The following is a 115343-nucleotide window of genomic DNA, read 5'->3' as shown; positions in this document are numbered from 1 at the left end:
ATATTTCAATAACATTAACGAATTTAAACAGTAATGAAAAAAATTATCATGCTGTGTATTGCAGTGATCAATATAACAGCGGTATTCGGTCAGAATACACTTAACACAATCATTAAAGACAGCGAGACCCAAGAACCATTAATAGGCGCAACAGCCGTAGTGCAAGGAACCACCAATGGCGTTATTGCCGACATAGACGGTAATATTGAATTGAAGAACATTCCGGATGGAGAACAAATAATCGTTTTTAGCTATATAGGGTACGAAACCCGAAAAGAGACATTCAATTTTCCACTTGCCTCAACAGAACCAATTGTTATACTTCTTAACAGCAAAGGGGAACATTTGGAAGAGGTGGTAATTTCATCAACCCGAAGCAGTCGTACCATTGAAAACATCGCTACACGGGTAGAAACAATTGCCGGAGAGGAGCTGGAGGAGAAAGGCAATATGAAACCCGGCGATATTAGAATGTTGTTAAATGAAAGCACTGGTATTCAAACACAACAAACATCGGCTACCAGTTATAATTCTTCTATTCGGATACAGGGCCTTGATGGAAAATACACGCAAATTTTACGAGACGGATTCCCCTTGTATTCAGGTTTTTCCGGTGGCTTAAGTTTAATGCAAATTGCTCCCTTGGATTTACAACAGGTTGAGGTTATTAAAGGGGCATCTTCTACACTTTACGGGGGTGGTGCCATTTCAGGGCTTGTAAACCTTATATCAAAAATGCCTAAAGAAGAGCGCGAAATAAGTTTTGTTTTAAACGGGACATCCGCTTTGGGATTGGATGTAAGCGGGTACTATTCACAAAAATTCGATAAAGTGGGGACAACCGTTTTTGCCTCCTACAATTTGGGAACTCCGTATGACCCTGCCGATATAGGTCTAACGGCCATTCCCAAATTTAATCGGTATACCATAAACCCTAAATTCTATTTTTATCCCAATGACAAGACCACCGTATATCTTGGTTTAAACAATACGGTAGAAGAGCGTATTGGTGGTGATATAGACTATATAGAGGGCAATGGTGACAGTGTAAATTCCTACTACGAGAAAAATAATACGGACCGTTTAAGTACTCAGTTGGGTTTTGACCGTATTGTGGATGAAAATTCTAAATTCTCATTTAAAAATAGTGTGAGTTACTACGATAGAAATATTGAAATTCCTGATTTTGAATTTTCAGGTGTTCAATTGGCCTCTTTTAGTGAAGCCAATTACAATCATATAGGTGAAAAAACCGAATGGATCGGGGGATTGAATTTATGGACCGATAAATTCACCCAAAGTAATGTAGCCCAAGAAGAGGCCGTTGATTACAATTATACTACGATAGGTGCTTTTGTTCAGAACACATGGAATATCTCGGATAAATTTATTCTGGAATCGGGGCTTAGGGGCGATTATCAGAACGAATACGGCTTTTTTCTGTTACCACGTATTTCCGGATTGTATAAATTTAACGAGAAATTCAGTATGCGAATCGGCGGAGGGCTTGGTTATAAATCACCAACTGTTTTTACGGAAGACGCCGAAAAAATTCAATTTGAAAATGTGCTGCCATTAGATGTAGCCAATACCAATGCGGAAGAGTCCGTTGGTGGCAATCTTGACATTAATTATAAAACAGCGCTTTCAGATAAATCTATCTTTACCATCAATGCGTTATTCTTTTATACACAGGTCAATGATCCTTTGGTGCTTGCTTCCAACAGCAACAACACCTATGAGTTTCAGCAGCCCAATGGCTATATAGATACCAAAGGAGTTGAAGCCAATTCTAAAATCACCTACGGGGATCTTAAACTGTTTGTGGGCTACACCTATGCAGATGTAAACGAGCATTACAACGGTACTTCCACAACCTACCCCCTTGTGGCAAAACACCGCTTAAACAATGTTTTGATGTATGAGGTTGAAGAGAAACTAAAAATGGGTCTGGAGGCTTATTATTTTAGTCCGCAAGAGCTAAATGATGGTGCCACGGGAAAACAGTATTGGCTGATGGGTTTTATGGTAGAAAAACTATGGGATAATTTCTCGATTTTTATCAATTTTGAAAACCTTACAGACGTTAGACAAACCAAGTTTGATACCATTTATACCGGCACCATCACCGATCCCACATTTAGGGATATTTACGCCCCTGTGGATGGTTTTGTAGTCAATGGTGGTATAAAAATTAAATTGTAGCAGATAGTAAAAAGAAGGGTGGCAGTCACGTTTGGTGACCGTTGCACAAGCCCGGGAATTTTGCAAGTGTTAGCGAAGAACGGTCTTAATAAGGCCGTTTTTTGTTTTTTTAACCAAAAGCTAAATAATTAATAGGGAATGCCGTAGTTGAGGTTTGGTTTAGTATGAGGGCTTAGTGTTCAAAGAGTCCCATTTCTGCGGAACAATGCTGTCTGTGATTCTTAATGGAACAATCTTCTGGGCAAATTATGGAGGTCTGGCTTTTAAAACAGATTATTATTGGGAAGATATATCAGCAGCGGTGAATAAGTAGGCACTATCACTTTTTCTTGTTTTTTATTGTGTAAGTATATTTCAATCCAATAATATGCGTGGTTTGGGGTATGTCTACATCTATGCCTTTTTCATACCTATACTGGAGCCCAAGTTTGCCAAAGTTTTTTATTTTGTAATCAGTGCCAACGGTTAATCTGTACTTATTGTACTGATCTACATCGCCATTTTTAAAACGGTTAAAGAATTCGGCTGAAAATTTTGGATCCAATTTCCAGTTCTTGAAATCGTATTCAACAGCGGCTTTCAGCCTAAGGTATTGTTTGGCAAAATCACCCTCCGAAGTGCCAATGCCTAGTTCGTTTTTGTTCTGGTATCGCAGTCTATATTTAAACTTTAGGTCATTTATTTTATGCTTGTAATAAGCATCTACATTAATCCTAAAATGGTTTTCGTACCCTTGAACATTGCCTTCATTGTCATTTTCCCTTATATATCTTATGCCAAGGCCTACATCAAATTTTTTGGTAAGGGCATATTTGGTTTCCAGTTGTGTGAAGTATTCGCTAATTTCTGACATGTTTTGGTCCAAACGCAATTGCTCTTCCAGGCCAAATGACCATTTTTTATTCGGTTCATATTCCAAACTCAGGGTGTTCCAACTTTCCAGATCAGAATTATCATCGCTTTGGGCGAAGCCAAATGTTGTGGCCAACAATATTATATAAACTGTATATCTTATCTTGTTCAATTCCATAGTTTTCACACTTTTGATTTATATGTTGTTGTTAAAATAAAAGATGGTTATTTCGGCAGTATCCTTTAAGAAATCGACCTTTCCGATAGTAATTTTATTGATTTGCAGTCCCGTTCTATTTTCCAAATCACTTTTTAGTATATGGTAATTTTCGGGTTTTATATTTTCTATATTTTCGTATACCACAGATTTGGATTCTTCCTGTTTTAATGCCCAGTACCTTTCTATGGTGTACAGTACTGTAATAATGAGGGTGTTGGCTGCTATTATTTCGGCATAGCTCATTTTTTTATTGGCTAAGGAGTTAATTACCGATACTCCAATGACCACGAACAGATAGGTCATTTCCTTAATGTCGATGGCGTCCGTGCGATAACGGATTATCCCGAAGATGGCAAACAATCCCAGTGCCATTCCAATGTCCAGCTCGTATTTTTTAAGGGTAAAACATAGGAAAAATACAATTATGCTTATGAGGTAGTAGGTGAACACATAGTCCTTTCGTTTTGAGGAAGGGTAGTAAATAAAACGGATGATGGTGGTTAAGAATATCATGTTAATAATAAAACGAAACATCATCTTAAAAAAGTCATCATCGAATAAGGGGATCTCTAAAAATTCCATTGGCTAAGCTGTGAGTTTATTGATTTTTATTATTTTTTCTTTGAAACGATTGTACTTGAGGTCATGATACATACTTATCATCCCTATGCAATATTTACTTAGGCTATAAGGGTTTATCTGTTTTTTCTTTAATTGGTGTACAACTGGGGAAGTTCTGCTAAAGCGTTGCTGTTTTACTTCTATTATCACCAAGTTATCGTAGGTCTTGGTTGAATCTTGGAATTTGAACATAAGGTTGAAGTCTATGGTCAATCGTTCTTGTGCTGTTTTGTGGACCAATGTGATTCTATTGAAATTGTTCCAAATAATAGGTTCCAGTTCAAATGATTTTTGTGTTACTTGCTCGATAAAATTCAAAGACTCGTCGGATAGATTGGTCTCAAAATCAGGGATAGGGACCCTGGTCTTATTGGTCCTCCCTGTGCCATCTTTTTGTTTTACCTCCAGATAACAACGAGCGGATTCTACATACTTGCGTATTCTGATCTTAGTCCTGTTTACCTTACCATTATGATGGTCATGATAGAATTTTTTGGACGGCGTATCAAAATACAAGGAAGAATAGGTCATCATCCTATGCCCATCTATTTCAAGAATCCTGTAGCGATCTCTAATATTTATTAAAAGTGGGATCAGTTCCTTTTGGTGAATTATGAATTTAGTATCGGTTCTCTTCATCAAGGAAACGTTGTTCATCTCCAACAAGGAAATATTGTCGTAGTCCTTTATAATATGTGTAGTCTGTAAATTCATAATACGACCGTTTAAATAGGCATTAAGCCTGGGGTGAACCAAAATTGACACAGCAGGAGTTTTTATCTGCCATCGGAACTTTTAGAGTTGGCTACAAATGTTGGCATTTGATCAATACCATATGCCAACTTTAAGTGAACGGGTACAGGTTTTCAGTGAATGATCCAAATAATCCCTTAATGTTGCTTAAAGGAATGGCTGGAAAGTACCATGGAGCCAATTGGCCATCGACCTAAGAGAATTTAAAACACATGTCAAGGTGGCTATTGCTAAGGTTAGGGAATTGGTTTTAATGTAGGATTCTTAACCAGGACTCAAAGGATACACTACAACGTATGACCAGCCAAATTCCAAATGTATGGCCAATAAGGGGCATCCAATTGGACTGGTAACCATAAATTCCTGAATCTTCTTTACCTTAGTGCCAAAGTATTGAACATGGAGAAGAACAAGATCAAAAACGTATTTGTACCGGGGGCGATTACGCCCGACTTTATTGCCAAATCCATTGCAAAACACCAGTCCAAGACCAGTATTGGGGCCCATGATATTTTTTTGGGCCAGGTGAGGGCCGATATAATTGATGGGCAGGAGGTTGCGGCTATAGAATATACGGCCTATGAGGAAATGGCCAATTTAAAATTCCACGAGATCAGGGAGGCTACCTTTAATAAGTTTAACCTTAGCTGTATGCATATTTATCACAGTCTTGGGAAGGTGGGCGCAGGAGAGATCTGTTTGTTTGTTTTTGTATCCTCGCCCCACAGAAAAGAGGTTTTTGAAGCACTGCATCATGTGGTGGAGGAAATAAAGAGTCAGGTTCCTATTTTTGGAAAGGAAGTTTTTAAGGATGATTCCTATCAATGGAAAGTAAATAAATAGAGATGGTAGATATTACCCATAAGAAAGCAACATTGCGAACGGCAGTTGCCCAAGCTATTGTACAAGTAAGTTCTGAAGATACCATTAAGGCCATAAAAAACAATGAGGTGCCCAAAGGGGATGTGTTTGCAATGAGCAAGGCAGCTGGTTTGTTAGGGGTAAAAAAGACGGCCGATCTGTTGCCCGACTGCCATCCCATGCCAGTGGAATATACAGATATTTCTTACAGCATAAACGGTTTGCAAATAACGGTGCTCATTACAGTAAAGACCATATACAAGACCGGGGTGGAAGTAGAGGCCATGCACGGCGCCAGTATTGTGGCACTTAATATGTACGATATGCTAAAGCCTATTGACAAAGGAATAGAAATTCAGAATATTAAGTTGTTGAAGAAAACGGGGGGCAAATCCGATATTGGAGGCGATTTGTAACAGATATACAAGAGCTACTGTAATTTTGATTGTTAGTTCTCTTGGAGCTTCTTTCATTTTACTCAAGTAGTCTCTATAGTTTTTTAAGGTTTTCGTTAATCTTCGATTTCTTTGCTTGTCCAAAGAAACCGTCACGGACGGTTCATAAATACCTTATTAAAAATAGACAAGCAATGAATAAAACGAAAGAAAAGAAAAGACACTTCTTCGCTATGTGGTCCCTAAAATCCACCAATTTTATGGACCTATGCCATGGCCTAAATTATTTCCAAGGCTTCATTAATTCTTAACGGCCAAGCCATCTTCCCTACGGAAGAAGATAGACCTTTCAATGGACTTCGAAGTCAAAGTTTAAAGGTTATGAAACCCAGACAATGATTTTTGGGCCTTGTTCGTTTTTTATTCATGGTGCTAGTCTATTGATTTTTATGGATATTCATGAAATCTATGATGTGCTGCCAAATCAAGATTCGGTGCAGCTAAGGCTCTGTATTTGGGCCATGCAAAAAATGAACAAAACATGAAATGTGGAATAGGTTTTTCTAGTTAAGTGCCAATTGCACAACTTTTTGCCTTGAACTTAATAGTATTTAATTCTTGGATAATTTAACAGCTTATTAAGAGAATCTGTGTATATCTTTGTGGCATGAAGAAAACCAGGCACTTGCTTATCTTTAGGGTTTTTGTCCTTATACTGTTCTTAGGTATAGGCCAAATATCCTTGGCGAGCCTCCATACGGAGCCAGAAACCAAGGTTGAGCTTCCCGGAGAAATTCTGCCAGATCATCATTTAAACTATGAAGGCCAAACTTTAGCCCATGACATGATCATGGCGGAGGGTAATTATCAATTGCCTTCGGTAAATGAACTACGCCCAAATTTTAATTCAGGTTTTCCCAAGACGGTAACTACACTTATTGCTATTTGGGACAATGCTGCTGGGTTTGTGGTTCAGCCTGTCCGTATTACTCCAAGTCTGGACAGCCTTACCATGATATATCCCTTTCATACTTTTTTATAACTCTTGCTACAAGGAAACGATTCCGCTATTCCTTTCTCTTGCTTTGTACAAATGAAGGTCTAGTGGTTGCATTACGCCATTTATTTAAAACCATCAGAACTCTCTTTATTGGGAGAATGGGTTGAGGTGTAATGACAAATTTTTTAAAATGATCTGTGCCCTGCATTGAACTTGGGCAGGGAAACGGTCTTGTAGTACTAAACAATAAAAAGAAATTAAAATGAATATATCAATGCCTTTATTATCAGTCCTTTTGGTGCTGGTCACCGTAATACCTTTTTTAATTCTAAACTATTCCGGAAAGGGAGAAGCTAAAATGCTAAGAAAGAAAGCAGATAGTTTAAAGAAAGAATTCAACCTGAAATTCAATTTAGAGGAAAATTGGGGCAATTCTTTTATAGGTCTGGACACGGAGTGCAATACCCTTGTTTTTTTAAAAGTATTTGACGGGGTGGTAGCGACAGAAATAATAGATCTTGCTGCTGTTGACAAATCCGAAATTATAAAGAAAGACAAAGTAGTACGCAACGCTCATGGCAAGGAAGTGGTCTTGGAGAAATTGGATCTGAGGATAGCTTTTTTTGATACGGGTAAGCCAGATAAGCTATTGAATTTTTATGATTTGGAGGATGTTTATTTAGAAGACTACGAACTGCGTAGGGCAGAAAAGTGGAATGCAGCTATTGCCAACACCATTGTCCCCTCTTTACACAGGGAACAGGTGGCTTAGTTTTTTTATAGTCTGTTTGTGGTGGAAATGGCCAAGGCTTTAGGGAGGTTGTATCCTGCCAAGTGCCTTGGCCTTTTTGTTTAGAGGCTGGTCAAACCATGATAAAATATTATTTGTATTCCCTTTTGGTCCATATTTCGTTTAAGGGAGCCCCTTTACTGCTTTTGCCACTATGGTGCCAATCCGTGCCCTTTATATCGTAATTAAAGGATAGGGAAGCGCCTACCCTAGAATTATCTTTGGAGAAATAGGCTATATTCTCTGTGTATTTTCCATCATTGGCTTCAAAAGTGCCACCTCCGGTTCCCATAAAATCTAAGGACTCCGTATTGTAGGCAATCCATTGGAAATGCCCGTTTAGTAAAAATTTCATTGTTTTCCGGGGCCTGGAAGTGTCTCGGCGCTCTTCCCCCTTGTCCGTTACCCTTCCGCTAAACAGCCATTTTCCATCCAAATCCTGTGGCTCAGTACCCACGGATTTAAAGTGCATGGGTTCATCTTTGTCCAAGATCAATTGGCCATCTTTCATCCGGTAGGGTATGTTTAAACTTTTGGTGCCATCCTTTTTGTAGTCGGAATTGAATTCCAGATCCACCTTCAGTACATTGTTGGACAGGGTGTAGAATCCACCAACGGTCTTAATAAATTCTGCGGGCGACTTTTTATAGACCGAATGCACAAAATAATCTTCGTCTATTTTAATCTCATGTATGAGCTTGCCTACCTCGCTTTTTTCTTCAAATTGGTACACATTTGAAGGTATCTGGGCCGTGACAAATGCCGTAAAAGAGATCCATAGGACCTGAACGGTAAGGAATCTATATTTTTTTGATTTCATCGATAGTGGATTTTTAGATAAAAATAGTCAAGAAAAGGTTAAAAATCAATGGATTAAGGTTGTTTTTTAGTTAATTTTTTAGGGTTCCTTAATTTCTTTATTAGCATATTGTAAAATTTTTTAAAACCCTTGTTTTTTCATTTTTTTTGTTTTCATTTGCCACTTGAAATTAAGCATTTATTTTAATTGGGCAATAGCTTTTAGCTGGGTACAATGAACCATATTTTTGTATTTTGGTTTCTGGAAACAGAACGTTTCGGTTTGTTCAAATTTAACAGGACAAAAGGCCGTAATTTACTTGGGATTGCTAATTTTTCTACTCTCGTACGTAGTCAGCACGACTATTTTTTTATTCCTACTACCCGTAAGCAAATAATTGTATAGCGTACCGTATAAAATTCTGGTATTATTTGCAATTGGTCAACCTATTTATTTATTTACATACATAGATTTAATTAAATGAACACAAAATATATTAATCTAATAGATCAAACCTACTATTTTCCCCAAGAGGAATTCTCATTGGATGGCGAGCACTTGAGGTTTCATGGTATTCCGCTTATGGATTTGGTAGAACAATACGGTAGCCCTTTAAAGTTTACCTATTTACCCAAAATATCCGAAAATATCAACAAGGCTAAGGAATGGTTTGGAATAGCCATGGAGAAGAATAACTATAAGGGAAAATATCATTATTGTTATTGTACCAAGAGTTCCCATTTTAAGCCGGTATTACATGAGGCCCTAAAAAATGACATTCATATAGAAACCTCTTCTGCCTTTGACATCAATATTGTGGAGCAGTTAAAGGAAAAGGGGCAGATAAAGGACAATACCTACGTTATTTGTAACGGATTTAAAAGGGATCAATACATTTCCAATATTGCCAATTTAATAAATAGCGGTCACCAAAACTGCATTCCCATCATAGATAATTATGAGGAAATAGATTTGTTGTCCGATGTTATTGACGATACCTTTAAGGTAGGGATTAGAATTGCGTCCGAGGAAGAGCCCAAATTTGAGTTTTATACCTCCCGTCTGGGGATCGGGTACAAAAATATCGTGCCTTTTTATGAGAATCAAATTAGGGATAATGATAAGGTGGAATTAAAAATGCTCCACTTTTTTATCAACACCGGAATTCGTGACAATGCCTATTATTGGAACGAATTGGTCAAGTGTTTAAAAGTGTACGTTAGACTGAAAAAAATATGTCCCTCCTTGGATAGTCTTAATATTGGGGGCGGATTTCCCATTAAAAATTCTTTGGCTTTTGAATATAATTATCAGTATATGATAGATGAGATCATCAACCAAATCAATATAGCCTGTCAGGAAGCAGATGTTGCAGTGCCAAATATATTTACAGAATTCGGAAGCTTTACCGTAGGGGAGAGTGGCGGTGCCATTTATGAAATACTTTATCAGAAGCAGCAGAACGACCGGGAAAAGTGGAATATGATCGACTCGTCATTTATTACCACCTTGCCAGATACCTGGGCCATTAATAAGCGTTTTATTATGTTGGCCATTAATAGGTGGAATGATGAGTACGAGCGTGTATTACTGGGCGGGCTCACCTGTGACAGCGATGACTATTACAACAGTGAGCAAAACATGAACGCCATCTATTTGCCCAAGTATAAAAGGGATAAGCCATTGTACATTGGATTTTTTAATACCGGGGCTTATCAGGAGACTATTGGGGGGTATGGAGGTTTGCAGCATTGCCTGATACCCCATCCCAAGCATATTTTGATAGATAAGAACGAAAACGGAAATATAACCACCAAACTATTCAGTGAACAACAGAAGGCAGAGGACCTCCTAAAGATTCTAGGATACGAAATGAAAGCCAAGGATAAAGATTCGGAAAAGGAGAGCGACGGGAAACTGATTAAATCTAAGCTATAAAAACCAATAAACTTTTATAAAAATGAACACAACTAACAATTACGCTGGCATACCAGACGAGTTTGCGCAATTGGAAAAGGCAAAGGTAGTTTTAATACCTGTGCCCTATGATGGAACCAGTACCTGGGGTAAAGGTGCTGACAAAGGTCCGGAGGCTTTTTTAAAAGCATCGGAAAATATGGAACTCTATGACATTGAAACCGATACGGAGGTGTATCAGCAGGGTGTATTTTTGGCCGATGCCATTGAGGAGGACAGTTCTCCAGAAGCTATGGTAAATGCGGTTCATAAGACGACCAAGGAGTATATTAAGAAAAATAAGTTTGTAACGGTATTTGGTGGGGAGCATTCTATTTCCATTGGTACCATCAGGGCTTTTAACGAGTGTTTTGATAATCTTACGGTATTGCATATAGATGCCCATGCCGACCTAAGGAAATCCTATGACGGTTCAAATTTTAATCATGCCTGTGCCGTACATGAGGCCAGTCAGACTACCAATCTTATCCAGGTAGGCATCCGCAGTATGGATGCTATTGAGAAAACCTTTATGGATGATGAAAAAACATTCTTCGCCCATGATATGGTAGCGGATGACTACTGGACGGATAAGGTGGTAGACCTTATGACGGACAATGTTTTTATTACTTTGGACCTGGATGCACTGGATCCGTCCATAATGCCTTCTACAGGGACCCCGGAACCAGGTGGACTATTTTATTATGAAATACTGGAGTTTCTTAAGCAGGTGTTCCAAGATAAAAATGTGGTGGGCTTTGATATCGTTGAACTATGTCCTAATGAGGTGGATAAGTCTTCTGATTTCCTAGCAGCAAAATTGTATTACAAGATGTTGAGTTATAAATTTTTGGGTGAGGCCGTAGACGATGAATACGACAACACCTATGATGTGGATTCCAAAAAGGGAGTCAATAACAATTTAAAATTCGAAGATGACTAAGACAAAGGGAGAAATCTCCAATTTTATAGAAAAATATTATCTTCACTTCAATGCGGCAGCCCTAGTGGATGCTGCCAAGGGATATGAAGATCAGCTGGCCCAAGGTTCCAAGATGTTGGTCTCCTTGGCAGGCGCCATGAGTACGGCAGAACTGGGCAAAATATTTGCCGAGATGATCCGTCAGGATAAGGTTCATATAGTGTCCTGTACCGGAGCCAATCTGGAAGAGGATATTATGAACCTAGTGGCCCACTCACATTATAAACGGGTTCCCCATTACAGGGATCTTACCCCTCAAGATGAGTGGGATTTGCTGGAGAAAGGCCTAAATAGGGTAACGGATACCTGCATCCCGGAAGATGAGGCTTTTAGAAGGCTGCAAGAGCATATATTTAAAATATGGAAAGAGGCCGAAGCAGCAGGGGAGCGGTATTTACCACATGAATATATGTACAAGCTGTTGCTTTCCGGAGTGTTGGAGGAGTACTATGAGATAGACCTTAAGGATTCCTGGATGTATGCCGCGGCCGAAAAAAACTTGCCTATAGTATGCCCGGGATGGGAAGATAGTACCATGGGAAATATTTTTGCCTCTTACGTGGTAAAAGGAGAGTTAAAGGCCAGTACCATGAAATCTGGGATAGAATACATGACCTTTTTGGCCGATTGGTATACTGCCAACTCCGAAAAAGGCATTGGATTCTTCCAAATAGGGGGCGGGATTGCAGGCGATTTTCCAATCTGTGTAGTGCCAATGTTGTACCAAGATCTGGAACGGACCAATACGCCATTCTGGAGTTATTTTTGCCAGATAAGCGATTCCACAACTAGCTATGGTTCCTATTCAGGGGCCGTGCCAAACGAAAAAATAACTTGGGGCAAATTGGATATAAACACCCCAAAATTTATTATAGAAAGTGATGCAACCATTGTTGCGCCCTTAATTTTTGCTTACCTATTAGACATGTAGATTATGGACAATTTAAAAAGAGTAATAGTCGATTTTAAAAAACTTACCCCCGAAGTTTTAAAACTATTGGTGGAGAAATATCCTGATGGTTATGACGACCTTAATATTATCTCCTTTAAAAATGCCCAAGGAGAAAGGATAGAGGCCGTGGAAGTAACTACTGAGGATACCAAGTATTTGGTGAAAATAAGTGCCAAACTGGAAAAGACCATGGCCAATTATGACGAGGATGACTATGAAGATTATGACGATGATGATCCGGCGGCCATTCCTGATGTGGATATCACAGGGGTAGAGGCCGATGAGGACTAAGACAATGTTTTGGGCAGCCTCTTTGTTTACAACTGCCATGTCCCCTGTATTACCGAGGAAGATGGGCCTGGCGATTGACTTCCAAGGCCACATTCAACCTTATGAATAACCTACAAGGTAGATGCATTGACTACAGCTGGCTCCGCTAAACCATGGTGCACAGTGCCTTGGTTTAGTGGCCCTAGATTGGTCTTTGTTCCTTAGTGTTCCATTGTATGCTATAGGTATTCATGAGATGGATACTGTGCTGACAGATGTAGTGTTGGCAAAGCCCGTAGCCTGCATTTGAGTGATGCAAAAATGAACAAATGGTTAAGAATGGGGCGGTTAAATCTATTTATAAAACCTATTCACGACTTTTGGGACGGGCCTGGTGAAGAAAATATTATAACAATAAAATTCCATTGGTTTTATATCCAGTGGGGCCAGGAATTTTCTTGGTAAAGATTTGGAACACATGGAAGATCAAAATGGTGATTATAAGAAGCTGCACATAATTGGAAGTGAAGAGTGGTGTGTTTTTGAAGAACTGGAGATACCGGCTGTAAAGGCAAGGGTAGACTCCGGGGCAAAGACCTCCTCTATTCAGGCAAATAATATAAAAGTTTACACCAAAGGTGCCCAAGAATGGGTGAAATTTGAAGTTAACCCCTTGCAGGATAACAGGGGTATCAATGTGACGTGCAACGCAAGACTCGTAGACCGTAGGACGGTAAAGAGTTCTTCTGGTATATCGGAGGAACGGTTTGTAATAAAGACACCGGTAAAGGTGGGCAGCCATAGGTTCAACATAGAGCTTACCTTGGCCAATAGGGATACCATGGAATACCGTATGCTTCTGGGCAGGGAGGCATTAAACGATCGGTTTATTGTAAATCCGGCAGTTAGTTTTAATCTACAGGATTTCAGTGCCCAGGAGATTTTGGATAAATACGCTTCCCATTTTAAGGAAAAGACAGGCTTAAAAATTGCCCTTTTGGCCAGTAACCCCTTATTGTACAGTAATAAGAGGATTATGGAAGCAGGTGAGGCCCTGGGCCATGAGATGGTATTTCTGAACGTTGAGCACGCCTATATGAAATTGGATGCCAATTCACCTGAGATCCGCTACAGGGGAGGTAATATTTTAAATGAATTCGATGCCATAATTCCAAGGATAAAACCGGCAATTACTTTTTATGGATGTGCTCTTATCAGGCAATTTGACAATCTAGGGGTGTACTGTTTAAACTCGGCCGAGGCCATAACCCAGTCCAGGGACAAATTATTTGCCTCTCAGCTTTTTTCCAAAAATGACATCCACATTCCCATAACTGGCTTCGCCAAATCCCCAATGGATACCAAAGACCTGATACGTATGGTGAATGGAGCCCCGTTGATTATAAAGCTGCTGGAAAGTACCCAGGGCAAAGGAGTGGTGTTGGCAGAAACCAATAAGGCAGCAGAAAGTGTTATAAATGCTTTTAAGAGTGTACAGACCAATATACTGGTACAAGAGTTCATAAAAGAGGCCAACGGACAGGATATACGCTGTTTTGTAGTGAATGGCAAGGTGGTGGCCTCTATTCAGCGCCAAGCCGAAAAAGGTGAATTTAGGGCCAACCTGCACCAGGGGGGTAAGGCATCCATCATAAAAATATCCGCTGAAGAAAGAAAGTTGGCGGTAAAGGCAGCCAAGGTATTGAATCTTGCCGTGGCAGGGGTAGATATCATTCGTTCCAATAAAGGGCCTCTGCTCTTGGAGGTAAATTCGTCCCCGGGACTGGAAGGGATAGAGAATGCCACTGGAAAGGATATTGCGAATATCATGATCAGGGCCATAGAAAGTAAAATAAAATTTAACGGATAAAGTAAGGGGGGTCCCAGCCCATTGGTAGGCTAAGATGAATAGTGGTGCTGGCGCGTCTAGCTTCTGAGGTTGACCAGCATTTCCTCTGTGGTTTTTTTTAGATCGTAATGATACTGCCAGCCCCAGTCTTCCCGAGCCATGGAATCGTCTATGCTGTTGGGCCATGAATCTGCAATGGCCTGCCTGAAGTCGGGCTTATATTTTATTTTAAAATCTGGGATGTGGCCTTCAATGGTTTGTGCCAGTTCGGTAGGAGTAAAGCTCATGGCTGCTATATTGTAGGAAGATCGCTCCCGGATTTTATGAGGGTCACATTCCATAATGCTTATGGTAGCCCTAATGGCATCATCCATATACATCATTGGTAACTTGGTGTCTTCTTTAAGAAAACAAGTGTATTCCTTGCCCCTAATGGCATTGTGGAAGATATCTATGGCGTAATCTGTTGTGCCGCCACCGGGTGGGGTACGCCAGCTAATAAGTCCGGGATACCTAAGGCTTCTAATATCTACCCCATGTTTTTCAAAGTAATAGGAGCACCAGCGTTCACCGGTTTGCTTACTTATGCCGTAAACCGTTGTGGGGTCCATAATGGTAGTTTGTGGGGTGCAATCCTTAGGCGTTTTTGGGCCAAATACGGCGATGCTGGATGGCCAGAAAATCTTCTTAACTTTTTTGACCCTGGCCAAATTAAGCAGGTTGAAAAGCGAATTTATATTTAGATGCCAGGCGCGATCGGGAAATTTTTCGGCTTTGGCGCTCAACATGGCAGCCATTAGGTATGCCTCTTCAATATTATATTTAACTGCCATTTTTTCCATAGCCTCGTACTGGGTTGCGTCCAAGAGCTCAAACGGCCCTGAGGACATTAAGAGCTCACTGCCTTCCCTGATATCAGAGGCTATCACCCGGTTGTTGCCAAAACGTTCCCTTAAGGCCAGGGTAAGTTCCGTGCCAATTTGCCCGCATGCGCCTAATATCAATATGGGTCCGTGCATTAAAATGTAGTTAAATAAAAGTCCTATAAAGATAGCTTTTATTAAAATTTGTAACTTCGTCCCATGGGAAAAATATTGTTTTATGGCATGGTGTGTTTACTGTTGTCTTCCTGCAATGAAAGGAAAACATCCAACGCGCCTAAAGAAACGGCTGCAGCGTTCTTTAGTATGGATTCCCTGCCTAAACCATCTGCCGTAAATAACAAGGCCGCCACTATCCTCAAGGATTGGAAAGAATTCAATGATCTGGAAAATGCCTTTATGACGCTTTATAATGTGGACAATAGGGAAGACTTGGTACTGGTTATAGAGGATTTAATAGAAAAACAAAAGGCATTGGAGGCATCTGATTATCCTGAAACCTTTGATAAGCCCCAAATAAAAAGCAGACAAAAAGTCTTTAAAACATTTGTCCTTAAAACCAAGGGCAACCTGGAATATAGGGAAGGGGTAAAGTCTTCTACCATGGAAATGATCCAAGCTTATAATGCATATAGAAGCCAATTCAATGTATTGGTGAACAGTGTTTTGGATACCTCCCTAATATCTACCAACTAGGCGGTGAATGCTTTAGTTTCTTTATTGCCTTTTATATTTAAAATCCCAATCCTCCTAAGCTATGGGCTGCAAGAATACGCTATCTAGACACCTGGAATAAAAAAAACCACTACAGAGCAGTGGTTTTTATCGTTAGGGGATGACAGTTGTATTGTTATTCCTTGGGTTGTTCAGTTGCTTCCGCATTCGCCTTTTTGTCTTTTCTGGATTGAAGTGCCTGCCTGCTTAGACTTGCCAAATTAAAGTTGGGGTCTATTTTTAAGGCTTCGTCAATAGTGGCCAGTGCCTGGTCTATATTGTTTTGGTCCTTGTTAAATTCTACCAGGGCCTTTAGGTGGATCAAAGCTGCTTTTAAGGATACCTCATAGGGTTGCTGCCTTTCGTAAAAGGCATATTTCATATCGTCTTTGGCATTGGCAATACCATATTCAATATTGGCCGCCGCCCCGTCATTGTCACCTGTCTGAATCTTTAAATCTGCCAGTTCGTAAGCTAGGTATGCATTGGGTGTTCTTTTGTAAAGGATTTCAAATTGCTCCAAGGCCCTTTTAGGTTGGTTCAAGGCCTTTAAGGAAATGGCCTTTACCTGTACCCCCAAATCGGAATCCGACTCGTTTTTTTCTATTCCAATGGTATTGAGAGCTTGTAAATGTTGGTTGTCCGTGGTGTAAATGTACGCCAGGGTGTCTTTCCGCTCTTTACTGGGGTCAAGTAAATTAAGATGGGTTATAGCGCTTATAACACCGTTAATGTCGCCCTGTAGCCTCATCTGATCGTAATAGGCCTCATAGTGTTTAAGGAGTTCGCTTTTTGTTTGGGCCTTGGCAGTAAATCCCGCTACAAGTATCACTGCCAGAATAATTTTTTTCATTATCATATTTTTTTGCTGAGCCAAAACTAATAAATTATTTCTATCCATTTAGCAAGTATGTTCTTAAACCTTTGATAGGCAATAAAAAAGGACGCCTAAGGCATCCTTTTTTTATCACAGTAGGTCTTCTAGCTTTTAGGTCAAACTTAATTCTGTATGATTGTTCTTATACTTCCTTAGTAGTTTGGTGTAGAAGGCAATACTTCTATTGTCCTTGTCCAAACAGGAATAGAGAAATTCTTTTAAGTTGTTAAATAGTAAATTGGCCCTTAATACGGGTAAGGAATCATTCATTGTTTTGGGGTCATAACAGTTGTCATCCATTACAATATCCATTACTACCCGCTTCCTATGGTAGTCAATGGACACGTCCGTAGCATTGTAATGTTTTTTTAGCAGGGTAACATGTAAATTTTGAAATTTTTGGGACTGTTTGTTTTTGGAGCAACTATTGGAAATTAGATTTTTAATTTCCGAGATTACTCTTCTTTTTAGACCTGAATTTTCCATGATTATTGATTTATTTCGTTTTTATAAAGGTACGTTCTAATCGATAAAACGTTAATAATCAACGATGTAATTTAACAAAAACAAGGGGTCTTTGTTGTGAAAGTGCTAAAAAGTGTGGTGTATTAACTCACAATAGAGGTCATAAAACGGTAGTTTTTAACATTTAAGTAAATACTTTCAATGATTTTATTACCTAATGCACTGGTATTTAGGTTGTAATTGGGGGGTGGGAGCCCTCTTTTAATAGCTTCAGCGGTGTAGTAATCTTGTTTAGAGGGATGATAGGGATATACCGCATTGATGATCCCATGCATAAAATTGTCCTTTATGAGCTGTTTGATGATGCCAATACAATCGTCTAAATGTATTAGGTTAATGGGGGCCTCGCCATTTTTAAGATCACTCTTTCCTGCAAGATAAGTAACGGGATGTCTATTGGGGCCAATTAGTCCCGCAAAGCGTATGATAGTGGTATGGAGTGCCCGGTCCTCATAGAAAATGTTCTCGGATGCCAATAGTTGTTTTCCAGACTCGGAACTGGGCTTGGCCGGACTTTCCTCATTTAATACTGCATCAATATTTCCATATACAGACGTGCTACTTACAAAGATTATTCGTTTAAGTGGGGTTTTCTTTATTGCGGTATGTAAGAGCCGAATTTTTGTGGTGTAGCTTTCCTTAGGTGCTTTCCGCAATCTGGGAGGGACGTTGATAACAAGCACGTCCAGTTGCTTCAAAAAGCCATCTATGTCGCCTTTTATCCCATTTTCTGAAAGTTCAATATAGAAAGGGGTTATACCTGACTTTTCCAAGGTATTCAATTTTTCTTCGGAGGTGCTACTTCCATGTATGTGGTATTGCTGCTCCAATAAGGCAGTGGCCAGAGGAAAACCTAGCCATCCACAACCCAATATGCCTATGGTCTTGATCAAAACTTAATTTTTTTGGTAACTATAATAGCGTCATTTAATACAAATGGCATTGGTATGTTGTCTTCAGGACGGTCCGGGACAGAAAATAAGGGATGCTCCAAAAGGTCATTGGAAGATTCGTATATACTCAGCACCAATTCGTCCCCTTTGGGAATGGTACATTCCAACAGCGTAGAATCGTTATTGCTTACGAAATGGGATACCAGTTTAGTACTGGATCTGTTCTCTAAGAAATAAGGGGACAGTTCTATGTTGTTTATGCTGGCCTTCAGCACGTTTACATCGTTGGTAAAAATATCCAGTCGGTTTATTGGTCGTTGTGGGGTTAGGCGTATTGTAATTAGGTGCTTATCTCCTATGATGGTGTCCCTTATAGTTTCTACCGTTGGAGGTAGAATGTTCTTTAAGGGGGCCTCAGTCGTATAGCTAAATCTGGAGGCATATTTACTGCTAATGGTTTCCTTGTTCAGGACATCTGGTTTGGTTTTGTTCTTGTCTATGTATTGGGAGGTCCAAGGATAGAGTACCTGGTCATAGGTGGCCCATTTGGCCTTCTTTTCATCGGCATCCAATATATAGACCAGGCTACTTGGTTTTGCTTTGTCCTTGGTGAAACCCGAGTTGATATGGGCAGACAGCATAAAGCCGGCGCAGAGAACAAAGGCCAACAAAGCCAATCTATTTTTATTTTTTATAGGGCCTATAATGGGAAGTAGCAATAAAAAGGTCAAGGAGGTTAGAAGGGTAGCGGTAATCATCATTTTAAGACCAAGTCCTACAGGAAACATTTTTATCAATGGGGAATAGATCCAAATAGCCGGTAATGCTAAAAATACGAAAAGGTACGGACTGGGCGATTTTTGATGGGTGAGTATCAAAAGTGAGGCTAGCAAGGCAAAAATGGGAATAATAAAGAAACTTGCCCCTTTTAAATAAATGGCTATTAAGCTGCATAGCACCAGCCACAGGATCGCTGGGGCCACCAAGAGGTTTTGGGTTTTAATATGGCTACACTTGTGATAGGCCCAGAAACCGATACTGATAGAAAAAAGTACGAAAGCTGCTATATAGGCATAGCCGTTATAGGTAAAGCCATGTAACATGTCCAGATATTGGGGGTATAGTTTTTTTAACATGGGCCAGCCAAAATAACCTATGAGTCCGTTTACCAGTAGGATAAAGAACATAGGAAGGAAGCCAATAGCGATCTCCTTGAAAGCCAAGGAGCTATTTTTTAAACCTTTTATCAGTAGTAGAAGAAATAGGATAATAGCCAGCACCAACATAGGGAAAATCCAATCAAAGGGGTAGGATATCAACTTAAAAAAGGGAATGTTGAAATAAATGGAATCGTTTAAACTTTTTAGATCGGTAAGGTCGCTTTCGCTAAAGTGATTCAGTAAGGGCATTAAATAACTGCCCTGATGGGCAAGGGTATTTCTGTCCAAACGTTCGTAATTATCGCGTTGTGTATGGTAGTCGTAATGGTCATCAATAAAGGCAAAATTAAGTCCCTCTATATCCAGATCTTCCCTAAATACGGTGAGGTCCGTATCATTGGGCAACATTTTATAGACGCTATATACAAGTGAATTTGCTGCGGGATAGTCTGGGTTGGCCTTTATAAATTCCTGGATGACCCTGCTATTGCCCCTATTGGTTTCCAATAGCATATAGGAAGGCCCTCCGCTGCCCCTAGCTTCAAAATTTAGGACCATACCTACATCTTTGGCCCAAGGGTGATTGTTTACAAACAAGTCGGCCCCGTTAAGGCCTAATTCCTCAGCATCTGAAATTAGGATAATAATATCGTTTTTGGGAGCCTTGTTATGGGATAAAAACGCACGAAGCCCTTCCAGAATGGTTGCAACCCCGCTGGCCGCATCACTGGCGCCCAAGGAGGAATGCGGGCTACTGTCATAATGGGAGAGCAGAAGCAATGCCTTTCCCTTTTGTGTTCCCTTTATTCTAGCCAAAATATTGGTAGCCTTGCTAAAATTGGCCCAGTCCCCAGCTGTATATCCCTCTTGAAGACTGGTTGTGAGTCCCATCTTATTTAATTCGGAAACTACATATTCCCGTACCTCACTGTGGGCAGGAAAGCCAACGGCATGAGGTTTTTGTGACATGTTTTTTACATGTACCAGTGCCCTGTCTGTTGAGAACTGGGAGGCCTCCAAGCTGGCATCCGGACTGTAGCCGGGCATGGACGACCTAAAACTCCAATAAATTGCCAAAAGGATAAGAAGTAGGGAGATGATAGAAGAATATCGCTTCATAGTAATGGTTAAAACTTAAAAGTAAGAAATTATCCCTGTATTACCTCAAAGTGCTTCCCAAAGGATAAAGTGATAGCTGGGGCGAATATTTTTATATTACAAAATACATAAGAAAATATATCATAAATTACGAATATAGCTGAATAAGTCTTAAATAGTTGTTCAATTAATTAAAAAAAAGTATCTTTCAGATTAACCTAAAAAATAATAATATGGGAATAAAGAGTTTTCAGGGAGTTCGCAAGACCGTAAAAAAAGAATTTGATGCTCCCATTTTAGTAGAGGACTATATGACCAAAAAATTGGTAACATTTAGTCCGGATCAATCCATTTTAACGGTTATGGAGCAATTGGCCAAGTATCATATTTCCGGAGGGCCTGTCTTGGACAACAATGGTTTCTTGGTAGGGATTATTTCCGAGGCCGACTGTATGAAGCAAATTTCTGAAAGCCGTTATTTTAATCAACCAATACTGGATAAGAGTGTAGAACGTTTTATGACTAGGGAAGTGGAGACTGTGCCACATGATATTTCCATATTTGACGCTGCAGGCATTTTTGATAAACACAATAGGAGAAGGCTTCCGGTTATGAAAAATGGTATTTTGGTAGGTCAGATAAGCCGAAAGGATATTGTTATAGCTGCCCTTAAATTAAGTGGTCATAATTGGAAATAGAATGTCCTTACACTACAATAGGGCATTGAGAAAACTATAATCAAAATTATACTAGGATGAAAATCCATTGGCTACTCCTCTTGTACTACGGAGGGAGTGGATAGGGATATCTGTGGTTTTGCCGTACACTATTATTCCCGTTTTACGATCATATAATAGTCATTGTCCAAGGGGAGGTAGCCAAGGTCGTATACAAAATAATAGGTAGTCCCTTTTTTGGTGGTGTAGAGGTTGGTGAGGTATTCAAAATCGAAACCTTTGTCCAGTAATCGCGTCTTGGTGGTTTTGGTTTTGCCCTCATGTAGCGCAAAGCTGTCCAGTATCCTGTAGTTTTTTCGTAAACGGTTGTTGATGTTTCTAAGGAGGTTTTTACTGTCTTTGTTCAATTTGTTGTTATAGGAATTTCTGCAGTAGTCAGAACAGAACTTTTTGTCTATCCTGCCCACTATCTTATTTCCGCATTCCAAGCATTTTTTATCCATTTTAATTGCGATTTGTTTGGTTCAATACCTGTATATAGGGGATAGGTTTCTAGTGCATGCCTAGTGTTTTATTTTTCATAAAGTTCTATGGGCAATTGGTCCGGGTCAAAAATAAAGGTGAACTTTTTATTGGTAACGGGATCTGTACGTATGGGTTCTGCCTCTATGCCATTTATTGCCAATTGCTGTATGTTGTTCTCCAGATCGTCTACTTCAAAAGCCAAATGCCTTAATCCGGTGGCTTCGGGTCTACTTGTGCGTGGCGGCGGATCGGGAAAGGAAAAAAGCTCAATGATATAATCCCCGTTCAGGGCCAGGTCCAATTTATGGGAACCTCTTTCTTCCCTATACACTTCATGAATAGGTTGCAGTCCTAGCTGCTCTATATAAAAGGTTTTGGACCTTTGGTAATCAGAGCATATTATGGCGATATGGTGTATTTTGTTTAAAATCATTCTGTAAAAGGTAATTTTTGAAAAATATTGGCGGTTAAGTAGGATGGTCTTGGGTTATTGAAGGTCCTATATATGGTTCCTGCTACTGATAAATTAATAGGGGACAGAAAAATGGGAGATAGGAGGCAATGGGCCTTCAGGCTGGTGTGAAAAATAAAGAATTGGATAAATGCTGCCACGACAAGCGGAATAGGAAAATATTAATAACCAACAATTTACGGAATTATCCAATTACAAACGAATAATAATATTTCCTGATTTTTATTCTATACGAATGTTATACTTCGCAAGTAATCCTATCACACCTTTTTCTGAAAATTTGGCCTTGTTAATTTTGTTTTTTTCAGGGTCCAATGAATAATTGTAGGCCGTTCTAAAGTCGGCTTTCTCCAGAACGGAATTGTGGAATAGGGCATTTTTTAAATTGCAGTTTTGAAATATGGCCGAGCTAAGATCGGTTTGGGTAAAGTCTACAGAGACCATTTTGCAATTCCTAAATGGGGTGTTTTTTAGTTTTAGTTTATAAAAAGAAGAAAAGTCAAGGGTGCAATCCTCAAAACGGAGGGAGAGGAAAAAGTCATTACACTGGTTAAATTGAAGCCCCAACAATTTACAGCGTTTAAAGTAGATTTCTTTTAATGTTGTTTGTTTTAGGTTGGCATTGCTGAGGTCACAGTCTACAAACTCACACTCCAGAAAGCTTATGTTGGATAGGTCCGATTTTAAGAAAGAACAGGATTCAAAAGTACAATTCTCATATTCTGCCTTGGCTAGGCGGTTAAGGGAATAGTTCTGTCCCTTAAAAGTTTGGTCTAAGATAAAAGGATGGGGCATCGGAATATGAATGTCTGGGTTTTTAAACTAAATAGGCAGCGGACATTTTTGCCAGCACCAGCATAAATTAAAAAAGAATTTTCAATTATGAAAGTCAAAGGGATATGTAAAATTGAAGTAGGAGGGTTATTATGGCCGGCAGAGCTTGGACCATAAATATTTTTTTACTGGCGGTCAGGGCGCCATAGATCCCAGCTATAGCAATACAGCTTAAAAAGAAAATTGAGATGTAGGCGTTCCAATTTGTGTCTTGGATAAAAAGGGCCCATATGAGGCCAGCTGCTAGAAAACCATTGTAAAGGCCTTGATTGGCGGCCATGGCCTTGGTAGGCTTAAACAGGTGATCGGGCAGGGCTTTTTTAAATGTCTTTTTGCCAAGGGTTTCCCAAGCGAACATTTCCATATATAATATGTACAGGTGCTCCAGGGCAATTAGCGCTTTTAAGATGATTAAAAGGGTGTCCATTGTTTTGTTTTACTGCACAAATTAAGGAGTTTCCGTAAATATAAGTGCTTTATGTTCTTTGTTTCTTGGCAAATTGGCGCAATACTCCCCGGTATATAGTCTTCAATTATTGGAATAATGGTAGTCGCCCTATTAGTGTTTTTTCTTAATTAATTAAAATTGGGGGGCGTTTTATTTTAACCGTTTTGCAGATGCTATAATCATTTGGGATTGTTGTTTGCGAGGTCGTCAAACATAATTACAAACGACTACAAATGATTACAAACGAAATTAAATACTTTCCAACCGAGTAACATTTGCTGGGGTTTCTAAGTTTGCTTCATCAAAAAATCATTAACTGTTTAACCATTCCCGAAGCGGATTCGGGATTTAAAAATTATGTATTATGAACGCACTTAGAAACAGAGTACAGTTGATTGGAAACTTGGGGAATGATCCAGAAATCATTAACCTGGACGGGGGTAGTAAATTGGCGAAATTTGCGGTAGCTACCAATGAGACTTATAAGAACGCCAAGGGAGAAAAGGTAACGGATACGCAGTGGCACAATGTGGTGGCCTGGGGCAAGACCGCGGAGATTGTAGAGAATTACCTCAATAAGGGTAAGGAGGTGGCCATTGAAGGCAAGCTAATGACACGGTCCTATGAGACCAAGGAAGGGGATAAGCGCTACATTACCGAAATAAGATGTAATGAGTTGTTGATGTTGGGAAAGCAGTAAGGGATGGCCGCTAAGGGCTATAAGGTAGGCGGAGTAAAGAAGCAATCTGTGGTCTATGGTCAGAATGAGAGAGATTGCTTCACTTGGCCTGCTTTTCACCAGTCCCGTTCGCAATGACGGATGCAGGGTATTAGGTGAAATATAAGTGATGGCAACAAGGTGTTACGTCATTGCGAGGAACGTATGTGACGACGCAATCTGTTGTTTATGGTCAGAATGAGAGAGATTGCTTCACTTGGTCTGGTTTTCACCAGTCCCGTTAACAATGACCGAGAGGGTTGGGAAAGGGGAAGTATTATGCAACCTTCTTCATCAAATCAAAACAAGGACAGCGCTTGCATCTTTTGGATTCGGATTTCTTGTATTTATCGCAACATTTTGGCTTGCAGCCCTTGGGAGCCATGGCCATAAGGGCAAGTTTCCGCTCCTTTTTTAAAGCTTTCTTAAGCTTCTTTTTCTCTTTTTTTTCCTCTTTTTTCTTTTTGCCCATGGATATGAAAACTAGACCGGACAAAAGTATTTATTTTAATTCAATCTAAATAAGATTAAATGTTAAAATTATTCCATTGATCAACAGGGCTTTAATTGAAGTCCAAATATAATATCCAATAATAGGAACCCCGCCTGAATGGCGGGGTTAATTGCTTTGGGAACCCAATACCTAGCGGTAATCCTTTTTACGCCCTTGGTAATGTTTAGTAGTGCTTCTTTAGCTATTTTGGAGTAATGGCAACACTGTTGGCCGTAATCTGCTGTATGTCACGATCAAATAGGTATAGGCCTCCCTTGTCGTTTCCAATAAGGTTTATTTTGTCCAAAATAGTTCTGGCCAGTGCCTCTTCTTCAATTTGTTCGGCCACATACCACTGTAAGAAATTATGGGTGGCATAGTCCTTTTCCTCCAAGGTTACATGTACCAGATCGTTAATACTCTTTGATACAAATACCTCGTGTTCCAATAATTCGTGGAACATTTTCTGAAAAGTCTCAAAGTCGGTTTTAGGGGCATTCAGGGCAGAAACTTGGGCATGTCCGCCTCGTTCATTGATATACTTCACCAGTTTTAGCATGTGCAGACGTTCCTCGTCCGATTGGTTGTACATAAATTGTGCAATCCCTTCCAGTCCCTTTCCTTCTGCCCATGAGGCCATGGATAAATAAACCTGTGAAGACTCTGCTTCTATACGTACTTGCTCATTTAAGGCTTTTTCTAATTTTTTGGATAACATAACTTTATATTTTTAACTAAAGTTACGAATATTTATATCCCTTTTGCAGCTAGCTGTCCAGTTAGGACTTATTTGTGCAATGCCAGTTGTATACGTTTTCTTGGAATGTCCACTTCCAGCACCTTTACTATTATTTGTTGATGAAGGCTTACGTGTTCGTTTACATCTTTTACAAAGCTGTCCGACAGATTGGAGATATGGATCAGGCCACTTTCTTTTATCCCTATATCTACAAAGCAGCCAAAATTGGTGATATTGTTAACAATTCCAGGTAACAGCTGTCCGGCACTGAGATCGTTGATGGTCCTAATATTTTGGTTAAAGGTAAATACCTTGGCTTTTTCACGAACGTCCAATCCAGGTTTCTCCAACTCCTTTATAATATCTTCCAGGGTAGGAAGGCCTACACTTTCTGTACAGTATTTATTTAGGTCTATTTTTTTTAAGACTTCCTTATTGCCAATTATTTCTGATAATGCCAAGCCTTGGTCCTTGACCATTTTTTGCACAATTGGGTAGCTTTCAGGGTGTACCGCTGAATCGTCCAAGGGATTTTTTGCATTTTTAATGCGCAGAAAGGCGGCGCCTTGCTCAAAGGCCTTATTTCCCAATCGGGCTACTTTTTTTATTTCAGTCCTACTGCCAAAGGCACCATTTTCATTCCTATAGGCTACAATGTTCTCTGCCAGTTTGGGTCCAATCCCGGAAACATAGCTCAGCAAGGGTATACTGGCGGTATTAATATTGACCCCTACGGTATTTACACAACTTTCCACTACGGTATCCAAGGAATTTTTGAGCTGATTTTGGTCTACATCATGTTGGTACTGCCCAACTCCGATCGATTTCGCATCTATTTTTACCAGTTCCGCCAAGGGATCTGCCAGTCGCCTTCCAATTGATACGGCCCCTCTAACGGTAACATCGTAATTAGGAAATTCTTCCCTGGCTATCTTGGAGGCAGAATAAATAGAGGCTCCGGCCTCGCTTACCACAAAAACTTCTATAGGGTTCTTAAACTGTATGCGTTTTATGAGTTGCTCCGTTTCCCTGGAGGCAGTACCGTTCCCTATGGCAATGGCCTCTATTTTATAGGCATCTGCCAAGGAGCTAATTTTTTTTATGGCCCCTTTGCTATCGTTTTGTGGTGGGTGAGGATAAATTGTCTCATTGTGCTGCAGTTCACCTTGTGCACTAAGGCAGACCAGCTTACATCCTGTTCTAAATCCGGGGTCTATAGCCAATATTCTTTTCTCGCCCAAGGGTGAGCCCAACAAGAGTTGTTTAAGGTTTTTGGAGAAAACTTGTATAGCCGATTCATCTGCCTTTTCTTTGGCAGACCTCAATATTTCCTTGGAAAGTGATGGGTAAAGCAATCGTTTGTAAGCATCCTGAATGGCCAATTGTAGGTGTGGGGTGGTGGCATTATTGGCTTTGATAAGCCTATTCTCTATGTTGTTGAGGGCCTTGTCATCATCAATTTCTATTTTAACCCGAATAAAGCCTTCGTTTTCGGCCCGTAGTATGGCCAACAATCGGTGCGAGGGACAACGGCTCAACGACTCGCTCCAATCAAAATAATCCCTGAATTTCTGTGCTTTTTCCTCTTCTTTTTTGGTAGATACTACCTTGGTAGTAATCATGGCAAATCGCTCCAGTTGCCTTCTAATTAAATTTCGGATATCACTGCGTTCGTTGATCCATTCAGAAATAATATGTCGGGCACCTTCCAAGGCATCGTCCTCATTGGGAACCGCATCGTTAAGGTATTTTGAGGCCTCATAGTCAATTTCATCGTTCCGCTGCCCGAAGATAATCTTGGCCAAAGGTTGCAGTCCGTTTTTAATGGCTGTCTCGGCCTTGGTCTTTCTTTTCTTTTTATATGGGAGGTAGAGGTCTTCCAAGGTGGTAAGGTCTCCGGCAGCTTCAATCTTACTCTTTAATTCCGCACTTAAAGCGTCTTGTTCGGTTATGGCCTTTAGGATGGCCGATTTCCGTTTCTCCAGCGCTTCAAACTGAGCTTTAAAGTTTACAATGGCAGCAATCTGCACCTCGTCCAAGTTTCCGGTACGTTCCTTTCGGTATCTGGAGATAAAGGGTACTGTACAGTCCTCGTTTAAAAGGGCAACCGTATTCTCTACGCCTTTTACAGGTAATTGACTGTGCTTGGTAATGAAAGAGATTAGGTTCATGGATTGTATGGGGATTATATGGGTTTCTCTGTTCAGCTGCGCAGCGGGGCCTTGTTGGGCCTATGCTTACTGTTTTTCAATAGCCATAATGGAGAAACCTAGTTTATGGTCTCTCCACTTTTTACGCCATCCTCATCCGGATTTACAAAAACCAGTTTTCCTTCTGCATTTTCGGTCATAAGGATCATGCCTTCGCTTTCTACTCCACGCAGGGCCCTTGGAGCCAAATTCACCAATACCGTAACCTTTTTGCCTACTATATCCTCTGGAGAAAAGTGCTCTGCAATTCCTGATACAATAGTCCTTACGTCCAAGCCGGTATCTACTTTTAGGACCAATAGTTTTTTGGCCTTGGGCATTTTTTCAGCTTCCATAATGGTGCCCACCCTCATATCCAGTTTGGAAAAATCATCAAAACTTATGATGTCTTTTTGTGGACTTACTGCTTTGTTCATGCTTTCGTTTGTTTTTTTGGTAGCTTGTAATTTGTCTAATTGCGCCTGTATGGTATCGTCCTCAATTTTACTGAACAATAATTCGGCAGCATTTATTTGGTGTGCAACAGGGAGTAAGATTTCTTTTTCCGCAATATGGTTCCATGCCAGTGAGCCCTGAGTTCCACTAGGGGAGATGTTTAGGATTTGCTTCAGTTTATTGGAAGTGAACGGCAAAAAGGGTTCACTCAACACGGCCAAGGCCGATGCAATCTGAAGGGCAACGAACATAATGGTCTTTACCCTTTCTTCGTCCTGCTTTATTACTTTCCAAGGCTCTTCGTCCGCTAGGTATTTATTTCCCAGTCGGGCCAAATTCATGACCTCCTGTCCAGCTTCACGGAAACGATATCTCTCTATAGAGCTGCCTATGATCTCTGGGTATTTTTTAAGTTCGGCCAAGGTTTCCACATCTACCTCACTGTACTGGCCAGGTTGTGGAACAATACCTTTATAATATTTATTGGTAAGTACCACCACCCTGTTAATGAAATTACCGTATATGGCAACCAATTCGTTGTTGTTCCTGGCCTGAAAATCCTTCCAGGTAAAGTCGTTATCCTTGGTTTCCGGGGCATTGGCGGTAAGGGTGTACCTAAGAACATCCTGCATACCTGGGAAATCTTCCAGATATTCATGCAGCCATACCGCCCAATTTTTGGAAGTGGACAGTTTGTTGCCTTCCAAGTTTAGGAATTCATTGGCAGGAACATTTTCGGGCAGTATAAAATCGCCATGTGCCTTTAACATGCTGGGAAAAATAATACAGTGGAAAACAATATTGTCCTTGCCAATAAAGTGGACCATTTTGGTGTCCTTGGATTTCCAATAGGGCTCCCAGTCCTTACCTTCCCTGGCGGCCCATTCCTTGGTAGAGGAAATATATCCTATAGGGGCATCAAACCAAACATAAAGCACCTTGCCCTGGCCACCTTCTACGGGGACTGGGATTCCCCAATCCAAGTCACGGGTTACTGCCCTGGGCTTAAGACCGTCGTCTATCCAAGATTTGCATTGGCCGTATACGTTGGGTTTCCAATCATTTTTATGCCCTTCCAAGATCCATTCTTTTAGAAAGTCTTCATACCTGTCCAACGGTAAAAACCAGTGTTTGGTTTCCTTTAGGGTGGGTACGGCCCCGGATATGGTAGATTTTGGATTAATCAGGTCCGTGGCGTTTAAGGAAGATCCACAATTTTCACATTGATCCCCGTAGGCTTCCTCATTACCGCATTTTGGACAGGTCCCTATAACAAAGCGATCTGCTAAGAATTGCTGTGCTTCCTCATCGTACAATTGAGCCGTGGTCTCCTCAATAAAGTCGCCCTTTTCATATAGATTTACGAAGAAATCGGAGGCGGTTTTATGGTGGACTTCGGCCGAAGTACGGGAGTAATTGTTGAAGGTTATTCCAAATTCCTTAAAGGATTTTTTTATGATGCCATGGTATTTGTCAATGACGTCCTGTGGGCTTACGCCTTCCTTTTTGGCCTTCATGGATATGGCAACACCGTGCTCATCACTTCCACAGACAAAGGCCACATCTTTTCCTTTTAATCTTAAGAACCTGGCATAGATGTCCGCAGGCACATATACTCCGGCCAAATGCCCAATATGGATGGGACCATTGGTATATGGCAGTGCAGCGGTAATGGTATATCTGGCAGGATTCTCTTGGTTTTGCGACATTATTTGTGAATTAGGCTGCAAAAATAAAGATTTTTACGAGGAGGCGAGGCATTCCCGCAAAAAATAAGCCTTCGCTACCCTGAAAAGAATTCAGAGCGTACGAAGGCCTTCTCGCATAGTAAGTAGGGGTGAATTTATGCTACCATAATAGACTTGCTAAGTTTTTGATCCTGAACTTGAATTCTATAGATATATTTTCCGGAGGCCAAATAGGTTTTTAATCGCTCCCGTACGTTTATTTCTGTTGAGCCTTCCAACATTATTTCATTGAATACAGACCCTAGGTATTGCCCCATTATATTAAAGATCTGTATATCTACATGGGCTGTAAAAGGCATTTCCAAATAGATGTGTGGTGTTTTGTCCGTGGGGTAATAAGGCTTGTGCACTATGGCATTTACCAATTCCGGACTTGGATCTTCTGTTGGTTCGGTAGGAGATGGGGGAGTAGGCTGTCCATCACTATAGGTGATTTCGGGGAAGTCTACGCCGCTACAATTAAAGCCGAGGTTTACCGGGGTATATTTATAGCCGTCCATAATATGCTGCTCCACTAGGGGAATGTCTACACACAACCATTCTGCCAGTACAGTGGCATAGAGGTTTCTAAAATCCATGGTGTATTCCAGGTTGCCCCTGCTATTGGGTTCGTCCAAGGAGGGATGTTCTCCCACAAAGGCACTTCCGTTTAATCCGGACCCAAAAAATAGGGTGGGAGCGGCCTTGCCATGGTCGGTTCCGTTGGATCCGTTTTCATAGATCCGCCTTCCAAATTCAGAGAAAGTCATGCTTAATACCTTGTCATCCTGCTGGGTAAAGGCCAGGTCGTCATAGAAATTGTCTACGGCTATGGAAAGCTGCGTCATAAGTCGCTCGTGTACCAAGGGTTGATTGCCATGGGTGTCAAAACCACCTAAACTGATCATGTACACCTTGGTGCCCAAATTACCTTTTATTAATCTGGCCAATAATGCCAATTGCCTGGCAAAACCATTGTCCTGATACTCTATTTGATTGGCCCCACGCATATAGGCCTCATGTATTTTGCCTGCGTATTCATTGGTTACGTTTGATACGCCCCGTAGAAACTTTATCTGATCGCTGTACATACAACTGTCAAAAAGGGACTCGTCCAAAGAATATTGTAATCCGGTTTCGGCTATCTGCTCCAACTGGTCTATATTATTGGTGACATAGGCGTAGTTGGTCTCCTCTCCCTCAAAGACCAAACTTCCGTAATTACCTACCTGGATGGCGGCAGGACCTTCTGGCCTGCTGCCGGGAAAGTCCGATAGATAATCGGGATAGAGGTGTTCAAAATGTCTGCCCATCCATCCTGTGTCCCGGCCACTAAAACCGGTAGTGCTTAGGTCGGTATTGGCAAAGATATCCGAACCCGTAAAATGGGATAGGCTTTGGCCTTCGTACCCTACGCCATGAACGGCTTTAAATTGGCCTTCGCCCCACATGGGTTCCAAAGACTTCATATAGGTAGGCACCCCAAACTCATCGGTTAACCTCAAAATCTTACTTTCTGGAAGATAAATATTGGGGCGTGCATTGGCATAGACATCGTATTGTTCTATGGGGATAATGGTGCTTAGGCCGTCATTACCACCCGACAAACGAATTAAAATTAGAATATTGTCTGTTTCCGCCATCGCTATTGCCGAGGTCAAAGGGGAGGGTGCAGAGGCCGTGAGAAAGTTGCTGCCCAGCATCATGGATCCCGAACCGGCAATACCTAGTGCCTGAATAAAGGAGCGTCTACTCCACTTTTTATGTTCCAGATCATGACCCTCATGGTCTTTGCCTTTATGGGGTGATTTATGATGGGTATCGCACATAATGGTCGGTTTTATTTAAGTTGATATTCGGGTTGTCTGGAAAGGTGTCTTAAAAGAAGGTGTACCTGTGAGGGTACCTCTTGGCTAACACTTAGTATCCATAATGACTGTCCGCCAGGAATATAGTCCGGACCGTAATAGTCTTCTGGAACATCCTCTATTTTGAAGGCCGACATGGCATTGTCAAAGTCCTGTTGGGTAAACATACCTTTTGGGGTAATTTTATCTACAATGGCCTGTACTACAATCTCTGGATTACTGGTATTGCTGTAGGCGGGGCCAACGGCATCCATGGCCAGTGTCCTGAACTGTTCGGGCTGGTCCTGAAAGAAGCCGTCCAAAATGGTCTCCATGGTGAGCCAACGTCCAATTAGGAAATTGGTGTTTATCCAACTTCTGTTACGCTGCCATCCGGCAACATCAACAGGGTCAAATAGTTCTTGCCCAAGCATTCCACTGTAATTTATGGCACTACCTATGGTGGTATCGTTATAGGCAAATCCTGTTTCGTTTATGGTATGTAGATATAGGTCGAACGGACTTTTAATAATAACGCCTATGGCTTCGTCGTCGAAAAAATGTTGACTCTTAAAAAGTTGACTCAATACCGGGGCCAGTTCAAAATTATTGCTGATAAAGGTGGCAGTTAGACCATCTATAATTGTCTTTGCGTTGTTGGCCTCATCCGTAGAGTCTGGGTGTACAAAATATTCATACAGCCTTTTGCATATAAAATAGCCTATTTCATTGGCCCTTTCTTCAAAAAGTATGTCTATGACATCGTCATACCCCCAGTTTCCAGTCCTTCCAAATATGGTTTTGTTCTCTGTATTAAACTTGGAGGCATCAAATAACACTTGTTCACAGCCAATTTCCCCTCTTTCTACATAGCCCGATAGGGCTTTGGCGGTCTCTATGATATCCTCTTCGGTATAACCGTTACCTTCCCCTAGGGTAAACAGCTCATAAAGTTCTCGGGCATAATTCTCATTGGGGTTGTTGCCATTGTTGTAAACTCCATCCAAATAATAAAGCATGGCACTGCTTAGGCCTATTTCACTGACAAAGGTTTTAAAATTGCCAATGGCGTTGCGTTGCAAGCAGTTTATGTAATGGTAAAGAAAGGAATTACAATTATATACGTCCAGTTCGGTTACAAAATGATTGCTCCAAAAAAAACTAAGCCTATCCCTAAGGTTGTTGGCAAGTAAACTATTGGTATAGGCCAACTTAAATTCTTCTTGTTGTGCCCTTATTATCTGTCCGCGTTGGTCGTCATCTTCGGGGTAATTGCTGTTGTTCCAGTCTGCCCAAGTGGGCGCTGCCAATGGTGGCATACTCTGTGCTTCGGTGATAAGGCTGTCTACCAAATTGCTCGCTGTTTGACCAATGGCCTGATCTATAGTCTGCACGGAAGCACTGAAACCCAATCTTCTGTATAAATGTTGCACCCTTGCTTTATCTAAGGGGGAAGTATAAGGTGCCAAACTAGAAGTATTACAGTTTATGAAATATTCCATAATTTATTCCGCATTTGCTTAGGTTAGTGGTAAGGGGTCTAATTTTAACGTATATTTTATACCGAAAGTATTTTTAAAGGCAAATTTTCGATAGAATCCATAACAAAATACGTGGTTCAAGGAAATTTGGACGACGACAAGGTGCAATTTTCGATAAAATGCACATTTTTTGGCAATTACAATTTGAATCATATGGGAGATCATAATGAATTTGGTAAAAAGGGGGAACAATTGGCAACCGATTATTTGGTTAAAAATGGCTACAGGATAGCGCATAGGAATTATAGGTACCGCAAGGCGGAAATAGATATTATCGCTAAAAAGGACGATATTTTGGCTATTGTAGAAGTTAAGTCCAGAAGTTCGGATTCAATTTTGGCTATCGCCGATACGGTTACCGAAAAAAAAATTAAACTATTGGTCATGGCTACAGACCATTATGTGGTGAGTAAGGATCTTGATGTAGAAGTGCGATTTGATATCATTACGGTACATAGAAATGGGGACGATTATACCATTGAACATTTGGAAAATGCATTTTATCACTTTTAATTATTTGTTTTATTTGTAACAATTTGTTATTTTTACCAAAAGTTTAAGAAAATGAAGACTATTTCGTCGGTAGTAGAAGACTACATTAAGAAGAAGCCGTTTTTGCAAAGTGCTCTAGCTCAAGGAATTATTAACTTAACATCGCTTTCCAGGATCGTAAAACCGGAAATTGAGGGCGAGTTGGGCAAGGATATCCGTAACGGTGCAATTGTAATGGCACTAAAGAGACTTTCCGATGATTTGGAGTTCCGTGCTACCCACAAAATTATTAAAGTTTTAAAAAATATTGGGGAGATTACCGTGCGGTCCTCATTGACCGATTTTACCTTCTTGGTTTCCGAATCCATATTGGAGACCCAGACTGTTTTGTTAAAGGAGGTAAACAGGAACAAAGATGTTTTTTACACCTCCTCTAGAGGGGTGAACGAACTCAATATTGTTGTCAGTAATATTTTGGAATCTGCGGTTGAGGAGCTGTTCAAAAACGAAAAGTGTACTCAAAAAGCAGAGAACCTTTCTTCTATCACGGTAAAATTACCGGCAGAGAACGTTTCAGTTCCAGGGATCTATTATTTTATTTTTCAGCGTTTGGCTTGGGAAGGAATTGTACTATACGAGGTAATATCCACTACCAATGAATTTACCATTATAGTAAACGATGAACAGGTAGATGTGGCATTTAAGACCATTAAGGATCTTAAGACTTTATAAGGTGTTAATTTTATAATGTACCAAGGTATCAATTGGTTACTGTGATAAGCCCGTAATTTGCCGATGCAGTAGTCTACTCTATTTATGTTTTGGTATTGACCAAAAAGCAGTTATTGATTTTTTTTCAATAGTGCCACGGCTTCCTTGTAATCTTCGGGTTTGGCAATTATACGCTTGTCCTTGTCCAGGATATAGTAGGTAGGGGTTTGGTGGATGTCGTACAAAGTGGTATACGGACTTTCCCATTTTCCCAGCGCAATGCCATGGGTAAATCCCGGTAATTTTGCAGATTCCATTTCCCAGTTTTCCCCATCATCTTCCAATCCTATGGCCAGGACCGTTATATTGGGTATATCTTTTATCCTTTTGTGTAGTTCGGGCAATTGTTGCAGGCAATGGGAGCAGGTGCTGCTCCAGAAAACAATGAGATAGTTGTTGGCAGCTGCCAAGTCGCTGAGTTTTTTGGTTTCACCTTTATCCTTCCAAGTAATTTCTGGGGCTTGGGCCCCGGGGCGTAGCCGATTGTAGGTGGCTATGCTGTTCAGCAATTCCGTGTCATTGGTTTCCTCGGCCAAGGTCTTCAGGTAATTTTTATATAAGTAATCGGCCGTGCTATTGTAGTTGTTCTGGGTTAGTTGATTCCATATGGTACCTAATAAAGCTGTTTTAAACTGGGGGTCATGTGGCTGTAATATTCTGCCCAGCCTTGCAATATTGGCCTGCATTTCCTTTTCTAATTCTTCTGCGGACATTTTGCGGTACGGAAGGGCCGTAAAAACATAATTCACGGCTTTATCGGTCAAGAATGCGGAACCTTGTAAAACAGGGTCACTAAAGTCCAGGGCGTCAAAATAATGTTCCTTTTTGTGTTGTACATAGGTCTCTATATTTTCATGAGAAGAGGGAATATAGGGTTTGTTGGCAGTTATAAAATGTCCGCTTATGAGTCCTTTGGATCTTGTTTCGTACTCCTTCTGGAGTTGGTCCAGCTCCTTGTGGATATTGCTTAGAATGCTTGGGTTGGTATTGGGGGTGGAGTAAAATTGGATAATTTCACTTTCCAGTTCATTAACTGCCGCAAAATAATTATTGTAAAGTATGTTTTCTTCAGAATTGTGAAACCTTAGGCCCTCCTCGGTGCTAAAAGACAACTTTATGTCTTCCGCACCATTATAGATTACATCAAAATAAAATTCGTCCTGCGGAATGGCGTAGACCAATCTGTAGACTCCGGTCTTGGCATTTTCTGGAATGTTTATGGTGAAATTGCCATCTTTTACGGCCGAATCGGCAACATAATTCTGGTACCCGGGCCCCAATTGGTAGGCTATAAGCCATTTGTAGTCTTCTGCGGGAGTCATTGTTCCCAGTATCTGTTGCTGTGCATGCAGGAATAAACCAAAACAGCAGGCAATCAATAAAAAGGTGTATTTTTTAGGCATCATCAAAAGATGTTTTTAAGATACGGTTTGTCCGTTTTTTGCTAACAGTGCGTTAAACGGCAGAATAGCTTTATAGGCTTTGTCCAGAGAGTTTATATGCTCAAACACCAATAATAGCCGTAGTCCGTTCCGGGTTTGCTTTTCTTTTAATTTGGCCAATTTTGGATGGGATTGTACAAATTGCAATACTGCCGTAAAGGTGCTGCTCTGATAAAAATCCGATTGCTGGTCCGATATAAAATAGCCTATCATCTTCCCTTTTTTCATGACTATTTTCTCCAATCCAATGCTGTTGGCAATCCATTTAATACGTACCGAGTTCAATAAGTCTTCGGCTTCGGTGGGCAGTTCTCCAAACCTATCTATTAATTGCGCCTCATACTTTTGCAAACCATTCTCGTCTGATACTTGGTTGAGTTCGGTATAAAGGTTTAGGCGTTCGGTAATATTACTTATATAATCGTCCGGAAAAAGCAATTCAAAATCGGAATCAATTTGGGTTTCTTTAACAAAGACCTTTGGTTTACCGCCAACTTCCTCGTACAATTCCTTAAATTCGTTCTCCTTTAGTTCGTCTATGGCCTCGGCCAATATTTTTTGATAGGCATCAAAACCTATTTCATTGATAAAGCCACTTTGTTCGCCTCCCAATAGATCGCCGGCACCCCTGATCTCCAGATCTTTCATGGCAATATTAAATCCGCTGCCCAAATCGGTAAACTGTTCCAGTGCTTGTATACGTTTGCGGGCATCATTGGTCATGTTATCATAGGATGGGGTAATAAAATAACAGAAGGCCTTTTTGTTGCTCCGTCCCACACGTCCTCGCATCTGGTGCAGGTCACTAAGGCCAAAATTATTGGCATTGTTTATGAAAATGGTGTTGGCATTGGTGACATCCAGTCCGCTTTCCACAATGGTGGTGGACACCAATACGTCAAATTCCCCGTTCATAAACGCCAGCATCAGCGTTTCCAATTTTTTGCCATCCATTTGTCCGTGGCCAATACCAATTTTGGCGTCGGGCACCAGTCGTTGTATCATCCCGGCAACCTCCTTGATATTCTCTATCCTGTTGTGGATAAAATATACTTGTCCGCCCCTTTGTATCTCATAAGTAATGGCGTCCCTAATGGTTTCCTCGCTAAAACGTATCACCTCACTTTCAATGGGGTAGCGGTTGGGGGGTGCGGTATTGATGACCGATAGATCCCTGGCTGCCATTAGACTAAATTGAAGTGTTCTGGGGATGGGCGTTGCCGTAAGGGTAAGGACGTCCACATTTTCTTTAATGGATTTTAATTTGTCCTTTACCGATACCCCAAATTTTTGTTCTTCGTCCACAACCAATAGGCCCAGATCCTTGAACTTTACATTTTTGTTCACCAATTGATGGGTGCCTATAATGATATCTACCTTTCCGGCCTCCAAATTCTCCAAGGTCTCCCTTTTTTCTTTGGCTGTTCTAAAGCGGTTTACATAATCTACGGTGACCGGCATCTCCTTTAAGCGCTCGGAGAAGGTGCGGTAATGCTGAAAGGCCAAAATGGTGGTAGGTACCAGTACCGCTACCTGTTTTCCGTTGTCCACGGCTTTAAAGGCCGCCCTGATGGCCACTTCCGTTTTTCCAAAACCTACATCCCCACAAACGAGTCGGTCCATAGGCCTTTCGCTTTCCATGTCCTTTTTAATGTCTTCGGTAGACTTGCTTTGATCTGGGGTATCCTCATAGATAAAGGAAGCTTCCAGTTCGTGCTGTAAATAGCTGTCCGGCCCGTACTGAAAGCCTTTTTCCAGTCGGCGCTTGGCGTATAGCTGAATAAGGTCAAAGGCTATTTTCTTGACACGGGACTTGGCTTTGTCCTTTATTTTTTTCCAGGCTCCGGAGCCCAATTTGTAAATCTTTGGCGGCGCCCCATCCTTGCCATTGAACTTGGAGATTTTGTGAAGCGCATGTATGCTTACGTACAGAATATCCCGTTCACCGTACATCAGTTTTATGGCCTCCTGTTTTTTGCCCTCGACATCTATTTTTTGTAGTCCCCCAAATTTGCCTATTCCGTGGTCTATATGGGTAACATAATCCCCAATTTCCAGTTTGTTAAGGTCTTTAAGGGTGATGGCCTGTTTTTTGGCGTATCCATTTTTGATATGGAATTTTAGGTAACGCTCAAAGATCTGATGGTCTGTATAGCAGGCAATCTTTAGATCGTTGTCCAGAAAACCTTGGTATAGGGGAAGAACAATGGTCTTATAGTGGACTTCCTTGTCCACTTCATCAAAAATATCGTGGAACCTTTTGGCCTGCTGATCGGTGGCACAAAATAGATAATTGGTAAAACCCTTGGCGTGATTGCTGTTCAGGTCTTCTATCAACAGGTCAAACTTCTTATTAAAGGAAGGTTGTGGCCGGGTGTTGAATACAATGGGGAGGGAATCGCCCTTGTCCTTGCTGCTGCCATCTATCTCTACCAAGCTAAAATTATCCAACTGCTTATCTAAGAAGTCCGATTTTACAAACAGCTCCTGTGGTTGCGCATGCTTTATCTCCTTGGAAAGTTTGGAGAAGGCTTCCTCTGCCTTTTCATAGAGTGTATCTAGCTTGGCGTAGAGCATATCCAGGTTTTTGCCAAAAATCAGGGTGTTGGGAGCTATGTATTTTAAGAAGCTTTCCCGGTTTTCGTCCAAAAACTTATTTTCTACGTTGGGGATAATGGTAATCTTCTTTACCTTGTCTGTAGACAGCTGCGTTTCCACGTCAAAGGTCCTTATACTCTCTACCTCATCGCCAAAAAATTCTATCCTATATGGCTGGTCATGGGAAAAGGAAAATACATCCATTATACCTCCACGCACGGAGAATTCGCCAGGTTCGGTAACAAAATCGACCCGCTTAAACTTGTACTCGAACAATACCTCATTTAGAAAGTCGAGCGAAAGGGTGTCGTCCAACCTAATTTTTAAGGTGTTTTTTTGGAGTTCCTTTCGTGTCACCACTTTTTCAAAAAGGGCATCCGCATAGGTCACAATAATGGCGGGCTTTTTTCTGGAGTTGATACGGTTAAGGACCTCTGCACGTAAGAGCACATTGGCATTGTCCGTTTCCTCTATCTGATAGGGCCTTCTATAACTTCCCGGGTAAAACAGCACATCGTTATCGCCAATAAGCTGCTCCAAATCGTTTAGGTAATAGGCGGCCTCTTCCTTGTCATTTAAAATGAAAAGTAAAGGTGTTTCTGCCTTTTGAAAAGTTTCGGCAATAACAAAGGAAAGTGAGGAGCCAACCAACCCTTTAAGTTGGGTCTTTCTTTTGGTGTTGTTAGCAGTATTTTCTTGAAAATGGGCTAGGGTATCCTGCAGTTTTCCCAATTGGGGAGACTGTTCGAACAGTTGTAACATAGTAGATTTTGTCAACCGTAATTTTTTTACAAATATAACCCCTGATCGTACTTTGCACAAAATTTGGGAAAAATTTAATGTTGCAGGGCTAACTGGCACTATGCCAGGGATAGACCCAATAAGGTGTAAGCTGGACTATAAAGCACTGATGGTTCCATTAATTAGAGTACTGGTTTTTAAAGCTAATGGTAAAGGCCAATTTTTTTTCTGTCTATATAGTTCAATGTTAAACCTTTAAGCCAACTTGCTGATAGTTGGGTATAAAGACTGATAAAAATCAACCTTATTATTGTTGGAATACTATTATTCTTTCTTTTAATTTGCCAGCGGATGGGGTTTTTGGAGGGCTAAATTAAGGATGGGCCTTTTAGTAGAAGTTGCCAGGTGTATGGATGTCTACTTTATAAGTGATTAAGGGTCGTAATAGGGTTGTGAGGGTGGCATGTACTATGTTTTCACATCTGTGATCAACGCTGGGTTACTATTCCGGGGCAGGGCCATGGGTGTTATTGGTATATTGAGGTTGCCGGTATCAGTGCAGATGGTTGTTATATAGGATTAATAAAATACCCCTTCCAATTAAACAACAGGTGTCAAAACTTTTAAAATCATTTCAGTTTGTATAATATCTTATTATTAGCCTCCATTTTTGGTTTTGTTCTAACCACCTTGTTGTTCTTAAAAAAGTCTACCCAGCCCAAGGCCACTATGTTTTTGGGCAGCTTTTACTTTTTGCTTTCCGTTTATGCCTTACAGGCCTACATTATAGACGGAGGGTATTTGGCAATATGCACCTGGTTTTTCTTATGGCCACTTATACCTTATAATCTATTTGCCGTGCCCATTTACTTCTATTTTGAAACTATTATAGCAGATGAATTTAAATGGAAGAAAAGATACCTCATACTGTTTCTGCCCTGTGCTTTAAGTATAATAGATGTGGTATACATTTATCTGCAACCAAGTGAGGTATATACAGAAATGTTACATAATGCCATGACCGACCCCAAAAATAGACTACATGTAAGCTATTGGCTCTTAGACCTGGATCAGCACATGCTAATGCGCCATCTATGGCAATTTGGTGCCCTATTGATTGTATTGCCCAAATTGTTGCATTTTATCAAGGTGGGCACAGGGGACGGATTAAAGGTTATTTTGAACAAATGGTTATTGGTTTTTTGGTTCGGTTTAACCTTATTCGCTGTTTTTGCCATTTTTTATGCCTTTGAGAATATGCTTGGGATCAACATTTTTGAAGGGGGGTCCATGGTGCCCATAATACTGTATTTGATTATGTTCTCTATTGGGGTCATTCCCATCTACTTTCCTACCATCCTCCGCGGATTTCCCAAATCGGTTAAGTCTTTGCAAAAGGACGCTATAGGGACCGGTACTGGAACAGAGCTAAAATATGGATTGGAGGAACCGGAAATAAAAAGGAAATTAGAAGAGCTAAATAAGAAAAAGGGTTATTTAAATCAAGATTTTACCGTTACCAAATGTGCTAGTGAACTCAATATTCCATCGCATCATTTATCCTATTTTATAAAACAATACTATGGGCAAAGCTTTACGGCCTATAAGAACAATCTGCGCATGGAGCATGCCAAAGAGTTGATAGAAACAGGTTTTTTGGACAGCAACACCATGGAATCCCTGGCATGGACCTGTGGATTTGCCAATAGAAGTTCTTTTAGTAAGGTATTTAAATCGGCTACCAAGTATAGCCCCAGTGAGTTTGAACAACGTAGAAAAGTTGGCAAATAATACCATATAATCATCTAACCTCCTCATGGGCTCCTTCAATTTAATGTAAGGGAGTCCCTCTGCCAGACTACGGGAAGTAGCACATATTCAGGTCTTGGTCACGGCACATTTTTGGGGTTATTGGAATAAGCCCAGGGAGGGTGCCAAATCCGTTTTCGATACAAAATGACCTGCTCCATTTCACTTCAACCGACGGCTACCCAAGCCATGATAATTCTAAGAGATTGAAGTTTTTTCTCAACCATTTTTCACCCTCAATCAACTTCATTTTATTAGAAAGTCTCCTTAATATTTTAGTGCCCGCACAAAAAAAATTGTTCAAACCACATTTTTTTCGATAAAAGGTGTGCCAATAGGTAAATTTCCATTGTACCACGCTAAGTAATTGAACAACAATAACTAGTGAACGGGCTATTGTCCATAATTTTTTGTCGTAGTCAAAAAACCTGGTGTCGAGATTTAATTTGGACACCAAGTTGTAGGAATTTAATGCAATAAAGACGTCTCAACAGGGTTCTTGTCCCATCTATTTTTCAATTCTAAGTAAGAAATAACGTGTTAACAAATTTTAAATGTTCCCTATGTATAAAAACTACTATTAAAAATTTTACCGCCACAATAATAGGTTGGCATCCATTGTCCAATTACAAGTATTAAAAATTAACCTAATCTAATCTAATCTAATGAAAATTACCTTCAAGTTTATGCTCTTGCTCCTGTGCTGCTTCAGTTTTGGCAGTACCATGGCCCAAGACGAGTTTATCACCACTTGGAAAACAGATAATCCGGGAATAGCCAATGCAAGTAATAATTACGAATCTAACGATTATGCAATTACCATCCCAACCAATCCAGCCTATACCTATAACTATATGGTAGATTGGGGAGATGGTTCAACATCAACTGGTGTCACGGGAGATGCTACCCACCATTATACCACAAAGGGCACTTATACAGTAACCATATCTGGCGTTTTTCCTCATATCTTCTTTAATAATATTGAAACGCTCCGTCAAGTGAATGATGATCCCTTTGGTCCTGGTGATCCTTTTGGTCCCGGGCATCCTGATGATCCTTTTAATGGTGGTAACTTCACATGGGTAACCGATAACAGTAGTGATAGTAAAAAATTACTGTCAATTGAGCAATGGGGCAGCCAACAATGGCAATCCATGCAAGCTAGTTTTAAGGGGTGTACAAACCTTGTTGATAATTCTACGGATACGGCAAACACATCATTAGTAACCGATATGTCCCAGGCCTTCAATGATGCGCAAAATTTTAATGGGGACATTAGTGGTTGGGATGTGAGTAATGTAACCAACATGGCTGAAATGTTCTACTATGCTTTTAATTTTGATCAGTCAATTGGAAATTGGGATGTTAGTAATGTAACCAATATGTCAGAAATGTTTGTTCATGCAAAATTATTCAACCAAGATATAGGTGGTTGGGACGTGAGCAAGGTAACGTATATGGATACTATGTTCTTGGGCGCCTCTTCTTTTAACCAAGACATAGGTGGTTGGGATGTAAGCAATGTGACCAATATGAGTTCTATGTTTTCTAGTGCAGAAGTTTTCAACCAAGACTTAGGTAATTGGAATGTAAGTAATGTGATCGATATGAGTTCTATGTTTTTTAGAGCAGAAGTTTTCAATCAAGACCTAGGTAATTGGAATGTGGGCAATGTTACCGACATGCGTTCCATGTTCAATATGGCAACTAAATTTGATGGTGACATAGGTGGTTGGGATGTAAGTAATGTGACCGATATGAATTCTATGTTTTCTAGTGCAGAAGTTTTCAACCAAGACATAGTGGGTTGGAATGTAGGCAGTGTTACTGATATGAGTTCCATGTTCTATTCGGCACCTAAATTCAATGGTGACATTACAGGGTGGGATGTAAGCAAGGTAACCAACGTCGGGTATATGTTTTATGGTGCTACTGATTTTGACCAAAACCTTGGAGATTGGGATATTAGTAGCGTCTCAAACATGTATGGTATGTTTTCTGGATCCCAACTTTCTTTGACAAATTATGACAACACCCTAATTGGCTGGAACACCCTAAATACCGATGCCGGGGAAACACAAATACCAACAAATGTTAACTTTAATGGGGGTTCAGGTGTATACTGTCTTTCTGCTACAGCGAGACAAAACTTAATTGACACGTATAGCTGGTCCATCACCGATGCTGGGGAAAATTGCCCCCAAAGACCCTTTATCACCACCTGGAAAACCGACAACCCTGGAAAGACCGATGCCAACAGCATTGAAATCCCCACCGGCGACGGAACCTTTGCCTATACGGTAGACTGGGGAGATGGCTCTACCGATACTACGGTATATACCGGTGATGCCTCCCATACCTATGCCAGCCCTGGCACCTACACCGTGAGCATTAGCGGGGATTACCCACATCTGAGATTTAATTACGGAAGAGATAATGAAAAATTACTTTCGGTAGAGCAATGGGGAGACCAGGTCTGGGGATCAATGCGGGAAAGTTTTTACAAATGTAAGAATGTGGTGATCAATGCTTCTGATACGCCTATTCTTTCTCAAGTAACAAATATGTCCAAAATGTTTTACGAGGCATCTTCCTTTAATGGGGATAATATTAGTGACTGGGATGTTTCCAATGTGACTAATATGTCATATATGTTCTATGATACACCCATCTTTAATCAGGATATTGGCGGTTGGGATGTATCCCAGGTTACAGACATGTCGCATATGTTTTATGTAGCACCTTCCTTTAATGGGGATATAAGCAATTGGGATGTTTCCAATGTGACGAACATGGCTTATATGTTCAATAGAGCAGCTGCCTTTAACCAAGACATTGGCCCTTGGGATGTGAGTAATGTTACGGATATGAGATATATGTTCAATAGGGCAACTGTGTTTAACCAAGATATTGGCTCTTGGAATGTAGGTAATGTTACTGATATGCGCTTTATGTTTCAATATACAAGGGATTTTAACCAGGATATTGGTGATTGGGATGTTGGGAATGTCATTAACATGAGTTATATGTTTAATTACGCCTATGCCTTTAACCAAGATATTGGTTTATGGGATGTGTCCAAGGTGACCGATATGTCTTATATGTTTAATCGTTCTGATGAGTTTAATCAAGATATCGGTAGTTGGAATGTGGGAAATGTTACCAATATGCGAGGAATGTTCGGTGAGGCAAGATTTTTTAATCAGGATATAGGTAACTGGGATGTTAGTAATGTAACCGATATGGTCTATATGTTCATCTCAGCCAAAGATTTTAACATTGATATTGGCAACTGGAATGTATCAAAGGTATTATTGATGAACGGTATGTTCCAGAATGCATCCAATTTTAACATGGATATAGGCGGTTGGGATGTGTCCAATGTAATCGCGATGACCTCAATGTTTAATGGTGCTGAAGCCTTTAATCAGGATATTGGTAATTGGAACGTAAGTGAGGTGACCAATATGGAAAAAATGTTCCAAGGTGCGGGTATATCTAAAGATAACTATGATTCGCTGTTAAACGGCTGGAGTACTCTGACTTTGAAGAATGGGGTGGTATTTCATGCCGGCAATAGCAACTATTGTAATGGAGCTATTGCCCGCCAAAAGATCATCAATGATTTTGGCTGGACCATTTCCGATGCTGGAGAAGACTGCCCACCTCCTTTTATTACCACCTGGAAAACCGACAACCCCGGAAAGACCGATGCCAATAGCATTGAAATCCCTACGGGGGACGGAACCTTTGCCTATACGGTAGACTGGGGAGATGGCTCTACCGATACTACGGTATATACCGGTGATGCCACCCATACCTATGCCAGCCCTGGCACCTATACTGTAAGTATCAGCGGCGATTTTCCACATCTTAAATTTACTAACGGTGGGGACAATCAAAAACTACTAACTGTAGAACAATGGGGAGACCAGGTCTGGGGTTCCATGGAGAATTGTTTTTATTATTGTTCAAATATGGTAATCAATGCGACTGATGTACCTAATCTTTCTCAGGTGACCAACATGAGAGCTATGTTTTTAGAGGCGTCATCCTTTAATCAGGATATAAGTGGTTGGGACGTAAGCAATGTGAGCAATATGGCTTATATGTTTAGGGGAGCCACTATATTTAACCAGGACCTTGGAAGTTGGGATGTATCCAATGTGACGGATATGCAGGAGATGTTCAATGGTGCCAATTCTTTTAACCAAAATTTGGGCAATTGGAATGTGGCAAATGTTTCCAATATGAGAGGTCTGTTCTTTAATGCCAGTGCATTTAATCAAGATATTGGTGGTTGGGACGTAAGGAACGTTACCAATATGAGTACCATGTTCTATTCTGCCGGATCCTTTAATCAGGATATAAGTGGTTGGGACGTAACGAATGTGACCAATATGGCATACATGTTTACACGGGCATACGCCTTTAATCAAGATATTGGAGGTTGGAACGTGGAGAACGTTACCAGTATGTCGGGCATGTTTAATAATGCCAGAGCATTTAATCAAGATATTGGTTCTTGGAATGTTGGTCAGGTTGTGGACATGGGGTATATGTTTTATTGGGCAGCTTCCTTTAACCAAGATATTGGTAGCTGGAATGTTGGTCAGGTAGAGAATATGAACTCCATGTTTTCTACTGCAACTAACTTTAATCAGGATATCAGTGGTTGGGATGTGTCCAATGTAACGAATATGGGCAGAATTTTTTATGCGACTAGGAGCTTCAATCAAAATATTTCTTCCTGGGATGTAGGGCAAGTAAGTGATATGAATTCAATGTTCAATAGGGCGTCAAGCTTCGATCAGGATCTTGGTTCTTGGAACGTAGCAAGTGTCGCGGATATGTCCAGTATGTTCCAAGACGCCGGACTTTCCACGAAAAATTATGATAAACTGCTCAATTCGTGGAGTTCTCAAAGTCTAAAACATGGTGTTGAATTCGGAGGTAGTATAACCTATTGCTTGGGCGAGGATGATCGTCAAAGCCTAATAGATAACTATGGGTGGGATGTTATAGATAACGGTAAGGATTGCGCGGCCTACGATGAAGACGGAGATGGAATATTGGACATGGACGATAATTGTGTTTCCGTATCCAATAGCGATCAGTTGGATACCGATTCCGATGAGCTCGGCGATGTCTGTGACCCCGATGATGACAATGACGGCACCCCTGATACGGAAGATGCTTTTCCATTGGATGAAAAGGAAGATACGGATACCGATGGGGATGGTACTGGGGACAATGCCGACGAAGATGATGACAACGATGGCACCCCGGATACGGAAGACGCCTTCCCGTTGGATGAAAAGGAGGATACGGATACCGATGGGGATGGTACGGGCGACAATGCCGATGAAGATGATGACAATGACGGCACCCCTGATACGGAAGATGCCTTCCCATTCGATGAAAAGGAGGATACGGATACAGACGGCGATGGTACTGGGGACAATGCCGACGAAGATGATGACAATGACGGCACCCCTGATACGGAAGATGCTTTTCCATTGGATGAAAAGGAGGATACGGATACAGACGGCGATGGTACTGGGGACAATGCCGATGAAGATGATGACAATGACGGCACCCCGGATACGGAAGACGCCTTCCCGTTTGATGAAAACGAGGATACGGATACCGATGGGGATGGTACTGGGGACAATGCCGATGAAGATGATGACAATGACGGCACCCCTGATACGGAAGATGCTTTTCCGTTGGATGAAAAGGAGGATACGGATACAGACGGCGATGGTACTGGGGACAATGCCGACGAAGATGATGACAATGACGGCACCCCTGATACGGAAGATGCCTTCCCATTCGATGAAAATGAGGATACGGATACAGACGGTGATGGCACAGGGGACAATGCCGATGAGGATGATGACAATGATGGCACCCCTGATAGTGAAGATGCCTTCCCATTCGATGAAAAGGAGGATACCGATACCGATGGGGATGGTACGGGCGACAATGCCGATGAAGATGATGACAATGATGGCACTCCTGATACGGAAGATGCCTTCCCATTCGATGAAAAGGAGGATACGGATACAGACGGTGATGGTACTGGGGACAATGCCGATGAGGATGATGACAATGATGGCACCCCGGATAGTGACGATGCCTTCCCATTGGATGAGAACGAGGATACGGATACCGATGGGGATGGTACGGGCGACAATGCCGATGAAGATGCTGACAATGATGGCACCCCTGATACGGAAGATGCTTTTCCACTGGATCCCAATGAGGATACGGATACCGATGGGGATGGCACAGGGGACAATGCCGATGAGGATGATGACAATGATGGCACCCCGGATAGTGAAGATGCCTTCCCATTGGATGAGAACGAGGATACGGATACAGACGGCGATGGTACTGGGGACAATGCCGATGAAGATGCTGACAATGATGGCACCCCTGATGTGGAAGATGCTTTTCCGCTGGATCCCAATGAGGATACCGATACCGATGGGGATGGTACAGGGGACAATGCTGATGAAGATGATGACAATGATGGCACCCCTGATACAGAAGATACCTTCCCATTGGATGAAAACGAGGATACGGATACCGATGGGGACGGCACTGGAGACAATGCGGATACCGATGATGATGGTGATAGTATTCCAGATGCCATTGATAGATGTGACAATACACCAGTAGGGGAAACCGCTGATGCCAACGGTTGTTCGGATAGTCAGAAGGACAGTGATAATGATGGGGTAAACGATGCCTTGGATTTATGCGCCAATACCCCGACAGGAGAAACTGCTGATGCTAACGGATGTTCCGATAGTCAAAAGGATGCCGATGCCGATGGTATTGTAAACGATGAAGATCTTTGTCCCAATACGCCTTTAGGGGAAACGGTAGATGCCAACGGATGTTCGGATTCCCAAAAGGATAGTGATAATGACGGGGTGAACGACGATATGGATTTTTGTCCCAATACTCCTACTGGGGAAGCTGTGGATGCCGAAGGCTGTTCCGATAGTCAGAAGGACAGTGATTTTGACGGGGTAAATGATGCCGATGACCAATGTCCGGATTCTCCTGAAGACGAGGCCGTGGATGCCAACGGATGTTCAGATAGCCAAAAAGACAGCGATGCAGATGGTATTGCCGATAGTAAGGACGAATGCCCCAACACTCCGTCTGGTTTGGCCGTGGATGTCAACGGCTGTGCCGAGGTGCAGAAGGATGCCGATGGCGATGGAATCCAGGATTCCTTGGACAACTGTCCTAACGTGGCCAACCCTGGTCAGGAAGACAGGGACGGTGATGGCCTTGGGGATGTTTGTGATACCATAGAGCTGAACGTTTCCCAAGCTTTTACGCCCAATGGCGATGGGGTAAACGATACCTGGACTATCTATAACATAGAGAATTATCCCAACTCCATAGTGCGGGTCTTCAACAACTGGGGCAAAGAGGTTTTCTCTGCCAAGAACTACCAAAACGATTGGGACGGACATTACAAGAATCTCAGCAGCAAACTTCCTGATGGTGGGTCTTACTTCTACCAAGTAGACCTTGAAGGGGACGGCCGTGTTGATATGGACGGATGGATATTTTTGGCCAAACAATAATCACAATACATAAGAAATACAATAAAATACCATGCAGAATATAAAGAACATAGTAACCATAGCACTCTTCCTCATCTTTGGGGTGTTAAGTGCACAGCAGGAAGGGCTATTGACCAATTACCGCTACCATATGAATGCCTATAACCCGGCTTTTGTCTCCTTGGGGGAGGAGACGGCGATCACTTCCAGCTTCCGTCAACAATGGACGGGAGTGGAAGAGGCGCCAAGGACCATGGTGGTCTCCTTTGGTACGCGACTAGGAAAAAAGACCGGCCTTGGGGTGTCCGTGATGAACGACAAGACCTTTATAGAGAGCCAGACCTTTATTGGTATCGACTACTCCTATAAACTACAGTTGTCCGAAAAGTCGGAACTCTACCTCGGGCTCAAGGCGGGCGGAAATACCTATTCGGTAAACACGGCCGGGCTGGAAACCTATAATATTCAGTCGGACCCCAGTATATCGTCCATCTCAGATTTTAACCCCAATATTGGGGCGGGGATCCTTTTTAAAAGGGAGGCGCTGTTCCTTTCCTTGGCCATGCCCAGGATGCTGAGCACGGACAGGGCAGAGAACAGCAACGGTACGGCAACGGCCACTGTGGCCAAGCCACACCTATACGCTACGGTGGGCTATGATCTGCCATTGGGGAACAACGGCAACCTTATGCTGAAACCCTCTGCCATGATGCGGCAGGTGAGCGGGGCGCCACTATCGGTAGATTTCAATACCATGCTCTCCTTTAACAACGATTTTGAACTGGGGGCCAGCTATAGAACCGATTCTGCCTTTGCCGGCTTGGTAAACCTGAGCATTCATAAGCGACTTACCCTTGGCTTTGCCTATGAGGTAAGTACCAGAAATGAACTGGCCAGCGCCAAGAATACCAATGAGCTGTTCTTAAGGTTTGTGTTTTAAAAACAAGCGGGGCTTTTCCCCAGAACAATGCATTAAAAAAATGAGGTACCCCAGGGTGCCTCATTTTTTTTGTTTAGGGTATGTGTGAACGCTAAGCCAGGAGACTTAGTGAAGCGTCAACTATGCTGTGGTTTATATCACATGTCGGTACCGTCCCTTCTAGCCTGCCTACCGGCAGGTAGGTGATTTTATGAGCGGAGCATAATAAAATTGTATCGAGAAGCACTCCTGACGTATCCACAAAACATGAAAAGTGAGACCTCTCGTTGACCTGAAAAAGGTCTCTGTCGAGGTGACACAGTAGTTTGCGGTGAGGGCAGTGGCCAGTGCGTAGAGAACAGTATTCGGTATTCCGGGATGTACACATTTGAATCCCTTCCGTCCTCCCGCGGAAATCGCGGGACAGGCTTATCCAAGGGAAGGAGCACTTACCATTGGAAACTGACTCCTAATGTCCTAACTTCATCACTCCTTAACTTCTTTGCCGTCACTTCGAGTGTTTTTTCGCAACAAAGAGTAGAAAAAATGTATCGAGAAGCAGACGGGGGAATAAGAAACCAGTTCTCGATACAACCTACCTATCGGTCCGTCACTAGAACTGACGTAGCACTCGAACCGACGACTTCTCATAACCGCATAACCACACAAAATAAAAGAGTGAGACCTCTCGTCGACCTGAAAAAGGTCGCTGTCGCGGTGACATTGGACAAATTAAATGTGAACAGAAATAAGTAAACAGTTTTCAGGGGGGGCAGTCGCTAAACTGGAAATAAAAGCCCCTTATTGAGCTTAACGGCCTATTTTCAATTTCGTCCTAAATCAAGTGGTTTCCACTCTGGAAGAAGAAAGCCCTGCCTCGCCGGCAGGCAGGTGTCCTAAGAGCATTTCACTCAAGTGAAAGCGGCCTGGACAGTGTTGCTGTGGAAAGTGCGTGGATTTATAGAATGTATAAATCCATAAGAAGAGAGGGGCTGAATTGTAAATTCCTCAACAAAGGGTCTTTTTATTTCGGAAAAGTTCACGATATTCATGCCTGCAAACAGAAAAAGGCCGATTAGTTCCTAAAAAAACAAGGATGCGGAAATTTTGTTTTAATACATAAACCAATTGGGATCTATCAAAACGGATTCGTAAACAAGCATAAATAACCAATGGAAAAAGGTGACAAGAAAAAGTTGCGCAGCAGTGACTGGTTTGGCCGTACCGGTAAGGACGGATTTATTTATAGGGCCTGGATGAAGAATCAGGGAATTCCCGATTATGAATTTAACAATAAACCGGTAATTGGCATCTGTAATACCTGGTCCGAGCTTACGCCTTGCAATGGTCACTTCAGAGAGCTGGCAGAATCTGTTAAAAAAGGCATTTGGGAAGCAGGGGGATTTCCTGTAGAATTCCCGGTGATGTCCTTGGGTGAAACCATTATGAAACCAACGGCCATGCTCTATAGAAACCTTGCCAGTATGGATGTTGAGGAAAGCATACGGGCCAATCCCTTGGATGGGGTGGTGCTGTTATGTGGTTGCGATAAGACCACCCCTTCCCTGGTCATGGGTGCCTGTAGTGTGGATATCCCTACCATAGTAGTGTCCGGTGGGCCAATGTTGACCGGGAAATACAGGGGTAGAAATATTGGTACCAGTGATATTTGGCGCTACCATGATGATGTAAGGGAAGGCAAGTTGGAGCATGCGGAGCTTAGGAATATTGAGGCGGCCATGTGCCGTAGTGACGGGCATTGTGCCGTTATGGGTACCGCTTCCTCCATGGCCTGTATGGTAGAGGCCTTAGGGTTAAGCCTACCCGAAAATGCTGCCATCCCCGCTGCCGATGCCCGAAGAAAAGTGTTGGCCCAGTTGAGTGGACTGCGAATAGTGGAAATGGTAAAGGAAGATTTAAAGCTGTCCGATATTTTAACCCGGAAGGCCTTTGAAAATGCCATAAAAGTGAATGCGGCCATAGGCGGATCTACCAATTTTGTAATACATCTTTTGGCCATTGCCGGGCGTATAGGGGTATCCTTAAAATTGGAGGATTTTAATAAACTTTCGTCCAATATCCCCTTAATTGCCAATCTGCAACCTTCGGGAAAACACTTTATGGAAGATTTGTTTTATGCCGGAGGACTGCCTGCTGTTTTAAAGGAGCTTAACGGTATTTTACATAACGATGCAATAACTGTAAACGGTAAGACCGTTGCGGAAAACTACCAAAAGGCCCAGAATTATGATAGGGATGTAATAGGTAGTGTTGATCATCCTTTTAATGATGCAACAGGTTTGGCCATATTAAGCGGCAATCTTGCCGAAAACGGAGCGGTTATAAAGCCCTCTGCCGCCAGTGCCCATTTAATGAAGCATACCGGTAAGGCCGTAGTTTTTGAAAATATTGAGGATTATAAGGCCAGAATAGATACAGACGAACTGGAGGTGGACGAAAGCTGTGTGCTAGTGCTCAAAAATGTTGGGCCAAGGGGGTATCCCGGGATGCCCGAAGTGGGGAATATGGGGCTTCCCAAAAAGCTCTTGGAAAAAGGGGTGAAGGACATGGTGCGTATTTCCGATGGCCGTATGAGTGGTACCGGCTTTGGTACGGTAGTGCTCCATGTATCTCCAGAAGCGGCCATGGGGGGTAATTTTTCGGTCATCCAAGATGGCGATATCATTACACTTGATGTTCACAACCGTAGCCTCACACTGGCAGTAAGTCAGGAAGAACTGGACCAGCGGAAGAAAGATAAGGAACTGCCACCACCAATAGTGGACAGGGGGTATGTAAATTTATATGTTAACCATGTACAGCAGGCACATTTGGGGGCCGATATGGACTTTCTACGCGGTAAGTCGGGTAGTGAAGTGAGCAGGGATTCCCATTAATATTAGCAGAGAATCATGGATTATAAAGACAAAGTGGCTATTGTTACGGGTGCGGGACAAGGTATTGGCCTGGAAATTTGTAAGCAATTGGTTCAGCAGGGAGCCAAGGTGGTATTAAATGACCTGGATGCCAGCTTGGTTTGCGAAGCCGTAGAGGGAATGATGGATGAAAACGGTGAATGTACCGGTGTTTCCGGGGATTCCAGCGAGATGGCGGTAATACAACAGATGGTAGATACGGCAGTTGCCAAGTTTGGAAAATTGGATGTGGTAGTGGCCAATGCAGGAATCACCCTTTTTGGTGACTTTTTAACCTATACCGCAGAATCTTTTTTTGAAGTGATGAAAGTAAATCTAGGGGGAAGCTTTTTTTTGGCCCAAGCTGCGGCCAATCAAATGAAAGAGCAGGCAAGTGGCGGATCTATTCTATTTATGTCTTCGGTAACGGGGCATCAGGCACACGAGAATTTAGCTGCCTATGGGATGAGCAAAGCCGCCTTGGAAATGCTGGCCAAGAATCTGGTGATAGAGCTATCGCCCTATAAAATAAATGTAAATACCGTTGCGCCGGGAGCTACCTTGACCGAGCGTACCTTAAAGGACAAGGATTACTTGGGGACCTGGGAAAGTATTACGCCCATGGGCAGGCCGGCATCGGTCAATGATATAGCAAAAACCGTATTGTTTTTGGTTTCGGAAAATGCCAGGCATATTACTGGGCAGAGTGTGGTGGTTGACGGGGGCTGGACCTCCGTAAGTCCGTCTCCATATAAAAAATGAATTGATAAAAAGAAGTAAAATGCCCCATGGGGTATAAATTATAACAATGATACAAACGATACATCCAGAAGTTGTCTGTGAGTTAAAAAGTAGATTGGGAGAAGGCCCTTTATGGGACGATTCAAGGAATTTAATATGTTGGGTAGATATCCTGAGTGGGCATATCCATGAATGGTCCCCGCAAAAAAAGTCGCTCAACACCCTATCGTTGGGTCAAATGATAGGAGCTATGGCCCTTACGGACAAAGGGGATTATATAGCTGCTTTGAAAAGTGGTTTTGGAAAGATTCATCCTAAAACGGCAGAACTGGAAATGATCATTGATCCGGAAACGCACTTGCCCTTGAACAGGTTCAACGATGGGAAATGCGATCCTGCTGGTAGGTTTTGGGCAGGTACCATGCCCATAGCCGAGGATAGTAGTTCGGGCAGTCTATATACCCTGGATGCTTCCCTAAACGTGACGAAAAAAGAATCTGATATTTGTGTTTCCAATGGCTTGGCGTGGAGCCTTGATAGAAAAATGATGTACTTTATAGACTCTCCCACCCGAAAGGTGGTAGGTTATGACTATGACCATGAAAGTGGGAGCTTGAGCAATAAAAGAACGGTCATTGACATTGCCGAGGCAGACGGCTTTCCGGACGGGATGACCATTGATGATGAGGGGATGCTTTGGGTTGCCCATTGGGGTGGATGGCAGGTAGCCCGCTATGACCCCGGAACAGGGAAAAAATTATTGTCGGTCAGCATGCCGGTTTCCCAAGTTACCTCCTGTGCCTTTGGCGGGGCCGATTTTAAGGACCTTTATGTCACCTCGGCCCGGAAGGGACTCAGTGAAAAGGAACTTGCAGATCAGCCTTTGGCCGGATCCTTGTTCGTTTTGCGCAATACAGGCTATAGGGGCACAGCAGCATTCAGATTTAAACAAGAAAACTAAGAATACCTTATTAGCACAACCAAACCGTATTGGAAGTGGCGTAGTGCATGGAAACGTGTTGAGCAGCTTCCCTTACAGAGCAAATTGTTAGTTAAATTATGAAGGGATTGGACATATTGGACTGGGTGGTTATTTCCGCTTATTTTGTGGTGTTGCTAGGAGTGGCCTGGTGGGTAATAAAACAAAAACAAAAAAATACGGAAGACTACTTTCTGGCGGGCCGTAATATAGGTTGGTTCATGGTAGGGGCTTCCATTTTTGCTTCCAATATAGGTTCTGAACATGTGGTTGGCTTGGCGGGCAATGGGGCAGGTGACAAGATGCCCTTGTTGATCTATGAATTGCATGCCTGGATAGTGCTGATGTTGGGCTGGGTTTTTCTTCCTTTTTATGCAAGAAGTGGGGTGTTTACCATGCCGGAATTCTTGGAAAAGCGTTTCGATGCCCGCTCTAGATGGGTACTCTCCCTAGTCTCTTTGATTGCCTATATCCTCACCAAGGTATCCGTAACCATTTATGCGGGTGGAGTGGTGGTTTCCGCCTTATTGGGAATCCCGTTTTGGATAGGGGCAGTTGCCACGGTGGCTTTAACCGGATTATATACCATTTTGGGAGGTATGCGGGCCGTGGTCTATACAGAGACCATACAGGCCATTGTACTGGTCATGGGTGCAGGGATATTGAGTTTTATGGGACTGGAAGAAGTAGGGGGCTGGGGAGCCTTAAAGGAAACCATTGGGGTAGATTATTTTAATATGTGGCGCCCCAATTCAGATCCCGATTATCCTTGGTTGCCTTTATTCCTTACCAGTACCATTGTAGGTATTTGGTATTGGTGTACAGATCAGGTTATTGTGCAACGGGTGCTTACTGCCAAAAGTATCAAGGCGGGAAGGAGGGGCAGTATCTTTGGTGCCCTGTTAAAACTGATGCCCGTTTTTCTTTTTCTTATACCTGGGGTGGTTGCCTTGGGCCTTAAGATGCAGGGGAAGTTGGATTGGAGCAGTCCAGATGAAGCTTTTCCGGTGTTGATGAGCAATCTATTGCCCTCGGGACTGCGTGGCCTGGTAGCGGCCGGACTATTGGCGGCCTTGATGAGTTCCCTGGCCTCGGTATTCAATTCCTGCTCTACCCTTTTTACCCTGGATATCTATAAAAAGCTGAAACCCAATAAACCCGAAGAGGAATTGGTGAAAACAGGAAGAACGGCCACCTTTTTTGTGGTGGGCCTAGGGCTGTTGTGGATACCGGTAATTACCCGACTATCAGACGGACTATACGAATACCTACAGAATGTACAGGCCTATATTTCCCCGCCCATTACCGCCGTATTCCTTCTGGGAATTTTTTATAAACGTATCAATGCCAATGGGGCCATTGCCACCCTGGTAGGCGGATTGATCATTGGCTTTTCCAAACTGAGCTTGGAAATTTTAAAATCCAGTTTTTCCGAAGATAGTTTTCTATATGCACTGGCAGATATCAACTGGTTGGTATTTGCGGCCTATTACTTTGCACTTTGTGTGGCCATTGCCGTTATAGTAAGCATGTTTTATCCGGCACCTAGCGCCCAACAATTGGCCGGACTCACCTTTGGTACGGTAACAGCGCATCAGAAGAAAGAAAACAAATCCAGTTATAACTTTTGGGATATAATGGCCTCTGTAATAGTGGTAATTATTGTGGTCTATATTATGATTTCTTTCAGTACGCTTTCGCTTTAGACCGTTGCCATATCGGGCTGGTAATTGCTATAGCCTCCAAGGTGTAAGGAGCGCTTAACTAGCCTAAGTGTCTGATTTTTGAGAATTTAACTTATTTTTTGTAGGGTTTTTCTTAGTAAATTTTAGATGTTAAAATAGTTATCGACATCTTATTTTAGTTATATTTGGGAACCGGTTTATGTATTCGGAAGCCGGTTTTAACTTCCCCCTCAGCATATTATGCCTACATAACAGTGCTTTTATTGAGTACATTTTTTAACCATTAATTGCATTTAATTTGCTTAAAAAATTGTTTTTAAGATTTTGCAAGTATTACCTCCCAATTCTTGTCCTAAGTATTTTGGCTGCGGTATGGATTTATAGTAGGAACAATGATAAGCTTATCACCTTACAGCAGAAAGAGCTTGCCAACAAAAAGCAATTGGTCACCGAGCTTATAAAGCCAATGATTGCCAATCTCTACTACTGGGAGCAATACCATTTTAGTAAAACCGATTTTAATCCGGAATCCAATGCCCATTTGGAAAAGGAAATAGGAGACTTTGTAATAGGGATGGACAGCTACAGTCAGTTCAGGCTAATTGATTTGGAAGGCCAGGAGGTCTTTAGGTTAAATAGGGAGAGGGACGGTAAGGTGGTAAAGAGCCCAACATTGCAAGATAAGTCGGACAGGAATTATTATTTGGAGACCCGTGACCTGGGCAAAAATCAGATTTATTTATCACCTCTAAATCTTAACTTGGAGAATGGGGTGTTGGAGGTTCCTTATCAACCTATGATAAGGGGGGTATCTCCCATATTGGATGGCAACGGTACAAAATTGGGGATTGTGGTCATTAATTTTAGTGCTAGCAAACTCCTAGATATGTTAAAAAGGGAGAATCAGTACCCTTTTATGTTATTGGACCGCGCCGGTAATTATTTGGCCAGTAATGATAGTAGTAAAGAATTTTCACATCTGATTCCCGATGTAGAAAACACCACCTTCTATGAAGAACATCCGGCCTTATGGGATTCCCTAAACCAGGAGGAATCAACCTTTCTATACCGTGATGGGGACTTGTGGATTAAATCTGAATTGGATTTTAAGAAAGAACTGTCCCAAATACCAATTTTTCAATATCAGCTGGCCAACATTAGGACCAACAATCATTGGCTATTGCTAAACCATATAGAGTCCAAGTTATTGAACGTAGATCTAAAGAAGGAAATCTATATCTTATTGCTTATCAATATCCTTGGCATTTTTACACTGCTGTATTTGTCGCTTATAGAAACGAAGGCTGAAATTTATAAAAAGAGATACCTGGAGTCCTTGGAAGAGGTGAACATGGAGCTGAAAAAGAAAAAAAACATTTTGGAGAATACCCACAATAAGTTAGCGCTGAGAAATACACAACTCCTTGAATACAATAATATTGTGGCCCATAATTTAAGGGCCCCCACCACCAGTGTTTCTGCCCTGGTGTCCATGCTTGTAGAAGCCAAAGATTACGAAGAGGCAAAAAGCTATTTCCCAAAGCTGCAGAGTGTTACCCAGGCCATTAATACTTTAGTGGACGATCTCCTTGTGTACGTAAGAATTCTGAACGATGATAAGGTGAAAACAGAAAATATAGCTTTGGAACCTCTGGTCAATGCTACCTTAAATCTGTTTATGGAAACCTTGGATGGGGAAACCATGGATATTAAAACCGATTATAGTGGATGGCAAGAGGTAAAATTCTCCCGAATATACCTTCAGAGTGTTATTCAAAACCTTATCTCCAATGCCATAAAATATAGGGATATGGGGAAAAAGCCCTCCATAAGTATTAAGACACAAATAGAAAATGGCCAAAAGGTGCTGTTTTTTACTGATAATGGGGTGGGTATAGACCTTAAGCGGCACGGAACAGACATATTTAAATTATACAAAAGATTACATCGCAATCTTTCGGGAAAGGGCATGGGGTTATTTCTGGTAAAAACCCAGCTAGAATCCTTAGGGGCCAGTATTGCAGTTAGTAGTGAATTAGGGCAAGGAACAACATTTAAAATAACATTTGACAACTATGAATGAGTTACATTTTTTCTTAATCGACGACGATGAGATTTTTCAATTTATCATGAAGAATACCATCCAAGAAATTAATCCGGAAATAAAAATTCAGTTTTTTACAGATGGGGAGAAAGGGATTGAATGCCTAAAGGAGAATCTGGACGCAGCAAATAAGCTTCCGGATATTATTCTTTTGGATTTGAACATGCCCTTTATGGATGGCTGGGAGTTTCTAAATGAATACAAATCCTTGAAAAGTGATTTAAAGAAGGAAATCAATATTTACCTCCTTACTTCTTCAAACAGTCAGCAAGATGTAGAGCGTGCCAAGGAAATAAGCACCCTGTCCGGCTATTTGGTGAAGCCCTTGTCCAGGGATGGCCTTAAAGACCTAATACAGGAGTTTCCCACTGCGGAATGGTATGAGAACGAGTTATAGTCCTTATAGCGCCATTGGCCTGAAGGGAAGCCCTATTCTCTTTGAGGGTATTTGTTCCTAGGTGTTTTGGTCCTATATCAAGACCGTAAACCCTAAAATAGCAAATAGTTGGTGCCCTGTATTGTTAAGGTAGTTCTTAAGTCTATATTGCAGCCCCATATCTAGGGTTGCATCGGGCATTATAGTCCACCCCAGCCCACTGCCCAATCGCTGTTCCAAGTCCGGTTTGTGCTCCGGGGATAACTGCCATAAGGGTTCGGTGTATATTTTTAAATAATCTGGCCTGGATACGGATTGGTTCTGAAAAGGCAGCGTAAACTGTAGGGCGTATCGCATTCTAAATTTGGTAATATCGGCTAGAAATCGCTCTTCCAATTGTATTTGGTGCTGAAGGGAAGAGGCTTTTGCAAAACGCCACTTGTATAGTTGTATTAACCTTATCTCGTTTTCCGCATTATTATTAAATGGATCCCCAAGCCTATAGCGGGCGCCCATCCCCAGCTTTGAGGCAGTCCCAACTTTTAAAGCCGAAATATGGGTCAGATCCAAGAGCTGCACCTTATAGTCATAGTTGTTGTTCTGATACAAGTAGTTGCGGTTGCCAAACTGAAATTGAGCGGTGTAGTTCCTTGTTGCATTGTATTTTAGACTTATGAAGGGCTCGGTAAAGGTGGTAAACTCCTCTTGGGCATAGCTTATAGATAGACTTCCAATGACTGTGGCAAGGATAAGGATGCAGTGCCAATAATTTTTCATTTTACTCTTTTCTTTTTTTGGGCCAAGTTATAGCTTATAACGCAGCTATATGGTTGCAGATTGTTTAAAATCGGGATTGTACCCCACTTGTTACAGTGCGCAATATTAAGAATTCTATATTACTTAGGAGCACAGTAGCAACAGTACAAAGCTTTTTTTGGAAGATATTCTTTTAGGGATCAGGATCTGCCAAGGCGGACCGGCCTCAATATATAATGTTTCTTTTTGTGCTAGGGCTTCAACTTCTTGCGCTCTAATATAAATTTAGTTTATGGAAAAGTGAGAGGTGGTTGTGCCAGTAGGCTATATGCTCCCCATATTTAAGATATAATTGCAACCTTACTAGCTGTAAATTGTTATTTTTGGTCCCTATTCGTTTGTTTAGGGGCTTTGCCTTGGCGGAAAATGCGGTTAAATGCACGGATGGTTAGCACCAACAAGGAAGTGGCGTTGGGTGTTGGTTTCAAGATAATAGGCACATAATTTATAATATAATTTAAAACAGAAATAATGCGAATTCAAAAGGTCTTTCTACTGTTCATTTCATTGCTGGCCCTATCCTTTAACAGCAGGGCCAATACCCCTGAACCGGATGAAAAACTACTTTATAAGGTAGTCAATGGCGACAGCCTTTACCTACATGTGTTCAAGCCCATGAAATCTGTTGAGCCTACGGCTGCCATAGTCTTTTTCTTTGGCGGGGGCTGGAATGGGGGACGTCCTCAACAGTTTTATCAACAAAGCGAATACTTGGCTTCCAGAGGTATTTTGGCCATAAGCGCGGAATATCGCATTAAAACTGTGCATGGTACTACGCCCTTTGACTGTGTGGAAGATGGGAAGTCGGCCATTCGTTGGGTACGGCAACATGCCAAATCGCTACATGTGGACCCCAATAAAATTGTAGCCAGCGGAGGATCTGCTGGCGGCCATGTGGCCCTTTGTACGGCATTGGTGGAAGGGCATGAGAACCCTAATGAAAACCTGGCAATAAGTTCGGTTCCCAATGCAGTGGTAGGCTACAATCCTGTTTTTGATACCACGGAAAAGGGGTATGGAGCGGCAAAGGTAAAGGGGCGTGAGACCGAAATATCCCCTGCCCATTTGGTAAGGGAGCAACTGCCCCCCATGCTTAACTTTCATGGGAGAGAAGATACCACTGTGCCCTTTGAAAATGCCGAACGTTTTACAAGTCTAATGAAAAAGGCCGGCAATCAGTGCAAGCTGGTAGCCGTGGAAAACGTAGGCCATGGCTTTTTTAACGGTAGTTTTTTTAGAAAGGGCAACGGAGACAAATATTTTAACCTCTGCATGTACAACACTGACCTGTTCTTAAAAGAATTGGGGTACTTAAAGGGAGCACCTACTATAAAGCCTCAGTAAGGGTTTATGGAGTATACCGCTACGCCTGTCCATTCCTATGGAGCTAGACAGGCTTACACTGCTTACACCTCACTAACAACTGTTTACTTATAACTGTTTACTGTTCACTGACCTGATACTTCGCTCCCCATTCATCCATACCCCTTAGAATAGGCTCCAAGGATTTGCCCTTTACGGTAAGGCTGTATTCTACCTTGGGGGGAACCACCGGGAAGACTTTCCGGGCAAGGAGTTGGTCTTTTTCCAATTCCCTGACGGTTTGGGTAAACATCTTATTGGATATTTCCGGAATTTTCTTTTGTAATATGCCCGAGCGTAGTGGACGCTCCAATAAATGAAATAGGACCAAAGGTTTCCATTTGGTGCCAATGAGGTTCATGGTGTGGTGTAGGGGGCAATTGGTTTTGCTCATAGTTGTATTCTACCTTAGGGGCTTTCTTAAAAATAAACTTGTCTGTAATGCTATTTTATATTGATAAATAAGTCCTTGTCAGTTAATTTTTTTGAGTCGGGCATAACTTAACTAGTTGATAATCCATATAATACTTCTTTTGGTAACTATACTACTTTTGGGTAAGTTATTGCCAATAAGGCAAATATAGGGTATTTTTGCAGTCTAAAACAGAAACAATGAAAACGAATGAAACTTATCCAAAGTCCTTTTCACATATCGGACTTACCGTTCCCAATATTAAAGAGGCCGTAAAATTCTATTCGGAGGTTATGGGATGGTATGTAATTATGGAGCCTTCTACGGTAAAAAAGGAAAGGGAAACGGCCATTGGCCAAATGTGTATTGATGTTTTTGGCGAAGATTGGGAAGAATTTGAAATTGCCCATATGGCTACCTCAGATGGCATTGGGATAGAATTGTTTACTTTTCCTCAAGGGGTAAAGGAAGCGCCGGAGTTTAATCCGTTCAATACAGGCCTATTCCATTTTTGTATACAGGATCCCAATATAGAGGAGCTTGTTGCCAAGATAGTGGCCCATGGCGGGAAGCAAAGAATGCCCATTAGAAAGTATTACCCCAATGAGAAGCCCTATAGCATGTGCTATGTGGAGGATCCTTTTGGAATTGTCTTTGAGGTCTACACCCACAGTTATGAGCTTACCTACTCTTCTGGAGCCTATGAAAAATAGGAGCTTATATATGAAAAGGATGTAAGCGGTATGCCGCCTAAAGTCTAACTGCCCCATATAGATCGACTTGGGGCAGTTAGACTTTTTAAATAGGGGGTAAGGAATATTGGATAAGCCAAAACCAATGTTATATCCTATAATAAGGAATTGTTCCTTTAATCGCTTTTCAATCCTATAGCAGTGATTGGCTGTTTTAGTGAAGTGGGGGACGAAGGGAGCAAAATAGTTCAGAAAAATTTACTGCACTTAGATCTAGAATCATTTTTTCCCTTTTAACAAATACAACCTAAGGCCGGTTATAAATAGGGTTACTGGGATTAATCCCGAAATAAAAACCAGTATCCTTCCCCATATTCCTGCTATTTCCCCTATATGAACAGGGTAGAATTGTGCGGCAATGCGGTTGCTGTTGGGGTCGGTTTTATAATCCGTTAGGCTGGTAATTCTGCCTTCTGGCCCTAGCTTTAGTTCCTTGGTTTTTCTTGTCCCAGTAGTAATAAATCTTTCTTTTATATAGCGAAAATGATAGTTGTCTGCTTCATTTTTGGGAAGGATAAGGGCACGTAGGTCGTAGTCCGTGTCCGGATTGCGCAAATAATCTTGATAGTTTGTGGCGTGGCCATTGGTCTGAGCTCGTTGGTCCGGTATGTTTTTTTGGGAAGCATCAAATATGCTCAGGGCCGATTTATAGTAGGTATTATAGGTAAAATAAGCACCCGTAAAAGCTATGACCATTAGTGGGATAAAAAAAACAACTCCTATCACCTTGTGCAGGTCATAATGTAATTTCTTTTTCTTGGCCCTCCATTTTATTTTAAAGCCATTGATAAGATTGTTGCTATAGGTTTTCCACCACAAATAAGCGCCAGAGCTAAGTAATAGTAGGAAGAATAAGAGCGTACTGCTGCCAGTAATATATTTTCCTATTTTGGGGATGCCCAAAGTGCGGTGAAAATTCAATAAATCCTCAAAAAACTTAATGGAAGCCGATTTTTCACCCAAAAACTCGGTAGAAAAGGGGTGGTAATAAAGCGTCTCGCCATTTTTAAATACCAGGGAAATAGTTTGTTGCTCCCTATAGGGCAGGTTTATTTTGGCCAGACTGTCCCTATGTTGTTCTACCAGCTTGTAGGCTGACATGTAGAGGCTATTTTCATCAAAAGTTTTCATAGGCTCTATGGTCAATAGCTCTGGGTTGAGCATTGCGCTTAGTTCTGGTTGCCAAATATATAGCGAACCTGTCAATCCCGATATGGAAGCGATCAGGCCGCAAGACAGCCCTAACCAAAGGTGTAAATTCCTTATAAACCTATTAAAAGCAATCAAAAAAACTATAGTTTAAAAAAGACCCATGAATGACGGTTGTCAAACATGGGTCCTGTGATTTAAAAATTGTACCTAAGCCCTAGTTTTGCATTGGCTCCTTCCCCTGCTGCCGTAAAGGTTTTTAGAGGGGCCGCCCATTGCGAACGTGCAGGCAGATAGTGTTCATTAAGTAAATTGTTTACCGCCATGGTAAGGGATAGGTCCGATTTTATTTGATAGGCTACGGAAAGATTCAGTAGGGTATAGCCACTTACAGGAAACTGTGTATGACTATAGGCCCAGGTATCATTGCTGTCCAGATAGGGGTCAAATCGGTTTCTATCGCCCAGATTGGTCATTCTAAGAGATGTATTTATTTTTTCTGTGGGTTGCCAGTTAATATAGGTGGTCCATTTTGGGGCGGCTATAACATCACCACCCAAATAGGTTAGGTTGTTTTCGTCACCTACAGCATGTGTTAGCCCTTCCACATAGGAATATGAGGTTCCAATTTGCCACTTCCTGTTCCAACTAAAATAGTCCAAGGATACCTCGCCACCATAAATACGCTGTGGTTGTTTGGAAGGTACAAAGGTATTGATCTCATCTACAAATACCACCCCTGTGCCCAGGTTGGAAGTACTGTAATAGCCCACAGCCTCTAGTTGCCAGTTGTTGAACTTGGATATAAATCCAAATTCATAGTTATTGGTAACGGCAGGTTCCAGCTGTATATCATTTATGCTTTCGGCCACCGCAGACCTCAGTACAGAGCCTAGATCGGCAATGGAAAAGCCTTGGGAATAACTTACATATGGGGCAAATTCTTGGTGTTCTATATACCGTAGCCCTACATTAAAGGCGAAATTGTTGAAATTAAGTTTGCCTCCTTCCACGGCTACGGAAGGACTAAAATTGCCATCGCTTTTGGCGGAATAGGGAAGGGTATTATAATCTACGATATCCATATTCATACCGTCATAGCGCAGCCCAGCCTTAAGGACCCATTGGTCATTGAATTTCATGGTAGACTGTGCGTAGGGAGCCCAGTTGATGAGTTCAATATTAGGTACCCACAATCTGCCATCCAAAAGCCCTTGATTGGTTTTGTCCTTTAAAAAATCCATACCATAGGTCAAGGATATGCTTGTTTGGTTAAAAGGGGCAAATTGGGTGTGAAAGTTAGGTCTGATCCCAAATTTTTCGGCATTGATTACAGATTGTCCGCCGTTTTCAAATTTGTCCGAATAGAAAAAGACGTTTTCAGTATTTTGGTAATATAGGTCTGTTTCAAAATTGGTGGTTCCTTGGAAGATATTGCTGAGACTATATTTTAGTTGCCCATTTATCAAGGTGGTTCCAGTAGGTTCTTGTCCGGCAATACTGCCTTCTGTACCATAGGCAGGAACAATGTTATAATCTCCATCTTCATTATAAACTTCTACCTCGGCAGCTACCGGAATAAAGGGGCTATCCTGGGCGGAATGGTAGACATTGCCACTAAGGGTAAGTTTTTGCCTATCTGACAGTACATATTCCAATTTTCCAAAGCTGCTATAGATATCGGTGTTGTCAAAGCCGTATGTTGGCAGTAGGGGAATTCCGTCTGCATCGTATTTATTACCGGTCTGTTCCAGACTACCGCTTATGTAATAGCTGAATCTATTTAGATTGCCCTTGAGGGACTGATGTATGCCCCAGCCCAATGCGTCATTGGTTTTTGCTAAATTGGTTGATCCCCATAGATTGGTAGTGCCCTCAATTTTTTCATTGGAAGTGGGATTTTTGGTGATATAGTTAATAAAACCACCATTGCCCCCGTTTCCAAAGATAGAGGTGGCCCCTTTAATTACCTCTACACGGCTAATGTCATTGGGATTTACCGATTTAATCCCCAATTGGCCATTCCTTAAAGGGGTAGATTGTGGAATACCATCAACCATGACCAAAAGAGAACGTCCTCTTAGGGTTTGTCCCCAATTGGAGAAGGTGCCGGTAGAGACCGCTAGACCAGGGACAGTGAATTCCAATATTTCACTAATGTTGGAGGTAGCGGGTGTAAATTCCTCTAATTTAGCTAGGCCTACAACAGTCACCGAGGCAGGAATTTCGGACAGGTATTCCGAATGTCGGCTTGCAGAAACCACAACTTCATCCAAGTTGCTCAAATCTTCCTTTAAAACCGCATCATACGTCAAGGATGTGTTGTGTTGTAAGGTAATTGTTTTGCTTTGTGTTTCATAGCCCAACATTCTAATGCTTAGGGTCCAGGATCCTACTCCCAGCTCTGTAAGGTGGTAGTTACCATTTAGATCGGTCATGGTTCCCTTCTTAAGTTCCTCTATAAATACAGTTGCGCCGCTAAGTGGGTTATTGGCTTCATCGGTAATTTTACCTTTTATACTGGCTTGTGAAAAGGCATTAAAAGAGAGCAAAAGGGCTGCTGCCCAGGCCATTATTTTCATTCTATTCTTATTTAGATTTATTTAAAATAAGGGCAAATATAGAGTCCATATAAATAGTGACAAAGTAATTTTTAATATTATTTGGCCATTGGATATAATCTGAAATGTTAGTGGCTTTAGTGATAGGGTGTTATGGTGGAAATGTAATAGGTATCTGCTAGCGCAAGCCGCCTATAGAACGGGCAGCTGTCACGCTGGTGCTTACTATGCCAGTCCCCCTACTTTGTATTCCTCCGCTAGCGCGAGGGTCACGCTCGTGCTACCTAAGACGGGCAGGTTTCACGCTTGTTCTTACTATGGATCAATCTCAAAAGGTGTGTGTAGATTGCATAAATAGAATAAACTATCCTAGGTTTTATGTTCTGTTCATTTTTTGCATCGCCCAAAAAACGAACCAAAAAACGCTAGGCTTATTTTAAATTTCTATAAATCCACGCACTTTCCACTGCCGCACCGTCCAGGCCGCTTTCACTTGGGTGAAATGCTCTTTGGACGGCTTCCATTATCCAACGTGGAAACCACTTGATTTAGAACGAAATTGAAAATAGGCCGGTTTTAGTTCCTTCAATTTACAAGCTGAGAAGAATCCCCGCTAGCGCGAGCCGCCTAGAGAACGGGCAGGTGTCACACTTATGCTTACTGTCGTTGCACAAAGTCTCCTGAATTTGTGCCCGTCCTGCCAGTCTCCTTACTTTGGGTTGTTCCAAACTGCCATCGGCCTAAAAACATATAAAACTAGAAAGCCTGTAAATCATAAGATCTATAGGGTTTTTGTTGTACTCTAGGTGGTAACATTCAAAAACGATTTGAACCTCATTTTGTTGGGCATTTTTGGTGATGGTATTAGGAGTGCGACGGAATGCCTTAGCTGTAGCATAAATTTAATATGTGATTATGGTTTTTTAGGTTTTTTCTATTGAAATAAGCAAACCTATGGGGCATTTTTTTATTGATTTGAAGGCGCAGAATCACTCTGCACAAATCTTAGCGGAACTTAACCGCGCATGGATCCGGATTCCATTTTATAGCGTTAGGCCGGATAAGCCTTAAATAAAATTTAATCAGGGCGCATTGTTCTTATGCTGAATAATAGTTATGCCTGTAGTAAGTTGTTTTTATATTGGTTTATGGTATATTTCACAAGTCACCTTAACCGCTTGCTTTTCCTTTTAAATAGGTTTCCGGTGTCAAAATAGCCAACTCACTTTTTTTGAAATCCTTTAGGTTCCTTGTTAAAATAATTTTTATTTGCCCATTTTCTATAGCGGAAAAATTTTGCAAAGCATCTTCAAAATCTTTAAAATCAGAGTTCAACGCTTGTAAAACAGCATTTTTATCCATTTTTACGATTTCTATTAAATTTAAAAGTTGTTTTATCTTTTCAACTATAATATCGTGTTTAGCCGTTTTTCTAAGCAAATAATAGACATTGGAAATAATCACAGCTGTGGTATACCCCTTTATTTCCTTTTCAGCACAAAGATTTAAGATTTCTGCTGAAAATTCGGAAAACGGTTTTCTATCAAAAAAGAAATCGAGCAATACATCCGTATCGATTAGAACGTGATCCATTTATAAATATTTTTTTTCCAATCTATCTTTAAGTTCCTTTTTGTAGTCCATATTTTTTGGCATTTTAAAAGAACCTTTTAGCGATTCTACTACGGGATTAAGTTTTTTGCTTTTATGGTTTTGTTCTTCTTTGGTAAGAATTTTCAAATAGTTCTCAATGATATCCGACAAACTGCGATTTTTTTCCTTCGCATATTTTTTTGCCCTTTCAATTATTTCCCTTTCTATTGTTAATGTTAATTTCGTGTTCATAATAGTGAGTTTATGAATTGCTGCTCACAAAGTTACAAAATATTGCTATAACACGTATTAATTTTAAAATTATTACACGTGTATGTCCCCGCTAGCGCAAGCCGCCTAGAGGACGGGCAGCTGTCACGCTGGTGCTTACTACCGCTGCACAATGTTTCCCGACTTTGAGTTACTATTTTAAATTTATTCTTTTTGGTAATTATTTGGCATAGAGCAAGTCTGTGGTTTAAGGTGTTTTTTTGGTACCTAATTGGTATACTAATATTTGTTAAATTAGAAGGTTGGAAGAATACTTTTGTCTGTAGTATTCCTCCGGCCGTACATCAGAGATTAATAGGGAAATTCTGAGGATTATTGAGTGCCAAAAGGTATTGGGGTCCCGGGTATTTAGAATGTATGAATTAAAGGAATAGGAAGGGGTTGCGATTCGTAGGTTGTACGGCATAGCGTATCAAATTCATATCCATCCTATTAATGGTAATTGAAGGGGCCGCAAACTGGAAATTTATTAAGGAATAAACTTAAATTATGAAGGGATTACAAATAATTCTTGTCATTGGTGTGTTAACTCTTTTTGCCTGCACCCCAAAGCAATCTACTCCACGCATCGTAATTGATGAAACCCACAAAACCGAGTCCATCGAACAAATCATTGAAATTGATAGTGTTTGGGCAGGCCACCCTGTTGGTTTTAGCCTCTATACCCATGGAAACAGGCAATATATTGCCTACTATAATGCAAACCGAAACATGGTAGTGGGACAAAGAAATCTCGGCGATGAAAACTTTGAACTGTTTACAATGCCTCCAACCAGACGCGAAACTACAGCGGGGACCAGTACCGTTTTGGATTGGGACAGTCACAATTATGTTACCATTGGAGTAGATAAAGATGGATTTATTCATTTATCCGGGAACATGCATGTACATCCAATAACTTATTTCAAGAGCAAAAAGCCCCACGACATTTCTACACTCGTTCAGGAAATGGAATTGATTGGGACCAATGAGAAAAAATGTACGTATCCTAATTTTATGCTTACAAAGGATGGGGAGTTACTTTTTCATTATAGAGATGGCAGTAGTGGAAATGGTAAGGAGATTTACAATATCTATTCCTGCGAAAACAAATCTTGGTCCAGAATGCTGGATGTACCCTTAACGGACGGACAAGGATTAATGAATGCTTACCAAAGACAGCCAACTGTTTTGGAGGACGGCTGGTATCATGTTTATTGGGTTTGGCGAGATACGCCTGATTGTGAGACAAATCATGATCTATCGTACATGAAAAGCCCGGATTTAAAAAACTGGTTTGATGCCTTTGGTGGAAAAATTGATTTGCCTGCCACTTTGGATAACAAATCTTTGATTGTTGATCCAATCCCTGTAAAAGGAGGAATCATTAATCTGGGAGCCAAACTTTGTTTGGATGAAAATAACCAGCCCGTATTTGTTTATCATAAATATGATTCTGCTGGAAACCTTCAGATATACGCAGCACACATAGAGGATGAAAAATGGATGCATAAGCAACTGACCAATTGGGATTATCGCTGGGAGTTTTCGGGCCGCGGAAGTATTGATGTGGAATTTAGTTTCAAAGGTTTCAAAAAAAGAAAGGATGGCCATTACGAAGTTGATTACTGGCACACCAAATATGGAAATGGCACTATTTTGTTGGACAATAAATTTAAAAATATAGGGAAGGTGTTGAAGCCCGAACCCTTTGATACAACTCTGGAAATTGAAGGGGATTTTCCTGGTTTACAGGTTAAAACCAGTAAAGATATTGGACCTGTGAATGACAAAAACTTCAGATATGTTCTTAAATGGGAAGCCCTCAATAGCAACCGGGACCAGCCTCGCCAAAAACCTTGGCCCAATCCAAGCCGACTGCTTTTGTATAAAATAAAGATGGCAAGCGAGTAATCTTTTACATTTGAATAGATGAAAATGAAATCGGACTAAAATTTGCTAACTTAGAAGGTTTGAAAAACACTGCTATTTGTAGTATTCCATACTGCCGTACAGCACAGAAAATTATAGGGGTTGCTAGGTGTCAAAATGTGTAGCGGTGCCACTTTGTTTGTAATTTATTAATTAAAGGTATATGGAGGGCAAGTAGTCATTTACGATCCTTGTACACAAGCAAAAAATGGAAATTGAGAAAGCTATAATAGAAGACGCAAAAGAATTGACAGAACTAACTATTATCTCAAAGTCATATTGGGATTATAGCAAGCAGCAAATAGAAGATTGGAAAAATGACCTAACGATTACTGAAGATTATATCCTTGAAAAAGAGGTGTATAAATTGGTTAAGGAAAATAAGATTATTGGCTATTATTCCTTTTTTAAATCAAATTACTCAGATTTAAAACTAGATAACCTATTTGTTGCGCCAATTTCTATTGGCAAAGGAATTGGAAAAAATTTAATGATTGATTTTTTCAAACGAATTCTAATGATCGATTTTGAGAGGGTTATTCTACATGCTGACCCTAATGCTGAAAAGTTCTATTCGCAATTAGGTTTTAATGTTATCGGAAAATTGGAAACATCAATTGAGAACAGGTATTTGTCAATAATGGAAATGAACAAAGCCAGTGTACAACACTATGTAAAAATGCATTAAAACGCATTTTATACTAAACGTTGTGCTTTATACTGGAGAAACCGAAGAACTAACCCCCGCTAGCGCGAGCGTCACGCTCGTGCTTATTAACCTAGGGTGCTACCCCCGCTAGCGCTACCCCGCCTGGAGGACGGGCAGGTGTCACGCTGGTGCTAACAAACCTAGGATTATCTGAACCTATTACCAATCCGTCCGTTAGACAGGTGCCACCCTAGTTCTTACTAACCGCTACATAAAGTCTCCCAACTTTGGGCCGGGTTACTTGGCGCCTATATGGTAGTTGTGGGTAACTAAAACAGTACCTGGTAGTTATAATATTCCAATTAAAAATTTTGGTAAAAAAAAGCGGAATTCGTAGTAGTTGGCACTGAGTTTGAATGTGTATTTAACTCAAAGCCAAAAAAGATAAATTGCCATCACAAAAAATGAAAAAAATAGTTCTAAGCATTACATGGCTTGCTGCATTGGGGTTGATATCTTGCAAGGAAGCACCCAGCCAAGAAAACACAGGCTCACAGGAATTAGAGGTTAACCATAAGGTGAATAATGATATAGTAAGAACTGAGCTTAAGGATAAGAACGGTCAGACCCTGGACATTACTTTCAACAACAGGGTAGGCATTGCCAAGGTGTATCTTAATGGAGGGGAACAAATTAATTCGGTAGCGGAAAAGGCCGCTTCGGGTATTTGGTATAAAAACGAGCAGTATGAATTAAGGGGAAAGGGAGTGCAGCACGAACTGACAAAAGAAGGAAAAACAGTCTTTAAAAACTAGAATAATTTACCAATAAAAGGGAGCTCTTTTTCATTGGACAAGAAAGAATACATCCCTACTAAAAACGGATCCACGGATTTAAATAAATAACTATAAATATGAAGTATATAACAACTATAATAGTAGCATTTTTTTTAGCAAGTTGCGGAGCACACATGAAGAACAAACAATCCATTAATACATCCATGAATAAAAAATGGGAATTAAGCGCTTTTGGAGAAAATAAGACCAGTAGTAACCGACCTATTTATCTAGATCTATCGGAAAACGGCAAAGTATCTGGTTTCGTTGGATGTAATCGTTTAATGGGAACCTATGTCATTGAAAGTGATAATCAGATTGCGTTTAGCCAATTGGGCACAACGCGAATGGCTTGTGGTGCAAAAGAAATGGAGTTGGAAGGACAACTGTTGCAGCTGTTATCCGGGACCAATAGTTTCACTATAGAAAATGGAAAGTTAAACCTTAGTAACGGACAATCCTCTGCCATATTTTATGAAATGAGCGATAATAAAATCGTCAATAAGTATTGGAAACTAACCACCCTTATGGGCAAAGAAGTGGAGATGGCAGATAATCAAGAAAGGGAGCAATACTTCATTTTAAAAAGCGACCATACTATTACGGGTTTTGCGGGTTGTAACCACTTTAACGGCAGCTACAAATTGGAAGAAGGTAATAGAATTAGGTTTAATGAAAATCTGGCGGTAACTATGAAAGCCTGCCTAGATGGTAATAATAATGAAAGTGCGTTTTTAAAAGTTTTTAAGATGGCGGACAACTACACTATAAATGGAGATGTCTTAAAACTAAATGTAGGCAGAAGAGCGCCATTAGCGGTATTTGAAGCGGTTTATTTTTAAAAAAATAACAACCACGGCTGCACAAAGTATGCTGCGCAAAGCCTCTGGGAAGAATCATTGTCCTTAATTCCCCGCTAGCGCGTGCGTCACGCCTGCCCGTCCTTTAGGCGGGCTCGTGCTCACAAACCCCGTTGTGCAAAGTCTCCGGACTTTGCGCTCAACTCTTCCTACCCAGTTTCCCAACTTTTTGGCCGGATATTTTACTACATCATTTTTATCAGGTATTTGCCAACAGCAACTCTTGCAATACAACGGATTTTTTCGTACTTAAGCGATATGCTGAATATGCAACCTAATATTTGCTAACTTAGAAGGTTAGAAAGACACTTCTGTTTGTAGTATTCCCCCCGCTGTACACCACAGAAAATTTTAGGAAAGTAAAGGATAAATAGTACAATAGCGTAACTGTTTAAGGTAGCTGTGTGGTTACAAGTTACTTTATACATATGTTGCCCACAATTAAGAGAAAATTAAAATATGAAAATACTATCATTTATAAATATGAAAGGAGGCGTTGGAAAAACCACCAGCGTTGTTGAACTTGGAACAATATTAGCAACAGAACACGGGAAAAAAGTATTAATAATAGATATTGACCCACAAACAAATTCAACTTTCTCTCTAATAGGATTAGATGAATGGGGAAGAATAAAAGATACGGCTACAATTGCAGATGTATTAGGAATGAATAAAGGACTTTCATCTAGAGATGCAGAATATGACATAAAGGATGCTATTATCGAAAATGTATGCGAAATCGAAAACCTTGATTTAATACCATCTCACATTGAATTAACATTTTTAGATATAGATTTAAGTTCAGAACCGGGAAGAGAAAATATATTAAGTAGACAAATTGAAAAATTAACTACTGACTATGATTTTGTATTAATAGATTGTCCACCAAATTTAACAATTGCACCACAGAACGCATTAGTTGTTAGTGACCATATAATTGTACCTGTTTCACCTGAATTCTATGCTGCAATAGGTTTACCGTTATTAATAAACAGAGTGAATCAATTAAAAAGAAAATTACCAGGATGCACTGTAGAAATTCTTGGTATTCTTTTCACTCAAAAAAGAAATACAAAAGACCATAATCATCATTTAGATAGTATTAGAAGAACTTGTTCCACAGAATTAGGAATTTATACTTTTCAAACTGTAATTCCGTTTACAACAAAAATAAGTGAAGCTGCTAAATACAATAAACCTGCTACTCTTATTAATCCAAACGAAAATGGGATTATAGCTTATAAAAATTTTGCAGAAGAATTAATAATAACTCTAGAAGACTAAAAATGGATATTTCAAATAAAATAATTTTACTAGAGAATACATTAAAAGAATTCTCTGATTTAGAAAAAAAAGGCTTGGATACTTCGTCTTTGAAAATCTTCATTAAAAACTTAAAAACCTTTGAGAAAATTCAAAAGTCTAGAGATTTAAAATTTGCAAATAAAATAAGTTTTGAAGATAAACTTGAACTAATTAAATCATTCCTTGAAGACAAAAAGGTTTTTCCAAGAATTAAAGACTTAATAGATTTTACAAATTCAGAACTAGAGTTAGGATTTAAAGACCAAAAAGAATCAAGAGCTTTAACAATTCAAAGAATTATAGGACGAATTCAAAAAAGACCTGGATTAAAAGACAAAGTGAAATATGCAGTTAATAAAATCAGAAACGAAATAATGCATATGGAGAATCAAAAAATAGACAATAAAGAACTATCAAAAATTGAATCTTTTGCTAAGTGGGCCGAAATATTAAGTAATTTATGAGAAAGGCTATATTAGAAAAGGCAAAAGCTGACATACCTTTATATTTTAATGACTTTAAAGAATTTTGGGATGAGTCAATTGTAAATATTAACGATAACGATTTACACGAAATATATCGTGCTACTGTGGTTCCTAAGAACTATAAAATTGCTTTTCACAACTTAGGTTTAACAGAATATGACTTATTAATTGATGAAATATTTGAAGATGTAAACTCATCATTTTTTCTTTCTCTAATTGGATTGTATCGCTCAGCTCATATGCATCTAAGAAGCAGTATAGAACTTACATTACAACTAATTTATTTCATCCATCATCCTATTGAATTTAATCAATGGAAAAATGGCGAGTTTGTATTAAAGCACGATAAAATAATGGAATATATTAATAAACATCCTAATTTTGAATCTGACATATCTCCACTTCTAACTAGAATAACTCAAAATTGGAAGAAGTTCTCAAAACATATTCACGGTGAATCTCCAATATTTTTTCAATGCGAACTTGATTCCAGAAAAACTAATTCGTTCAAAATTAGAGACTTTAATATTTGGAAAACCAACTACACCAAAAACATCTACTCTTTGAATAAATTACTATTATTATTTTTTAAAGCTGATTTATCAAGGTTTCCTACTAAAAGTTTTGATTTATTGACTGAATTACTAAGTGAAGAAGATAAAGTATTGATAGAACATTAGAATAACTGTGGGCAACAACGCGTCCTATGAAAAGCACTAGTGCAGTTCCTTAAAGTTAATATTTTAGATGCATCCGTAAAGACTATGAACTTAAAAGATTTAAACGAAAAAGTACAGGAAATAATTACGGACTTAAAAGACAATGGACGATTTCCTAAAGAAAATAATTCGATTGACTATAAGTTAAAGTTAAATATAGCCACATCTAAAACAGGGTTAGAAAATTTTCTGCTAAACTTTGCGAAAGATATTCTATCTTTTTCAAATTCTGACGGTGGAATTTTACTTTTAGGAATTGATGAAAAATCTGATGGCACGCACGTAGATGTTGGTCTTGACCAACAAAATCTTGATGTTTTAAAACAAATTGACCTTAACGAGATTACACAAAAATTTGAAAGTATTGCCAAAGTTGGTGTCTCAATTGACTTGCAAATGTTTCAAATTAGTACTAGAAAATTTTACTCACTAATAATTGAAAAGAACAATCAAGTTTTAATACCGGTAAAAGATTTTCCCGAATTTAAAATTGTTAAGGGTGCAATTTACTATCGAGCTTCAAGCAAAAACGAACACGCTAATAAAAATACCTCCGATTTTAATAGATTTTTGCAGATTAAAGCGAATGAAAAGAGTAAAGAATTTATGGAGATTTGGTCTAAACTTTTACCAGAAATGGTTGATATAAATCCAAGAGAAGTGTTGATAATAAATCCAGCACAACACAAAATCTATGGATTTAATAGTAAGGATAGGATCCTATCAGGAAGTGAAATTGAAATTGACGAAACTCAAAATGGAGTTTTCAATGTTATTTTAAATGCAATTTCAGCTGGTGATATTGGCAAAATAACAACTAATGAGGGTAAGCCTATTTATAAAATAGTAGGAGAAATTCAAACAAATAGAGAACATATAATCCTTAATAGTCTTGACCAAGAGGTCAAAAAGAAATCCAAATTTAAGTTTACTAATTCACAACTAAAACGAGCAATTTATCATTTAGGTTGGGTAAATGACCCTAATTTTAAAGTAGTTAACCCACCTGAAGGTACAGTTATCGCTTCTGAAAGTCAATACATTTGGACTGAAACTATGGATTTGGTTTCTAATAGAAGTAAGGTCTATTTTTCGACAGAGGCAATTGACAAATTAACTGAACTAATGGATGATGAAACAAAACATATGGAATTATTCAATAAAAAGTTGAGTGTAAAAGCCAATGCCTAACAAAGCCTAAAACTAATGCGGACTTTAGGATAAAACGGAAAGGTCTGTGTTTATTTATGGTGTCGCTAAATCTTATGGATTTAGCTTTAGACAAGAAAAAATAAAACTAAACAATAAGCTTTAGCTTCGTGCTTAGACGGAAACGAAAAGTTTCCTTGCCTCCGCACTACGCTTAGCCCAAGCGTTGTGCGCATTTAGAAAAAACGCGTTCAAAATGAATCAAATAATAAATAGATGAAATTAAATCGAATAATTGTAACTATAATTTCTTGCGTTTGGCTTGTTAGTTGTGCACCACTTAAGCCTGTAACCACCACTAAAAATGGAGAGATACGTGATTACAAATACATTTACATTTCTCAAACAAAAAGTCTGACTTCTAGCTCAGGTGCCTCAATAAATGGACAATATTATTCAACTAGTAAAAGTGTAAACCCTAGAGATGTTATTTCAGGAATTATGGCCAAAGAAGGGTTTATTCTGATACCAGAATTAAAGGATGAAATAGCAAATGAAACTCTTGTCATTAATTATGGGGAAAGCGGTCAAAGAAGTACGGGGTTAGGCAGTTATACGATAGAAGTCACAATTCAATTTGTAGACTATGGTACAAGTTCATTGATTTCATCATGTACGGCTGAAGGCCGAGGAGAAACTGAAGCTGATGATATCCGTGAAGCAATTACAAGGTGCTTGTATAGTGTAACATTAAATCCAACTGAATAAGAAAAAAAGCGCACAACACTGTATCCTATGAAAAGCACTAGTCCAATTCCTTAGAGCTAATATTTTCTTGTGTAACTATCTCCGCTAGCGCGAGCGTCACGCTCGTGCTTACTGACCTAGGGCACGAGCCCGCCTAGAGGACGGGCAGGTGTCACACTCGTGCTTACTATGTCAGTCTTCAAACTACGGGCTGCCCATCCACCATCGGCCTAAAAACCTATAAAACCAAAAAACCCTGTAAATCATAAGATCTACAGGGTTTTTGTTGTACTCGAGGTGGGAATCGAACCCACACTCCAAAGGAACTGGATTTTGAATCCAGCGCGTCTACCAGTTCCGCCACTCGAGCAAACTACTATTTTTTATATTTCAATTTTCTCAGTTGTTCTTTTCCAACACCTGATTTCCAATATTTTTCTCTTTTTCTACCTTCTTTCCAATTTTCCCGCTGTTCGGTATAAATCAGTTTAAAGGGAGCATAAGGTCTGGTCGTTTTTTCTCTTCCTTTATTATGCCGTTCTATCCGCGCTTCTAAATCTGTGGTCATTCCCACATAAATATAGTTAGAAGTCAAACTAGATATGGCATAAATCCAAACCATTTTTCAAAATTTCAACTTAAGCGCGCCTGCCTGTCGGTAGTCAGGCCTGCCTGTCGGCAGACAGGTCTACCAGTTCCGCCCTGCCTACCGCAGGCAGGCACTCGAGCAAATTGCTTTCGCCAATATTTCAATTTAATCAGCCGTTTTAAAAACACTGACTTTGATTGCGAGTGCAAAACTAAATAAATTTTTCTTTATATCCGCAAAAAAATATCAAGAATTATACTTTAGCAACCCAAATAAATGTCTAAATTTGCACCTCCTTAGAAATAGGAGTGCCAATAAACTAAAAAACAAGACCTTAACAATGTCCTACCAAGTGCCGGAGCCCAAAATCTTCACCTGTACCCAAAGTGCCAAGCTATCCGAAAAAATAGCCGAGTCCTTTGGATCCAGTTTAGGTAATGTGATTTTTTCAAGATATAGTGATGGGGAATTTCAACCATCTTTTGAAGAATCTATAAGGGGTATGCGGGTTTTTATAATAGGATCTACCAATCCCAGTTCTGAAAACCTTATGGAAATGTTGTTGATGTTAGATGCCGCCAAAAGGGCCTCAGCAAGACACATTACCGCAGTAATGCCTTACTTTGGATGGGCAAGACAGGATAGAAAAGACAAGCCAAGGGTGCCCATTGCGGCCAAATTGGTAGCCAAAATGTTGGAGGCCGCCGGAGCAACCCGTATCATTACCATGGATCTGCACGCAGACCAGATACAAGGGTTCTTTGAAAAACCGGTAGACCATTTGTTTGCCTCTACCTTGTTCCTACCGTATTTGGACAGCCTTAATCTAAAGGATTTAACCATAGCCTCTCCTGATATGGGAGGGTCTAAAAGGGCTTATGCCTATTCCAAGGCACTAAGCTGTGACGTAGTGATCTGTTACAAGCAAAGGGCACAGGCCAACGTAATTTCCCATATGGAACTTATTGGCGATGTGCAGGGTAAAAATGTGGTCCTGGTTGATGATATGGTAGATACCGCAGGAACACTTACCAAGGCAGCCGACCTAATGATGGCCAAGGGTGCTTTGAGCGTTAGGGCCATATGCACGCACGCACTGCTCTCCGGGGATGCCTATGAGCGCATAGAAAACTCCAACCTGTCCGAGCTTATTGTTACCGATTCCATTCCCCTTAAAAAGGAAAGCAAGAAGGTAAGGGTCATAAGCTGTGCAGAATTGTTTGCAGATGTAATGCACAGGGTGCATCACAATACCTCCATTAGTTCCAAGTTTCTAATGTAGGTAAACCAATAGAATTATTAATTATTAATATATATAATGAAGTCAATTACAATTAAAGGATCAGAAAGAGAAAGCGTGGGCAAAAAAGCAACAAAGGCCTTGCGTAATGCTGGAAAGGTTCCTTGCGTTATTTACGGAGGGGAAAAACCATTGCACTTTTCAGCGGAAGAACTAGCGTTCAAAGACTTGGTTTACACTCCAAACGCACACACTGTTGTGATTGAATTGGATGGTGGGGACAAGATTGATGCCGTACTACAGGATATCCAATTTCACCCTGTAACCGATAGCATTCTGCACATAGATTTCTATCAATTGTTCAAGGACAAAGAGGTTACCATGAATATCCCTGTAAGGTTGATAGGAAACTCTCCTGGGGTTAGAAATGGTGGTAGATTGTTGTTTAGAAAAAGAAAATTGGCTATCAAGGCCTTGCCAGACAACCTGCCAGATTTCTTTGATGTTGATATTTCTAAATTGAAAATCGGAGGAAATATTTCCGTTGCCTCATTGTTGAAAGATGAGTTTACTATTCTTCACCCGGACACTACGGTTGTGGTACAGGTTAAAGCTGCACGTAACGCTATCTTGACCGATGACGACGATGAAGAAGAAGAAGGAGCCGAAGCTACTGCCGATGCAGCTGCTGAAGGTAACGAATAAATTTTTTGAAATTTTAGATAAGGGCATCCCGCTACAGCGGGATGCTTTTGTATTTTTATAGCTTTCTTAAAACTGTACTATGTTCCACATCTTAAAATCACTTTTTAATTTGAATAGGACATGGTTGGACGAAAAAGACACCATGAAAAAATTTCTGATCGTAGGACTCGGTAATATTGGGCAGGAGTATGCCGAAACCCGGCATAATATTGGTTTTAAAGTGTTGGATTCCCTGGCCCAACAGGAAGATTTCACCTTTGAGACCGCCAAACTTGGGGACCTGGCTACCTTTAAGGTAAAGGGGAGGAGCATTCTATGTCTTAAGCCCTCTACCTATATGAACAGAAGCGGAAAGGCGCTTAAGTATTGGATGGACAAGGAGAATATTCCTTTAGAGAACGTATTGGTCATTACAGATGATATTAACCTTCCCTTTGGTACCTTGCGCTTAAAAGCCAAGGGTAGTGATGGGGGGCATAATGGCCTAAAGGACATACAGCAGGTACTGCAAACTACCAAATACAACAGATTGCGCTTTGGTGTTGGGGCCGATTTTGGAAAAGGAAGACAGATAGACTACGTCTTGGGCGAATGGAACGAAGAGGAAAAGGATGCCCTGCCCGAACGTTTTAAGAAAACCGATGAGCTGGTGCGCTCTTTTGTACTGGCCGGTGTAAACAGGACCATGAACCAGTTTAACGGTAGCTAGGCCGCTCTTTAACGCACTTTAAATTGGGATACTTGGTTGGTGGCCGTATTGCCTTCCAAATCCCGGGTAAGTACACGCCAGTAGTAAACGGTGTCCGACTCTACGCTTACCGTTATATCCGAGGTGCCATTGGTCAAGGTGGCTATTAAAGTGGTAGGCGGATTTTCTGTGGAGAAATATACCTCATAGCCCTCCAAGTCATTGTCTATATCCGCTCCCTCCCAATTTAACGCTACCTCATTGTTAATGTCCTTGGTTACGGTGGCTCCCGTTTTGGGTGCTATCACCTCGGCCGGAAAAGGGGCATAGGTGGTCTCTGACCCGGCATTGTAGAACAACCAGGTTTCACTGCGGGCCGTTTCCGAAACATCGTCGTTCTTGGAGATAATGTACCAGGAAAAGGCATCGCCCTTCTCTAAAGGCAAACTTGCCGATGTACCGGTAACCACTATGGTCTGGGTGGTATTGGTATTTATATTGGTGGCCCTTAGTTGATAAGATTCTGTATGTTCCGATGCCTGCCACCTAAATTCTACCAAGGAGGTATTGCTGCCATTAATATCCTGGCCAGTAGTGCATTCCGAGTTCTTTTCGGGGAAGACCAACAGTGCCGATGTAGGTGGCTTGGGGGAGCTTTTTCCTCCGCAACCCACTAAGGCCAAAAAACATAATATGATGGCTATTGGTTTCATCCCTCTATTCTTTTATGATCTTAAAACTGCTTTGTACGCCTTCTCCCCTTAATTTAAGGATGTACATTCCGGAAGGCAGTCCCGGTAATGCAATGCTGATCCCATCATTTTGGAGCTTATAATCTTTGGAGCGGATCAATTGTCCCGCAAAATTAAAGATTTTGACATTGATATCCTCAGGCCCCTGCTTTAATAACACCTCTAGTTGGTCTACAAAGGGGTTGGGGTATACAATGGGTTGATCTGCCAAAATAAATTGTTCCTCATAACTGCCCTGACAGGATAGGTTGGTGTACACTTTTAATTGGTTTACGCCCTTTTTTAGGTCCAGCACCACGGTTGATGCTTTGGTTTGGGTAACTATACCGTTCAATTCTATGTTATAGTCCGTTCCCCCGTCCAGGGTCAGCATTGCCTGTGTGCCATCGGCAGTGAGTTTGGCGGTGACCGATAGGGGTGGGGGTTCGTTGATAACGACTTCAAAGCAATAGGTTTCGTATACGATGTCATCATCGGTACCGGTGATGCATATTTCATAGTTGCCGGCGTTGAGGTTTTCCTCGTAATAAAAATTGGTAAAGCTGGAAGTGGAATTCACCCCAGGGCCAATGAGGCTTACCTCATAGTCCATATTTAGATCGGCCACTATTCGTATGTTCCCGTCATTTTTATTGCTACAGGATTCGCTGTTTATCTCTACTTGGAAGTTGCTGGGCGGAAGAATGTATACCGGGCAGCCGTTGAGGTCTACCTGTACACCCATTGGGGTATTTAGGCAGAGGTCGTCACCGTCGTCAAACACCCCGTCCTTGTCCTCGTCCAGCCTAAAATTGCCTTCCACGCATATGTCTATGGAAAAGGCATTTAGGGTTCCCCCGTCCGATGAGGCTATGTCCTTTACTTCCAGGGTCCAATCCCCAAGGGTAGATTCCCCATTAAAGGCCGCCAGGGAGCCCAAGGGCCTTACGGTGCCCAATATGGCCGGACCGCTTCCGCAAATAAAGCTATTGCCGTCATCATCAAATGTGGCCAATATATCCGGATTGCCACCGCAGGAATTGGAGACCAGGATTACCCTTGTCCCGGCAGGGGAAATAAGGGCTATTTCCAAATCTGCCAAATAGGAATGGTCTATATCCAGGTTTACGTTTACATCCGAAATGGGAAGGTCGTTCAACATGGTAATGGTAGAGGTAATGGTAGGGGTTCCCACAGAGGGGATGGTAAGCGGCAGGTCACTAGCGGTTTCCGTGGCACAATTTAGTTCCAGGGTGGTAAAACTAAAGGCAGGGCCAAAAGTGCCCTCCCCACAACTGTTTTTTGGTTTTACCCGCCAATAGTAAGTAGTTTCTTCCTCCAAGCTACTGGTGAGGTAGGTGTTAAAGAGCACGGTGGCGGTTTCTATGATATTGCTAAACCCGGGATCGTCCGCAATCTCTACATCAAAAGAGGTGTAGGAGGGGTTGGATTCCCATTCCAGGTCCGTGGCAATATTGGCACTGCCAGATCCATCGGCAGGGAGTTGCAGTACCACATCGCTAAAGCTGGTGTCCAAAATCCTGAGGTCTATATCCACTTGTTTAACAATGGTATCGGCCGTGGCCATAATAGTAATGGGATAATTACCTGAACTCACCGCTGCCGTGTTGGAAAAGGTGATGTTTACCACCGTATCGTTCACTGTGGTAGCGGCAGGCGAAAAGCTGGCGGTGAGTCCGGCTGGCATTCCAGAAGCGGAAAAGGTAGCTTCCTCCTCAAAGCCATTAAAGGTTTGATAGGTAAAGGGGGCGATTAGATCACTGCCCTGGCAGACCTCGTATTCCAATTGGGGAAAATTGAGGACCATATCAGAAGAGGTGACCGTAAAATCGCTTGTATTTACCGCTAGAAATATATTGTCATGGGCTCTCACCATGATACGGGCGGTGGGAGTGGCAAAGCCGGGGATAAGAATGTCCTGTTGGCCGTCATTGGGCACGCTATCTGCCAATACAATAGGGAAGGAAGCCCCGCCATTGGCCGAAAAATAAATATCTACAGTCTGGGTGTTTATGGGGGCGTGGTTGGTTTCTGCCACATCCCAAACCACCTGCTGTCTGGTTCCGGCCACATAGGATACATTGGTAGATTGGGAGCTCACCGTAAACGGGCCCGCATTGTCTATTACCTTTACTTTTACCAGATCTGAGGCTACCTGTCCCCCGCCAAGGGAGTTGTCCCTGACCGTAAGGGCAAAATCCAATTCCCGCTCCACATCGGAAACGGTCTCCCAGGTGGTATTGATGTTGGGGTTGGTCTGGGTAAGGTTGCCGGCCACTATACTGGAGAGCCGGGGGAAATATCTGCTAGGTTTTACCGTGGGTTTTAAAGATCTAAAATTGGCGCCGCTGAGATTGGTAGGGCCAAAGGTATTGTGGGTAACGATCCCATCGTCTATCTGCTCCCAATTGTAGGTAAGAATATCCTCTTCGTCCGCATCAGAGGCCGTGCCCGTTAGGCGAAAGGCAGTAGATTTAGGGATGATAAAGTTCCCCGTGGGTACAATTTCAGGTGGGCTGTTCAGCAGGGGTATTTCCTGGGCACAGCTGGTGGTCTTAACATATTCCAGAATTTGGAAAATACTGTAATAGTGAAAGTAGTCGTCTCCGTTAAGGGCAACATTTTCACTGCCAGAGATGCCCGCATATCCCATTATGGTGGTGCCACTGCCGGGTTCTGCCTGTACCAGGGTGCCTTCGGACTCAAAGGACCAGGTGTGGTTGGCCCCAAACTGATGGCCCATTTCATGAGCTACAAAATCCAGGTCAAAAATATCGCCCTGTGGTACCAGGGCAGAGGAGTAGGCGCTTCCCTTTCGGGTGTCTATACATACCGAGGCAATATAACCGGCGTTTCCTCCATTTTCATCGTTTTGGAACAAGTGGCCAACATCGTAATTTTCTGCGCCTATAACGGTATTTAGGGTGCTTTGTGCTTCAGAGTTTAGGTTGGAGCCGTAAGGATCGGTATCCTTGTCGGTGTAGATGACCTCGTCCGTATTGGCAACAAGCTCCAGGCTTATCCCCAGGTCGGTTTCAAATACTTCGTTGACCCGTGTAATGGTGGCATTAATGGCCGCAAGGGCATCGGCAACGGTACCGCCGTGGTATTCCGTATACTCCCCGGTGGCGGAAATGGCTACCCTAAATTTTCGCAATACCTGTCCGTCCAGCAATTTTAAGGCGGTGGGCCCCTTCTCTTTTTCAATACGCGAAGAGGTCTCACAGATGAAATTGGTATTCATCATAAGGGCATCCTGCCTATTGTATACCACATATTCGTTGTCCGAATTGGATACCTTCTGCATAAAGGTGGCATTTTTATGGTCCCCGTAAACAATCATGCTCTGTATGCCCTTTTGGGAAACACTAAAGCGCACCCTGTCCTTGCTATTGTTGACGGCTTGGCCTACGTACGATTTTATCTGGGGGTATTTTTGCGCCAGTTCTGGGGCCAGCACCGAGGCCTCCTTTATCACAAAGGGAATTAAGGTGCCGTTCTCATCGGGGAGGCTGATTATGTTTTTGCCTTTACGGACTTGGGCGTCTTGTAGCTCTTTTGTAAATTTTTCCTTCTGTAAGGTGAAGGTCTGGCCGTTTCCAATCTCCAGTTTTGCTATTTGCCTGGCCGCATTACTGCTCCTTTGGTTGCTTTTTTGCCAGTAGTTAGTTTGTCCAAATCCGTAATAGCTGAGAAAAAATATGGATATTGAAAAAACAAGACGTAATTTTACAACCATCAAAAGGGTTTTTTGTACCAACTCAAAGATAAGTTTTTTTATTATTCCATTTTGTGATAACAGTTCAAAGCATCTCCAATTACGACAAAGCGCACCCTACTGCCATTACCATTGGCACTTTTGACGGGGTGCATATAGGTCATCGTAAAATATTGGAAAGGCTCATAAATAATGCCAAACTGTTAGAATTGAAATCTACAGTGCTAACTTTTTTTCCACACCCCAGAATGGTGTTGCAAAAAGATGTCTCCATAAAGCTTTTGAATACCATAGATGAGAAGGTGTCTATTTTGAAGGAAATTGGGATAGATATTTTAATAATACACCCCTTTACCCAGGAGTTTTCCCGTTTGTCCGCAACCGAATTTGTTAGGGATATCCTGGTAAACGACCTAAAGACAAAAAAGATCATTATTGGATATGACCATAGGTTTGGAAGAAATAGGAATGCCAATATAAACGACCTGATCGCTTTTGGCAATGCCCTGGATTTTGAGGTGGAGGAAATATCGGCACAGGAAATAGACGATGTCTCGGTAAGTTCCACTAAGATTAGAAAGGCCTTGGGGGAAGGCGATATAAAGACCGCCAACTCCTATTTGGGATACCGGTATATGCTTACCGGAACAGTAATAAGGGGCAAAGGACTGGGGCGTAAGTTAGACTTTCCTACCGCCAATTTGCACATACCGGAGGAATACAAGCTAATCCCTAAGAACGGGGTCTATGTAGTGAGTAGCCATATAGATGGCAACAAGGTCTTTGGTATGATGAATATTGGGTACAACCCTACCGTGGAAGGTACAGCCAAAAGCATTGAGATCAATTTCTTCGACTTTGATCAGGATCTGTACGATAAAAAGATACAGATAGATATTATAGACCGCATCCGGGATGAACACAAGTTTGATTCCGTTGAGGCCCTTCAGGCACAGTTAAAAAAGGATAGGGTGACCTCCCTCTCCATAATCTCCGAGTAAATGTGGGATCGATTTCTTTTTAAGCAAATCGATAATAGCCCACTGCTGATATTTCGGATTTTTTTTGGGATTCTCGTTAGCCTGGAATGCTACGGGGCCATCCTTACCGGATGGGTGAGACGCACCCTGATTGAACCCAGTTTTACCTTTACCTTTATTGGTTTTGAATGGTTGCAGCCCTTGCCGGGAAATGGCATGTACATCTATTTTTTGGTTATGGGCACCCTGGGTATCTGCATTGCCCTTGGGTATAAATACCGATTTGCCACCCTGGCCTTTACCCTAATGTGGGCCGCAGTCTACCTCATGCAAAAAACCTCCTATAACAATCATTATTACCTCTTGCTGCTCATTGCGTTGATCATGTCTTTTCTGCCGGCCCATAGGAATTGTTCCCTGGATGCCAGACTAGACCCCGGCATAAAGACCAATCATATGCCGGCCTATATTAAATGGGGCATTGTAATGCAGTTGTTCATAGTGTATACCTATGCCTCCGTAGCCAAGCTATACGGGGATTGGTTGGATTTTAGTATTATAGAGATCCTGTTTAAAAGGAAGCAGGGCTACCCGCTTATTGGAGCACTGTTGCAACAGCCTGCGGTACATATGATTGTGGGGGTCTCGGGAATTCTGTTCGATCTGTTGATAGTACCGGCCATGCTTTGGAAAAAGTCCAGAAAGTGGGCATTTATGGCCGCTGTATTCTTTCATATGTTCAATTCCATAGTTTTCCAGATTGGTATATTCCCTTATCTGGCCTTGGCATTTATGGTGTTCTTCTATGATCCGGAGACCATACGGAAGATATTTTTTAGGAAAAAGAAGCCGTATCTTGTGAGTGAGGTGTTAATACCTCCCCATAAAAAGTTGGTCCTTGGGGTGGTGGGGATTTATTTTTTAATACAGTTGGTACTGCCCATAAGACATTATTTTATAAAGGGTGATGTGCTGTGGACCGAGGAAGGCCATAGATTGAGCTGGCGAATGATGTTGCGCAGCCGCAGTGGGCTTACCTCTTTTAAGATTAAAAACAATACCACCGGCAATTGGTACCTGGTAAATTTGGAGGACTATCTTACCAAAAGGCAAAAGAATAAACTAAAGGCCTATCCGGATTTTATGTGGCAGTTTGCCCAACGTTTAAAAAGGGAATATGCGGAGAAAGGAGAGGATATCTCCGTTTTTGTTAACGCTAGGGTAAGTGTAAACGGTAAGCCCCACCATCAATTTATAGACCCGGAGGTGGATATGGCCCAGGTGCCATGGGGGTATTTTGGCCATAGTGAATGGATACTGCCCTCTCCGCTGCAAGCGGGAGATTAAATTAAAATGGATTCGCCCTTTGGCATAGCTGCAGTGGCATGCCCCAAGGGTCACGGAGCATTATTAAATGGCTTCCGTCTGCTGTGTTTACTTCCTCTATAAAACTGGCACCCTGCCCTAGTAGCCGTATTTTGTCTTGTTCTGCATTGGTAGAGACAAAGGCCATATGAAAGGTGAGTGGGTGTTGGGATGTAAATTTGGTGATTTTTTCATCGGGTCTATGGTATAGTTCCAGAATTACACGCCCGGAAGAATCTTCCAAAAATGTCATAAATGGAGGTGTTAATTGTTCCCTTGCGACTTTTAGGCCTAAATGGGAAACATACCAATTTTTAACGCTATGGGTGTCTTCTACGTTTAGGGCAATATGTTCAAAAACCATGTATTGAAATATTATGGGTCATATCTGTTTCAAATTTAGGTTTAAAATCCGAAGATTAGATTAAATTTGCAACATTAAAATTTGAAAAATGTTGCAATTACAGGCTATTCGAGAAGATAAAGATCAGATAATAGAGGCTTTAAAAAAGCGGAATTTGGATGCGGTTCCACTTATTGAAAACGTACTTCAATTGGATGAAAAAAGACGATCCCTACAAAGCTCTTTGGATAACACCTTGGCAGAGTCCAATAGCCTGTCCAAGGAAATAGGAAAGCTGTATAAAAGTGGCAAGGCTGCCGAAGCCAATGTTCTAAAAGAAAAGACAGCTAAGCTAAAAGAGGAATCCAAGGAATTGAACGAAAGCCTAACTGCTGCCGCAACGGAGTTGCAAAACCTATTGTACCAGATCCCCAATGTTCCACATCCTTCCGTTCCGGCAGGGAGTACGGAAGAGGACAATGAGGTGGTCTTTAAGGAAGGGGATATCCCTGCCTTAAAGGAGGGGGCGCTGCCCCACTGGGAGCTGGCAAAAAAATATGATATTATAGATTTTGAACTGGGGGCAAAAATAACGGGTGCAGGCTTTCCGGTCTACAAGGGCAAAGGAGCCCGACTGCAAAGGGCCTTGATCTCCTACTTCTTGGACAAGAACACCCAGGCGGGATACCAAGAGATACAAGTGCCACATTTGGTAAATGAGGCCTCGGGATATGGTACGGGACAATTGCCCGATAAGGAGGGGCAAATGTACCATATTGGTGAGGATGACCTTTACTTGATCCCTACCGCAGAAGTGCCCGTAACCAATATTTATAGGGATGTAATCCTAAGTGAAACCGATTTTCCAATCCGTCATACGGGCTATACCCCTTGTTTTAGAAGGGAAGCCGGTAGTTACGGCGCCCATGTAAGGGGGCTTAACCGTTTGCATCAATTTGATAAGGTGGAAATAGTACGGGTAGAGCACCCGGAGAAATCCTATGAGGCCTTGGATGGCATGGTTGGCCATATAAAGGATATCCTTCGTGAACTAAAACTGCCCTTTAGGATATTGCGACTCTGTGGGGGAGATTTAGGATTTACGGCAGCACTTACCTATGACTTTGAGGTGTTCTCTACAGCCCAGGACCGCTGGTTGGAAATAAGCTCTGTATCCAATTTTGAAACCTATCAGGCCAATCGTTTAAAGCTGCGCTATAAGGACGAAAACGGAAAGAGTCAGCTGGCACATACCCTAAACGGGAGCTCCTTGGCACTGCCCAGGGTGTTGGCCGGAATATTGGAAAATTATCAGACCGGGGACGGTATACAAATACCGGAAGTCCTTGTTCCCTATACCGGTTTTAGTAAGATAGACTAAGGCCAGTAGAACAATAAGAGTGCCAGATGCTGTTTGCGGAATCCTGGCATAGCTGCTATGGCCCATGGCGCGGTTCACCATATTATAGGTTTTTAACAACCTAAGATTGTGTAATTGGTGTTTTCCGGGCCATGGGCCAATTCTTTATCATAGCCTTAACGTCCACTTTCTACATTCTGTGTATCTTTGAAAAAAAGACCCCATTGCGACTATTTCTTTTCATTTTTATCTGCCTTTGTAGCCAATCCCTGGTTTCCCAAGAAGATTTCTTGGCAAAACAGTATTTTGAGGATGGCGATTTTGACAAGGCCGTAGTCTTCTATGAGAAATTGGTGGCCAAAAACCCAATGCGGACCGATTATGTGGAAGGCTTGGTCGCCTGCTATCAGCAATTGGAACAGTATGATAAATCTGAAGCCATACTATTAAAACTATTAAACCAAAGAAACGCCTATCCCACCATACTTATAGAATTGGGGTATAACCATACCCTACAGGAACAGCCCCAAAAAGCAAGTGAATATTATGAGCAGGCACTGGCCAAAATAGAGGAGAATCCCAATTACGGCTATGGCATGGGCTTAAGGTTTCAAAAATATACGCTCTTAAACTACGCCCTACAAGCCTTTAGTATTGCCATGGAAAAAAATCCAAGGTTGGATTATAATTTTCAAAAGGCCAGGATTTATGGGGAGCAGGGAGATATAGAACGCATGTACCAATCCTACCTAAACCTTATTAGTGATGGCAAGGCGTCCCAGGCCAATGTGCTTAGGAATATAAGTGATTTTATTGGCTCGGAACCAGACAATCCCAACAATGTAAAATTCAAAAAAGTGGTTCTGCAAAACGCCCAAAAAAAACCGGATGTCCTTTGGAACCAATTGTTGAGTTGGCTTTTTGTGCAGCAAAAGCAGTACAAAAGCGCCTTTAATCAAGAAAAGGCAATTTATAAGCGTGGTGGGGAAATGGCCCTGCAGCGGTTACAGGGACTGGGGAAAATAACATTGGATAACAAGGACCTGTCCACTGCCAGGGATATTTATGGGTATATTGCCCAGAACAGTGCCGATGAGGTAATTGTATTGGACGCCAAACTAAACCTTATCCAAATAGATCTGCAGGACCCGGACAAAAAGATATTGGAAAATGTGGGCAATACCTTTAAAGACCTTATGGCAATCCATGGCTATGACATGGAAACCCTGCAATTGCCCATTGCATATGCCAAATTTCTGACCTTTAATATGGACAATCCCCAACCGGGCATTGAAATACTGCAGAAGTGTCTGCAGCTACCCCTGAACAATTATGGGAAGTCTTATATTAAAAGTACCTTGGCCGATATACTGGTGTATGACCAGCGGTTTAACCAGGCCTTGATTTATTTTTCCCAAATACAGAAAGACCTAAAGAACGATGTGCTGGGGCAGGAAGCCCGCTTTAAAGTGGCGCAGACCAGTTTTTATAAGGGCGATTTTGATTGGGCCTTAACCCAATTGAAGGTCCTTAGGGGGTCTACCTCCCAATTAATTGCCAATGATGCCATGCAACTGAGTCTGTTAATTTCAGATAATTCCCTGGAAGACTCCACACAAACGGCACTAAAGAAATATGCGCGAGCCGATTTCCTGGCCTATCAAAACAAGAAAAAAGAGGCGGTAGGGCTTTTGGAAGATATTCTTCAAAATCACAAAGGAGAGAAAATAGAGGATGAGGCATTGCTAAAACAGGCCGAAATCCTGACCCAATTAAAGGATTATGAAAAAGCCGAGTTCAACTATCTTAAAATAGTGACCTTCTACCCCCATGATATTTTGGCCGACGATGCCAATTTTGCCTTGGCAGAACTATATCGAAATGTGCTGGACCAGCCCGATAAGGCCAAGGCCCATTATGAGAAAATCATTTATAATTACCAGGATAGCTACTATTTTCCACAGGCCAGGAGGAATTTTAGGCAGCTAAGGGGAGATAGTATCAACTAATAGCCAGGGCCATATGGCCCATTAAATAATGTTCAATTGCCCGCTAAGGGTGCCAAAACAAAGATATGTATATCTATAATGTTACCATAAATATAGAAGAATCAATAAAGGAAGAATGGTTGGCTTGGATGAAGAAGACCCATATTCCGGAGATGTTGGATACCGGAAAATTTACCAAGGCCTTAATGACACAGGTATTGGTAGAAGAGGAGATGGGCGGCCTCACCTATTCCGTGCAGTACACCGCAGATTCCAAGGAAGCCCTGCAGAAGTATTACGAGGAGGATGCAGACCGACTCCATAAAAAAGTGATGGACCTCTTTGCCGGGAAATTTGTCGATTTTAGAACAGAGTTGGCCATTGTAAGTGAACATTAATCCATTTCTTTATTGGATAACAGTATGAGCAAGAAAAATAAAAAATCATATTATTCTAAAAAGGACAAATCCAACAAGCCCTGGCAGGAAGAGAGTCCCGTAAAGGCCAAAAAGCATTTGGGCCAGCACTTTTTAAAGGACGAGTCCGTTGCAAAACAAATAGGGGATACCTTGTCCCTAAAAGGGTACCGTAACGTAATAGAAATTGGGCCAGGTACAGGGGTGCTTACCAAATACCTATTGGAAAAGGACATAGATCTTGTGGCCATGGACCTGGATGAGGAATCTATTATCTACCTCAATCACAGTTTTCCCTTGGAGTACAATGATCTAATGCATCGCAAAGGCGAGTTTAAGGTACTGGAAGCCGATTTTCTAAAGTATGACTTGTGGAACCTGTTTGGGGAGGAGCAATTTGCCATAACCGGGAACTTCCCCTACAATATATCTACCCAGATCGTCTTTAAGATGTTGGAGTTTAAGAACCAAATCCCGGAATTTACCGGGATGTTCCAAAAAGAGGTGGCCGAAAGGATTTGTGAAAAGGAAGGCAGTAAGGCTTATGGCATACTCTCGGTATTGGTACAGGCCTTTTATGATGCCGAATACTTGTTTACGGTATCGCCCAAGGTATTTGATCCGCCGCCAAAGGTGCATTCAGGAGTGTTGCGGCTCACCAGAAAGGAATCCTATACCCTGGATGTGGATGAAGTACTGTTTAAAAAGGTGGTCAAGGCCGCTTTTAACCAGCGTAGAAAGACCATTCGTAACAGTTTAAAAACCTTTAATCTTTCAGATGTTCTCAAAGAAGATGCTATATTTGGCCTGCGTCCGGAACAATTGAGCGTTGCGGACTTCATTTCGTTGACCCAGAAGATTGCTAATGATACCATTTAAACTCACCGAAGAATTATTGGCAGAGATAGAGCTGCTGATAGAAAACCAACAAGATGCTACCTTGGCAGCTATGTTGGCTGAGGTGCATTATGCCGATGTTGCGGAGATTATCAACGAATTGGATGAGGACAGTGCTACCTATCTGATCAAGCTTATAGATAGCGAAAAAACATCGGACACCCTTACCGAACTGGACGAGGATGTGCGGGAGGCCATTTTGGGAAATCTCTCGGCAAAGGAAATTGCCGGGGAGTTGGACGAACTGGATACCGATGATGCGGCCGATATTATTGGAGAGCTTCCCAAAGAAATGGTCCAGGAGGTTATTTCTGAATTGGAAGATAGGGAGCATGCCAAGGATATTGTTGACCTGCTGCGCTATGATGAGAATTCTGCAGGGGGACTCATGGCAAAGGAGCTGGTAAAGGTAAATGAGAATTGGAACGTGCTCACCTGTGTTAAGGAAATGAGGGCCCAGGCAGAGAACGTTACCAGGGTGCACTCCATTTATGTTATAGACGATGAAGGCAAGCTTAAAGGGCGACTGTCCCTAAAAGATTTGCTTACCACCTCTACCAAGACCCATATCAGCGAGGTGTATATTCCCAAGGTAGATGCCGTAAATGTAAATGAAAAGCCAGAGGAAGTGGCCAGGATCATGTCTAAATATGACTTGGAGGCCATTCCGGTGGTAGATGAGATAGGCAGGTTGGTAGGCCGTATTACCATAGACGATATTGTAGACGTTATTAAGGAGGAAGCGGAAAAGGATTACCAATTGGCAGCAGGTATATCCCAGGATGTGGAGGCAGATGACAGTATATGGGACCTTACTAGGGCCCGCTTGCCGTGGCTGTTCCTAGGATTGTTGGGAGGCGTGGGAGCGGCCGCCATTATGGGAGGGTTCGAGACCATGATGAGCCAGTACGGCGTGCTGTTTTTCTTTACGCCCCTTATTGCGGCAATGGCCGGTAATGTGGGGGTGCAATCCAGCGCTATCATGGTACAGGGACTGGCCAATGACGACCTAAAAGGGAGCATCACCGGCCGCCTCATAAAAGAAATGCTACTGGCCCTGCTCAACGGCGTGGTACTGGCATCAATACTATTGTTCTTTACCTGGATCTGGAAGGGTAGCTTCCTTACCTCCCTGGCCATATCCATTTCCCTGGTCAGCGTAACGGTGGTAGCGGGCATTATAGGTACCTTTATTCCACTTTTTCTCCATAAAAGGGGCATAGATCCCGCCATTGCTACCGGCCCTTTTATTACCACCAGCAATGATATTTTCGGGATTTTGATCTATTTTTCCATCGCCAAGGTTATTCTGGGTATTTAGGGCACTCTACCGCCGCTGTCGGTGGCGGGCTTTACGCGCTACACGGTAGCCTGCTGCAATCCCTAGTGCAGGATGCCAACCCGTTTTATGTCCTAGGAAATGGATTAAACCAATAAAGGCTTATTTTTATACCAATTCCAACGCAAAGCCTTAGTGCTTTCCAGGGCCAAATAACAAAAAATAGTCGGCATAGTTGTTTCAAGTCGTTGGACGGACTTGTATATTTGCCGCATAATACCAGTTTTATGAAAGTACTGCATTTAGATGTTAACCATCCTTTGATCATTGAGCAATTTAAGGAGTTGGGATTCCAGAACCATGAAGACTATAGTTCCAGTAAAGAGGAAGTGGAAAAAAAGATCAGTGGGTATGACGGGATCATTATACGCAGTAGGTTTACCATAGACAAAGCCTTTTTGGACAAGGCTACCAATCTAAAGTTTATTGGGCGTTTGGGAGCAGGTTTGGAGAATATAGATACCGATTATGCCAAGCAGTTGGGGATCTTTCTTGCAGCCGCCCCCGAAGGCAATAGGAATGCCGTTGGCGAACATGCCCTGGGAATGATACTCTCGCTTTTCAATAAACTTAATAAGGCAGACAAAGAGGTTAGAAATGGCAAATGGGACCGCGAAGGCAATAGAGGACTGGAACTGGATGGTAAGACGGTAGGGATCATTGGCTACGGAAATATGGGCAAGGCCTTCGCCAAAAAACTCCAAGGTTTTGATGTGGAAGTGATCTGTTATGACATTGTTGGAGGGGTTGGCGATGCCAATGCCAGACAGGTAGGTATTATGGAGCTAAAACAAAAAAGCCAAGTGCTTAGCCTACATGTACCACAGACCGAAACTACCATGAATATGATCAAAGCGGAATTCTTGGAAGGCTTTAATAACCCGTTGTGGTTAATAAATACCGCTAGGGGCAAATGTGTGGTAACGGAAGATCTGGTTGCCGCCATGAAAGAGGGAAAAGTCCTGGGAGCCGGATTGGATGTTTTGGAATATGAGAAGAAATCCTTTGAGGATATGTTTGGTGATTCCCAATTGCCAGAGGCTTTTAACTACCTGATCAAGGCAGAAAATGTAATATTATCTCCGCATGTGGCCGGCTGGACCGTGGAAAGTAAAGTAAAATTGGCCCAGACCGTAGTGGATAAGGTCAGGGAAAAGTTTTGTCAATAAGAACTGTTCTTCTACGTATTTAGTATTCTAAAGTTGCTTTCTTATTAAGGAGGAAGGCTTATTATCTTTATTTCTATCTCTCAAATATCTTTTGGGATTAGGCTGTTTTTTGTACTTTAGATAGCAGGACCACAAGAATCCATTTATTTTTCCGGATTGCCAATAGCTTGTTGGTCCTAAGCTAAAACCATAACGCCATGCAGTCTACAGCCACTACAGTAGAACAATATTTACAGGAACTCCCAGAGGAGCGCAAGGAGGTTGTAGAAAAATTAAGGAAGGTTATTTTGAAAAACCTTCCCAAGGGTTTTGAAGAGTGTATCAACTACGGAATGTTGGGCTATGTGGTGCCCCATTCCCTTTATCCGGAAGGCTACCATTGCGATCCCAAACTGCCCTTGCCGTTTATGAACCTGGCTTCACAGAAAAACTTTGTAGCTGTCTACCATATGGGGATATACAGTGATCCCTCGGTCATGGATTGGTTCTTGGCCGAATACCCCAAGCACTGCAAGAACAAGCTGGATATGGGGAAAAGCTGCATACGCTTTAAGAATCTAAGCAAGGTTCCCTATGAGCTTATAGGACAACTTGCCTCCAAGATTAGCGTAGCAGATTGGATATCCACTTATGAAACGGTGGTGAAAACTAAAAGAAAACGATGAAAAAAAGAGTCACCGGGCTTGGTGGATTTTTCTTTAAAACCAAGGATCCAGATAAGATAAAGAATTGGTACAACAAACATTTGGGCTTGGATACGGACCAATATGGCTGCACCTTTTGGTGGCAAGACAAAGAGGGAAATGATTGTTCTACCCAATGGAGCCCCATGCAAGAGGATACCTCTTATTTTAAACCCAGTACCTCATCCTTTATGATGAATTTTAGAGTGGAGAATTTGGAGGAATTGCTTAAAGCGCTAAAAAAGGAAGGGGTAACCATAGTAGGGGAGGTGGAGGAGTATGAATATGGGAAGTTTGGTTGGATCCTAGACCCGGACGGGAATAAATTGGAATTATGGGAGCCCAAGGATAAGGCGTTTCTTTGATTGGGAAATAATTATTACATTTAATACAATTATTAATCAACTAAAAAATAACCATGTCAGAAGAAAATAAAGATCTGGGAGACAAGGCTGAAGGCACAGCAAAAGACGCCAAGGACTCCGCAAAGGAATTTACCAAGGACGCCAAGGATTCGGCCAAGGAATTTGCCAAAGAATCCAAAGAAACTGCAAAGGATTTTGGTGAGGAAGCCAAGAAAACTGCCAATGAATTTAAAGAAGGCCTGGCAAGTGCCAGTGGCGACAACAAGAAAATTTTGGCAGGTGTACTGGCCATTGTTTTTGGTGGATTTGGGGTGCATAAATTTATTTTGGGATATACCAAGGAGGGTATAATTATGTTGGCCATTACCATAGTAATTGGTGCCATAACCTGTGGTATAGGAGCCTCCCTAATGTGGGTGATTGGTCTTATAGAGGGAATACTGTATTTGACCAAGTCCGACGAGGAATTTTATAACACCTATCAGGCCGGAAGGAAACCCTGGTTCTAAGATAAATATAAGGTCGGTGCCCCGGTGTCCGACTTTATTTTTACAATATTCAATCGTAATATTACGATGTATTGGGGTCAGGACTATGCTGCCAAGGAGTGGGAGATCTAAGGGGAGTGCATTAAAGAGCAGCTAGGTAGCTTGTGGTTATTTTGGACTGGGAAGTATGTGGGAATCGGGGTGTTTTTTAATCAAAAGCATGGTTGCGATATAATTTTTTTCGTTTCACTTTGAAAAATCGCTCTATCTGACGGTTTTGAAAGTATTTTGCGCTGTTTCCCTATAGAAGTCACGAAATTTGTGGGTGGTTAATGCCGTTTTGGAGTGTTTAAAAATAAAAACAACCCTATGGGCTATTTAGTAGTTGAATAGGGGCTATTTTGTTTTAGATCTAGTTATGGATATACGAAGAATGCATAAAGAAGATTGGCCGTTTGTTGCCCAAATATATCAGGAGGGCATGGATACCGGTGTTGCCACCTTTGAAAAGGAAGTGCCGGACTATAAGGTGTGGGATGCCAATCATTTGCAGGTGGGAAGGTTGGTGGCCACAAATGGCGGCCTTGTCATGGGCTGGGCCGCACTTTCTCCAGTGTCTGGCAGGTGCGTTTATGGGGGAGTGGCAGAAGTAAGCGTTTACGTAGGGAGCAGGTTTACAAAAATGGGGGTAGGGAAGGCCCTTATGGAAAGCTTGATCCTTGAAAGTGAAAAAGCCGGATTTTGGACACTGCAGTCGGGAATTTTTCCCGAAAACAAAGGGAGTATAGCCCTGCACAAAAAAGTGGGGTTCCGTTATATAGGCAAGCGGGAACGCATTGGTAAACGCAACAACCTATGGATAGACAACCTACTGTTTGAACGTAGAAGTACCTTGGTGGGTATGGATTAATTTTTTGGTAATGTCGCGGCTACTTCCTGGACATGCCGTTGTTCCTTAGGGGTATTATTCCGGTTCTTGTTCCTCTTGGCCTTCAGCCAATTTGCGCTCCAATTCGGCCTGAAACTCTTCCATAACAGGCTTTACGGTGCTTTCTGGGAGGTCTGCAATTTTAATGTACATTAAGCCGTCCACAGAATTGTTAAATAAGGGGTCCACATTAAAGGCTACCACTTTGGCATTTTGTTTTATGTACTTTTTTATCAGTACAGGAAGACGAAGACTGCCGGGTTCCACTTCTTCTATGAGTTTGTCAAACTTGTTGAGGTCGGCCTTGGTTTCATCAAAAATAAATTCCTTGTCGGCATCTTTTAATTTAACCTTAAATTCCTTCTTGGGCCTTATGTACTGTGCCACATAGGGATCCCAATAATTACTTTTCATAAACTCTATCATGAGCGATTTTGAAAATTTGGAAAATTGGTTGCTTATACTAACCCCTCCTATTAAATATTTGTGATCCGGGAATCGCAGGGTGGTATGTACTATGCCCTTCCATAACAGAAACAGCGGCATGGGTTTTTGTTGGTATTCCTTAATGATATAGGCCCTTCCCATTTCAATGGACGACTTCATCATGGGGTGGAGTTCCGGTTCAAAGCGGAAAAGGTCCTGTAAATAAAATCCGTCTATTCCGTATTCTTCAAATATCTCGGAACCCATACCCATTCTATAGGCTCCAACAATACATTTTAAGGTGTCGTCCCATAGAAAGAGATGACGATAGTAATTATCAAACTTATCAAGGTCTATGGCGTTGTTGGTACCCTCGCCTATGGCCCTAAAGGTTACCTCGCGCTGCCGTCCTATTTCTTTAAGAATAAAAGGCATATCAACTGCCTTGGCCAAGAACACCTCGTAATTCTTGCTTTGTAGCAATCTACAGTCTTTTTCCCTTAGCCGTTCTATCTCTTCCTGTATTACCTCGGTACGTACGGCCGATGCAATCTTTCTTGGGGCTTTGGGGATTTTTAAACTACTGGGAATATGTCCCAAAAAGCTTCCCTTCTCATAGGCATTGGACAGGATGTAGGTTTTGCGTCTCAGTAGCTCCGTAAATTCGGCCAAATTCTCCTGTTCGTTCTGTGTTTTTACCGATATGGGCTGTCCTATCCTTACCTTTATGGTCCTATTTTTTTGGGTAGTTACCTCGGAGGGTAGCTTGGCGGTGCGGAAGACATCGCTGATTTTGGATAAACGGTAGAACAGCCTACTGTTCTTAGCGTGAAAATAGATGGGGACCACCGGTACTTCTGCCTTTCGTATCAATTTTAAGGCAGCTTCTTCCCAGGGTTTGTCCACTATTAGTTTCCCATCCCTATAGGTAGAGACCTCGCCGGCTGGGAAGATGCCCAAAGGCTGGCCCAGCTGTAGGTGTTTCATGGCACTCTTAAAACCTGCAATACTGCTTTTTGCATCCTTGTGGTTCTCAAAAGGGTTTACCGGGAGAATATAAGGGGATATGGGTTCTATCCTGTGAAGGAGAAAGTTGGCTATGATCTTAAAGTCGGACCTTTGGTGCAACATTAGTTTCAAGAGCAGCACGCCGTCTATGCCCCCAAGCGGGTGATTGGATATGGTTATATAGGAGCCCTCTTTGGGCAAGCGCTTAAAGTCCTCTTCCGGGATCTCAAATTTTATTTGGTAATGCGCTAAAATGGCATCCAAAAAATCCACCCCTTTAAGGTGCTTATGATCGTCGTAAAAGCGATTTATACTGGATATTTTGGTTAGCTTCATCAGCAACCATCCAATAAACGTTCCCAGAAAACCGTATTTATCAAGGTTAATAGCCTTGGCTACCTCCTTTGCGGTCACTAAACCCATGCGTTGGTATATTTGGTCGCCACTAAGATAGGGAAATCGCTACAGCTATCCGTATATAAATATGCCAACAAATAGTATCAAAGTCTTATTTTACCACCAATTGCACCGTTTCCTTGCCGCGTTGTTCCAATAAAACATCTTTCCCTTTTTGCAGGGATGTAATGGCTTCGGTGTCAAAATGCCTAATGGTGTACAGGGATACCCCTTCGTGGTGTACCACCTTAAACCTGCTTTTTAAAAGGTTTAGCAATTCTTCCAGCTTTCCAAACTTATTGTCTACACAGACCGAAAAACTAATGGCAGAATTTTGGATCAGATCTACCTTCATCCTATGGTCGTGCAACATTTTAAATAACTCGCTAATGCTGTCCTCTACGATAAAGGAAAAATCTAGGGAAGAGAGCTTCATAAGCACTTGGTTTTTCTTTACAATGAAACAGGGAACCTTAGGTTCAATGCCCACGCCCTTGCCTACAGTTGTACCCTTGTCCTTTGGGTTGATAAAGGATTTTACGTGCAAGGGAATCTCCTTTCTTTGTAAAGGCTGCAATGTTTTGGGGTGTATTACCGAGGCTCCGTAGAAAGCTAGTTCTATGGCTTCGCGATACGAAATGTTATTGAGCAGTTCTGTCTTCTCAAAATATCTTGGATCGGCGTTTAATACCCCAGGAACATCCTTCCATATGGTTACTTCATCCGCATTGAGGCAATAGGCCAAAATGGCTGCGGTGTAATCCGATCCTTCCCTGCCCAAGGTGGTGGTAAAGTTGTTGTCGTCACTGCCCAAGAAGCCCTGGGTGATATTAAGTTTGCTCTTGTCTACTTTTTGGGTGACATTCTGCTGGGTTTTGTCCCAATTTACTTTGGCGTCCCGGTAATTATCACTGGTCTTTATCAGTGAGCGTACGTCCAACCATTGATTTTGAATGCCAATCTCATTTAAATAGGCACTTAAAATAGTGGTGGAGATCAATTCGCCATAACCTACCACCTGGTCATAGACAAATCCATATTTAGGTGATTTGTTCCAGGTTAAAAAACCCTGTACTTCGTCAAAAAGGATTTTTACACTTTCGTAAACAGCATGGTTGCTGCTGGGGAACAAATCCTGTAGAATGGCCTGGTGATAATCTATAACTTCCTGTATAGCGGAAGGTAAAAGCGATTTATCGGTAAAATAGGCGTCTACTATATTTTCCATGGCGTTGGTTGTTTTTCCCATGGCAGAGACTACCAAAAGCGTATTTTGGTGACCAACCTCCTGTAGAACATTAACAACGTTCTTTATGCTTTTTGCATCCCTTACAGACGCTCCTCCAAATTTAAAAACCCTCATATCTTATTTAAAAATTTTTGAATTCCTTTTTCGTCCAAATGAACTACGTTCCAATCCCTTAGGACATTGGCCCCTTTACTTTCGTAAAAAGCAATCGCCGGATCGTTCCAGTCCAGAACTTCCCAACTAATCCGTTTTACCCCAAGCTGCTGTCCGTACTCTACAACCTTGGTCAATAGCGCTGCACCCAATCCACTTCCTCTCATGGACGCTGTTACAATTAGGTCCTCCAAGTGAATAATAGGGCCTTTCCAAGTAGAGTAGCGTGGGTATAACAAGGCCATGCCCACTACTTCGTCATCAACCTCGGCCAAATAACAATGGAACAGTTTATTGCTTCCAAAACCGTCCCTTATTAAATCGTCTACAGTTACCTCTACGGCATCTGCTTCTTTCTCAAAAACGGCCAACTCCTTAATCAGCTTATGTACCTGTGCCATATCACTGGCCTGGGCATCGCGAATACTGTACTTCATAATTGTTACAAATAAAACACTAAGTTATAAATTTAAAAAATCAAATTATTACGAAAACGTTGTAGTTTCACAAATTAACCGATATTTGTGCTCAAATCAACAAAGCTTTCGCTATGAATAGAAAAAACACCACCCTGGGGGAATTCATAATAGAAAACCAAGCATCCTTCCAATACTCTTCAGGGGAATTGTCCAAACTGATCAACGCCATCAGATTGGCGGCAAAAGTAGTGAACCACGAAGTAAATAAAGCCGGTCTTGTAGATATTATTGGAGAGGCTGGGGATACCAATATCCAAGGGGAAGACCAACAAAAGCTTGATGTTTTGGCCAATGAAAAATTTATACAGACCTTAAAGAATAGGGAAATAGTGTGTGGAATTGCCTCTGAGGAGGAAGATGATTTTATCAGTGTCAACAGTAATGACAATCAGAATCAAAATAAGTATGTGGTGCTGATAGATCCTCTGGATGGTTCTTCCAATATAGATGTAAATGTATCGGTAGGGACTATCTTTTCTATATACAGGCGGGTAACCCCTATAGGTACGCCAGTGCAGCTCGAAGATTTTTTGCAGCCCGGGCGGAATCAAATTGCGGCGGGGTATGTGGTTTACGGAACTTCTACCATGCTAGTGTATACCACGGGTGACGGGGTAAACGGTTTTACCTTAAATCCGGCGTTGGGAACCTTCTATCTTTCCCATCCCCAAATGCAGTTTCCCGAAACAGGTAGGATATACTCCTTGAACGAGGGGAATTATGTACATTTTCCACAAGGGGTAAAAAATTATATCAAATACTGTCAACAAGAAGAGGGAGATAGGCCCTATACCTCAAGATATATAGGGTCCTTGGTTTCGGATTTTCATAGAAATATGATCAAGGGAGGGATTTATATCTACCCCAAGAGCAGCGTGGCTGCCGAAGGAAAACTAAGGCTGTTGTACGAATGTAATCCCATGGCATTTATAGCCGAACAGGCCAATGGCAAGGCCAGTAACGGGTATTCTTCTATTATGGACGTGGTTCCCACAGCCCTGCACCAAAGGGTGCCCTTCTTTTGCGGAAGTAGAAAAATGGTGGAAAAAGCGGAGGAATTTATGGCTGTGCAGGAATAAAAAAAAGGAGCATAAGGCTCCTTTTTTTATCTTTTTCTTTTATGACTCCTAATGTTTAAGAAGGTATAGGTAGTCTTCAAATGCTATTTGTCCACTAAAAATTTCTATAGATCTCTTAATGATCAAATTGGCACTCTCAGATCGGTAACCCAAACCTATAGCGTATTTTGTAATGAGTGCACGCTCTTCCTTGTCTATAATGTGATCTACAAAGATGATACGGAAGAGATCAAAAAGTCTTTGAAGTCGCTCTTCAGAGCTGGCCGGTGGGTTAATGGGATATTTATTGTCAGACTCCATAACCTCCTTATACTCATCTGCCGTAATATCCAATTTATTGGCAAAGCGGTCCAATAGAACTCTTTCTTCCTCGTTTATTTCACCGTCAACAGCGGCGAGGGTAGCAATGGCAGCAAAATGCGCCAAATTTCTTCTGTGCGCGCCACTACTGTATAAATCAACATATGACATATTCTTAATTTTTATTTAAGGCAAAGATAAATTTTTTGGTAAAGTAGGATTAAAAAATCTTGTAATTATTTTGGAAGAAACCCCGTGTATGGCCTTAACAGGTTAATAGTTGGCCATGGGTTTTAGATTGGGCAGAAAGTGTTTCTGTTCCAACACCAATCCTATATCGGTCTGGTCTAACCCCTAAAAGGTAGTTGTTTTTAAGGTACCTGTTTTTTCCGTTTTAAGCCAAAATAAATGTCCTTTCCGTATGGGGATGATTGTAAGAGTTAAGAATAAAAGCCTGCACGGCACGTTGTATAAAAGTATAGAAAATTGGCCTACCCCTGTATTACTGCCGGCCTTGTAGTGCAATTTTTTATTAATTGTGATATCTTTGGGCAAATAGAAGAGTGTCACAGTGCCCACTAAACTTATACTGTTATAGTTAAACCGCAAGATGTCCATTAAATTTTCTAAAAGGGAATTAATATTCCCTATTGTCGTTTTTGTTATTTTAATGACCGTTGTTTCCATATTGTGGAACAACGCCTTACGGGAACAAAAGAACGCTCTTAGGGAAGAAATAAGTCATACTGGATTCTTAAGATACAAGGAGTTTATATACACCGGACAGAGCAGTATAGTGGCCTTGGAGAATTTAATGAGGCGGATTCAAATGACCAAAGGAGCTTATTTTGAGCATTGGGAAGATGAAGTAAAACTTATTTTAAGACAGAATAAATCCTTTAAATTCGTTGAGTGGATTGATAGTAGCATGGTAATCCAAAGAATTACCCCAATGGAAGGCAATGAGGAGGCCATTGGCCTGGATCTTTCCAAGCATCCTAGACGCGATGAATGGTTGGGGCATGTAAGGGATTCATCAACCAATATAACGTCCTGGACAAAGTTGACCCAAAAAGGTGAGGCATTTTTGTTGGATGTGCCGGTGTATTACGATGGGGCTTTTCAGGGCACCGTTACGGCAGGAATAGATTTCACCTCTACCTTTGACCACTTGATGTCCGGGATGGATATGTACGCCATAGAATTGACCGATGATATGGGGCGGGTATTCTACTCCTATAACACCCCTAGCCCCAATAGTATAGAGGACAATCTGGTCTATACACAATCCTATTCGGTAGATGATCTGGATGATCAGGTGTGGACCTTTTCCATGGCTCCCAGTGTGGTTGATATGTATTCCGAGAAAAAGCAGACTATGATGATATTTTTTGCTTTCGGGTTGGTATTGTCCCTGCTTACAAGCTCCCTGATATATTTTTACCAGGCTTCCAGAAAGGAAAACAGCCGTTTTAGGGAGTTGAATTTTAAACTGAGGGACGCAAATGTGAGCCTCAAAAAAGAGCGTATAAAGGCCGAAAAGGCTTCCAAGGCAAAAACGGAATTCGTCTCCAATATGAGCCACGAAATTAGAACCCCGTTAAACGCTATCATGGGCTTTATAGAAGTTTTAAAAGAGTCCAAATTGGATAGCTCCCTTATGGAGTACCTGTCCCTTATGGACGTTTCCTCAAAAAAATTGTTGCTGCTGGTCAATGATATTTTGGAAATAGACAAAATAGAGTCCGGGCGTATAGGTTTTAAAAAGGACGTTTTCTGCCCTTCACAGGAATTGGAAAATATAATTAGTATTTATAAGCCCAGTATTGAGGATAAGGGGCTCTATGCAAGGTTGGATTTTCATTCGCAAAGCAAGACCCATGTAATTGGTGATATGGGCAAATTTGGTCAGATCCTGACCAACCTATTGCGGAATGCCCTGAAATTTACTGAGCAGGGCGGTATAGAAGTGAGCTACGATGAAGCTGTGCAAGGCAACTCACTTAAGGTAGAAATTGGGGTGAAGGATACGGGAATAGGGATACCCAAAAACAAATTGAAATCCATTTTTGACCGCTTTACGCAGATAGATAGCGGGATAACAAAAAGACATGAAGGCAGTGGATTGGGACTCTATATTACCTATCTGTTGATAGAGCTGTTGGAAGGCCATATTGAAGTGGAAAGCACAGAAAATAAAGGTTCAGAATTTAAGATCAGTCTTAAATTCCCTATAACCGAAGTAGAACCGGAAGAAAAAGAAATAGCCAACAATGCTATAGATCTTAGCGGTTTCAAGGTTTTGATTGTTGACGATAATAAGGTGAATGTAGTGGTGCTTAAAAAGACCCTAGACACCTTTGGTGTTACATCATACTGGGTAGGCGATGGAAAAAAAGCCGTTGAGGCAGTCAGGGATAACGACTATGACCTAGTATTTATGGATATCCATATGCCGGAAATGGACGGCTTTGAAGCCACCGTTGAAATACGAAAAACCAATAAGGATATTGTAATCATTGGTTTTTCTGCCGATGTGACCAAGGAAACCATTCAGGTGGCCAAAGAGGTGGGGATGACCGATTATTTTACCAAACCTATTTCCTTTGATAAACTTAGACAAAATTTATCCAAATACCTTGTAAAGGTCTAGGCCCAAGTTCCCAATCGTATTCTTTGCTGTAATGTTAAGGGCTATTATATGGGTAATCCTTAATTTTTTGTCCCACACAAATAATACCCGGCCCCTTTCCCTTAGTGCTCCCTAGGCTTCCTAATGTCCTGTTGGCCAGGAGTAGGCCATGTATTCCCATGAACAGAATGTTAACCTTGCGCTAACCTAAGTTTAAAGTCCAGCCTGTAGCCTAATCCATTGGAAATTACAACCTTTGAAAGTATTCTGATTTTCCATGCATGAGAATTAATGTTGCTATAAACCTCCCTTTGCCAGCTAGGCTATGGATGCTTGGATTGGCTGTCTATCATATTAGCTATACAATCAAAATACCAACAAACCAAACCAACGCTGCCCTATGAAAAAAAGACCCGTAGAATTAGTGGTGTTGTCCGATGTACACTTGGGTACCTACGGATGTCATGCAAAAGAATTAGTGAAATATCTAAAATCCATTAAGCCAAAAGAAGTGGTCTTAAATGGTGATATCATAGATATCTGGCAATTTAGCAAACGCTATTGGCCAAAATCGCATATGAAGGTGGTCAAGATAATTATGAAGTGGGTTGCCGATGGGGTTAAAGTGCATTATGTAGTAGGGAACCACGATGAGATGCTACGGAAATTCCTGGGTTTTCAATTGGGCTCTTTTAGTATTGTGAACAAAGTGGTTCTGGAAGTGAACGGGAAGAAGGCCTGGATGTTTCATGGAGATGTTTTTGATTTAACCATGCAACATTCCAAATGGATTGCAAAATTGGGGGCCACAGGTTATGACATGTTGATTTTGCTCAACAGGGCTATTAATTATTTTAGTAAAAAGATGGGGAAAGGCCCGGTTTCCATGTCAAAAAAAATTAAGAACAGTGTTAAGTCGGCCGTTAAGTTCATAAACGATTTTGAACAGATCGCTGCCGATATTGCCATAGACAATGTATACGATTATGTGGTTTGTGGACATATTCACCAACCCGAAATAAAGGAAATTACCACAGATAAGGGTAAGGTGACCTATCTAAATTCTGGGGATTGGATAGAGAATTTAACTAGTTTGGAGTTTAATAAGGGAGCATGGAGGTTGTATCACTATATGGATGACGTGGCAGTCATAGACAAGGACGATAGCCAGTATGAGACGACTGAAGATATCCTGGATAAAAACCAGCTTTTTAAAAATTTGGTAGAGGAGTTTCAATTATTGGCCTCGGTAGGTGATAAATAAATTTTTCACCAAATTTACCTACATTAAAATAAATACTATGAAGATACTTTATGCCATTCAGGGGACTGGCAATGGGCATTTAAGTAGGGCAAGGGATGTTATACCCGCACTGCAAAAAAAAGACGTAAAATTGGATATCCTGGTCAGCGGGATACAGGCAGATATAGAGATTCCGCATCCCGTTAAATACCGATTAAAAGGGTTGAGTTTTATTTTTGGAAAACAAGGCAATGTTAATCTGTGGCGTACCTACCTAAAAGCCAACGCCACAAGATTGCAGCAGGAAATACGGTCTATCCCCACCAAGGATTACGATCTGGTCCTGAACGATTTTGAGCCCGTAACGGCCTGGGCCTGTAAAATGCAGAACAAACCGTGCATAGGGTTCAGTCACCAAGCGGCAGTACTTTCTGCCTTAGCCCCAAAACCTAAGAAAAGTGATAGAATGGGGAAGTTTATCCTAAAAAATTATGCCCCTACTACCACGGCATACGGCCTTCATTTTAAACCATATGACAATAGGATCTTTTCCCCTATCATTAGGCAAGATATTAGAATGGCCAAGATTGGCACAGAAGAACATTATACCGTATACCTGCCCTCCTATAGCGATGGAAGAATATTAAAAGTGCTTTCAGAACTTAGCCATATAAAATGGGAGGTTTTTTCCAAACATAACGCAAATGAATTCGTAGGAAAGAATATCAGTATAAGGCCCATTACCAATGAGGCATTTGTAGATAGCATGGCCAGGGCAAAGGGAGTACTCTGCGGTGCGGGCTTTGAAACCCCGGCCGAGGCCTTGTACCTTAAAAAGAAATTGATGGTGATCCCTATGAAAGGGCAATATGAGCAGCAATGCAATGCAGCGGCCCTAAAGGAAATGGGGGTTCCTGTAATAAAGTCGTTAAAGAGCAAGCACTTGGGAAAAATAAGGGAGTGGCTGGAGAATGATAGGATAATAGAAGTGGACTACCAGGATCAGACAGAGAGGATCATAGAGCAGATTCTGGAAGAGGCAAGTCTTACTTTAAAATAGCTACCTTAGTATGCCTGCTAAACAGGATCAATTTGAATTACAAGCGGCCGACTTTGGAGAGGAATTTGTATGGGGGGTGTCTACCGCGGCCTTTCAGATAGAAGGGGCACATAATCTGCACAATAAGGGAACAAGTATTTGGGACGAGTTTACGGCCAAAAAAGGGAACACTTATAAGGATCAGCACGCCGAGGAGGCATGTGATTTCTACAATAGGTACAAAGAGGATATCCTTTTAATGAAGAGGATGAATATTGGCCACTTTAGGTTTTCCCTGTCATGGACCAGATTACTGCCCAATGGAACCGGGGAATTGAATGCCTTGGGAGTGGAGTTTTATGACAAGGTCATTGATTTTTGCTTGGAGTGCGGTATTGAACCCTGGGTAACCTTATACCACTGGGACCTGCCCCTTGCCCTAGAGAAAAAAGGGGGCTGGGCCAACAGGAAGATCGTGGAATGGTTTGAAGAATATGCAAGGGTTTGTGCCAATAGTTTTGGGGATAGGGTAAAAAACTGGATGGTGCTAAATGAGCCCATGGTCTTTACCGGGGCCGGTTATTTTTTGGGAGTACATGCCCCCGGTAAAAAGGGATTGGGCAATTTTTTGCCCGCCGTGCACCATGCCGTACTTTGTCAGGCTGCTGGTGGTAGGATACTCCGTAAGTGGGTGGCAGGGGCCAATATTGGAACCACTTTTTCCTGCTCCCAGATTAGTCCGTACCGCAACACGGCCAAGGACCATAGGGCAGCAGAAAAGGCAGATGCCATGCTTAACCGACTTTTTATAGAGCCATTGCTGGGTATGGGCTACCCCATGGATTCAGTGCCGGTATTAAAACGTATGCAAGAATATATATTGCCCGGAGACCTGGAGCGGTCAGTGTTCAATTTCGATTTTATCGGTTTGCAAAATTATACCCGCGAAAAGGTAAAACACTCCTATTTTGTTCCATACCTAAGGGCCAAAATTGTAAAAGCCTCCAAACGAAAGGTAAAAACCACCCTGATGGATTGGGAGGTTTATCCGGCCAGTATTTATAATATGATAAAGAAATTCAACAGCTATAAGGCAATAGGTAAGATTATTATTACCGAAAATGGAGCTGCTTTTGAGGATGTATATCGGCAAGGGAAGATAGTCGATACCGATAGACTGCACTATCTGCAATCGTATATAAGGCAAATTCACAGGGCCAAGCAGGAAGGTTGTAGGGTGGACGGTTACTTTGTCTGGACATTTACCGATAATTTTGAATGGGCAGAAGGGTATTACCCAAGATTTGGACTGGTGTACGTTGACTTTTCCAGTCAGAAAAGGACGGTAAAACTATCAGGGAAATGGTATAGTAAATTCTTAAAAGGTTAAGTACAAAGTTTGCTAGTTGGAAAGGTGTTGTTTTTCAGGGAGGTAGGCTCTTTTTGCAAGTGGTGCTATGTTAAGGGGTAAACAAAAAAACCGATGAGAACATCGGTTTGGAATAGCTAACTCAAATCATATTATAAGAACGTCTCCTTTGTCAGGTCGGTCCAAAAATAGGACTAAATAGTGGCTTGTTGTGTTAATAGAAGATAATCAATAGGTTAGAAAAACTTTAGCATTGTATAAACTGTAAGGGGATTTAGGCGTACATCATTTTTTTTAAAAAAACTTGACTAGTGGCATTTCTGGACAAAGGGACATATAGTCTCCTTGGTGGCTCTTTGTAAATTACCTGTCTATAATTTGCTATATTAGTTGTGGCAACCTATTAAGGAAATGAGGAAGACTTTAGGTAACAACAAAAATACATACTCAATATGCTAAAAAAAATAGTAATAGGCCTGGGCGTTGTACTGCTTCTTATTCAATTTGTAAAACCAGCGAAGAACAATTCCAATGATAATACATTTGCGCTTTCCAACAAATATAAGGTTCCCCAAGATGTAGGCCATTTGCTGGAAGTGTCCTGCAATGATTGTCATTCAAATAAAACGGAATACCCTTGGTATTCCAATATACAACCCGTGGCCTGGTGGCTAAATAACCATGTAACGGATGGCAAGCGACATCTGAACTTTTCAAATTTTACCCAGCTGCCTTTGGCGGTTCAAAACCACAAGTTTGAGGAAATTGTGGAAATGGTAGAAGAACAAGAAATGCCCATACCTTCCTATACCTATTTTGGCTTGCATCCAGAAGCTGATCTTTCCAAAGAGCAACAAGAGAAAATAATGGCGTGGGCCAAAAATCAAATGGCCTATTTAAAGGCCAATTACCCCGCAGATAGTCTGGTAAGAAAGCCTAGGAAAAGAAAGTAAGTTTTTAAGATAAGGCCTAAGCATTATAGCGCTTGGGCTATGCTCTGCGGTGAATTGCGTTTGCCATTGCTTTTAAATGCTTTCTGTGGTATTTATCTTAAGATTGTCCCCTGTACTGCTAATTGAAAAAGTGAGATATGCTGTTTAATTTGTGTCTTCTTCCTGCTTTGTTTTAAAAGCAAATTAAAAATCTATTTTTTTTCTAAAAAACCTAGGGTAGTCTAAAAAGCTTTCGTCATAACTTATATAATCGACGAAATGATACCATCCGATATAGAAAAGGGTATTCAAAGATACCTCGCCAATACAGCAAGCGAAAAAGAATTGAAAGACTTGGGAGAGTGGGTAAAAGACCCTTCCAATGAAAAGCTTTTCAAGGAATATGTTTTGTTGCACCATGCTATTAATACAGGGCTTAATGAGATAGATGATAGGCCGGGGAAAGATCGCTTGTTTCGTGAAATTGGAAAAAAAGACGCTCCAGCTCCTAGGTTGAAAAATAGGATACTGTTTAAGCTTGTGGCGGTTTTTTTGGTTGTTCTTGGGCTGGCTTATCTGTACTATCAAAACTTCAGCCATAATGAACAACAGCAATTTATAGATCCCAATCAGATAACCCTTCAATTGGAAAATGGCAACATAATGGTCATTGATGAAGAGGGCAAACGCAAGATAACCGATGCCAAAGGAAATGAGGTGGGGGTTCAGAAGGGGAATACCCTTAGTTATGGTAGTGGACAGGAATCAGAAGAACTGGTATATAATCAACTTAATATCCCCAATGGGAAGCAGTTTGAATTGGAATTGGCCGATGGCAGCACCGTATTCCTAAATTCTGGTTCTTCCATAAAATATCCAGTAAGCTTCTTGCCGGGAAAGACAAGGGAAATAAGTCTGGAAGGGGAGGCCTATTTTAAGGTAGAAAAAGACAGTGCCAGTCCGTTTGTTGTCAATGTAGGGGACTTAAGGGTGCGTGTTCTGGGGACCGAATTTAATCTTTCTTCCTACCCTGAGGATAATGATGTTACCGCAGTTTTGGTCGAAGGCTCGGTTGGGCTGTACAACAAGGAGGTTTACCGTGCGGAGACGGCCACTATTATGAAGCCCGGTTTTAGGGGGGTGTATAGCAACGGTAACATAACTTTGGATGAAGTGGATACCACTCTTTACACCAGCTGGAAAACAGGGAAACTGGTATTCAGAAGTATGCAGTTTAAAAATATCGTTAAAAAATTGGAACGCGCTTACAATGTCAGGATTGTAAACAATAATAAGGAACTGGGCGAACAATATTTTAGCGCCAGTTTTGATAAGGATGAGCTAATGGAGCAAATCTTTGCTTCCTTTAGAACAAGCTATAGGTTTACCTATATGATTGAAAATGATAAAATAACAATAAACTAAAATCCGATCATTATATGAATTAAACGAAATAAACCAAAAATCGAGTTTTAAAAAAAACTGGAAGATGCGCGAACATCTCCCAGCTAAATACCAATGAGCAAATAAATACTCATCAAAATAATCTATACAAAAATATGAAAATCCTTCTTAAAATTAGGAGTAGGCTTCTGTGTCCTCCGGAATTGAGCTTAAAAATGAAATTAACCACCCTTTTGCTGTTCATTGCCCTGTTTAATATTAGGGCCAATAATTATGCGCAAAACACGCGTATAAGCCTGGATCTTAAAGAGGTCCCTATAGAAAAGGTGCTAAACGTGATAGAATCCAATACAGAGTTTAAGTTTCTGTACAATTTAAAGGATGTGGACATTAATAAACTTGTTACCATAAAGGTTTCCAAGGAAAAGGTGAAACATATATTAAATAGGCTTTTCCTGAATACAAATGTGTCCTATGAAGTGTTGGACAAACATATAATCTTAAAAATAAACAAAGACAAACCTCTTAAAAGTAGCTCCCCAAAAGTAGAAAAATTGGAACAGACCCAAGTTCAGGGTACCGTAAAGGATAGCGATGGAATGATTTTAGCGGGTGCTAATGTGGTTATAAAGGGGACCGCCAAAGGGGTAGTGACCGATTTTGATGGCTATTTTAGTATTGCTGTACCCAATCCGCAAAGCGTGCTGGTCTTCTCCTATATAGGGATGCAGACCAAAGAGGTTGTTGTGGGGAACAACACTAATCTAGATGTTGTGATGAACCCTTCTGCGCAAAAAATGGACGAAGTAGTGGTTACGGCTTTGGGAATGAAGCGGGAAAAAAGAGCCTTGGGATACGCTGTAGGAGAAGTTGATGGCGAGGAAATGAACTTGGTGCCCCAAGAAAATGCCTTGGGGGGGTTAAGTAGTAGGGTTTCTGGTTTGGATATTAGAAGGGCCGGAAACGACTTAAATGCAGAAACCTATGTGTATATAAGGGGTAGGACTTCTTTGTCTGGAAATGATGAGCCTTTGGTTGTTGTAGATGGTTCACCTGTTGGGAGTACTGCTGTTTTGGGTAATATAAGCGCTATGAACATTGCCAGCGTATCTATACTTAAAGGAGCAAGTGCAGCTGCCCTATACGGATCCAGAGCAGGTAACGGTGTAATCCTAGTAACTACTAAATCTGGAGAGGGTCTTAAAAAAGGGATTGGTGTGTCAGTCTCCTCTACAATCACTTTAAATACGCCCTATAAATATTTTGAAACTCAAGATAGATTTACCAACGGGCAAAGAGGTATTTTTGATGAGGCCACATGGCAGCACTGGTACGGTCCTGAAGAGGGAGGCTCTGCAATACAATGGAATAGCAATGGTGAGGCAGTACCATTAAAGTTTTATGATGACCCCCAAAAAGAATACTTTAGAACAGGTGTGACCACTATAAATGATGCCAGTATAAGTGGGAATTATGACAAGGGTAACTTTAGATTGGCAATATCCCATTTAAAGGGGGAAGGCTACTCCCCTGGAACCGAACTTCAAAAGCTTGGGGTCCGACTGAATACGGCGTATAGATTAACGGATAATGTAACCGTTTCTACTAACATTGATATTTCCAACCCCAATTCAGATAATAATCCAGTTCGATATCTAAGTGGGGACAATCAATATTTTGATCTGTTCAATATTGCGCCACATATAAATATCAATGACCTAAAGGGAGACTATTGGGAAACACCAAACGTTGAACAGCGAAAGGTTACGGAAGGTTACAACAACCCTTGGTTCTCCGCCAATGAACGGAAAAACAAATTTGACAAACTAAGTGGATTTGGAAATATTAAGCTGGACTGGGAAATTACCTCAAATTTTAATGCTATGGCCCGTGTGGCCTATAGTGGTAATTACAATAAACAGGAAACGCTAAAACCATGGTCTTTTCAAGGATTTGGTGGTGGCACCACCAAACCAACAGGGGCGTATAACCTAGATCTTAGTAATTCTAAGGAAACCAATGTGGATGTTTTGTTTGCCTATGATAAAAAAATTGGGGATTTCAGAATAACTCCTTCTGTAGGTGGAAATATATTGAACAGTGAGGTAAACACCTATAATTCCGGTGGTGACAATTTAGTGCTCCCTGGCCTGTTTACACTATCCAATGTAAGCAGAGGAGGTTTGGAATACAGTAGTGGAACTTTTAAAAAGGCGGTATATAGTGTTTATGGATTGGCTACTTTGAGTTATAAAAATATGCTTTTCCTGGATTTAACGGCTCGTAACGATTGGTCCAGTACCCTTCCTAAGGAGAACAGTTCTTACTTTTACCCCTCCGCTTCGGGAAGTGTTCTGGTTTCTGAAATGCTAGAAATGCCATCTTGGGTTTCATTACTTAAAATCCGTTCTGGATGGGCTCAGGTAGGAAAGGATACGGAACCTTATTTAATACACCCAACTTTGACCCAGGGATTTTGGGGAGATGATTTTACCTATTCGCTTCCAAGCAGTATGCCAAATACCAAGCTAAAACCGGAAATAGCTACTTCTTATGAGGTAGGTGCTGATTTAGGCTTTTTTAAAGGTAGATTGGGGCTGGAGGCAACCTATTACAAGACCCAAAACAAAAACCAAATTTTAAATGTGAATGTCTCTCCCCTTACGGGGTATACCAGTACCACCATTAATGCTGGAAATGTAGAAAATTACGGAGTAGAATTTGGATTGAATATGGTTCCTGTTAGAACGGAAGATTTTGAATGGAACATGAACTTTAATTTCACCACACAGGAAAGTAAATTGGTGGAATTGGTAGACGGTATTGATCTTGTTAGGTTTGGAGGAGGTACAGATGGTGGTGCCCATACAAAAGTAGGTGGCATCATTGGAGACATGTATTCCCCTTATATAAAAAAGGTAGAGGAAGGTGAGTATGCGGGATGGAACATATTGGATTCCAATGGTAGATGGGAAGTTGATAGAACTCGGGAAAACCAAGTTAAGATGGGGAATTTTAACAACGATTTCGCTGTGGGGATGAACACTTCCATTAGGTATAAAAACTTCACCCTCTCTGCTAGTTTCGATTGGAGACAAGGTGGTGATTTCTACTCAGAATCCATGAAGAGAATGGCTCGTTCCGGAAAAATTGAGGACTGGCAAAATGGGGTCAGCTCCAGTACCTATTCTGGAATCTTGGACGCTAATTCTTTTGGGGATAGGGCAGCATTGGCCAATGAAATTAAAAATAACCCTATATACCGTGACAATGATGTCTGGGTTGGAGGAAGAAATCAGGAATTAGGTGGATTTGAATTTAACGGGAATTACAACGGAGCTTTCTTTCCAGGTGTAATAGACAATGGCGATGGCACCTATACCGAAAACTTTGGGGATGAAGGCACTATATTATTTGATGCCTATAGGGTAGTAGAGTCTAGTGGTAGTTTCTGGAGAACTGGTTATGCATTCTTGTACGACGCTTCCTTTGTAAAGTTAAGGGACGTTACCATGACCTATGCCCTACCTGCCAAATGGGCCAAGTTTATTTCAGCCGATAATGTGGCTATTTCCGTTTATGCCAAAAACATTATGCTTTGGACCAAAGCAGGAATCGGAATAGACCCAGAACTAGCCTATGATCAAGGCGCCCAAGGTTTTGAAGAATGGAACGTGGCCCCATGGACCGCTCCAGTAGGCCTTAGACTAAACATGAGTTTCTAAAAAATAATAAAGATGACTAGAATTAAGAATAATATAATTGCACTGTTACTGCCCATGGTGGTACTTTTTGCTACATCCTGCACTGAATCTTTGGAGGAAATAAATGTAAGCCCCAATAGTTTGCCGGATACAGAGATAGATATAAAATTTGTACTTACAGGTATTTTGTCCCAATCGGCAACCATGACTTCTGAACTTAATATGAGTGCGTCAGAGATTAGTGCTGCCACCCAATACTTGCAACGTGATTTTACAAGTTACGACCGATTTAATTTTAACTGGCAGGCTTCCAGTTATGCAAGCTATTACGAGCCATTGAAGGATAGTAAATACATCTTCGATAGGGCAGAGGTGGAAAAAACAGGTGTGGTAAAAGACTACTATCAGGGGGTGGCCCTTATCATGAAATCTTATTGGTATGGGATGTTAACGTCTCTTTTTGGTGATTTGCCTTATACGAATGCCCTACAAGCAGAAAATGGGGGGGACGAATTCTTTAAACCTGTATATGATGATCAGCTGACTATTTTTAAGGGAATACTAAACAATTTGGCACAAGCAAATACCCTTCTTACAGGAGCTGGGGTCATACAAGAAGTTGCAGATGCTGACCTTATATATCACGGAGATGCCTTAAAGTGGCGTAAACTGGCCAACTCCTTACGCCTTAGGTATTATATGCGTTTATCAGAAAAGGGAGGGTTGGATATTGATCCAGCCGCGGAAATTTCAGCTATAGTAGGAAATAGTGCAGAGTATCCTATTTTAGAAGACAATGACGATAATGCGGCCATCGGATTTGTTGGGACCAATAGCGACAACAGTTGGTACGGAGGCCCCTTAAGAAGTAGTAACCGCTCTGAATTTTATCGTAGAAAACCATCAGCTACTATTGTGGATGATTTAACGGCCTTGGACGATCCAAGATTAACGAGTTGGGTGCGACCGGTAGATGTTCAAATTTTTGAGGGAACCACCGATGAAATTGTACAGGAAGATGGCGTCTTAAAACGATATACCACTGTAGATGTAGACGCAATAAATAATGATGGGAATAAGGAGAACGATGTGAATACCTCCCTTTTTGTTGGTTTGCCAGTTGCCTTGACGGATCCTAACCAATTTCACAAATTTGCAGATGGTATCAATGCCAATGAGGTAATTGCGTCTCTAGATGAAAGTGTTTATCTCGCTGCAGCATCCAACCCCCATGCTTCGTATCTAACTGAAATGTATGCCGAGGATGCCAACCCATTGGTTAAGGCAGTGCTGATGAATGCTGCCGAGGTACAATTTATTTTGGCCGAGGCAAGTGTGAGAGGGTGGATATCCAATAGCGCATTGGATTATTATAATAGCGGCATTCTATTGTCAATGGGACAGTATGGAATTACGGACGGGGATCCCTCTGCGGTGTATGATAAGGAAAATAACATCCTTATTCCTTATGATGAAGGGTTATATATGGCGCAGGCAGAACAGATCTTTAATGATGCCACAGATAAATTGGAGCCTATTATGCACCAAAAATGGATTTCCCAATGGCTTACTCCAGAATCATGGTTTGATTGGCGTAGAACAGGCCTTCCAAATTTAAGGGTCAACGTTATAGCAGGGACCAAGGGACAAGAAATACCTGTTAGGTTTTATTATGATGATCCTTATAATGAAGAGAATATGTTGCAGGCCATAGGTAAATTGCAGCCTGCTGAAAACGATCAGTGGTCTAAAATGTGGTTGCTACAGTAAGGTAGTTTTATTTATATTAATTGGTTGGGCCGGGCTTGGATACGTTTTGTATCCTGGCCTGGTTTGT

94 protein-coding genes and 1 tRNA gene are annotated in these 115343 nt (G+C 41.5%); 59 read left to right on the top strand and 36 right to left on the bottom strand.

Translation table 11 applies throughout. From position 1 onward, the window contains the following. Positions 1–33: 33 nt before the first annotated feature. Positions 34–2205 carry a TonB-dependent receptor gene (locus tag EHW67_RS02005; protein WP_126160670.1) on the top strand — a complete coding sequence of 724 codons (2172 nt, stop codon included), beginning with the start codon at positions 34–36 and terminating at the stop codon, positions 2203–2205. Between the two features lie 319 nt (positions 2206–2524). On the opposite strand, the gene EHW67_RS02000 is transcribed toward EHW67_RS02005, so the two are convergent. The 3 genes from EHW67_RS02000 to EHW67_RS01990 are packed head-to-tail and all read right to left on the bottom strand — an operon-like array spanning position 2525 to position 4612. Beyond that, positions 2525–3229 carry a DUF2490 domain-containing protein gene (locus EHW67_RS02000; protein WP_158285052.1) on the bottom strand — a complete coding sequence of 235 codons (705 nt, stop codon included), beginning with the start codon at positions 3227–3229 and terminating at the stop codon, positions 2525–2527. 24 nt (positions 3230–3253) lie between these two features. Continuing rightward, the gene (locus EHW67_RS01995; RefSeq protein ID WP_126160668.1) at positions 3254–3859 is read right to left on the bottom strand and encodes a DUF4956 domain-containing protein; all 606 of its coding nucleotides are present in this window, start codon (positions 3857–3859) and stop codon (positions 3254–3256) included. 3 nt (positions 3860–3862) lie between these two features. Beyond that, positions 3863–4612, bottom strand: a complete 750-nt coding sequence (locus tag EHW67_RS01990) for a polyphosphate polymerase domain-containing protein (RefSeq protein ID WP_126160667.1) — start codon at positions 4610–4612, stop codon at positions 3863–3865. 438 nt (positions 4613–5050) lie between these two features. On the opposite strand from EHW67_RS01990, the gene EHW67_RS01985 reads away from it, so the two are divergent. The 4 genes from EHW67_RS01985 to EHW67_RS01970 all read left to right on the top strand — a co-directional run bounded on the left by EHW67_RS01985 (position 5051) and on the right by EHW67_RS01970 (position 7679). Then, positions 5051–5494, top strand: a complete 444-nt coding sequence (locus tag EHW67_RS01985; protein ID WP_126160666.1) for a molybdenum cofactor biosynthesis protein MoaE — start codon at positions 5051–5053, stop codon at positions 5492–5494. Between the two features lie 2 nt (positions 5495–5496). Continuing rightward, entirely contained in the window at positions 5497–5928 is a 432-nt protein-coding gene (gene moaC, locus EHW67_RS01980; protein ID WP_126160665.1) for a cyclic pyranopterin monophosphate synthase MoaC, read from the top strand. 646 nt (positions 5929–6574) lie between these two features. Next, entirely contained in the window at positions 6575–6949 is a 375-nt protein-coding gene (locus EHW67_RS01975; protein ID WP_126160664.1) for a hypothetical protein, read from the top strand. Between the two features lie 220 nt (positions 6950–7169). Then, the gene (locus EHW67_RS01970; protein ID WP_158285051.1) at positions 7170–7679 is read left to right on the top strand and encodes a hypothetical protein; all 510 of its coding nucleotides are present in this window, start codon (positions 7170–7172) and stop codon (positions 7677–7679) included. A gap of 109 nt (positions 7680–7788) precedes the next feature. On the opposite strand, the gene EHW67_RS01965 is transcribed toward EHW67_RS01970, so the two are convergent. Then, on the bottom strand, positions 7789–8517 hold the full coding sequence (locus tag EHW67_RS01965; RefSeq protein ID WP_126160662.1) for a hypothetical protein: 729 nt from the start codon (positions 8515–8517) through the stop codon (positions 7789–7791). Between the two features lie 459 nt (positions 8518–8976). On the opposite strand from EHW67_RS01965, the gene EHW67_RS01960 reads away from it, so the two are divergent. The 5 genes from EHW67_RS01960 (at position 8977) to rimK (ending at position 14526) form a co-directional block, all read left to right on the top strand. Continuing rightward, complete coding sequence (locus EHW67_RS01960) at positions 8977–10434, top strand: type III PLP-dependent enzyme domain-containing protein (protein ID WP_126160661.1); 1458 nt, start codon at positions 8977–8979, stop codon at positions 10432–10434. Positions 10435–10456: 22 nt separating this feature from the next. Beyond that, positions 10457–11395: an agmatinase gene (gene speB / locus EHW67_RS01955; protein ID WP_126160660.1), complete on the top strand. Its 939-nt coding sequence runs from the start codon at positions 10457–10459 to the stop codon at positions 11393–11395. Beyond that, a complete protein-coding gene (locus EHW67_RS01950) occupies positions 11388–12365 on the top strand; it encodes a deoxyhypusine synthase family protein (protein ID WP_126160659.1) in 978 nt (325 codons plus the stop codon). Before speB ends, EHW67_RS01950 begins: the two co-directional genes overlap by 8 nt. Positions 12366–12368: 3 nt before the next feature. Further along, a complete protein-coding gene (locus tag EHW67_RS01945; protein ID WP_126160658.1) occupies positions 12369–12677 on the top strand; it encodes a hypothetical protein in 309 nt (102 codons plus the stop codon). A 457-nt stretch (positions 12678–13134) separates the two neighbouring features. Further along, positions 13135–14526 (top strand): 30S ribosomal protein S6--L-glutamate ligase, encoded by a 1392-nt coding sequence (gene rimK, locus EHW67_RS01940; protein WP_126160657.1) that lies wholly within the window; start codon positions 13135–13137, stop codon positions 14524–14526. 56 nt (positions 14527–14582) lie between these two features. On the opposite strand, the gene EHW67_RS01935 is transcribed toward rimK, so the two are convergent. Further along, a complete protein-coding gene (locus tag EHW67_RS01935) occupies positions 14583–15524 on the bottom strand; it encodes an NAD-dependent epimerase/dehydratase family protein (RefSeq protein WP_126160656.1) in 942 nt (313 codons plus the stop codon). A 63-nt stretch (positions 15525–15587) separates the two neighbouring features. On the opposite strand from EHW67_RS01935, the gene EHW67_RS01930 reads away from it, so the two are divergent. Further along, positions 15588–16082 (top strand): hypothetical protein, encoded by a 495-nt coding sequence (locus tag EHW67_RS01930; protein WP_126160655.1) that lies wholly within the window; start codon positions 15588–15590, stop codon positions 16080–16082. 154 nt (positions 16083–16236) lie between these two features. Here the strand turns inward: EHW67_RS01930 and EHW67_RS01925 are convergent, their stop codons facing one another. From EHW67_RS01925 to EHW67_RS01910, 4 genes are all read right to left on the bottom strand, one after another. Beyond that, positions 16237–16953 (bottom strand): tetratricopeptide repeat protein, encoded by a 717-nt coding sequence (locus tag EHW67_RS01925; protein ID WP_126160654.1) that lies wholly within the window; start codon positions 16951–16953, stop codon positions 16237–16239. A gap of 135 nt (positions 16954–17088) precedes the next feature. Continuing rightward, positions 17089–17463, bottom strand: a complete 375-nt coding sequence (locus EHW67_RS01920) for a hypothetical protein (protein ID WP_126160653.1) — start codon at positions 17461–17463, stop codon at positions 17089–17091. A gap of 122 nt (positions 17464–17585) precedes the next feature. Further along, a complete protein-coding gene (locus EHW67_RS01915) occupies positions 17586–18395 on the bottom strand; it encodes an SDR family oxidoreductase (RefSeq protein WP_126160652.1) in 810 nt (269 codons plus the stop codon). After that, on the bottom strand, positions 18392–20674 hold the full coding sequence (locus EHW67_RS01910; protein WP_126160651.1) for a M28 family peptidase: 2283 nt from the start codon (positions 20672–20674) through the stop codon (positions 18392–18394). The genes EHW67_RS01915 and EHW67_RS01910 overlap by 4 nt, the downstream gene beginning before the upstream one ends. Before the next feature lie 212 nt (positions 20675–20886). On the opposite strand from EHW67_RS01910, the gene EHW67_RS01905 reads away from it, so the two are divergent. Continuing rightward, positions 20887–21351, top strand: coding sequence for a CBS domain-containing protein (locus EHW67_RS01905; protein WP_126160650.1), 465 nt, complete (start codon positions 20887–20889; stop codon positions 21349–21351). Between the two features lie 131 nt (positions 21352–21482). On the opposite strand, the gene EHW67_RS01900 is transcribed toward EHW67_RS01905, so the two are convergent. The 4 genes from EHW67_RS01900 to EHW67_RS01885 all read right to left on the bottom strand — a co-directional run bounded on the left by EHW67_RS01900 (position 21483) and on the right by EHW67_RS01885 (position 23588). Then, on the bottom strand, positions 21483–21833 hold the full coding sequence (locus EHW67_RS01900; RefSeq protein ID WP_126160649.1) for a DUF2116 family Zn-ribbon domain-containing protein: 351 nt from the start codon (positions 21831–21833) through the stop codon (positions 21483–21485). A 68-nt stretch (positions 21834–21901) separates the two neighbouring features. Further along, on the bottom strand, positions 21902–22288 hold the full coding sequence (gloA2, locus tag EHW67_RS01895; RefSeq protein WP_126160648.1) for an SMU1112c/YaeR family gloxylase I-like metalloprotein: 387 nt from the start codon (positions 22286–22288) through the stop codon (positions 21902–21904). 261 nt (positions 22289–22549) lie between these two features. Continuing rightward, complete coding sequence (locus EHW67_RS01890; RefSeq protein WP_126160647.1) at positions 22550–23122, bottom strand: pentapeptide repeat-containing protein; 573 nt, start codon at positions 23120–23122, stop codon at positions 22550–22552. Between the two features lie 94 nt (positions 23123–23216). Next, positions 23217–23588, bottom strand: coding sequence for a DUF1304 domain-containing protein (locus tag EHW67_RS01885; protein WP_126160646.1), 372 nt, complete (start codon positions 23586–23588; stop codon positions 23217–23219). 385 nt (positions 23589–23973) lie between these two features. Between EHW67_RS01885 and EHW67_RS01880 the strand changes: the two genes are divergently transcribed. Continuing rightward, on the top strand, positions 23974–24309 hold the full coding sequence (locus tag EHW67_RS01880) for a single-stranded DNA-binding protein (protein ID WP_126160645.1): 336 nt from the start codon (positions 23974–23976) through the stop codon (positions 24307–24309). A 295-nt stretch (positions 24310–24604) separates the two neighbouring features. Here EHW67_RS01880 and EHW67_RS01875 read toward each other — a convergent pair whose 3' ends face one another. The 6 genes from EHW67_RS01875 to EHW67_RS01850 all read right to left on the bottom strand — a co-directional run bounded on the left by EHW67_RS01875 (position 24605) and on the right by EHW67_RS01850 (position 33280). After that, positions 24605–24823 carry a hypothetical protein gene (locus EHW67_RS01875; protein ID WP_394343574.1) on the bottom strand — a complete coding sequence of 73 codons (219 nt, stop codon included), beginning with the start codon at positions 24821–24823 and terminating at the stop codon, positions 24605–24607. A 199-nt stretch (positions 24824–25022) separates the two neighbouring features. Beyond that, positions 25023–25538, bottom strand: coding sequence for a ferritin (locus tag EHW67_RS01870; protein ID WP_126160643.1), 516 nt, complete (start codon positions 25536–25538; stop codon positions 25023–25025). A gap of 68 nt (positions 25539–25606) precedes the next feature. Beyond that, positions 25607–27730 carry a Tex family protein gene (locus EHW67_RS01865; protein ID WP_126160642.1) on the bottom strand — a complete coding sequence of 708 codons (2124 nt, stop codon included), beginning with the start codon at positions 27728–27730 and terminating at the stop codon, positions 25607–25609. Between the two features lie 98 nt (positions 27731–27828). Further along, positions 27829–29913: a methionine--tRNA ligase gene (gene metG / locus EHW67_RS01860; protein ID WP_126160641.1), complete on the bottom strand. Its 2085-nt coding sequence runs from the start codon at positions 29911–29913 to the stop codon at positions 27829–27831. Between the two features lie 134 nt (positions 29914–30047). Then, positions 30048–31760: a DUF1501 domain-containing protein gene (locus EHW67_RS01855; protein WP_126160640.1), complete on the bottom strand. Its 1713-nt coding sequence runs from the start codon at positions 31758–31760 to the stop codon at positions 30048–30050. A gap of 11 nt (positions 31761–31771) precedes the next feature. Beyond that, positions 31772–33280, bottom strand: a complete 1509-nt coding sequence (locus EHW67_RS01850) for a DUF1800 domain-containing protein (protein ID WP_126160639.1) — start codon at positions 33278–33280, stop codon at positions 31772–31774. Between the two features lie 192 nt (positions 33281–33472). On the opposite strand from EHW67_RS01850, the gene EHW67_RS01845 reads away from it, so the two are divergent. Then, positions 33473–33832, top strand: a complete 360-nt coding sequence (locus EHW67_RS01845; protein WP_126160638.1) for a YraN family protein — start codon at positions 33473–33475, stop codon at positions 33830–33832. A gap of 51 nt (positions 33833–33883) precedes the next feature. Continuing rightward, a complete protein-coding gene (locus EHW67_RS01840; protein WP_126160637.1) occupies positions 33884–34543 on the top strand; it encodes an aspartate kinase in 660 nt (219 codons plus the stop codon). Positions 34544–34653: 110 nt separating this feature from the next. On the opposite strand, the gene EHW67_RS01835 is transcribed toward EHW67_RS01840, so the two are convergent. Next, positions 34654–35988, bottom strand: a complete 1335-nt coding sequence (locus EHW67_RS01835) for a TlpA family protein disulfide reductase (RefSeq protein WP_238389819.1) — start codon at positions 35986–35988, stop codon at positions 34654–34656. 12 nt (positions 35989–36000) lie between these two features. Continuing rightward, the gene (gene mfd / locus EHW67_RS01830; protein ID WP_394343575.1) at positions 36001–39384 is read right to left on the bottom strand and encodes a transcription-repair coupling factor; all 3384 of its coding nucleotides are present in this window, start codon (positions 39382–39384) and stop codon (positions 36001–36003) included. A 618-nt stretch (positions 39385–40002) separates the two neighbouring features. Here mfd and EHW67_RS01825 point away from each other — a divergent pair. The 9 genes from EHW67_RS01825 (at position 40003) to EHW67_RS01785 (ending at position 58504) form a co-directional block, all read left to right on the top strand. After that, positions 40003–41154 (top strand): helix-turn-helix domain-containing protein, encoded by a 1152-nt coding sequence (locus tag EHW67_RS01825; protein ID WP_126160635.1) that lies wholly within the window; start codon positions 40003–40005, stop codon positions 41152–41154. A gap of 683 nt (positions 41155–41837) precedes the next feature. Beyond that, the gene (locus tag EHW67_RS01820) at positions 41838–48785 is read left to right on the top strand and encodes a BspA family leucine-rich repeat surface protein (protein ID WP_126160634.1); all 6948 of its coding nucleotides are present in this window, start codon (positions 41838–41840) and stop codon (positions 48783–48785) included. Positions 48786–48816: 31 nt separating this feature from the next. After that, positions 48817–49704 (top strand): PorP/SprF family type IX secretion system membrane protein, encoded by an 888-nt coding sequence (locus EHW67_RS01815; RefSeq protein ID WP_126160633.1) that lies wholly within the window; start codon positions 48817–48819, stop codon positions 49702–49704. A 1151-nt stretch (positions 49705–50855) separates the two neighbouring features. Then, complete coding sequence (locus EHW67_RS01810; protein ID WP_126160632.1) at positions 50856–52580, top strand: IlvD/Edd family dehydratase; 1725 nt, start codon at positions 50856–50858, stop codon at positions 52578–52580. A gap of 15 nt (positions 52581–52595) precedes the next feature. Further along, entirely contained in the window at positions 52596–53360 is a 765-nt protein-coding gene (locus tag EHW67_RS01805; protein WP_126160631.1) for an SDR family NAD(P)-dependent oxidoreductase, read from the top strand. Between the two features lie 46 nt (positions 53361–53406). Beyond that, complete coding sequence (locus EHW67_RS01800) at positions 53407–54300, top strand: SMP-30/gluconolactonase/LRE family protein (RefSeq protein WP_126160630.1); 894 nt, start codon at positions 53407–53409, stop codon at positions 54298–54300. A 98-nt stretch (positions 54301–54398) separates the two neighbouring features. Beyond that, a complete protein-coding gene (locus tag EHW67_RS01795; RefSeq protein WP_126160629.1) occupies positions 54399–56024 on the top strand; it encodes a sodium:solute symporter in 1626 nt (541 codons plus the stop codon). Positions 56025–56313: 289 nt separating this feature from the next. Further along, positions 56314–58086 (top strand): sensor histidine kinase, encoded by a 1773-nt coding sequence (locus tag EHW67_RS01790; RefSeq protein ID WP_126160628.1) that lies wholly within the window; start codon positions 56314–56316, stop codon positions 58084–58086. Continuing rightward, positions 58079–58504 (top strand): response regulator, encoded by a 426-nt coding sequence (locus tag EHW67_RS01785; RefSeq protein WP_126160627.1) that lies wholly within the window; start codon positions 58079–58081, stop codon positions 58502–58504. Before EHW67_RS01790 ends, EHW67_RS01785 begins: the two co-directional genes overlap by 8 nt. Positions 58505–58576: 72 nt before the next feature. Here the strand turns inward: EHW67_RS01785 and EHW67_RS01780 are convergent, their stop codons facing one another. Beyond that, on the bottom strand, positions 58577–59260 hold the full coding sequence (locus tag EHW67_RS01780) for a DUF2490 domain-containing protein (RefSeq protein ID WP_126160626.1): 684 nt from the start codon (positions 59258–59260) through the stop codon (positions 58577–58579). A 510-nt stretch (positions 59261–59770) separates the two neighbouring features. On the opposite strand from EHW67_RS01780, the gene EHW67_RS01775 reads away from it, so the two are divergent. After that, positions 59771–60643, top strand: coding sequence for an alpha/beta hydrolase (locus tag EHW67_RS01775; RefSeq protein ID WP_126160625.1), 873 nt, complete (start codon positions 59771–59773; stop codon positions 60641–60643). A 97-nt stretch (positions 60644–60740) separates the two neighbouring features. On the opposite strand, the gene EHW67_RS01770 is transcribed toward EHW67_RS01775, so the two are convergent. Beyond that, on the bottom strand, positions 60741–61055 hold the full coding sequence (locus EHW67_RS01770; protein WP_126160624.1) for a winged helix-turn-helix transcriptional regulator: 315 nt from the start codon (positions 61053–61055) through the stop codon (positions 60741–60743). A gap of 218 nt (positions 61056–61273) precedes the next feature. On the opposite strand from EHW67_RS01770, the gene EHW67_RS01765 reads away from it, so the two are divergent. Next, positions 61274–61786, top strand: coding sequence for a VOC family protein (locus EHW67_RS01765; RefSeq protein ID WP_126160623.1), 513 nt, complete (start codon positions 61274–61276; stop codon positions 61784–61786). Between the two features lie 258 nt (positions 61787–62044). On the opposite strand, the gene EHW67_RS01760 is transcribed toward EHW67_RS01765, so the two are convergent. The 4 genes from EHW67_RS01760 to EHW67_RS01745 all read right to left on the bottom strand — a co-directional run bounded on the left by EHW67_RS01760 (position 62045) and on the right by EHW67_RS01745 (position 67380). Further along, a complete protein-coding gene (locus tag EHW67_RS01760; RefSeq protein WP_126160622.1) occupies positions 62045–63112 on the bottom strand; it encodes a PepSY-associated TM helix domain-containing protein in 1068 nt (355 codons plus the stop codon). 59 nt (positions 63113–63171) lie between these two features. Beyond that, a complete protein-coding gene (locus EHW67_RS01755; RefSeq protein WP_126160621.1) occupies positions 63172–65556 on the bottom strand; it encodes a TonB-dependent receptor in 2385 nt (794 codons plus the stop codon). Positions 65557–66705: 1149 nt separating this feature from the next. Continuing rightward, a complete protein-coding gene (locus EHW67_RS01750) occupies positions 66706–67128 on the bottom strand; it encodes a type II toxin-antitoxin system VapC family toxin (RefSeq protein WP_126160620.1) in 423 nt (140 codons plus the stop codon). Then, positions 67129–67380 carry a DUF6364 family protein gene (locus EHW67_RS01745; protein WP_126160619.1) on the bottom strand — a complete coding sequence of 84 codons (252 nt, stop codon included), beginning with the start codon at positions 67378–67380 and terminating at the stop codon, positions 67129–67131. A gap of 528 nt (positions 67381–67908) precedes the next feature. Here EHW67_RS01745 and EHW67_RS01740 point away from each other — a divergent pair. From EHW67_RS01740 to EHW67_RS01700, 9 genes are all read left to right on the top strand, one after another. Next, positions 67909–69312, top strand: a complete 1404-nt coding sequence (locus tag EHW67_RS01740; protein WP_126160618.1) for a BNR repeat-containing protein — start codon at positions 67909–67911, stop codon at positions 69310–69312. 226 nt (positions 69313–69538) lie between these two features. Beyond that, positions 69539–70018: a GNAT family N-acetyltransferase gene (locus tag EHW67_RS01735; protein WP_126160617.1), complete on the top strand. Its 480-nt coding sequence runs from the start codon at positions 69539–69541 to the stop codon at positions 70016–70018. A 425-nt stretch (positions 70019–70443) separates the two neighbouring features. Beyond that, on the top strand, positions 70444–70794 hold the full coding sequence (locus EHW67_RS01730) for an MliC family protein (RefSeq protein WP_126160616.1): 351 nt from the start codon (positions 70444–70446) through the stop codon (positions 70792–70794). Positions 70795–70892: 98 nt separating this feature from the next. Next, positions 70893–71657, top strand: a complete 765-nt coding sequence (locus EHW67_RS01725) for an META domain-containing protein (RefSeq protein WP_126160615.1) — start codon at positions 70893–70895, stop codon at positions 71655–71657. Between the two features lie 477 nt (positions 71658–72134). Then, positions 72135–72959 (top strand): ParA family protein, encoded by an 825-nt coding sequence (locus EHW67_RS01720; RefSeq protein ID WP_126160614.1) that lies wholly within the window; start codon positions 72135–72137, stop codon positions 72957–72959. A 2-nt stretch (positions 72960–72961) separates the two neighbouring features. After that, complete coding sequence (locus EHW67_RS01715) at positions 72962–73444, top strand: hypothetical protein (RefSeq protein ID WP_126160613.1); 483 nt, start codon at positions 72962–72964, stop codon at positions 73442–73444. Next, a complete protein-coding gene (locus EHW67_RS01710; protein WP_126160612.1) occupies positions 73441–74145 on the top strand; it encodes a hypothetical protein in 705 nt (234 codons plus the stop codon). Before EHW67_RS01715 ends, EHW67_RS01710 begins: the two co-directional genes overlap by 4 nt. A gap of 84 nt (positions 74146–74229) precedes the next feature. Beyond that, positions 74230–75375 (top strand): ATP-binding protein, encoded by a 1146-nt coding sequence (locus EHW67_RS01705; RefSeq protein WP_126160611.1) that lies wholly within the window; start codon positions 74230–74232, stop codon positions 75373–75375. Positions 75376–75609: 234 nt separating this feature from the next. Further along, on the top strand, positions 75610–76101 hold the full coding sequence (locus EHW67_RS01700) for a hypothetical protein (RefSeq protein ID WP_126160610.1): 492 nt from the start codon (positions 75610–75612) through the stop codon (positions 76099–76101). Positions 76102–76369: 268 nt separating this feature from the next. Here EHW67_RS01700 and EHW67_RS01695 read toward each other — a convergent pair. Continuing rightward, positions 76370–76450 (bottom strand) — tRNA-Leu (locus EHW67_RS01695). Between the two features lie 6 nt (positions 76451–76456). Next, on the bottom strand, positions 76457–76648 hold the full coding sequence (locus EHW67_RS01690; RefSeq protein WP_238389818.1) for a GIY-YIG nuclease family protein: 192 nt from the start codon (positions 76646–76648) through the stop codon (positions 76457–76459). Positions 76649–77009: 361 nt separating this feature from the next. Between EHW67_RS01690 and EHW67_RS01685 the strand changes: the two genes are divergently transcribed. The 3 genes from EHW67_RS01685 (at position 77010) to pth (ending at position 79323) form a co-directional block, all read left to right on the top strand. Beyond that, positions 77010–77951, top strand: coding sequence for a ribose-phosphate pyrophosphokinase (locus tag EHW67_RS01685; protein WP_126160608.1), 942 nt, complete (start codon positions 77010–77012; stop codon positions 77949–77951). Between the two features lie 36 nt (positions 77952–77987). Further along, complete coding sequence (locus tag EHW67_RS01680; protein WP_126160607.1) at positions 77988–78614, top strand: 50S ribosomal protein L25/general stress protein Ctc; 627 nt, start codon at positions 77988–77990, stop codon at positions 78612–78614. Between the two features lie 79 nt (positions 78615–78693). Further along, positions 78694–79323, top strand: a complete 630-nt coding sequence (pth, locus tag EHW67_RS01675) for an aminoacyl-tRNA hydrolase (RefSeq protein ID WP_126160606.1) — start codon at positions 78694–78696, stop codon at positions 79321–79323. Positions 79324–79331: 8 nt separating this feature from the next. Here pth and EHW67_RS01670 read toward each other — a convergent pair whose 3' ends face one another. Further along, positions 79332–80015 (bottom strand): hypothetical protein, encoded by a 684-nt coding sequence (locus EHW67_RS01670; RefSeq protein WP_126160605.1) that lies wholly within the window; start codon positions 80013–80015, stop codon positions 79332–79334. A 4-nt stretch (positions 80016–80019) separates the two neighbouring features. Then, positions 80020–83793, bottom strand: a complete 3774-nt coding sequence (locus EHW67_RS01665; RefSeq protein WP_126160604.1) for a reprolysin-like metallopeptidase — start codon at positions 83791–83793, stop codon at positions 80020–80022. Between the two features lie 53 nt (positions 83794–83846). Between EHW67_RS01665 and EHW67_RS01660 the strand changes: the two genes are divergently transcribed. Beyond that, positions 83847–84773: a bifunctional riboflavin kinase/FAD synthetase gene (locus tag EHW67_RS01660; RefSeq protein ID WP_126160603.1), complete on the top strand. Its 927-nt coding sequence runs from the start codon at positions 83847–83849 to the stop codon at positions 84771–84773. Next, a complete protein-coding gene (locus EHW67_RS01655; RefSeq protein WP_126160602.1) occupies positions 84774–86099 on the top strand; it encodes an HTTM domain-containing protein in 1326 nt (441 codons plus the stop codon). Between the two features lies 1 nt (position 86100). Here EHW67_RS01655 and EHW67_RS01650 read toward each other — a convergent pair whose 3' ends face one another. Beyond that, positions 86101–86481, bottom strand: coding sequence for a VOC family protein (locus EHW67_RS01650; protein ID WP_126160601.1), 381 nt, complete (start codon positions 86479–86481; stop codon positions 86101–86103). Between the two features lie 88 nt (positions 86482–86569). Here EHW67_RS01650 and serS point away from each other — a divergent pair, with 88 nt between their 5' ends. The 10 genes from serS to EHW67_RS01600 all read left to right on the top strand — a co-directional run bounded on the left by serS (position 86570) and on the right by EHW67_RS01600 (position 96075). Then, positions 86570–87841: a serine--tRNA ligase gene (serS, locus tag EHW67_RS01645; protein WP_126160600.1), complete on the top strand. Its 1272-nt coding sequence runs from the start codon at positions 86570–86572 to the stop codon at positions 87839–87841. A gap of 203 nt (positions 87842–88044) precedes the next feature. Next, entirely contained in the window at positions 88045–89829 is a 1785-nt protein-coding gene (locus EHW67_RS01640) for a tetratricopeptide repeat protein (protein WP_238389817.1), read from the top strand. Positions 89830–89894: 65 nt separating this feature from the next. Next, complete coding sequence (locus EHW67_RS01635; RefSeq protein WP_126160598.1) at positions 89895–90206, top strand: DUF4286 family protein; 312 nt, start codon at positions 89895–89897, stop codon at positions 90204–90206. 24 nt (positions 90207–90230) lie between these two features. Then, positions 90231–91103, top strand: a complete 873-nt coding sequence (gene rsmA, locus EHW67_RS01630) for a 16S rRNA (adenine(1518)-N(6)/adenine(1519)-N(6))-dimethyltransferase RsmA (RefSeq protein WP_126160597.1) — start codon at positions 90231–90233, stop codon at positions 91101–91103. Continuing rightward, positions 91090–92442 carry a magnesium transporter gene (gene mgtE, locus EHW67_RS01625; RefSeq protein ID WP_126160596.1) on the top strand — a complete coding sequence of 451 codons (1353 nt, stop codon included), beginning with the start codon at positions 91090–91092 and terminating at the stop codon, positions 92440–92442. The genes rsmA and mgtE overlap by 14 nt, the downstream gene beginning before the upstream one ends. 245 nt (positions 92443–92687) lie before the next feature. After that, positions 92688–93629: a 2-hydroxyacid dehydrogenase gene (locus tag EHW67_RS01620; RefSeq protein ID WP_126160595.1), complete on the top strand. Its 942-nt coding sequence runs from the start codon at positions 92688–92690 to the stop codon at positions 93627–93629. Positions 93630–93826: 197 nt separating this feature from the next. Continuing rightward, entirely contained in the window at positions 93827–94294 is a 468-nt protein-coding gene (locus EHW67_RS01615) for a DUF1801 domain-containing protein (protein ID WP_126160594.1), read from the top strand. Beyond that, a complete protein-coding gene (locus EHW67_RS01610; protein ID WP_126160593.1) occupies positions 94291–94677 on the top strand; it encodes a VOC family protein in 387 nt (128 codons plus the stop codon). Before EHW67_RS01615 ends, EHW67_RS01610 begins: the two co-directional genes overlap by 4 nt. A 53-nt stretch (positions 94678–94730) precedes the next feature. Beyond that, positions 94731–95186 carry a TM2 domain-containing protein gene (locus tag EHW67_RS01605; RefSeq protein WP_126160592.1) on the top strand — a complete coding sequence of 152 codons (456 nt, stop codon included), beginning with the start codon at positions 94731–94733 and terminating at the stop codon, positions 95184–95186. Positions 95187–95583: 397 nt separating this feature from the next. Then, positions 95584–96075, top strand: coding sequence for a GNAT family N-acetyltransferase (locus EHW67_RS01600; protein ID WP_126160591.1), 492 nt, complete (start codon positions 95584–95586; stop codon positions 96073–96075). Positions 96076–96129: 54 nt separating this feature from the next. Here the strand turns inward: EHW67_RS01600 and EHW67_RS01595 are convergent, their stop codons facing one another. From EHW67_RS01595 to EHW67_RS01585, 3 genes are all read right to left on the bottom strand, one after another. Next, a complete protein-coding gene (locus EHW67_RS01595) occupies positions 96130–97950 on the bottom strand; it encodes a GNAT family N-acyltransferase (protein WP_126160590.1) in 1821 nt (606 codons plus the stop codon). 85 nt (positions 97951–98035) lie between these two features. After that, positions 98036–99286 carry an aspartate kinase gene (locus EHW67_RS01590; protein WP_126160589.1) on the bottom strand — a complete coding sequence of 417 codons (1251 nt, stop codon included), beginning with the start codon at positions 99284–99286 and terminating at the stop codon, positions 98036–98038. Then, complete coding sequence (locus EHW67_RS01585; RefSeq protein ID WP_126160588.1) at positions 99283–99762, bottom strand: GNAT family N-acetyltransferase; 480 nt, start codon at positions 99760–99762, stop codon at positions 99283–99285. Before EHW67_RS01585 ends, EHW67_RS01590 begins: the two co-directional genes overlap by 4 nt. 113 nt (positions 99763–99875) lie before the next feature. On the opposite strand from EHW67_RS01585, the gene fbp reads away from it, so the two are divergent. Continuing rightward, positions 99876–100883: a class 1 fructose-bisphosphatase gene (gene fbp / locus EHW67_RS01580; protein WP_126160587.1), complete on the top strand. Its 1008-nt coding sequence runs from the start codon at positions 99876–99878 to the stop codon at positions 100881–100883. 48 nt (positions 100884–100931) lie between these two features. Here fbp and EHW67_RS01575 read toward each other — a convergent pair whose 3' ends face one another. Further along, positions 100932–101354 carry a tellurite resistance TerB family protein gene (locus tag EHW67_RS01575; protein ID WP_126160586.1) on the bottom strand — a complete coding sequence of 141 codons (423 nt, stop codon included), beginning with the start codon at positions 101352–101354 and terminating at the stop codon, positions 100932–100934. A gap of 439 nt (positions 101355–101793) precedes the next feature. On the opposite strand from EHW67_RS01575, the gene EHW67_RS01570 reads away from it, so the two are divergent. The 8 genes from EHW67_RS01570 (at position 101794) to EHW67_RS01535 (ending at position 115276) form a co-directional block, all read left to right on the top strand. Continuing rightward, positions 101794–103836: a response regulator gene (locus EHW67_RS01570; protein ID WP_126160585.1), complete on the top strand. Its 2043-nt coding sequence runs from the start codon at positions 101794–101796 to the stop codon at positions 103834–103836. A gap of 379 nt (positions 103837–104215) precedes the next feature. Continuing rightward, entirely contained in the window at positions 104216–105079 is an 864-nt protein-coding gene (locus EHW67_RS01565; RefSeq protein WP_126160584.1) for a UDP-2,3-diacylglucosamine diphosphatase, read from the top strand. Positions 105080–105116: 37 nt separating this feature from the next. Continuing rightward, positions 105117–106118, top strand: coding sequence for a glycosyltransferase family protein (locus EHW67_RS01560; protein ID WP_126160583.1), 1002 nt, complete (start codon positions 105117–105119; stop codon positions 106116–106118). 10 nt (positions 106119–106128) lie between these two features. Beyond that, positions 106129–107487, top strand: a complete 1359-nt coding sequence (locus EHW67_RS01555) for a GH1 family beta-glucosidase (protein ID WP_126160582.1) — start codon at positions 106129–106131, stop codon at positions 107485–107487. Positions 107488–107918: 431 nt separating this feature from the next. Continuing rightward, a complete protein-coding gene (locus EHW67_RS01550; RefSeq protein ID WP_126160581.1) occupies positions 107919–108419 on the top strand; it encodes a heme-binding domain-containing protein in 501 nt (166 codons plus the stop codon). A 258-nt stretch (positions 108420–108677) separates the two neighbouring features. Next, complete coding sequence (locus tag EHW67_RS01545) at positions 108678–109823, top strand: FecR domain-containing protein (protein WP_126160580.1); 1146 nt, start codon at positions 108678–108680, stop codon at positions 109821–109823. 134 nt (positions 109824–109957) lie between these two features. Continuing rightward, positions 109958–113527 carry a SusC/RagA family TonB-linked outer membrane protein gene (locus EHW67_RS01540; protein WP_126160579.1) on the top strand — a complete coding sequence of 1190 codons (3570 nt, stop codon included), beginning with the start codon at positions 109958–109960 and terminating at the stop codon, positions 113525–113527. 12 nt (positions 113528–113539) lie between these two features. Continuing rightward, a complete protein-coding gene (locus EHW67_RS01535; protein ID WP_126160578.1) occupies positions 113540–115276 on the top strand; it encodes a SusD/RagB family nutrient-binding outer membrane lipoprotein in 1737 nt (578 codons plus the stop codon). The last annotated feature ends 67 nt before the right edge of the window (positions 115277–115343 follow it).

It is taken from the genome of Arenibacter aquaticus (assembly GCF_003957295.1).
In the GTDB taxonomy this organism is placed as follows: Bacteria; Bacteroidota; Bacteroidia; order Flavobacteriales; family Flavobacteriaceae; genus Arenibacter; species Arenibacter aquaticus.
The sequence above is the reverse complement of the archived record's forward strand: the minus strand, read 5'-3'. Positions and strand labels throughout refer to the sequence as shown.

Coding starts and splice junctions, on each gene's coding strand:
- rsmA (WP_126160597.1), top strand. CDS start 90,231: ATGAGCAAGAAAAATAAAAAATCATATTATTCTAAAAAGGACAAATCC.
- EHW67_RS01835 (WP_238389819.1), bottom strand. CDS start 35,988: ATGATGCCTAAAAAATACACCTTTTTATTGATTGCCTGCTGTTTTGGT.
- EHW67_RS01745 (WP_126160619.1), bottom strand. CDS start 67,380: ATGAACACGAAATTAACATTAACAATAGAAAGGGAAATAATTGAAAGG.
- EHW67_RS01750 (WP_126160620.1), bottom strand. CDS start 67,128: ATGGATCACGTTCTAATCGATACGGATGTATTGCTCGATTTCTTTTTT.
- speB (WP_126160660.1), top strand. CDS start 10,457: ATGAACACAACTAACAATTACGCTGGCATACCAGACGAGTTTGCGCAA.
- EHW67_RS01970 (WP_158285051.1), top strand. CDS start 7,170: ATGAATATATCAATGCCTTTATTATCAGTCCTTTTGGTGCTGGTCACC.
- mgtE (WP_126160596.1), top strand. CDS start 91,090: ATGATACCATTTAAACTCACCGAAGAATTATTGGCAGAGATAGAGCTG.
- EHW67_RS01635 (WP_126160598.1), top strand. CDS start 89,895: ATGTATATCTATAATGTTACCATAAATATAGAAGAATCAATAAAGGAA.
- EHW67_RS01845 (WP_126160638.1), top strand. CDS start 33,473: ATGGGAGATCATAATGAATTTGGTAAAAAGGGGGAACAATTGGCAACC.
- fbp (WP_126160587.1), top strand. CDS start 99,876: ATGAATAGAAAAAACACCACCCTGGGGGAATTCATAATAGAAAACCAA.
- EHW67_RS01650 (WP_126160601.1), bottom strand. CDS start 86,481: ATGGTTTTTGAACATATTGCCCTAAACGTAGAAGACACCCATAGCGTT.
- EHW67_RS01715 (WP_126160613.1), top strand. CDS start 72,962: ATGGATATTTCAAATAAAATAATTTTACTAGAGAATACATTAAAAGAA.
- EHW67_RS01595 (WP_126160590.1), bottom strand. CDS start 97,950: ATGGGTTTAGTGACCGCAAAGGAGGTAGCCAAGGCTATTAACCTTGAT.
- EHW67_RS01820 (WP_126160634.1), top strand. CDS start 41,838: ATGAAAATTACCTTCAAGTTTATGCTCTTGCTCCTGTGCTGCTTCAGT.
- rimK (WP_126160657.1), top strand. CDS start 13,135: ATGGAAGATCAAAATGGTGATTATAAGAAGCTGCACATAATTGGAAGT.
- EHW67_RS01960 (WP_126160661.1), top strand. CDS start 8,977: ATGAACACAAAATATATTAATCTAATAGATCAAACCTACTATTTTCCC.
- EHW67_RS01850 (WP_126160639.1), bottom strand. CDS start 33,280: ATGGAATATTTCATAAACTGTAATACTTCTAGTTTGGCACCTTATACT.
- EHW67_RS01710 (WP_126160612.1), top strand. CDS start 73,441: ATGAGAAAGGCTATATTAGAAAAGGCAAAAGCTGACATACCTTTATAT.
- EHW67_RS01920 (WP_126160653.1), bottom strand. CDS start 17,463: ATGGAAAATTCAGGTCTAAAAAGAAGAGTAATCTCGGAAATTAAAAAT.
- EHW67_RS01725 (WP_126160615.1), top strand. CDS start 70,893: ATGAAGTATATAACAACTATAATAGTAGCATTTTTTTTAGCAAGTTGC.
- EHW67_RS01815 (WP_126160633.1), top strand. CDS start 48,817: ATGCAGAATATAAAGAACATAGTAACCATAGCACTCTTCCTCATCTTT.
- EHW67_RS01995 (WP_126160668.1), bottom strand. CDS start 3,859: ATGGAATTTTTAGAGATCCCCTTATTCGATGATGACTTTTTTAAGATG.
- EHW67_RS01570 (WP_126160585.1), top strand. CDS start 101,794: ATGTCCATTAAATTTTCTAAAAGGGAATTAATATTCCCTATTGTCGTT.
- EHW67_RS01925 (WP_126160654.1), bottom strand. CDS start 16,953: ATGAAAAAAATTATTCTGGCAGTGATACTTGTAGCGGGATTTACTGCC.
- mfd (WP_394343575.1), bottom strand. CDS start 39,384: ATGTTACAACTGTTCGAACAGTCTCCCCAATTGGGAAAACTGCAGGAT.
- EHW67_RS01905 (WP_126160650.1), top strand. CDS start 20,887: ATGGGAATAAAGAGTTTTCAGGGAGTTCGCAAGACCGTAAAAAAAGAA.
- EHW67_RS01885 (WP_126160646.1), bottom strand. CDS start 23,588: ATGGACACCCTTTTAATCATCTTAAAAGCGCTAATTGCCCTGGAGCAC.
- EHW67_RS01585 (WP_126160588.1), bottom strand. CDS start 99,762: ATGAAGTACAGTATTCGCGATGCCCAGGCCAGTGATATGGCACAGGTA.
- EHW67_RS01975 (WP_126160664.1), top strand. CDS start 6,575: ATGAAGAAAACCAGGCACTTGCTTATCTTTAGGGTTTTTGTCCTTATA.
- EHW67_RS01565 (WP_126160584.1), top strand. CDS start 104,216: ATGAAAAAAAGACCCGTAGAATTAGTGGTGTTGTCCGATGTACACTTG.
- EHW67_RS01685 (WP_126160608.1), top strand. CDS start 77,010: ATGTCCTACCAAGTGCCGGAGCCCAAAATCTTCACCTGTACCCAAAGT.
- EHW67_RS01620 (WP_126160595.1), top strand. CDS start 92,688: ATGAAAGTACTGCATTTAGATGTTAACCATCCTTTGATCATTGAGCAA.
- EHW67_RS01555 (WP_126160582.1), top strand. CDS start 106,129: ATGCCTGCTAAACAGGATCAATTTGAATTACAAGCGGCCGACTTTGGA.
- EHW67_RS01870 (WP_126160643.1), bottom strand. CDS start 25,538: ATGTTATCCAAAAAATTAGAAAAAGCCTTAAATGAGCAAGTACGTATA.
- EHW67_RS01985 (WP_126160666.1), top strand. CDS start 5,051: ATGGAGAAGAACAAGATCAAAAACGTATTTGTACCGGGGGCGATTACG.
- EHW67_RS01880 (WP_126160645.1), top strand. CDS start 23,974: ATGAACGCACTTAGAAACAGAGTACAGTTGATTGGAAACTTGGGGAAT.
- EHW67_RS01865 (WP_126160642.1), bottom strand. CDS start 27,730: ATGAACCTAATCTCTTTCATTACCAAGCACAGTCAATTACCTGTAAAA.
- EHW67_RS01670 (WP_126160605.1), bottom strand. CDS start 80,015: ATGAAACCAATAGCCATCATATTATGTTTTTTGGCCTTAGTGGGTTGC.
- moaC (WP_126160665.1), top strand. CDS start 5,497: ATGGTAGATATTACCCATAAGAAAGCAACATTGCGAACGGCAGTTGCC.
- EHW67_RS01730 (WP_126160616.1), top strand. CDS start 70,444: ATGAAAAAAATAGTTCTAAGCATTACATGGCTTGCTGCATTGGGGTTG.
- EHW67_RS01590 (WP_126160589.1), bottom strand. CDS start 99,286: ATGAGGGTTTTTAAATTTGGAGGAGCGTCTGTAAGGGATGCAAAAAGC.
- EHW67_RS01755 (WP_126160621.1), bottom strand. CDS start 65,556: ATGAAAATAATGGCCTGGGCAGCAGCCCTTTTGCTCTCTTTTAATGCC.
- EHW67_RS01890 (WP_126160647.1), bottom strand. CDS start 23,122: ATGCCCCATCCTTTTATCTTAGACCAAACTTTTAAGGGACAGAACTAT.
- EHW67_RS01775 (WP_126160625.1), top strand. CDS start 59,771: ATGCGAATTCAAAAGGTCTTTCTACTGTTCATTTCATTGCTGGCCCTA.
- EHW67_RS01945 (WP_126160658.1), top strand. CDS start 12,369: ATGGACAATTTAAAAAGAGTAATAGTCGATTTTAAAAAACTTACCCCC.
- EHW67_RS01665 (WP_126160604.1), bottom strand. CDS start 83,793: ATGGTTGTAAAATTACGTCTTGTTTTTTCAATATCCATATTTTTTCTC.
- EHW67_RS01770 (WP_126160624.1), bottom strand. CDS start 61,055: ATGAGCAAAACCAATTGCCCCCTACACCACACCATGAACCTCATTGGC.
- EHW67_RS01575 (WP_126160586.1), bottom strand. CDS start 101,354: ATGTCATATGTTGATTTATACAGTAGTGGCGCGCACAGAAGAAATTTG.
- EHW67_RS01805 (WP_126160631.1), top strand. CDS start 52,596: ATGGATTATAAAGACAAAGTGGCTATTGTTACGGGTGCGGGACAAGGT.
- EHW67_RS01910 (WP_126160651.1), bottom strand. CDS start 20,674: ATGAAGCGATATTCTTCTATCATCTCCCTACTTCTTATCCTTTTGGCA.
- EHW67_RS01655 (WP_126160602.1), top strand. CDS start 84,774: ATGTGGGATCGATTTCTTTTTAAGCAAATCGATAATAGCCCACTGCTG.
- EHW67_RS01700 (WP_126160610.1), top strand. CDS start 75,610: ATGAAATTAAATCGAATAATTGTAACTATAATTTCTTGCGTTTGGCTT.
- EHW67_RS01560 (WP_126160583.1), top strand. CDS start 105,117: ATGAAGATACTTTATGCCATTCAGGGGACTGGCAATGGGCATTTAAGT.
- EHW67_RS01795 (WP_126160629.1), top strand. CDS start 54,399: ATGAAGGGATTGGACATATTGGACTGGGTGGTTATTTCCGCTTATTTT.
- pth (WP_126160606.1), top strand. CDS start 78,694: ATGTTCCACATCTTAAAATCACTTTTTAATTTGAATAGGACATGGTTG.
- EHW67_RS01615 (WP_126160594.1), top strand. CDS start 93,827: ATGCAGTCTACAGCCACTACAGTAGAACAATATTTACAGGAACTCCCA.
- EHW67_RS01680 (WP_126160607.1), top strand. CDS start 77,988: ATGAAGTCAATTACAATTAAAGGATCAGAAAGAGAAAGCGTGGGCAAA.
- EHW67_RS01950 (WP_126160659.1), top strand. CDS start 11,388: ATGACTAAGACAAAGGGAGAAATCTCCAATTTTATAGAAAAATATTAT.
- EHW67_RS01735 (WP_126160617.1), top strand. CDS start 69,539: ATGGAAATTGAGAAAGCTATAATAGAAGACGCAAAAGAATTGACAGAA.
- EHW67_RS01600 (WP_126160591.1), top strand. CDS start 95,584: ATGGATATACGAAGAATGCATAAAGAAGATTGGCCGTTTGTTGCCCAA.
- EHW67_RS01535 (WP_126160578.1), top strand. CDS start 113,540: ATGACTAGAATTAAGAATAATATAATTGCACTGTTACTGCCCATGGTG.
- EHW67_RS01610 (WP_126160593.1), top strand. CDS start 94,291: ATGAAAAAAAGAGTCACCGGGCTTGGTGGATTTTTCTTTAAAACCAAG.
- EHW67_RS01780 (WP_126160626.1), bottom strand. CDS start 59,260: ATGAAAAATTATTGGCACTGCATCCTTATCCTTGCCACAGTCATTGGA.
- EHW67_RS01785 (WP_126160627.1), top strand. CDS start 58,079: ATGAATGAGTTACATTTTTTCTTAATCGACGACGATGAGATTTTTCAA.
- EHW67_RS02005 (WP_126160670.1), top strand. CDS start 34: ATGAAAAAAATTATCATGCTGTGTATTGCAGTGATCAATATAACAGCG.
- EHW67_RS01705 (WP_126160611.1), top strand. CDS start 74,230: ATGAACTTAAAAGATTTAAACGAAAAAGTACAGGAAATAATTACGGAC.
- EHW67_RS01855 (WP_126160640.1), bottom strand. CDS start 31,760: ATGTGCGATACCCATCATAAATCACCCCATAAAGGCAAAGACCATGAG.
- EHW67_RS01810 (WP_126160632.1), top strand. CDS start 50,856: ATGGAAAAAGGTGACAAGAAAAAGTTGCGCAGCAGTGACTGGTTTGGC.
- EHW67_RS01605 (WP_126160592.1), top strand. CDS start 94,731: ATGTCAGAAGAAAATAAAGATCTGGGAGACAAGGCTGAAGGCACAGCA.
- metG (WP_126160641.1), bottom strand. CDS start 29,913: ATGTCGCAAAACCAAGAGAATCCTGCCAGATATACCATTACCGCTGCA.
- EHW67_RS01900 (WP_126160649.1), bottom strand. CDS start 21,833: ATGGATAAAAAATGCTTGGAATGCGGAAATAAGATAGTGGGCAGGATA.
- EHW67_RS01765 (WP_126160623.1), top strand. CDS start 61,274: ATGAAAACGAATGAAACTTATCCAAAGTCCTTTTCACATATCGGACTT.
- EHW67_RS01840 (WP_126160637.1), top strand. CDS start 33,884: ATGAAGACTATTTCGTCGGTAGTAGAAGACTACATTAAGAAGAAGCCG.
- gloA2 (WP_126160648.1), bottom strand. CDS start 22,288: ATGATTTTAAACAAAATACACCATATCGCCATAATATGCTCTGATTAC.
- EHW67_RS01800 (WP_126160630.1), top strand. CDS start 53,407: ATGATACAAACGATACATCCAGAAGTTGTCTGTGAGTTAAAAAGTAGA.
- EHW67_RS01965 (WP_126160662.1), bottom strand. CDS start 8,517: ATGAAATCAAAAAAATATAGATTCCTTACCGTTCAGGTCCTATGGATC.
- EHW67_RS01540 (WP_126160579.1), top strand. CDS start 109,958: ATGAAAATCCTTCTTAAAATTAGGAGTAGGCTTCTGTGTCCTCCGGAA.
- EHW67_RS01930 (WP_126160655.1), top strand. CDS start 15,588: ATGGGAAAAATATTGTTTTATGGCATGGTGTGTTTACTGTTGTCTTCC.
- EHW67_RS01690 (WP_238389818.1), bottom strand. CDS start 76,648: ATGACCACAGATTTAGAAGCGCGGATAGAACGGCATAATAAAGGAAGA.
- EHW67_RS01740 (WP_126160618.1), top strand. CDS start 67,909: ATGAAGGGATTACAAATAATTCTTGTCATTGGTGTGTTAACTCTTTTT.
- EHW67_RS01545 (WP_126160580.1), top strand. CDS start 108,678: ATGATACCATCCGATATAGAAAAGGGTATTCAAAGATACCTCGCCAAT.
- EHW67_RS01935 (WP_126160656.1), bottom strand. CDS start 15,524: ATGCACGGACCCATATTGATATTAGGCGCATGCGGGCAAATTGGCACG.
- serS (WP_126160600.1), top strand. CDS start 86,570: ATGTTGCAATTACAGGCTATTCGAGAAGATAAAGATCAGATAATAGAG.
- EHW67_RS01550 (WP_126160581.1), top strand. CDS start 107,919: ATGCTAAAAAAAATAGTAATAGGCCTGGGCGTTGTACTGCTTCTTATT.
- EHW67_RS01990 (WP_126160667.1), bottom strand. CDS start 4,612: ATGAATTTACAGACTACACATATTATAAAGGACTACGACAATATTTCC.
- EHW67_RS01720 (WP_126160614.1), top strand. CDS start 72,135: ATGAAAATACTATCATTTATAAATATGAAAGGAGGCGTTGGAAAAACC.